At 58.8% G+C, this 90,504-nt stretch carries 87 protein-coding genes, 1 tRNA gene, 1 rRNA gene and 8 pseudogenes (1 of these 97 cut by a window edge); 56 read left to right on the top strand and 41 right to left on the bottom strand.

Going from position 1 to position 90,504, the window contains the following annotated elements; all coding sequences use genetic code 11:
* The first annotated feature begins 219 nt into the window (after window positions 1-219).
* The 3 genes and pseudogenes from rrf to O8B93_RS06570 all read left to right on the top strand — a co-directional run.
* Window positions 220-334 (top strand): 5S ribosomal RNA (rrf, locus tag O8B93_RS06580).
* A 242-nt stretch (window positions 335-576) separates the two neighbouring features.
* Window positions 577-653 (top strand) — tRNA-Met (locus tag O8B93_RS06575).
* 546 nt (window positions 654-1,199) lie between these two features.
* Window positions 1,200-1,769 (top strand): annotated as a pseudogene (locus O8B93_RS06570) (RHE_PE00001 family protein); the annotation flags it as partial.
* A 110-nt stretch (window positions 1,770-1,879) separates the two neighbouring features.
* On the opposite strand, the gene O8B93_RS06565 reads toward O8B93_RS06570, so the two are convergent.
* From O8B93_RS06565 to O8B93_RS06535, 7 genes and pseudogenes are all read right to left on the bottom strand, one after another.
* Complete coding sequence (locus O8B93_RS06565; RefSeq protein WP_269709036.1) at window positions 1,880-2,074, bottom strand: hypothetical protein; 195 nt, start codon at window positions 2,072-2,074, stop codon at window positions 1,880-1,882.
* 251 nt (window positions 2,075-2,325) lie between these two features.
* Window positions 2,326-2,588, bottom strand: a pseudogene (locus O8B93_RS27915) (PfkB family carbohydrate kinase); the annotation flags it as partial.
* A 108-nt stretch (window positions 2,589-2,696) separates the two neighbouring features.
* A complete protein-coding gene (locus tag O8B93_RS06555; protein ID WP_269709026.1) occupies window positions 2,697-3,656 on the bottom strand; it encodes a sugar phosphate isomerase/epimerase family protein in 960 nt (319 codons plus the stop codon).
* Window positions 3,653-4,657: a Gfo/Idh/MocA family oxidoreductase gene (locus O8B93_RS06550; protein ID WP_269709025.1), complete on the bottom strand. Its 1,005-nt coding sequence runs from the start codon at window positions 4,655-4,657 to the stop codon at window positions 3,653-3,655. Before O8B93_RS06550 ends, O8B93_RS06555 begins: the two co-directional genes overlap by 4 nt.
* An 87-nt stretch (window positions 4,658-4,744) precedes the next feature.
* Window positions 4,745-5,668 (bottom strand): sugar ABC transporter substrate-binding protein, encoded by a 924-nt coding sequence (locus O8B93_RS06545; protein WP_269709024.1) that lies wholly within the window; start codon window positions 5,666-5,668, stop codon window positions 4,745-4,747.
* A 91-nt stretch (window positions 5,669-5,759) separates the two neighbouring features.
* Window positions 5,760-6,767 (bottom strand): ABC transporter permease, encoded by a 1,008-nt coding sequence (locus O8B93_RS06540; protein ID WP_269709022.1) that lies wholly within the window; start codon window positions 6,765-6,767, stop codon window positions 5,760-5,762.
* Window positions 6,767-8,314, bottom strand: a complete 1,548-nt coding sequence (locus O8B93_RS06535; RefSeq protein ID WP_269709021.1) for a sugar ABC transporter ATP-binding protein — start codon at window positions 8,312-8,314, stop codon at window positions 6,767-6,769. The genes O8B93_RS06540 and O8B93_RS06535 overlap by 1 nt, the downstream gene beginning before the upstream one ends.
* A gap of 160 nt (window positions 8,315-8,474) precedes the next feature.
* Here O8B93_RS06535 and O8B93_RS06530 point away from each other — a divergent pair, with 160 nt between their 5' ends.
* Together O8B93_RS06530 and O8B93_RS06525 are read left to right on the top strand one after the other, a co-directional pair.
* Window positions 8,475-9,512, top strand: a complete 1,038-nt coding sequence (locus O8B93_RS06530) for a LacI family DNA-binding transcriptional regulator (RefSeq protein ID WP_309568495.1) — start codon at window positions 8,475-8,477, stop codon at window positions 9,510-9,512.
* 322 nt (window positions 9,513-9,834) lie between these two features.
* Window positions 9,835-10,086 (top strand): annotated as a pseudogene (locus O8B93_RS06525) (recombinase family protein); the annotation flags it as partial.
* Window positions 10,087-10,119: 33 nt separating this feature from the next.
* Here the strand turns inward: O8B93_RS06525 and O8B93_RS06520 are convergent.
* The gene (locus O8B93_RS06520; RefSeq protein WP_269709034.1) at window positions 10,120-11,040 is read right to left on the bottom strand and encodes a LysR family transcriptional regulator; all 921 of its coding nucleotides are present in this window, start codon (window positions 11,038-11,040) and stop codon (window positions 10,120-10,122) included.
* A gap of 132 nt (window positions 11,041-11,172) precedes the next feature.
* On the opposite strand from O8B93_RS06520, the gene O8B93_RS06515 reads away from it, so the two are divergent.
* The 7 genes from O8B93_RS06515 to gfa all read left to right on the top strand — a co-directional run bounded on the left by O8B93_RS06515 (window position 11,173) and on the right by gfa (window position 18,638).
* The gene (locus O8B93_RS06515; RefSeq protein WP_269709019.1) at window positions 11,173-12,213 is read left to right on the top strand and encodes an aromatic ring-hydroxylating dioxygenase subunit alpha; all 1,041 of its coding nucleotides are present in this window, start codon (window positions 11,173-11,175) and stop codon (window positions 12,211-12,213) included.
* 136 nt (window positions 12,214-12,349) lie between these two features.
* Window positions 12,350-14,323 carry a DUF2817 domain-containing protein gene (locus O8B93_RS06510; RefSeq protein ID WP_269709018.1) on the top strand — a complete coding sequence of 658 codons (1,974 nt, stop codon included), beginning with the start codon at window positions 12,350-12,352 and terminating at the stop codon, window positions 14,321-14,323.
* 74 nt (window positions 14,324-14,397) lie between these two features.
* Complete coding sequence (locus O8B93_RS06505) at window positions 14,398-15,192, top strand: transporter substrate-binding domain-containing protein (protein ID WP_269709017.1); 795 nt, start codon at window positions 14,398-14,400, stop codon at window positions 15,190-15,192.
* Between the two features lie 138 nt (window positions 15,193-15,330).
* Window positions 15,331-16,038 carry an ABC transporter permease gene (locus tag O8B93_RS06500; RefSeq protein WP_269709016.1) on the top strand — a complete coding sequence of 236 codons (708 nt, stop codon included), beginning with the start codon at window positions 15,331-15,333 and terminating at the stop codon, window positions 16,036-16,038.
* A 4-nt stretch (window positions 16,039-16,042) separates the two neighbouring features.
* Window positions 16,043-16,729 carry an ABC transporter permease gene (locus O8B93_RS06495; protein WP_269709015.1) on the top strand — a complete coding sequence of 229 codons (687 nt, stop codon included), beginning with the start codon at window positions 16,043-16,045 and terminating at the stop codon, window positions 16,727-16,729.
* 144 nt (window positions 16,730-16,873) lie between these two features.
* Window positions 16,874-18,001, top strand: coding sequence for an S-(hydroxymethyl)glutathione dehydrogenase/class III alcohol dehydrogenase (locus O8B93_RS06490; protein WP_269709014.1), 1,128 nt, complete (start codon window positions 16,874-16,876; stop codon window positions 17,999-18,001).
* Between the two features lie 64 nt (window positions 18,002-18,065).
* Entirely contained in the window at window positions 18,066-18,638 is a 573-nt protein-coding gene (gfa, locus tag O8B93_RS06485; protein ID WP_269709013.1) for an S-(hydroxymethyl)glutathione synthase, read from the top strand.
* Window positions 18,639-18,696: 58 nt separating this feature from the next.
* Here the strand turns inward: gfa and O8B93_RS06480 are convergent, their stop codons facing one another.
* The 7 genes from O8B93_RS06480 to O8B93_RS06450 all read right to left on the bottom strand — a co-directional run bounded on the left by O8B93_RS06480 (window position 18,697) and on the right by O8B93_RS06450 (window position 27,913).
* Entirely contained in the window at window positions 18,697-20,118 is a 1,422-nt protein-coding gene (locus tag O8B93_RS06480; protein WP_269709012.1) for an FAD-binding oxidoreductase, read from the bottom strand.
* Window positions 20,115-21,236 (bottom strand): histidinol-phosphate transaminase, encoded by a 1,122-nt coding sequence (gene hisC / locus O8B93_RS06475; protein ID WP_269709011.1) that lies wholly within the window; start codon window positions 21,234-21,236, stop codon window positions 20,115-20,117. The genes O8B93_RS06480 and hisC overlap by 4 nt, the downstream gene beginning before the upstream one ends.
* 42 nt (window positions 21,237-21,278) lie before the next feature.
* Entirely contained in the window at window positions 21,279-22,388 is a 1,110-nt protein-coding gene (locus tag O8B93_RS06470; RefSeq protein ID WP_269709009.1) for a 2Fe-2S iron-sulfur cluster-binding protein, read from the bottom strand.
* 411 nt (window positions 22,389-22,799) lie between these two features.
* On the bottom strand, window positions 22,800-24,230 hold the full coding sequence (gene pyk / locus O8B93_RS06465) for a pyruvate kinase (RefSeq protein WP_269709007.1): 1,431 nt from the start codon (window positions 24,228-24,230) through the stop codon (window positions 22,800-22,802).
* 5 nt (window positions 24,231-24,235) lie between these two features.
* Window positions 24,236-25,504 (bottom strand): glycerate kinase type-2 family protein, encoded by a 1,269-nt coding sequence (locus O8B93_RS06460; RefSeq protein ID WP_269709006.1) that lies wholly within the window; start codon window positions 25,502-25,504, stop codon window positions 24,236-24,238.
* Window positions 25,501-26,595 (bottom strand): tartrate dehydrogenase, encoded by a 1,095-nt coding sequence (locus O8B93_RS06455; RefSeq protein ID WP_269709005.1) that lies wholly within the window; start codon window positions 26,593-26,595, stop codon window positions 25,501-25,503. Before O8B93_RS06455 ends, O8B93_RS06460 begins: the two co-directional genes overlap by 4 nt.
* 19 nt (window positions 26,596-26,614) lie before the next feature.
* On the bottom strand, window positions 26,615-27,913 hold the full coding sequence (locus O8B93_RS06450; RefSeq protein ID WP_405049037.1) for an MFS transporter: 1,299 nt from the start codon (window positions 27,911-27,913) through the stop codon (window positions 26,615-26,617).
* A 122-nt stretch (window positions 27,914-28,035) separates the two neighbouring features.
* On the opposite strand from O8B93_RS06450, the gene O8B93_RS06445 reads away from it, so the two are divergent.
* On the top strand, window positions 28,036-28,950 hold the full coding sequence (locus O8B93_RS06445; RefSeq protein WP_269709003.1) for a LysR family transcriptional regulator: 915 nt from the start codon (window positions 28,036-28,038) through the stop codon (window positions 28,948-28,950).
* Window positions 28,951-29,076: 126 nt separating this feature from the next.
* Here the strand turns inward: O8B93_RS06445 and O8B93_RS06440 are convergent, their stop codons facing one another.
* The gene (locus O8B93_RS06440) at window positions 29,077-29,292 is read right to left on the bottom strand and encodes a winged helix-turn-helix transcriptional regulator (RefSeq protein ID WP_269709033.1); all 216 of its coding nucleotides are present in this window, start codon (window positions 29,290-29,292) and stop codon (window positions 29,077-29,079) included.
* Here O8B93_RS06440 and O8B93_RS06435 point away from each other — a divergent pair.
* A pseudogene (locus tag O8B93_RS06435) lies at window positions 29,247-29,576 on the top strand (DoxX family protein); the annotation flags it as partial. The gene O8B93_RS06440 and the pseudogene O8B93_RS06435 overlap by 46 nt on opposite strands.
* A gap of 36 nt (window positions 29,577-29,612) precedes the next feature.
* Here O8B93_RS06435 and O8B93_RS06430 read toward each other — a convergent pair.
* Window positions 29,613-29,978, bottom strand: a complete 366-nt coding sequence (locus tag O8B93_RS06430; protein WP_269709002.1) for a winged helix-turn-helix transcriptional regulator — start codon at window positions 29,976-29,978, stop codon at window positions 29,613-29,615.
* A gap of 165 nt (window positions 29,979-30,143) precedes the next feature.
* Here O8B93_RS06430 and O8B93_RS06425 point away from each other — a divergent pair, with 165 nt between their 5' ends.
* The 4 genes and pseudogenes from O8B93_RS06425 to O8B93_RS06415 all read left to right on the top strand — a co-directional run bounded on the left by O8B93_RS06425 (window position 30,144) and on the right by O8B93_RS06415 (window position 31,726).
* Window positions 30,144-30,554, top strand: a complete 411-nt coding sequence (locus O8B93_RS06425; RefSeq protein WP_269709001.1) for a DoxX family protein — start codon at window positions 30,144-30,146, stop codon at window positions 30,552-30,554.
* A 12-nt stretch (window positions 30,555-30,566) separates the two neighbouring features.
* Window positions 30,567-31,310, top strand: coding sequence for an SDR family NAD(P)-dependent oxidoreductase (locus O8B93_RS06420; RefSeq protein ID WP_269709000.1), 744 nt, complete (start codon window positions 30,567-30,569; stop codon window positions 31,308-31,310).
* Window positions 31,311-31,388: 78 nt separating this feature from the next.
* Window positions 31,389-31,448, top strand: a pseudogene (locus O8B93_RS27910) (VOC family protein); the annotation flags it as partial.
* Window positions 31,449-31,549: 101 nt separating this feature from the next.
* Window positions 31,550-31,726, top strand: a complete 177-nt coding sequence (locus tag O8B93_RS06415; protein ID WP_269709032.1) for a VOC family protein — start codon at window positions 31,550-31,552, stop codon at window positions 31,724-31,726.
* A gap of 49 nt (window positions 31,727-31,775) precedes the next feature.
* Here O8B93_RS06415 and O8B93_RS06410 read toward each other — a convergent pair whose 3' ends face one another.
* Window positions 31,776-32,678: a LysR family transcriptional regulator gene (locus O8B93_RS06410; protein WP_269708999.1), complete on the bottom strand. Its 903-nt coding sequence runs from the start codon at window positions 32,676-32,678 to the stop codon at window positions 31,776-31,778.
* A gap of 112 nt (window positions 32,679-32,790) precedes the next feature.
* Here O8B93_RS06410 and O8B93_RS06405 point away from each other — a divergent pair, with 112 nt between their 5' ends.
* The 8 genes and pseudogenes from O8B93_RS06405 to O8B93_RS06370 form a co-directional block, all read left to right on the top strand.
* Window positions 32,791-33,423 (top strand): DsbA family protein, encoded by a 633-nt coding sequence (locus O8B93_RS06405; RefSeq protein ID WP_269708998.1) that lies wholly within the window; start codon window positions 32,791-32,793, stop codon window positions 33,421-33,423.
* A 76-nt stretch (window positions 33,424-33,499) separates the two neighbouring features.
* Complete coding sequence (locus tag O8B93_RS06400) at window positions 33,500-34,399, top strand: MBL fold metallo-hydrolase (protein ID WP_269708997.1); 900 nt, start codon at window positions 33,500-33,502, stop codon at window positions 34,397-34,399.
* A 1-nt stretch (window position 34,400) separates the two neighbouring features.
* Window positions 34,401-34,790, top strand: a complete 390-nt coding sequence (locus O8B93_RS06395) for a nuclear transport factor 2 family protein (RefSeq protein ID WP_269708996.1) — start codon at window positions 34,401-34,403, stop codon at window positions 34,788-34,790.
* An 18-nt stretch (window positions 34,791-34,808) separates the two neighbouring features.
* Window positions 34,809-35,129 (top strand): MoaF-related domain-containing protein, encoded by a 321-nt coding sequence (locus tag O8B93_RS06390; protein WP_269708995.1) that lies wholly within the window; start codon window positions 34,809-34,811, stop codon window positions 35,127-35,129.
* 390 nt (window positions 35,130-35,519) lie between these two features.
* Complete coding sequence (locus O8B93_RS06385; protein WP_269709035.1) at window positions 35,520-35,672, top strand: hypothetical protein; 153 nt, start codon at window positions 35,520-35,522, stop codon at window positions 35,670-35,672.
* Between the two features lie 61 nt (window positions 35,673-35,733).
* A complete protein-coding gene (locus O8B93_RS06380; protein WP_269708994.1) occupies window positions 35,734-36,702 on the top strand; it encodes an alpha/beta fold hydrolase in 969 nt (322 codons plus the stop codon).
* Window positions 36,686-36,853, top strand: a complete 168-nt coding sequence (locus tag O8B93_RS27880) for a DoxX family protein (RefSeq protein ID WP_309568494.1) — start codon at window positions 36,686-36,688, stop codon at window positions 36,851-36,853. The genes O8B93_RS06380 and O8B93_RS27880 overlap by 17 nt, the downstream gene beginning before the upstream one ends.
* 268 nt (window positions 36,854-37,121) lie before the next feature.
* Window positions 37,122-37,267: pseudogene (locus O8B93_RS06370) on the top strand (fasciclin domain-containing protein); the annotation flags it as partial.
* A gap of 88 nt (window positions 37,268-37,355) precedes the next feature.
* Here the strand turns inward: O8B93_RS06370 and O8B93_RS06365 are convergent.
* From O8B93_RS06365 to O8B93_RS06310, 12 genes and pseudogenes are all read right to left on the bottom strand, one after another.
* Window positions 37,356-38,019, bottom strand: a pseudogene (locus tag O8B93_RS06365) (DUF4394 domain-containing protein).
* Window positions 37,983-39,137: an iron-containing alcohol dehydrogenase gene (locus tag O8B93_RS06360; protein ID WP_269708993.1), complete on the bottom strand. Its 1,155-nt coding sequence runs from the start codon at window positions 39,135-39,137 to the stop codon at window positions 37,983-37,985. The pseudogene O8B93_RS06365 and the gene O8B93_RS06360 overlap by 37 nt, the downstream one beginning before the upstream one ends.
* A 12-nt stretch (window positions 39,138-39,149) precedes the next feature.
* Complete coding sequence (locus O8B93_RS06355; protein ID WP_269708992.1) at window positions 39,150-40,901, bottom strand: nitrilase-related carbon-nitrogen hydrolase; 1,752 nt, start codon at window positions 40,899-40,901, stop codon at window positions 39,150-39,152.
* Between the two features lie 26 nt (window positions 40,902-40,927).
* On the bottom strand, window positions 40,928-41,623 hold the full coding sequence (gene urtE, locus O8B93_RS06350) for an urea ABC transporter ATP-binding subunit UrtE (RefSeq protein ID WP_269708991.1): 696 nt from the start codon (window positions 41,621-41,623) through the stop codon (window positions 40,928-40,930).
* On the bottom strand, window positions 41,623-42,372 hold the full coding sequence (gene urtD / locus O8B93_RS06345; RefSeq protein WP_209159992.1) for an urea ABC transporter ATP-binding protein UrtD: 750 nt from the start codon (window positions 42,370-42,372) through the stop codon (window positions 41,623-41,625). The genes urtE and urtD overlap by 1 nt, the downstream gene beginning before the upstream one ends.
* Before the next feature lies 1 nt (window position 42,373).
* Window positions 42,374-43,513: an urea ABC transporter permease subunit UrtC gene (urtC, locus tag O8B93_RS06340; RefSeq protein ID WP_269708990.1), complete on the bottom strand. Its 1,140-nt coding sequence runs from the start codon at window positions 43,511-43,513 to the stop codon at window positions 42,374-42,376.
* 1 nt (window position 43,514) lies between these two features.
* On the bottom strand, window positions 43,515-44,408 hold the full coding sequence (gene urtB / locus O8B93_RS06335; protein ID WP_269708989.1) for an urea ABC transporter permease subunit UrtB: 894 nt from the start codon (window positions 44,406-44,408) through the stop codon (window positions 43,515-43,517).
* Between the two features lie 151 nt (window positions 44,409-44,559).
* Window positions 44,560-45,810, bottom strand: a complete 1,251-nt coding sequence (locus tag O8B93_RS06330) for a transporter substrate-binding domain-containing protein (protein ID WP_269708988.1) — start codon at window positions 45,808-45,810, stop codon at window positions 44,560-44,562.
* A gap of 248 nt (window positions 45,811-46,058) precedes the next feature.
* Window positions 46,059-46,667: an ANTAR domain-containing response regulator gene (locus tag O8B93_RS06325; RefSeq protein WP_269708987.1), complete on the bottom strand. Its 609-nt coding sequence runs from the start codon at window positions 46,665-46,667 to the stop codon at window positions 46,059-46,061.
* 12 nt (window positions 46,668-46,679) lie between these two features.
* Window positions 46,680-47,831 carry a transporter substrate-binding domain-containing protein gene (locus O8B93_RS06320; RefSeq protein ID WP_269708986.1) on the bottom strand — a complete coding sequence of 384 codons (1,152 nt, stop codon included), beginning with the start codon at window positions 47,829-47,831 and terminating at the stop codon, window positions 46,680-46,682.
* Between the two features lie 181 nt (window positions 47,832-48,012).
* Window positions 48,013-48,225 carry a hypothetical protein gene (locus O8B93_RS06315; protein WP_269708985.1) on the bottom strand — a complete coding sequence of 71 codons (213 nt, stop codon included), beginning with the start codon at window positions 48,223-48,225 and terminating at the stop codon, window positions 48,013-48,015.
* Between the two features lie 117 nt (window positions 48,226-48,342).
* Window positions 48,343-48,990, bottom strand: a complete 648-nt coding sequence (locus O8B93_RS06310; protein ID WP_269708984.1) for a TetR/AcrR family transcriptional regulator C-terminal domain-containing protein — start codon at window positions 48,988-48,990, stop codon at window positions 48,343-48,345.
* An 87-nt stretch (window positions 48,991-49,077) separates the two neighbouring features.
* Between O8B93_RS06310 and tet(30) the strand changes: the two genes are divergently transcribed.
* Complete coding sequence (tet(30), locus tag O8B93_RS06305; protein WP_269708983.1) at window positions 49,078-50,262, top strand: tetracycline efflux MFS transporter Tet(30); 1,185 nt, start codon at window positions 49,078-49,080, stop codon at window positions 50,260-50,262.
* Between the two features lie 152 nt (window positions 50,263-50,414).
* On the opposite strand, the gene O8B93_RS06300 is transcribed toward tet(30), so the two are convergent.
* Window positions 50,415-51,563: an ROK family transcriptional regulator gene (locus O8B93_RS06300; RefSeq protein WP_269708982.1), complete on the bottom strand. Its 1,149-nt coding sequence runs from the start codon at window positions 51,561-51,563 to the stop codon at window positions 50,415-50,417.
* 91 nt (window positions 51,564-51,654) lie between these two features.
* Here O8B93_RS06300 and O8B93_RS06295 point away from each other — a divergent pair, with 91 nt between their 5' ends.
* The 5 genes from O8B93_RS06295 to ugpQ all read left to right on the top strand — a co-directional run bounded on the left by O8B93_RS06295 (window position 51,655) and on the right by ugpQ (window position 56,920).
* Window positions 51,655-53,028, top strand: coding sequence for an ABC transporter substrate-binding protein (locus tag O8B93_RS06295; RefSeq protein WP_269708981.1), 1,374 nt, complete (start codon window positions 51,655-51,657; stop codon window positions 53,026-53,028).
* Between the two features lie 66 nt (window positions 53,029-53,094).
* A complete protein-coding gene (locus O8B93_RS06290; RefSeq protein ID WP_269708980.1) occupies window positions 53,095-54,006 on the top strand; it encodes a carbohydrate ABC transporter permease in 912 nt (303 codons plus the stop codon).
* Window positions 54,006-55,064 carry a carbohydrate ABC transporter permease gene (locus O8B93_RS06285; protein WP_269708979.1) on the top strand — a complete coding sequence of 353 codons (1,059 nt, stop codon included), beginning with the start codon at window positions 54,006-54,008 and terminating at the stop codon, window positions 55,062-55,064. The genes O8B93_RS06290 and O8B93_RS06285 overlap by 1 nt, the downstream gene beginning before the upstream one ends.
* Window positions 55,065-55,069: 5 nt before the next feature.
* Complete coding sequence (locus O8B93_RS06280; RefSeq protein ID WP_269708978.1) at window positions 55,070-56,182, top strand: ABC transporter ATP-binding protein; 1,113 nt, start codon at window positions 55,070-55,072, stop codon at window positions 56,180-56,182.
* A 12-nt stretch (window positions 56,183-56,194) separates the two neighbouring features.
* Window positions 56,195-56,920, top strand: a complete 726-nt coding sequence (gene ugpQ, locus O8B93_RS06275; protein ID WP_269708977.1) for a glycerophosphodiester phosphodiesterase — start codon at window positions 56,195-56,197, stop codon at window positions 56,918-56,920.
* A 107-nt stretch (window positions 56,921-57,027) separates the two neighbouring features.
* On the opposite strand, the gene O8B93_RS06270 is transcribed toward ugpQ, so the two are convergent.
* Window positions 57,028-57,231, bottom strand: coding sequence for a cold-shock protein (locus O8B93_RS06270; protein ID WP_035216621.1), 204 nt, complete (start codon window positions 57,229-57,231; stop codon window positions 57,028-57,030).
* A gap of 278 nt (window positions 57,232-57,509) precedes the next feature.
* On the opposite strand from O8B93_RS06270, the pseudogene O8B93_RS06265 reads away from it, so the two are divergent.
* Window positions 57,510-57,743, top strand: a pseudogene (locus O8B93_RS06265) (SDR family NAD(P)-dependent oxidoreductase); the annotation flags it as partial.
* A 23-nt stretch (window positions 57,744-57,766) separates the two neighbouring features.
* Here the strand turns inward: O8B93_RS06265 and O8B93_RS06260 are convergent.
* Genes O8B93_RS06260 through O8B93_RS06245 form a run of 4 tightly spaced genes read right to left on the bottom strand, consistent with a single transcriptional unit; the run spans window position 57,767 to window position 62,806 of the window.
* Window positions 57,767-58,303, bottom strand: coding sequence for a sarcosine oxidase subunit gamma (locus tag O8B93_RS06260; RefSeq protein ID WP_269708976.1), 537 nt, complete (start codon window positions 58,301-58,303; stop codon window positions 57,767-57,769).
* Window positions 58,296-61,259 carry a sarcosine oxidase subunit alpha gene (locus tag O8B93_RS06255; protein ID WP_269708975.1) on the bottom strand — a complete coding sequence of 988 codons (2,964 nt, stop codon included), beginning with the start codon at window positions 61,257-61,259 and terminating at the stop codon, window positions 58,296-58,298. Before O8B93_RS06255 ends, O8B93_RS06260 begins: the two co-directional genes overlap by 8 nt.
* Window positions 61,256-61,531: a sarcosine oxidase subunit delta gene (locus O8B93_RS06250; protein ID WP_269708974.1), complete on the bottom strand. Its 276-nt coding sequence runs from the start codon at window positions 61,529-61,531 to the stop codon at window positions 61,256-61,258. Before O8B93_RS06250 ends, O8B93_RS06255 begins: the two co-directional genes overlap by 4 nt.
* 24 nt (window positions 61,532-61,555) lie before the next feature.
* Window positions 61,556-62,806: a sarcosine oxidase subunit beta family protein gene (locus O8B93_RS06245; RefSeq protein ID WP_269708973.1), complete on the bottom strand. Its 1,251-nt coding sequence runs from the start codon at window positions 62,804-62,806 to the stop codon at window positions 61,556-61,558.
* A gap of 90 nt (window positions 62,807-62,896) precedes the next feature.
* On the opposite strand from O8B93_RS06245, the gene O8B93_RS06240 reads away from it, so the two are divergent.
* The 23 genes from O8B93_RS06240 to O8B93_RS06130 all read left to right on the top strand — a co-directional run bounded on the left by O8B93_RS06240 (window position 62,897) and on the right by O8B93_RS06130 (window position 85,393).
* The gene (locus tag O8B93_RS06240; RefSeq protein ID WP_269708972.1) at window positions 62,897-63,871 is read left to right on the top strand and encodes a GlxA family transcriptional regulator; all 975 of its coding nucleotides are present in this window, start codon (window positions 62,897-62,899) and stop codon (window positions 63,869-63,871) included.
* A gap of 34 nt (window positions 63,872-63,905) precedes the next feature.
* Window positions 63,906-64,586: a helix-turn-helix domain-containing protein gene (locus O8B93_RS06235; RefSeq protein WP_269708971.1), complete on the top strand. Its 681-nt coding sequence runs from the start codon at window positions 63,906-63,908 to the stop codon at window positions 64,584-64,586.
* Window positions 64,587-64,682: 96 nt separating this feature from the next.
* Complete coding sequence (locus tag O8B93_RS06230; RefSeq protein WP_269708970.1) at window positions 64,683-65,588, top strand: class II glutamine amidotransferase; 906 nt, start codon at window positions 64,683-64,685, stop codon at window positions 65,586-65,588.
* A 37-nt stretch (window positions 65,589-65,625) separates the two neighbouring features.
* Window positions 65,626-66,312, top strand: coding sequence for a GXGXG domain-containing protein (locus tag O8B93_RS06225; protein WP_269708969.1), 687 nt, complete (start codon window positions 65,626-65,628; stop codon window positions 66,310-66,312).
* A 16-nt stretch (window positions 66,313-66,328) separates the two neighbouring features.
* Window positions 66,329-67,657, top strand: coding sequence for an FMN-binding glutamate synthase family protein (locus O8B93_RS06220; protein ID WP_269708968.1), 1,329 nt, complete (start codon window positions 66,329-66,331; stop codon window positions 67,655-67,657).
* Window positions 67,658-67,742: 85 nt separating this feature from the next.
* On the top strand, window positions 67,743-69,050 hold the full coding sequence (glnT, locus tag O8B93_RS06215) for a type III glutamate--ammonia ligase (RefSeq protein WP_269708967.1): 1,308 nt from the start codon (window positions 67,743-67,745) through the stop codon (window positions 69,048-69,050).
* A gap of 88 nt (window positions 69,051-69,138) precedes the next feature.
* Entirely contained in the window at window positions 69,139-70,023 is an 885-nt protein-coding gene (purU, locus tag O8B93_RS06210) for a formyltetrahydrofolate deformylase (protein WP_269708966.1), read from the top strand.
* A 154-nt stretch (window positions 70,024-70,177) separates the two neighbouring features.
* Window positions 70,178-70,873 carry a GntR family transcriptional regulator gene (locus O8B93_RS06205; protein WP_269708965.1) on the top strand — a complete coding sequence of 232 codons (696 nt, stop codon included), beginning with the start codon at window positions 70,178-70,180 and terminating at the stop codon, window positions 70,871-70,873.
* Window positions 70,874-71,057: 184 nt separating this feature from the next.
* On the top strand, window positions 71,058-71,918 hold the full coding sequence (locus tag O8B93_RS06200) for a transporter substrate-binding domain-containing protein (protein WP_269708964.1): 861 nt from the start codon (window positions 71,058-71,060) through the stop codon (window positions 71,916-71,918).
* Window positions 71,919-71,993: 75 nt separating this feature from the next.
* A complete protein-coding gene (locus O8B93_RS06195) occupies window positions 71,994-72,683 on the top strand; it encodes an amino acid ABC transporter permease (RefSeq protein WP_006316017.1) in 690 nt (229 codons plus the stop codon).
* A 29-nt stretch (window positions 72,684-72,712) separates the two neighbouring features.
* A complete protein-coding gene (locus O8B93_RS06190) occupies window positions 72,713-73,444 on the top strand; it encodes an amino acid ABC transporter ATP-binding protein (protein WP_269709031.1) in 732 nt (243 codons plus the stop codon).
* A gap of 80 nt (window positions 73,445-73,524) precedes the next feature.
* A complete protein-coding gene (locus tag O8B93_RS06185; RefSeq protein WP_269708963.1) occupies window positions 73,525-74,703 on the top strand; it encodes an iron-containing alcohol dehydrogenase in 1,179 nt (392 codons plus the stop codon).
* A 117-nt stretch (window positions 74,704-74,820) separates the two neighbouring features.
* Window positions 74,821-75,423 (top strand): amino acid synthesis family protein, encoded by a 603-nt coding sequence (locus O8B93_RS06180; RefSeq protein WP_269708962.1) that lies wholly within the window; start codon window positions 74,821-74,823, stop codon window positions 75,421-75,423.
* A gap of 11 nt (window positions 75,424-75,434) precedes the next feature.
* The gene (locus O8B93_RS06175; protein ID WP_269708960.1) at window positions 75,435-76,280 is read left to right on the top strand and encodes an alpha/beta fold hydrolase; all 846 of its coding nucleotides are present in this window, start codon (window positions 75,435-75,437) and stop codon (window positions 76,278-76,280) included.
* The gene (locus O8B93_RS06170; RefSeq protein WP_269708959.1) at window positions 76,277-77,215 is read left to right on the top strand and encodes a flavin reductase family protein; all 939 of its coding nucleotides are present in this window, start codon (window positions 76,277-76,279) and stop codon (window positions 77,213-77,215) included. Before O8B93_RS06175 ends, O8B93_RS06170 begins: the two co-directional genes overlap by 4 nt.
* Window positions 77,212-78,252: an LLM class flavin-dependent oxidoreductase gene (locus O8B93_RS06165; protein ID WP_269708958.1), complete on the top strand. Its 1,041-nt coding sequence runs from the start codon at window positions 77,212-77,214 to the stop codon at window positions 78,250-78,252. The genes O8B93_RS06170 and O8B93_RS06165 overlap by 4 nt, the downstream gene beginning before the upstream one ends.
* Window positions 78,253-78,256: 4 nt before the next feature.
* A complete protein-coding gene (locus O8B93_RS06160; protein ID WP_269708957.1) occupies window positions 78,257-79,723 on the top strand; it encodes an aldehyde dehydrogenase in 1,467 nt (488 codons plus the stop codon).
* A gap of 4 nt (window positions 79,724-79,727) precedes the next feature.
* Window positions 79,728-80,042 carry an NIPSNAP family protein gene (locus O8B93_RS06155; protein ID WP_269340136.1) on the top strand — a complete coding sequence of 105 codons (315 nt, stop codon included), beginning with the start codon at window positions 79,728-79,730 and terminating at the stop codon, window positions 80,040-80,042.
* 56 nt (window positions 80,043-80,098) lie between these two features.
* Window positions 80,099-81,109, top strand: coding sequence for an ABC transporter substrate-binding protein (locus O8B93_RS06150; RefSeq protein WP_269708956.1), 1,011 nt, complete (start codon window positions 80,099-80,101; stop codon window positions 81,107-81,109).
* A 60-nt stretch (window positions 81,110-81,169) separates the two neighbouring features.
* Entirely contained in the window at window positions 81,170-82,045 is an 876-nt protein-coding gene (locus tag O8B93_RS06145) for an ABC transporter permease (protein WP_269708955.1), read from the top strand.
* 1 nt (window position 82,046) lies between these two features.
* On the top strand, window positions 82,047-82,847 hold the full coding sequence (locus tag O8B93_RS06140) for an ABC transporter permease (protein ID WP_269708954.1): 801 nt from the start codon (window positions 82,047-82,049) through the stop codon (window positions 82,845-82,847).
* On the top strand, window positions 82,844-83,926 hold the full coding sequence (locus O8B93_RS06135; RefSeq protein ID WP_269708952.1) for an ABC transporter ATP-binding protein: 1,083 nt from the start codon (window positions 82,844-82,846) through the stop codon (window positions 83,924-83,926). The genes O8B93_RS06140 and O8B93_RS06135 overlap by 4 nt, the downstream gene beginning before the upstream one ends.
* A gap of 12 nt (window positions 83,927-83,938) precedes the next feature.
* The gene (locus O8B93_RS06130; RefSeq protein WP_269708951.1) at window positions 83,939-85,393 is read left to right on the top strand and encodes an NAD-dependent succinate-semialdehyde dehydrogenase; all 1,455 of its coding nucleotides are present in this window, start codon (window positions 83,939-83,941) and stop codon (window positions 85,391-85,393) included.
* A gap of 83 nt (window positions 85,394-85,476) precedes the next feature.
* Here O8B93_RS06130 and O8B93_RS06125 read toward each other — a convergent pair whose 3' ends face one another.
* The 5 genes from O8B93_RS06125 to O8B93_RS06105 all read right to left on the bottom strand — a co-directional run.
* Window positions 85,477-86,979 (bottom strand): SecDF P1 head subdomain-containing protein, encoded by a 1,503-nt coding sequence (locus O8B93_RS06125; protein ID WP_269708950.1) that lies wholly within the window; start codon window positions 86,977-86,979, stop codon window positions 85,477-85,479.
* A gap of 129 nt (window positions 86,980-87,108) precedes the next feature.
* The gene (locus O8B93_RS06120) at window positions 87,109-88,152 is read right to left on the bottom strand and encodes an ABC transporter ATP-binding protein (RefSeq protein WP_269708948.1); all 1,044 of its coding nucleotides are present in this window, start codon (window positions 88,150-88,152) and stop codon (window positions 87,109-87,111) included.
* Between the two features lie 15 nt (window positions 88,153-88,167).
* A complete protein-coding gene (locus O8B93_RS06115; RefSeq protein ID WP_174037103.1) occupies window positions 88,168-89,010 on the bottom strand; it encodes a carbohydrate ABC transporter permease in 843 nt (280 codons plus the stop codon).
* The gene (locus O8B93_RS06110; protein WP_269708947.1) at window positions 89,000-89,926 is read right to left on the bottom strand and encodes a carbohydrate ABC transporter permease; all 927 of its coding nucleotides are present in this window, start codon (window positions 89,924-89,926) and stop codon (window positions 89,000-89,002) included. The genes O8B93_RS06115 and O8B93_RS06110 overlap by 11 nt, the downstream gene beginning before the upstream one ends.
* 54 nt (window positions 89,927-89,980) lie before the next feature.
* Window positions 89,981-90,504: the 3' portion of an ABC transporter substrate-binding protein gene (locus tag O8B93_RS06105; RefSeq protein WP_269708946.1), read on the bottom strand. The gene runs 736 nt beyond the window's last position; only the last 524 of its 1,260 coding nucleotides appear in the window; its start codon lies off the right edge, out of view — the gene reads right to left on this strand; the stop codon is at window positions 89,981-89,983.

Below are 90,504 nucleotides of genomic sequence, written 5' to 3'. Positions count from 1 at the left end.
CATCAAGCAAAGCTTGATGACATCATTGTTCTGTCCTGACGCCCGAAGGGCTCCGGACGGGCCGCGCCAAAAGGCGCGACGACCTCTGGTCTGTATGGCTGCCCCGCTCACTGTTGAGCAAAGGTGGAATACGGATGGGTCAAGTGAGACGTGTTAAATTAAATAGAGCCTTGGCTCTCCAGTTTCTCGAAAACAACGTATGTTGTTGCGTTTTGCCGACCTGGTGGTTATCGCGGGGCGGCTGCACCCGTTCCCTTTCCGAACACGGCCGTGAAACGCCCCAGCGCCAATGGTACTTCGTCTCAAGACGCGGGAGAGTAGGTCGCTGCCAGGTCTGCAAAACGCAACACATGCTATCTTCTCACTCACACACTTCGGCCCAGCCGACACCAAGGGCCGCTACATGCGGCCTTTTGTCATTCAAGGCAAAGATTTAAAGCCAATAAAAATGGCGTACAAAATCATGTGCGCCCCTTACAGGAGACAAATCGCCTTCGGCAATTTGCTCCAGCAGTATGCATCACAGCGTCCCTGTGATGCTATCGCGATAAATCCCATAGGGATTTACGCTGGTAACGCGGGGTGGAGCAGCCCGGTAGCTCGTCAGGCTCATAACCTGAAGGCCGCAGGTTCAAATCCTGCCCCCGCAACCAAATTCTACGCTACACTATCCCACATTATCCCAAAGCCACGATCCAGTACGCTAAACAGCTACGATCAAACAGGCTAAATCCCCGTCATAAAACACAAATTCCAAAACCCGCAGGTGAAAAGCGGGCAGGCCGCCGGCGCCGCCACGCCATATGGTCGAGGTACATACAACGTCGCTGTATGCCAACGCCGCTTCTCGATAGGCCGAAAACGCCAACGCCGAATGCTGCCCTATATAACGCGCAGTTGGTCGCGTGCCACCCCAGATGCCCTCACGAGAGGAAATGGCTAAGATACGAGTATTGCTTAGTGGTATCTTGAGACATAGCAAATAATTATATTAAATAAAAACTCGTCACGACTAATTTTTCAATATAAAGTATCCTAATTTTTATTATTATTGGATTATATGTAAATGTTAATAAGTTATTTCTACAATGAATAATCTGTGTTTCTCGATGGTTGGAATGCCGGCCGGCAATCATTTTAGGTGGCGAACCTAAATATTCATATAGAGTTCCTTTCGCAAATGGTTTGCTATAATATCAATGGCTTACGATCTCGCGAAAATCAGCATGACTGACTTAATGCGGCCGGCTTTTGACGCAGGGCTCGCTTTGACTTGTCTCGACTAGCGCGTCGGCCGTTCGCCCGTCGGACTGGTTGGATCGAGCGGCAAAATTTCTCCGATGCCTGCGCCTCACTCTGGATCGACGGCGAACTCGTCCATCTAGAAGACCTGCTCCTCCACGACGCCACCCGCGACGTGCTGCGTACTCGCCGACGTGTTGGTGGTCAGTCGCCAGACTGTGCTTTGTCCGCCGAGGGTATTCGGTCTTTGCGACAGACGTCGGACATCAATCCGGTCGGCGTCTACGCGGCGGCGTCGGCCGGCGCCGCTCAGCGTGCGGGCGCGATAGAATATTCGGGAGGGGAGGGGTGGGGATGATGGCAACGACGTGGAAAATCTCCCAGGCGTCGATTACGCAGCCATCGATGCGGTGTTGGCCCGGTCTGAGGCGGCTATCGAACAAGCTAGAAAGCCGGGCCGGGCTTCGACCGATCCCGGCGAGCGAGACCCTCTCATATACGATCTCGACTGGGGGGCACAGGAAAGGGCTCACACTGGCATGCGACTGAGCGGCGCCTCGTCACCTCCGCTTCAAGCGCTGACTTGAGCAATCAACCTCCCGGCCGCGTGGTTACACCGAATCTTGCGATGTGTCAGCTATATAGTTGCTGCAGAGAAAGCGTGGATGTCAGCATCGGCCCAGACAGGCTCATCGTCATCCGTAACAGCTCTCTGACGCGCACACTCCGCCATCCATAGCCGATACTTTTCGTCAGGATGATCATTGGCGAGCTCTTTCAGCGCCCAATAGGTTCCTTCGCCGGGGCTCTCCGCGAGCATCTTGAACAGCATGTTCCGGGCATCCTGAGCGTGATCGCGAAGGTCCGGCGAATATACCCCCGTGTTGGCGCGATCGATATCCGTCCATGTCCTCCAGTTGCATGCGATGGTCGAAGGCGAACACCCGCATCGTCGACCAGTCGCCGCTCGTGCGCCGGCTGCGCTGACGGCAAATGCGCCACAGGCATTGACGTATTCCAAGGTCCTCGGCCAAAGTCTCTCCATCGAGCCGGCCCTTAAGCAACCCTGAGAAAAACCCGTCTCCGGCGCCGAGAACGTTGAAGACCTCGATTGGAAAGCCCGGCCCTGAACTGCTCGCGAATGAACCGGCCCATATGCTCGTTACCGACTTTGGTGATCACTGCGGTCTTCAAGCCGAGACGGGCAGCCCCGCAAGCGATATTGGTGGGGCTGCCGCCAATATACTTGTTGAAGGAGCCATGTCTTCAAGGCGACCTCCGATTTGCGCGCCGTAGAGATCGATTGATGAGCACCCGATCGTGATGACATCAAGTATTTTGTTCATGTGCGTCTCAAGTGGTTAGGGGTTAGGCACTGGCCATAGCCATCCTCGCCGCGGCAGACGTTGCCGCGGATGCGTCCTGCTTTGAAGTGATCGATCGCCCGTGGCTGTTTAGATCGCCTGCGGTTTAAAGTCAGCTGCGGCGCTTGGCATCACGCCCTGCAGGAGGGCAACGGATTTCTCCAACCCTTCCAGGGAATTCAAGAGTACATCCTCGTGCTCGATCGAAAGCCACCCGTCATATCCGGCCATCTTCAGACGATAGCAGAATTGACGCCACCACTCTTCCCCATGACCGAAGCCCAAGGTGATATAGGACCAGCTACGCGCAGGGATATCCATCAGGCTTCCGTTTTCCAGAAGGCTTGTGACCGCCTGCTTCGGCGCATTGAGGAATGTATCCTTGGCGTGGACATGATAGATCGCGTCACCGAGAGCTTCGGCGGCAATCAGCGGATCCGCCCCCATCCAGAACAGATGAGAGGGATCGAGGTTGGCCCCGATGGTCGGTCCGACGGCCTGACGAAGCTTCAGCAGCGATGGCACGTTGTAGACGCACTGATTGCCGTGAAGCTCAAGAGCGATCCGCTCGACACCATTCTCCTTGGCGAGCGTGACGATCTCGTCCCAGAACGGGAGCAGTTTTTCCTCCCATTGATATCGGAGAATTGCCTGCGTCTCAGGTGGCCAGGACGAGACAACCCAGTTCGGCATCGTGTCGTTGGCGCTGCCGGCGGGCAGGCCCGACATTGTGCAAACGGTCTTGATTCCCATCTCGCCGGCAATCCGGATCGTATCCTTCAGTCCTTCCCCTTGCGTCGGGTCTGTCGGATGCAAGGGGTTGCCGTTTGCATTGAGGCTGATGACCTCGAGGCCACGGTCGGCAAACCCCTTGAGAAAAGACTTCTGCGCATCCCGGTTACCCAGCATGGCTTTAAGATTGAAGTGCGGCGCGGTAGACCATCCGCAGGTGTTGACTTCCACCCCTGATACGCCCATGCGCTTGGCATGGTCCAGCAGTTCATCGATTGGTACGCCGCCAAGGCTGTCGGATACGAAACCCAGTTTCATGCATAGAACTCCGGCTTGTTAATCATTTCGACGGCAACTTTCCGCCCTTCGTTCAAAGCTCTGACACCCGCTTCGGCGACGATTGCCGCGCAGTAGCCGTCCCAGCAGCTGGACGCGATCTCCGGGAATGTCCCGGTTTCGACGAAGCGCAGAAATGCGCGGTTCTGACGGCGGTAGGCGTCATAATACCGGCCGCGCCAATCGGCGTCATAACTCGTATGTTGGCCCAGACGCTGGTCTATCCGCGTGAACGCAACCGGGTTCATCGCGATCGAGGCTTGTTCACCAACGAGTTCGGCGCGAACGTCGTAGCCGTAGGCCGCATTGTTGTTGATTTCGATATTCACCAGCTGCCCATCGGCGGTTTCCAGAACCATAAGGACAGGAGCGACCAGAGCATCCGAACGTTTCGGTTGAAACGCCGAAATCGAGACGTATTCTGTGGCTAGCACATGACGGACCACGTCGAATTCGTGGGGCGCCGAATTGGTAATTGCCATCGCGCCCGTGAAATCAGACGCAGGTGTTTCGACGTTACGATGGAAATTATGCATCATCAGAGGGCGGCCGATTGCCCCACTTTTCATTGCCTGCTTCATTTCCGCGTAGGATTGATCATATCGGCGCATGAAGCCGAGCTGCACAAAGCGCGCACCCGCAGCCATTTCGGCATTCATCACCTTCAGGCATTCTTCCGACGATTGTGACAGGGGCTTTTCGCAAAGAACCTTTTTTCCAGTGGCGATGCAGGCAAGCGAAAGTGGAGCGTGCGTGAAATCCGGGCTCGCCACGATCACCGCATCGATGTCGGCGCGGCGAATAGCAGCCTCCGGATCGTTCCCGACGTCAGCCGCGCCATATAAGTCGGCGACTGCGCGGGCACGGCTCTCGTCCATGTCGCAGACAAGTTGCAGCGTGGCGCCCTGCATCTCCTCTGCAACGATCTTCGCGTGATCCGCCCCCATCAGGCCTGCGCCGATAACTGCAATTCTAATAGTCATGTCTTTTCCCGTGTTCGGTCAAATGGCTGATGGATAGTTGAAAGGTTCGGCATGCCGGGGAATGATCCCCGACACGCCCGGGAGGAATTACTTCTTGATGAACTGGTCGACGTTGTCCTTGGTGATGGAAGCGAAGGGAACCAGCTTCTCGGCCGGCGGCTGTTCGCCCTTCTTGATCCCCTCAACAACCTCGAAGGCGGCCTTCGCCTGACCAGCTGCGTCCTGGAAGATCGTCTGGGACATTTCGCCGGCCTTAATGGCGGTCAATGCATCCGGAACACCATCGACGCCGGAGATAAAGATACCCTTGAGGCGGTCCGCACCCTTGAGGGCCTCGAGAGCGCCCAGCGCCATCTGGTCATTTGCAGCGATGACACCGTCGAACTTCGGGAAGCTCTGGATCCAGTCTTCAGTCACCTTCATGCCTTCGGCACGATCGTAATTTGCCGACAGGCTGGCAAGCGTGGTTACGTCAGAGCGATCCAGGGCTTCTTCGAAGCCTTTCTTGCGCTCTTGCGTATGCGACAGGCCCGGTGTGCCTTCAAGATAGAGGATCTTGGCATCCTTTGGCAGGTTCGCCTTCATGAATTCGCCCTGGAGGCGACCGGCGTCGATGTTCTTGGAACCGACGAAGGTATATTTGCCGCCAGCTGATTGGATGCCGAGCGCGATGACCGGAATGCCTGCCGCGTTAGCCTTTTCCACGCCAGGGACAATGCCCTGATAATCGACGGGAACGACAACGATGGCGTTGACCTTCTGGGCGATGAAATTGTCAATCTGGTCGAGCTGCTTGCTGGCGTCATTGTTAGCATCAGAGAAGTTGACTTCGATATCCGCATCGGACTTGGCGGCTTCGACGAAGGCGTTCTTGCGTGCCATGACGAAGACGTCGGTATCGGCCATGTTCGCATAGCCGACGACGAATTTGTCAGCGGCGAAGGCAGCGCCTGCCGACAGAGCTGAGACGGAAACAGCGCAGGCAAGAGCAAGTTTAGCGATGAGTTTCATAGGTTCCTCCCAATTGAGACTAGGTTACGTTTTGCGTCGTGAAGCGCACACACAGTGGGTCCTGGCCGCAATCGTGGTGCGGCCCGAACGGTCAGGCCTTCTTTTTGCTGCGGGCCGATTTTGTCCAGACATCGAGGATGACGGCGATCGCAATGATCAGTCCCTTAATGATCTGCTGCCAGTACGAGCTGACATTGAGGAGATTGAGGATGTTGTTGATGACACCGATAATCATTGCGCCGATGATCGTACCGGTGATTGTGCCGGTGCCACCCATCAAGCTTGTCCCACCGACGACAACAGCGGTAATGGCGTCGAATTCGTAGCCGACGCCGCCTGCCGGCTGGCCGGAATTGATGCGCGACATCAAAACGATCCCGGCAACCGCGCAGAGGATCCCGTTGAAAATAAACGCCTTGACGACGATGCTATCGGGATTGATGCCAGAAGCTCTGGATGCGCGCTCGTTGCCGCCGACGGCATAAACATAACGGCCAAACTTCGTCTTGTTGAGAAGGACCCATGAAAGGATGACAAAAGCCACCAGGATGAGCACGGAAATCGGAACCGGACCGAGCGAGCCCTGACCGATGACCTTGAAGCCGCCTAGGCCGGTGACTGGTGAGCCGCCGGTGTAGAGAAGCACCGCACCGCGGGCGACCGTCGTCATCGCTAGCGTCATGATGAAAGACGGAATCCGGAAGAAGGTGATGACAAAGCCATTGATCAAGCCGGTGAAGATACCGACCGCGATCCCTGCGCAGACGGCAAGGATCACGCTGCCTGTCATTGCCATAACGCTTGTTGCGATCACGCCGCAGAGCGCGAGCACTGAACCCAGTGACACGTCAATATGGCCAAGGATGATGATGAAAGTGACGCCGCAAGCAAGTAAGCTGACGACCACGACCTGCCGCAGCACGTTGGTCAGGTTGGCTTCGGTGAGGAACGTCGGGCTAAGGAGCGATGCTAGGATACAGATGCCTATAAAGATGAGCACCGTGCCGTATTTGCGGTAAATCTGCGCAAAATCCAAATGGCTCAGCGGCGACGGCTTCGTGCTTTGCTTATCGCTGTTCGTTGCGGTTTCCATGCTCATCAGTGTCCTCCCGTTGCAAGGCGCATGACGCTTTCCTGCGACGCCTCGCTTCTTGTCAGTTCGCCGGCAACCCGGCCTTCGCTCATCACAACCACGCGGTCGCTCATCCCGAGAACCTCGGGCAGCTCCGACGAGATCATGAGGATCGCCAGGCCCTGACGGGCAAACTCAGTCATCAATTTGTGAATTTCGGACTTGGATCCGACATCAATGCCGCGCGTCGGCTCGTCCAGGATCAAGAGCTTGAGATCGCCCAGAAGCCATTTAGCCAGCACGATCTTCTGTTGGTTGCCGCCACTGAGATTTTCGACAATCATCTCCGTGTCCGGCGTTTTGATCTGCAGCATCTTGATCATACGCTGGGCGGCTGTTTCCTCCTGCCTTTCACTGATGAAGAGCCCGGAGGCGAATTTCTTCAGATTGGCGAGTGATATGTTTTCGCCGACCGATCGGCAAAGCACGAGGCCTTCAGCCTTGCGATCTTCCGACACCATGGCGATCCCCTGCCGGATTGCATCCGTGGGAGAGGTGATCTTAACCGGCGCACCATTCAGGCGGATCGTGCCGCCGTCACTTTGGTCCAGACCGAAAATCACCCGGGCGACCTCTGTTCGACCGGCGCCGATCAATCCGGCCAATCCGACAATCTCGCCCGCGCGCACCGTGAAGCTGACAGTGTCGAAGACGCCCGCGCGACTGACATCTTTCAGCGAGAGGACCACATCGCCAATTGGCACGTCTTCCTTGGGGAAGATGCTCGAGATCGTCCGGCCGACCATCTGGGAAATCAGCTTTGTTTCTGTGTAGTCGCCGGATGACCCCGTGGCGATGAACTGACCGTCGCGCATGACGGTGATGTCGTCGGCGATCTGGAAGATCTCGTCCATCTTGTGGGTGATGTATATGATCGCAACGCCATTTGCCTTCAGGTCGGCGATCTGCTGGAACAGCATGGCGACTTCGGTGTCGCTGATCGCTGATGTTGGCTCGTCCATGATGACGAGCGATGCCTCCCGCGAAATGGCCTTGACGATCTCGACTAACTGCATCGCGGCGATGGAGAGATCGCGCATCTTTATGTCGGCCGAATATCTAAGGCCTAGCCGATCAAGAAGTTTTTGCGTGTCGGCGTTCATGCGGTTGAAGTTGACGAAGGAGGAGAAAACGCCCTTCTTTCCAACTGTAGGCTCACGGCCAAGGAAGATGTTCTCGGCGATCGTCATATCGAAGACAGGGCTGAGCTCCTGATGGATCATAGAGATGCCGCGATCCAGCGCTGCGGCTGCATTTTGATGGTCGAGTTTCTCGCCTTGAAAGAAAATCTCTCCTTCGTCGATTGCGTATATGCCACTCAGGATCTTCATGAGCGTCGATTTGCCGGCACCGTTTTCACCGACCAGGACGTGAACGCTGCCTGGACGCACTTTCAGGTTCATGCCGTCGAGTGCCTTCACACCAGGAAATGACTTCGTGATCTCCCGCATTTCGAGCACATAGCCGCTTGCAGCGGCAGCCACCGCGGTGGCGGTGCCGTTCGTCAGTGTCATATGAGTATTTCCTCCGAAATTCAGGCTCTCCCAGCCCGGCGCCACGAGGCGACTTGTCGATGCACGATCAATGGCCAATTCTTCAAAATCTGTCAATTTCGGTCTGGTAATTTCTCTCAAAAACGTTCAGAATGGCTTTCACAAAATGGGAGAATGTATTTTGTCGCGACCGACAATTGCCGACCTGGCTAAAGCAGCGAATGTGGGGATTTCAACCGTCGACAGAGTCCTTAACGGACGACAACCGGTCCGCCCGAAGACAGCTGACCTGGTGCTGGAGGCTGCTGAACGAATTGGTTTTCATGGCCTGACGGCGATCAAGCGGCGTATCGAGGCGGACAAGCCGGTCATCAAATTCGGCTTTCTGCTCAAGCAGCAGCACCGCAAACTTTACCAGATGTGGGGTGATCTTCTGACAAGATCGGTCGAGGCGTTCCCAGATGCCCACGGGCGGGCGATTGTACGCTTCATGGACGATCTGAGCCCCGACAAGGCGGCAGCAGCAATTCATGCACTCAGCCGGGAGGCTGACGTCATCGGAATGATCACATCCGACCATCCTCAGGTCAATCACGCCATAGCGGACCTCTCCGCGGACGGCATCCCAGTGGTGACGATGATCTCTGACGTGTCGGCACCCGAGCGGGCCGGGTTCGTGGGCAACGATTGCGCCAAGAAAGGGCGAACCGCAGCCTGGTTTATTGCCCACCTGAATTCCAAACCGGGCGAGGTCGCTGTCTATGTTGGCAGCCATCGCTATCTCGCTCAGGAACTATGTGAAATGGGCTTCAGGTCCTACTTTCGCGAAGCTGCACCGAAGTTTCAGATGCTTGAGACATTGGCTACGATGGAGGAGCCTGAGTCTGCTTATCAATTCACCAAGAGGCTTTTAGCTTCGCAGGATCGCTGGGTCGGTCTTTATGTTGCAGGAGGCGGTGTGACAGGGGTCATGCGAGCCCTACGGGAGGACCGCAGCCCGAAAGCTCAGAGATTGGTGGTCGTTGCTCATGAACTGACGAACGAAACACGTGCTGGCTTAGCGGAGGGGTTGTTAAAGGCTGTACTTTCACATCCTGCACGTCAGTTGACAGAGACTTTAGTGCGGACCATGGGCGATGCGGTGCTCAAAAGAGCAGAAACATTTCCAATGACACAAAATCTGCTTCCATTTGACATTTACACCGCTGAAAACATTTAAGGAAGCCGCTCCAACTGTCCGGCAATGGCTGCGGACTGGCGTCCGTACGCTGCATTCGCGTCGCGCCCTGCAACCTAAGGGTTGAAGCATCTGTGATGTCAGTAGGGTTGAAGCATGTGACGGACGGGTTTCTGGTTCGTGTCCTATCAAGAGCCTCGATCACACACCACTGATGGTCGATTGGCGGTATCAGGCAGGGGGTAATACTTCGGCGCATTTTGCGTGATGCCGGAGTGTATAGTCCTCCTGCTTTCCTCAGGATAATGGGACGTGCAACTTCTTTCTGTCCCTGGTTGCTGGCAAAGGGCGTTCCCCCTTTGAAATGCCAGGAATTCCAATGCCGAACGTTGCCCTCTATGCCCGATACTCCTCCGATCTCCAGAACCCGCAGTCGATTGAGGATCAATTCAACCTTTGCCGCCAGTTCGCGGAGCGTCAAGGGTGGAAGATCGTCGGGTACTACCGCGATGAAGCCATCTCACGCACCAGCAGCCGCGGCAGTGAGGGAATCGCCCGGTTGCTGGATGATGCGCAGGCAAGGCTGTTCGACATTTTGTGCGCCGAGGCGCTCGACCGAATTTCCCGCGGCCTGCTTCTACTGGCGCGATTATGCGCCACCCTCTGGCGAAGAGGCGATGGATTGCTTTTTCGCTATCCCCATCACCCACATATGAAATTCTCTTCCATAGGGTTTCTCAAATGCGGAGCGATCCCACGCCAGATAATAACTCTCGGGAAGTGGAAGGCGGATATCGAAGGGCACAACGAGTGTGCCTGCCTCCAACTCGTCCCCAATCATCGAAACCTGAGCCAGAACGAAGCCGTGTCCGTTGACAGCGGCGTCGATTGCATTGCTCGACAGCGCAAAAAACAGACTTGAGAGCCTCTCATTCACGGTCGCGCCAACGAGTTGCGCCCACTGGCTCCATTGAGGCGGTCGGCTGTAGTGGGATTCCCACTCGATATTGAGCAGAGGAAACTTAAGCACTTCAGCTGCGGTCAATAAGGTTCGACCTCCAAGCAGGCGCGGTGAGCAGGCGGGAACGACCCAGTCCGTGTAGAGAGGAGCGAAATGAGCGTGCACCTCTGCGCGCTTACCATAGGTTATGCGGAAATCGCTCTGCCCACCCGTGAGGCTAGGCTCATCGTCCTTGCCGATAATGCGAACGTTGGCTTCAGGATGGAGAGCCTGCCAATCGAAGATCTTGCGGCCGATCCATTTGTTGACGACCGAACTGAGAGCGGTGAGCACAATGCCGGTTTGGCTCCGTGCCCGCTCAAGCACATCGACGGAATGGTTAAGCTGGTTGAAACCCTTGGCGACCTCCCTGTGAAGAAGGACGCCCCATGACGTCAACTCCACACGGCGTCCCACGCGCTCAAGAAGCGTGACGCCGAGATGATCCTCAAGCTTGCGGACCTGTTGGCTGATGGCGCTGGGTGTCACGCCAAGCTCTTTTGCAGCGGTCCTCATCGTACCGCACCTTCCAACGGCTTCAAAAGCTTGCAGGGCATGGAGGGGAGGCATGGCCAAGACGGTATCTCCGATTCTGTCTTTTGTTAAGTTTTTCTAAACAAGAACGCAATGGAAATCCGCTTGTCGGCCAGCGCCACAAAGAAAATACTTCTCTCACTGGAAGCTGGAATAAGGGGAAGAAAAATGTTTCTCAGGAATGCCTGGTACGTCGCGACATGGGATCATGAAGTCGGCCGCGACCTGACACCCGTTACGATGCTCGGCGAAAATATCGTCCTTTATCGCCTGCAGAGTGGAAAGCTGGCAGCCCTTGAAGATGCCTGTCCCCATCGCAAGCTGCCCTTGTCCATGGGGCGCATCAAGGGCGATGATGTCGAATGTGGTTATCATGGCCTGACCTTCGACTGTTCGGGCGCCTGCACCCGCGTGCCGGGGGCAGAGCGTATTCCACATGTGGCCTGCGTGCGGTCCTATCCGGTCGAAGAACGTTACGGTCTTGTCTGGATCTGGATGGGTGACGCTGCGAAAGCCGATCCCGCCGAGATTTTCCATGTCGAGCATTTCGGTGATCCGTCTTGGGGCGTCAATCGCGGCGAGTCCATGACGATCAACTGCAATTATCTCTATATGACGGACAATCTGCTTGATCCGTCCCACGTCGCCTGGGTGCATCAGAGTTCGTTCGCCAGTTCGGCCTGCGAAGAAACGCCGCTGGAAACTACGGTGAAAAGCGATGGCGTGGTGGTCTGGCGGTGGATGCTGGATTCGGAACCCGCGCCTTTCTACGCCCCCTTTCTGCAGTTCGAAGGGACGTGCGACCGCAAACAGCATTACGAGGTCCGCTATCCCAGCAACGCCATCATCAAGGCGATTTTTGCACCGTCCGGTTCCGGTGGCGAGGGCCGGGAATTGCCGGACAATACGTTCCTGATGGACAGCTACAACTTCATGACGCCGGTGGATGAGAACCGCACGAAATATTACTGGTTCCAGATGCGCAATTTCGCGCCCGATGACCCGGATGTTTCGGCGCGTTTTGCAACCTCCGTTCGCGGTGCGTTCGAAGAGGACCGTATCGTGCTGGAAGCGGTTCATCACGGTATTGCCAACAAGCAGACCCCCAACCTCGATCTGAAGATCGACGTTGGCCCCCTGCGGTTCCGGCGTAAACTTTCGCAGATGATCGAAAGCGAGACTGTGAGCATGGTCGCTGCCGCAGAATAATCGCCAGCGCCGGAATGCTTTGGCAATACGTTCTTCGCTTGGCCCATGGAGCCAGGCGAAGATTACAAAAAATAATCGGGAACATAGCGGGTGAACGGCAAAAGCCGACCTCTGCAATCAATCGGGAGTATCCTTGATGCGCCACATCAGGCAGCCTGAGCTTTATTCTGTGGACTATAATGTGCTGCGACAGCGTTTTCTCTCCGCGGCACGCCGGTCCGGCGCTGCCCTGTTTGAATACAAACATCCATTGCATGGCCCTGGCGGCGAGCCGCTTTTTACCGATGTTGCCTATCTCGGCGAACGCAATGCATCGAAAAAGCTTGTCATCCTGTCCGGCACACACGGGGTAGAGGGGCAATTCGGATCGGCATGCCAGGCCGAATGGCTCTCTGCGAACAATCCTTTGCCCCTCGCCGCCGATACGGCTGTCGTGATCATTCACCTGATCAACCCCTGGGGGACGGCATGGAGCCGTCGGGTCAACGAAGACAATGTCGATCTCAACCGCAATTTCATTGACTGGGAAGCCGTCGTTCCGCGAAACGAGCGATATGCGGCGCTTCAAGAGGCGTTTGTCTGCGCCGAGTGGGATGGGCCTGATCGTGATCGTGCCGATCAAAAACTGAAAGACGCTAAAGCCGCAGCCGGTGGTCATGCCGGCATCGCCGCAATCGTTGAAGCAGGCCAATATGACTGTCCGGACGGACTATTTTACGGCGGCAGCGGTCCGACGTGGTCGAACCACACTCTCAGGGATGTTTTGAACACCTTCGTCAGCGGTGCATCCGATGTCATCGTCTTCGATCTGCACACCGGTGCCGGACCTTACGGATATCCCGCTTTGCTCAGTGTCGCCGAAGAGGATCATGACGGGCTGGAATGGGGCAGGAAAACCTATGGGCATGCGCTGGCGGTCGTGATGACCGGCGAGGGTGCAACGACAGATACCGGCATTGCCGCGACCGCCACGGGTTATGTCTCGGCAGCGGTGCGCAAATCCCTGCCGAACAGCCGTGTGCTGCCGCTCGTGATCGAATGCGGAACTCTTGAAGGCCGGGTTGTGATGGATGCCGTGCAGGCGGATAACTGGCTGCATCTGTTCGGAAATATCGAATCTCCGCTTGGCCGGAAAATCAAGACGACGCTGCGCACAGCCTTCATTCCGGTTGATCCCGAATGGCAGCAGAACTGTCTTGGAACAAGCCTGCGGTATTTCGACCGCGCGCTGACGGCGCTCGCCTCGGTCGCCGCGCCGGATAGGGAGGGAGAAATCGCGACAGCGGCCGCCCCTGCGTCCGTCATCAACTGGCCGCCGGCGATCCCGGTCAACATCAAGCGTCATGAACGGCCAGCCGTTGAGGTTCGCGATCTGCATAAAAGTTTCGGCACGCACGAGGTGCTGTCAGGTGTCGGGCTGAGCGCCGACCCCGGCGAAGTCGTCTCGATGATCGGATCGTCCGGCTCCGGCAAGAGCACGTTTCTGCGCTGCATAAACCTGCTGGAGCAGCCCAGCAGCGGCACGATCGTCATCGATGGTGAGGAAATACGGATGAAGAGCGCAGGGAACGGCCGCTCTCATCCCGCCGACATGCGCCAGGTCGAGCGTATTCGCGCCCGCGTAGGCATGGTGTTTCAGAACTTCAATCTCTGGCCCCATATGTCCGTGCTTGAAAACATCATCGAGGCGCCGGTGCATGTGCTGGGTGAACGTCGTCAGGATGCGATCGAACACGCCCATCAGTTGCTGAAGAAGGTCGGGCTTTCGGAAAAACATGCCCAGTATCCCGGTCAGCTCTCCGGCGGCCAGCAGCAACGCGCCGCCATTGCCAGAACGCTGGCAATGCGGCCGAAAGTCATCCTCTGCGATGAGCCGACATCGGCTCTCGACCCGGAACTCGTGGGTGAAGTCCTGCGGGTGATCCGCCAGCTGGCGGAAGAGGGCAACACCATGATCCTCGTCACGCATGAAATGCAGTTTGCGCGCGAGGTATCGCACAAGATTCTGTTCCTGCACCAGGGAAAGGTGGAGGAAGAGAGTACGCCTGCGGAATTGTTCAGCAATCCGCGATCGGAACGACTGCGTCAGTTCCTGTCGCGGACTTTATGAGCTGCCGCCGATTTTCTGTCGGACGGCGTCCGGCACCTGAAACGCAACAAATAACCAATAGGGGAACTCGCGTTATGAATTTGAAAGTTTTGTCTCTTGCCCTGCTTCTTGCCGGCGTCAGCACGGCCCATGCCGCAGAGGGCGAATTGTCGATCGGCACCGAAGGCGCCTATCCGCCGTGGAGCATGGCCGATTCCGCCGGCAAGGTGACCGGTTTTGATGCGGATGTCGGCAATCTGCTATGCACGAAACTCGCCATGAAATGTCGCTTCGTCGTGCAGGCCTTCGATGGGCTGATACCGGCCCTCAAGGCGAAACGCTTCGACATCATCATTTCCGGGATGTCGATTACCCAGGATCGGAAAAAGGAAATCAATTTTTCGGTCGGCTATGCCGAACTGGCGAACATGTTTCTGGTCCCGAAGACCTCGGATCTCGCCGGCATCAAGGACATCGACGCCTTGCTGAAGGGCCTTGATGGGAAAACCATCGGTGTGCAGACTGGCACGACACACGCCCACTTTGTCGAAAAGCGGATCCCCGGAGCCAATCTCAAGACCTATGACACGCTCGACAACATGCAGATCGATCTCGCAAGCGGCCGCATCGAGGCGGCATTTGCCGATGCCTCCGCACTGCAGGATTTTCTGGCTAAGCCTGAAGGCAAGGACTTTCAGTTTGTCGACGTGAAGGTTCAGAGCAAATTCGATTCCACCCTCGGTGAAGGCATCGGTGTCGGCATCGCCAAAGATAACGTTGAACTGAAAGCAAAGATCGACAAGGCCCTCTGCGACCTCGTTGCCGATGGATCGATTGGAAAGTCGAGCCAGAAATGGTTCAAAATGGATATCTCCCGACCTTGCAACTAAGTGTCTGCCCCGCTCTCCACCGGAGTGCGGGGCGATCGTTCCATCGCAAGCTCTAAGGGTTTGTACGGTCGAAAATGCTGAAGATGTCCGGTGCCGGCAAGGTGCTGGAAGAACCAGCAAAACTTGGGGGCAGGTCTCATGGAGTCTAGTCTGATGCTGGTTTGGCAGGGTGGGTGGATAAGGGCCATTCTGCAGGGCGCGGCGATAACCATTGCCGTCGGCACGGTGAGCATCGTTGTCGGTGCGCTGCTCGGGACCTTGTGCGGGGTTATCAAGTGGGCGCGGATATTTCCGCTGACGCTTGTGGTGGACGCCTATACTTCGCTCGTGCGCGGCGTGCCTGAACTGCTGATCATCTATCTGCTGTTCTTTTCCTCGGTGGAATTCGTCACGCAGGTTGCCACGGCGTTCGGATATGCGGCTCTTGCCGACAGCGGATACGCCTTCATCATCGCCGTAGTTGCCGTCGGAACGATCTCGGGCGCCTATTCGACCGAGGTCATCAGGGGCGCACTGGCCTCCATCCCGGCAGGACATATCGAGGCGGCGCGGGCCTTGGGAATTCCCGGGCGCCGCATCTTCAGGCGGATCATCCTGCCGCAAATGCTGCGCATCGCCATCCCCGGCATGAATAATGTCTGGCAAACAACCATCAAAGACACGGCGCTGGTCTCGGTCGTCGGGTTGCAGGAATTGATGCGTACCGCCTCCGTTGGTGCCGGCAGCACGCGTAATCCGCTGATTTTTTTCCTTATCGCAGCTTCCGTCTACTTCGCGATCACCCTGGTCAGCCAGGCCGGCTTTGACAGGGTGGAGCGTCTGGTGAGACTTAGGGCAAGGACATAACGCGATGGATATCGAATTTTGGGAAACATCGTTGCCATTCCTATTAAAAGGTCTTTCGACAACGGCGGCAATAACCGTGATATCCGTCGCGATCGGTTTCAACCTCGGTCTTGGCCTTGCCTTGATGAGACTGTCCGAAAACCGCTTCGTTTCGGGATTTGCAAAATATTACAGCATGGTTTTTCGCGGGACGCCGCTTCTGGTGCAGCTGTTCCTGTTTTATTACGGGCTCGGCCAGCTCGGCTTCATCAAAAACAATGCGATCACCTGGTGGATCGTCAGCGACGGCACGCGCTGTGCGGTCATGGCCATGGCTCTGAACACGGCGGCCTACACATCCGAAATTCTGCGCGGCGGGTTGCTCTCCGTTCCCGTGGGTCTGAAGGAAGCGGCCAAAGCCACCGGAATGTCACCATTTCTGCGCTTCCGCCGGATCGAATTCCCGCTCGCCATTCGTCAGGCGCTGCCAGCTTACGGCAATGAGCTTATCCTCGTCGTCAAGGGGACGAGCCTTGCCTCGACAATCACGGTTCTCGAGATCACCGGATATGCAAAACGTCTGATGAGCCAGACCTTCGCGATTTTTGAAGTCTTCGCCCTGGCTGGCGCGATCTACCTTGTCATCAATCTCACTCTTGTCATGCTCATCCGCATCGCCGAGAGACATATGATGCGGCATGCGGTGCGCTGAGAGTATATGATGCCGGAGGGACGGCCGCGTGGTTCGCCTGATTGCCGATAAGCTGACCATGGCCGCCTCGCCGCCGGAATTGCCAAGCGAACATTGTCGCTTGCTTGTCACCCCTCGAACGAAAACATGAAAAGGAAATTTTAAATGGATGTCCGTGCCGCCGTTGCCATTCAGGCAGGAAAACCGCTCGAGGTCATGACCGTTCAGCTTGAAGGTCCCCGCGCCGGTGAAGTGCTTGTTGAGGTCAAGGCCACCGGCATCTGCCACACAGACGATTTCACCCTCTCTGGCGCTGACCCGGAAGGCCTCTTCCCGGCAATCCTCGGCCATGAAGGCGCGGGCATCGTCGTTGATGTCGGACCCGGCGTCACCTCCGTCAAGAAGGGCGACCACGTCATTCCGCTCTACACGCCGGAATGCCGCGAGTGTTATTCCTGCACCTCGCGCAAGACCAATCTGTGCACCTCCATCCGCGCCACCCAGGGCCAGGGCGTGATGCCTGACGGCACCTCGCGCTTCTCGATCGGCAAGGACAAGATCCACCACTATATGGGTTGCTCGACCTTCTCGAACTTCACCGTCCTGCCGGAGATCGCGCTGGCCAAGATCAACCCGGACGCGCCCTTCGACAAGGTCTGCTACATCGGCTGCGGCGTGACGACCGGTATCGGCGCCGTCATCAACACCGCCAAGGTGGAGATCGGCTCCACCGCAATCGTCTTCGGTCTCGGCGGCATCGGTTTGAACGTGTTGCAGGGCCTGCGCCTTGCCGGTGCGGACATGATCATCGGCGTCGATATCAACCCGGATCGTAAGGCCTGGGGTGAAAAATTCGGCATGACCCACTTCGTCAACCCGAAGGACGTCGGCGACGACATCGTGCCCTATCTCGTCAACATGACGAAGCGGAACGGTGACCTGATCGGCGGCGCGGACTACACGTTCGATTGCACCGGCAATACCAAGGTCATGCGTCAGGCGCTGGAAGCCTCGCATCGCGGCTGGGGCAAGTCGGTCATCATCGGCGTTGCCGGCGCCGGCCAGGAAATCTCCACCCGTCCGTTCCAGCTGGTCACCGGCCGCAACTGGATGGGCACCGCCTTCGGCGGCGCGCGCGGCCGCACGGATGTGCCGAAGATCGTCGACTGGTACATGGAAGGCAAGATCCAGATCGACCCGATGATCACCCACACCATGCCGCTCGAAGACATCAACAAGGGCTTCGAGCTGATGCACAAGGGTGAATCGATCCGCGGCGTCGTGGTCTACTAGCCGTGATGCCCCATGCAAGATAACCGGTGCACTCTGCGCCGGCGAAAAAGGGAGGAACCTTATCATGACGATGATTGCCATTCATCCGACCGTCGACTCGGGCTATCGGGCCACCGATGCAGCCTTCTCAGGCGGAACACTGGTGTGCGGCTGCACATCCCGGCCGGTCAAACTGCGGGTTAAAGGTGACATTGCCCACAACCACGCCTGCGGTTGCACCAAATGCTGGAAACCGGAGGGGGCGCTGTTCTCCGTGGTCGCGGTGGCCCCCACCGACAGTGTGGAGGTGTTGGAAAACGGCGACAAACTGGCTGTCGTCGATCTATCTGCGCTGATCCAGCGGCACGCCTGCACTCAATGCGGCGTCCACATGTACGGACCCGTGGAACGTGATCATCCCTTCAAGGGACTGGCATTCATTCACCCTGAGCGGTTCGAGGAAAAGGGTTGGGCAGCACCGGGCTTCGCCGCCTTTGTGTCATCCATCATCGAAGCGGGTTTTTCACCAGACAAGATGTCCGGAGTACGGGCAAAGCTGAAGGACAGCGGCCTTGAACCCTACGACTGCCTGTCTCCCGCCCTGATGGACTATATCGCGACCTGGACGGCCAAGAAGAACGGCGTTCTGGCGAACTGACACGTAATCGGTCCACATCTCTCTGCGCCGCGCTCCGAAAAAGCGCGGCGTTACCATGTCAGCCGGTGACCTTACCGGGATTAAGGGTGTGTCCAGCGTCCATGAAGGCCTTGATCCGGGTCATCAGGGCAAATTTCACGGGGTCGGCGGTCGCACGCAGTGCGTGAACGCGTTTGGAGCCGATACCGTGTTCAGCCGAAAACGAGCCTCCCGATTGCGTCAGGTCACGGTAAAGAACGGCTTCGACGGCGGCGGTCTTCTCAGGCGTCATATGAGTGCCTGGCGTATTCAGGACGATATGGAGATTGCCGTCGGCAATATGCCCGAAAAGATAGGGATCAAAGGTAGGGTCGATCGACCGCAGTTCCGGCAGGCAGCGGGCGACATATCCTTGAATCTGCGACAGCGGCACGGAAACGTCAAAGGATGGCGCGGCTGGATATCTGCGATAGATGAGGTCCGTATCCTCTCTCAGACGCCACAACTCGGCTTCCTGCGCTTGCGATGTTGCAACGACGGCGGAAATGTCAGGATACGTCTCAAACAGTTCCTCATATATCCGGCCGAGCTGCGTCTGTAGCTGTTCTTCGTCGCCGCCGCCAAGCGAAAGGATGAGATTGACGGGATAGTCAGGAGCGTAGTCGGTCGCCGACCAGAGATGTTCGCCCGCCGTCAGGGAGAAAAACGAATTCCAGATGGCTTCCGCCGCACGCATGTGGCCGTATTCCACGGTCAGTCCGAGCCGGGTTGCCTGAAGAGCCGCTTCCACTGAGGGAAGCCCGAAAAGCGCGGTTGCGGTTGCGGCGGGAACGGGTTCCAGCTTGATCGCCGCTTTGGTGACGATGCCAAGTGTCCCTTCGGCGCCGATGAAGAGATGCTTGAGATCGTAGCCGGCGGCATTTTTCACCACCCGTGTCAGGTCGGAATATATTGTTCCATCAGGCAGGACGACTTCCAGACCGAGCACGCGATGGCGCATCACGCCATAACGAAAAGCTGAAATCCCGCCGGCATTTGTCGAGACCATTCCGCCAATCGTCGCAGAACCCCGCGATGGCAGGTCGATGCCTGGCTCCAGCTGATGGTTCCAGACGGCCGCCTGCAATGCTTGAAGCGTAACGCCCGCCTCCACGACGGCAACCCGCTCGTCAGGATAAATATCAACAATCCGATTGAGCCGGGCGGTTGACACAACGATCTGGCCGGGTATCGAAACAGCCCCGCCGACAAGCCCGGTTCGGCCGCCCTGTGGAACAACCGGGACACCATGTGCAGCGGCGCTTCTGATGATGGAGGCGACCTCCCGCGTTGATGACGGGAAAGCCACCGCGTCCGCGCCGAAATTTGCGGGGGTTACGCCATAATCGAGATTGGCGACGGCATCCCCCTGTTTCAGGTGGGAAAGGCCGATGGCCGCTTCGATATCCCTGAGGAAGGCTACGGGCAAACCCCCTGTCGCATGGGCATTTTGCTCGATCATAACGGGGCGTCCGCCTCAAGCAGCTTTTCTTTCAGCAAACGCAATGCGTCGAGAAAACGATCGTTTTGAGCAGGAAGTCCAACGGTCACACGGATAAAGCTTGTAAACCCCGGCTCTTTCCAGGGTTTGACGATAATGCCATGCGAGAGGAAATGATCGAAAGCGATGGTGCTGTCGCAACTCATGTCGATAAACAGAAAGTTGGTACGGGACTCCGGTACGAGTAGGCCGAGCGAGGTTATTGCCCCAGCCATACGCCCGCGTTCCCTAACGACCTTGGCCACCGAATCTCGCATCCACTCCTCGTCTTCAAGAGCGGCAACCGCGGCCAATTGTGCGGCGGCATTGACGTTGAACGGCGTCTTTGCGGACGACATGGCCTGTGCAAGCCGTGCGTCAGAGGCAACGGCATAACCCACGCGCAACCCGGCGAGCCCATAGGCTTTGGAGAAGGTTCGCAGCACGACGTAGGAGATCGCGCTCTCCGCCAATAGCTTGAGCCCGTCGGGCATATTCTCGTCGCAGAATTCGAAATAGGCTTCGTCGAAAACGAGTAGTGTCTCTTTCGGAACAGCGGCAATGAGGTTTGAGAGTTGATCCTGCTCGAGCGCTGGCCCAACCGGGTTTGAAGGCGAAGAGATGAAGAATATTGACGGCTTGTCTTGCAGCACCTTCCTCATCGCCTCAAGATCGAACCGGAGATCGTTCGTCATCGGTATCCTGACGATTTTCGCACCGTTTGCGCGGGGTTCGATTTCGTGGAGACCGAAGCCGGGGGCCATGGTCGCCACGGTGGCGAACGGGCGCAGGACCGCACGGCAAACAGCAGCGATCATCTCTTCTGAACCGTTCCCAATGACAATTCGGTTGCCGTCCACGCGGAGTTTTTCACTCAGCGCTTCACGCAGCATCACGCAGGCGGGATCCGCATAGCGGGACGGATCGAGGCCGGCCAGCGCCGCAGCCACCTTTGGCGAACAGCCATAGGGGTTCTCGTTGCTGGCTAAGGCTGCGATATCGGTCAAACCCGTCCTGCTGCGTGCTACCGCAATATTCATCCCGGCATTATAGGGCGGGAGTTCCGCAACGTACGGATTGAGCCTGAGTGGTTCGGCCATGGCTTGTCTCGCTGATTTTGGATGAATGCTGGAAACTGGCTTTCAGAGGTCGAGCACGACCGAATTGACGGGTTTGGTACAACAGAGCAGAACCTGGCCGGCCGGTACGTCATCCAGCGGCTCCTCCACATATTCCACGTCGCCCGAAACGAGACCCTGAACACAGCTTCCACAAACGCCTGCCCTGCAGGAAAACGCAGGTTCCACACCCTGATTTTCTAGGAAACTCAAGATGGATTCCGAGGCTGGGTCCCACTCGAACCGGGCATTGGACTTTCCAAGAACGATTTCTATAGCCGAGCTTTTGGCCGCTTGCGACACGGCAGTGGTGTTTGGGCGGAGATTTACATCCTTCTTCGGCTGCGATGGCGAAAGCAGCGATGCGGGTCCGAAGAACTCATAGGCGATCCTGCTCTTTTCCAAACCGAGAGAAAGAAGCAGATCATACATCGCCTGCATGAAAGGCGGTGGCCCGCACATATAGACTTCGTAATCGTCGAGCGGCAGAAACGATTGCAAGGTCTGACGTGTGATGAAGCCGGTCGAATGGAACAGGCCCGCTTTCGCGTCTTCATCGGTCGGATAGCGATAACAGTAGTGCACATGAACATCGCCGCGCTGTTCGGCGAGCGCCCGGACTTCCTCGCGCAGAGCGTGGGTGCTGCCCCCGTCGCAGGCATGGACGAACCAGACGGGCCGATCGCTTTGCGCGACCAGGACCTTCAACATGGAAACCGTGGGTGTCAGGCCGACACCGCCGGACAGCAGAATGACCGGTCGCTGACTGGCCGTGTCGAGCTTGAAGGCGCCGCGTGGCCTGTCGATATGGACCACCATACCTTCTTCCACCGTGTCGTGCAGCCAGCACGAGGCAATGCCGTCCGCCATACCATGCGTCAACGCCGCTTCCCGTTTCACGGTGATGCGGTAGATGCCCACGTCACTTGGTCCTGACGATACCGTGTAGTTTCGGACAAGTGGTTCCCCACCTTCAGGATCGGGTATCTGGATGGTGAGAAACTGGCCAGCCTCAAAGGTGCGCCAGTCCTCGGGGTTGACGGGTGCGAGGTAAAAGGAGGTGATCGTTGCACTCTCGCGTATTTTTCTCTTCACCTCAAACGGGCGAAAGCGTGAATCCAGAGTGTTCGTCATGATATGCTTGTCCTCGTCATTGTTGCGTCGGGCGATCGCAGGTGTCGTCTTAGGGACTACCCGTGAGACCGATCAAAACGGCTGGATTCAATCTTCAGACGGAAAAGAGGTTTTGGCGGGCGGCAGAAACCTCCCCAAAAACGGAACATGGCGATTTGATCATCATCCATTTGCCGTCCCGACACCTGACCTCAATTTATCCCTCTGACAAATCTGATTATTTGCGTGGGCATCGCGAGAAACAATCCCGTTGGCCGTGGGTTTTTGTTTAGAATAACTAAACAAAAAGACCGCGCCTCGCGCGGTCTGGAGAGGCCCTGAGTTGTGGATCAGCACTCCCTCTGGTTACAACAGGCCAAGAGATATCAGCTTGATCTGCCGGTCCATCCGCCTTGCCGCAATCGCCAGACGTTACCCTTGTCCAACCTCGGCCACCCGCAGATTGTTCGTGCTGCCCTTGGTCGCGAAGGGGAAGCCGCTGACGACGACGATCTGATCGCCCGGCCGGGCAAGGCCCGTTTCTTTTGCCACCTGCTTCGCGTTATCGACGGATCGTTCGTAATCCGTGGCCGTCTCCGCTTTAACGGCGACAATTCCCCAAAGCAGCGAAAGCTGACGCGCCACCTGTTCGCAAGGCGTAAGCGCAAGGATGGGCAATGGCGGGCGGGCGCGCGAGATGCGCAATGCCGTCGTGCCGCTCACGGTAAAGGCGACGATCAAGGGAGACTGGAGCGCGACCGCCACGCCGGCCGCCGCCTGGGCGACAGCATGCGGAGGGGTCTGTATCAGTTCCGGTTCCGTCGCCTCGACAATGGGCCGATAGAGCTTGTGCTTCTCGGTCTTCTCGATGATACGGCTCATGATCTCGACGGTCTCGACCGGGAATGAGCCGGTGGCGGACTCGGCGGACAACATGACCGCATCCGCGCCGTCATAAATGGCGCCCGCGACATCCGACGCCTCGGCGCGCGTGGGGGTGGGCGAGGACACCATCGAATCCAGCATCTGCGTCGCAACGATCACCGGCTTCGCGGCCCTGCGACAGGCACGGATGAGTTCTTTCTGACGGCCCGGCACATCCTCCGGCGGAATTTCCACTCCGAGATCGCCACGCGCCACCATGATGCCATCCGAAAGCCGGATAATGTCATCGATTTCATCAAGCGCGGAGGGTTTTTCGATCTTGGCGATCAGGCCGGCGCGCTCGCTGACAAGAGAGCGTGCTTCGATCATGTCGCGCGCCTTCTGAACGAAGGAGAGAGCAACCCAGTCGACACCAAGCTCCAGCCCGAATTCGAGATCCTTGCGGTCTTTCGGGGTGAGTGGCGAAATGTCGAGAACGGCTCCGGGAATATTGACGCCCTTGCGGTTGGATATCTGCCCGCCGACGATGACCTCGGCATCGATCTGCTCGTTGCTGACAGCCGTGGTGCGCACGCGGACCCTGCCGTCATCGATCAGCAGGTCGTCGCCGGGCTTCACGGCCGCGAATATCTCGCGATGCGCAAGCGGAATGTCGAGAAGTCCTTTACCGGGTTCGGTGCCGCACAGGAAGCGGATAGCGGCCCCCTTTGCGAGATCGAGGCGACCATCGCTCAAGACTCCGATGCGGATTTTCGGACCCTGCAGATCCTGAAGAATGCCAATGGCGGCGCCCAGTTCTTTTTCCAGCGCCCTGATGTGACGATAGGAGGCCGCATGGTCTTCGTGACTGCCGTGGCTGAAATTGAGCCGGAACGTATCGACCCCGGCGAGAAACATCTCCCGGAGTTTTTCGGGTGAGTTGGAGGCTGGCCCAACCGTAGCAACGATCTTGGCCCGGCGATTGCTGCGAATGAACATGGAATTTAACCTATCAGGATTGCGCGGATATCGTTGACATTCGTAAGCGTCGGTCCGGTGACGACCAGATCGCCGACCGCTTTGAAGGCGGTGTAGCTGTCGTGGGCGGACAGTGCGGTGCGCGGGGCGATGCCCGACGCACGCATGCGCGCCAGCGTATCCGGGGTGATGATGGCCCCGGCTGCGTCCTCCACACCGTCGATACCATCGGTATCGCCGGCTATGGCCCAGATATTCGGCGCGGCGTTCAGGCCGATGGCGAGGCTTAGAAGGAATTCGGTGTTCCTGCCGCCGCGCCCCGTGGAGCCTTTTTGAAGCGACACGGATGTCTCTCCGCCGGACAGAATGACGGCAGGGCCGGCTATCGGCAGTCCCTTCGCCTTTGCCGATATTGCAATCCCGGCAAATACGGTGCCGACCTCCCGGGATTCGCCCTCCAGCGCATCGCCGAGGATGAGTGTCTGTAGGCCGTTGGCGCGGGCGATCCCTGCCGCCGCATCCAGTGCGATCGAGGGGGAAGCGATCAACCGAACTTCGCCGTTTATCGGCCGCGAGACGTTGAGTGAGCCGCTTTGCTCAAGCACCGCCTGGGCCGCTGCCGGAAGCTCCAGCCGATAACGGGAGACGATTTCGCGGGCATCCTCAAGCGTCGTGTGGTTGGCGACAGTCGGCCCGGAGGCTATTTCGGAAGGATCGTCACCCGGCACGTCCGAAATCACCAGAGAAACGATCTTTGCCGGATAAGCCGCCTGCGCCAGCCTGCCGCCTTTGATGTTGGAGAGTTGTTTTCGAACCGCGTTCATCTCAGAAATGGTCGCGCCACTGGCGAGCAAGGCCTGATTGACCGCCCTTTTGTCGGCAAGCGTCATGTTGCCGGCCGGTGAAACCAGGAGAGAGGAGCCACCACCCGAGATGAGGGCAATGACGAGATCGTCGGGGCCGAGATTTTCGACACATGCGAAAATGCGGGTGGCCGCCTCGACGCACATTTCATCGGGAACCGGGTGGGACGCTTCGATGATTTCGATGCGCCCGGCCGACACGGCGTGACCATAGCGCGTGACGACCACCCCTGTCAGGTCCACGTCGCCCCAGGCGGCATCGAGTGCCGCCGCCATTGCCGCAGACGCCTTGCCTGCGCCGACAACGATACAGCGGCCTTTCGGACGCTCGGGAAGATGTGCCGCGATCACTTTTGCCGGATCGGCACTTTCGACGGCTGCGTCGAAAATTCGACGCAGCACTTTGCGGGCGGACACATCGTTCCAGCTCATTCGGCAGCAGCCACTTTCAGGATATTGGAACCCGCGATCGCTTCGCAGACGGCATCCGTCACCTGTTGCGTATTGGCTGTGCCGCCGACATCGGGGGTGAGGATACCGGCTTCGGTCACGCGCTCCACGGCCCCCATCAGGCGAGCGGCGGCGTCGCGCTCGCCCAGATGTTCCAGCATCTGGGCCGCCGTCCAGAAGGTTGCGATCGGATTGGCGATGCCCTTGCCGGTAATGTCGAAAGCCGATCCATGGATCGGTTCGAACATCGACGGAAAGCGGCGTTCCGGATCGATATTGGCCGTCGGCGCGACGCCGAGCGAACCGGCAAGCGCCCCGGCGAGATCGGAGAGAATGTCGGCATGCAGGTTGGTCGCAACGATCGTGTCCAGGCTTTCCGGCTTCAGGGTCATGCGAACCGTCATGGCATCGACCAGCATTTTATCCCAGGTGACGTCGGGATATTCCTTCGAGACTTCGGCTGCGATCTCGTCCCACATCACCATGCCGTGGCGTTGGGCATTCGACTTGGTCACGACGGTCAGAAGCTTGCGCGGGCGCGACTGCGCCAGCTTGAAAGCATAACGCATGATGCGGGTAACGCCGACGCGGGTGAAGATCGCCACTTCCGTGCCGACTTCCTCCGGCAGCCCCTTATGGGCGCGGCCGCCATGGCCGGAATATTCACCTTCCGAATTTTCGCGGACGATCACCCAGTCGAGATCGCCGGGGCCGCAATTGCGCAAAGGCGGCGTGATGCCCGGCAGGATTTTGGTCGGACGCACATTGGCATATTGGTCGAAACCCTGGCAGATCGGCAGGCGCAGACCCCAAAGCGTGATGTGATCAGGCACATCCGGCGCGCCGACGGCGCCGAAAAAGATGGCGTCGAATGCCTTGAGCTGCTCCAGCCCCTCGGCCGGCATCATCACGCCGTGTTTTTTGTAGTAGTCCGAGCCCCAGTCGAAGGTCTCCGAATGGATCTTGAAGTCGCCGCTGCGCTTTTCCAGCGCTTCGAGAACCTGAAGTCCGGCGGCGATCACTTCCGGCCCGATGCCATCGGCAGGGATGGCTGCAATTTTATATTCACGCATTGTCATTCTCCAATTGATTTCAGTTGTGGCCGGAAGCGGCTTCAGATTTCCGAGACGCAGCTCCACGAGCAAGGATCAGCGTGACCCCCGCCGAGATGACGAGCAATGCTGCCACGAAATAGAGGCCGCCTGCGAAGCTTCCCGTTGTGTCTTTGATCCAGCCGATCATCGAGGGCCCGACAAACCCGCCGAGATTGCCGATGGAGTTGATCGTGGCGATCCCTGCCGCGGCAGCCGGGCCGGACAGGAAAAGCGTCGGCATGCTCCACAGCGGCGGCTTGGATGCGCTGATGCCGATATTAACGAGCGTCAGGGCGGCCAACACGGCAAAGACGGAGGTTGCGCCAGTGGCAAGCGCCAACCCGGCGGCTGCCAGCAGGCAGGCGCCCACAACGTGCCAGGTACGTTCGTTCGTCTTGTCGGAATGGCGGGCCCACAGGATCATAGCAACGACGGCGAATATGGCTGGGATGGAGTTGATCAGGCCGGTCTGGAACGATGTGAGACCGAAGCTCTTGAGGATCTGGGGCGCCCAGATGCCGAGCGTATAGAGACCCGCCGAGGTGCCGAAATAAACGAGGGCAAGCGCCAGAACCCTTATATCCGCAAGGCCGGCCCAGATACTATGGCTTGCCTTGGCTTTGCCCACCCGCTCTTGCTCCATGGTCTGTACCAGCCAGGCGCGCTCCTCATCGGACAGCCATTTGGCTTTTTCGGGCCGATCCGTCAGATAAAACAGCACGATGACGCCGAAAACGAGTGCCGGGACAGCCTCGATGATGAACATCCACTGCCAGCCGGCCAATCCCCAGATCCCGTGCATCTCAAGAAGCGCACCGGAAATCGGAGAGCCGATAGCCGTGGCCAGAGGCGCTGCGGCCATGAACATGGCGGTGACGGCGGCGCGGCGGCGAGCCGGGAACCAATAGCTCAAGTAAAGAATGATGCCCGGGAAAAACCCGGCCTCCGCCACGCCGAGCAGAAAGCGTAACGTGTAAAAACTCGCTGTACCCTGCACCAGCGCCATGGCGCCCGAGATGATGCCCCAGGTGATCATCACACGGGCGATCCAGATCCGTGCACCGACCTTGTCCAGAATGAGGTTCGAGGGAACTTCAAACAGAAAATACCCGAGGAAAAAAATACCGGCCCCGACCCCGAAAACCGTCGATGAGAAGCCCAGGTCTTGATTCATCGTCAGCGCCGCGAAACCGATGTTCACGCGGTCGATAAATGCGATCAGATATAGAACCATGATGAATGGCACGATGCGCCATGTGATTTTGCGCAGGACGCGCGTTTCCAACTCGCCAGTCACAGCAAGCTCCTCCCGATGTTTGATGAGACGCATCCTCCAGCGCCATCCATCAACGGTATTTTGCCCCTTGCCGAAAACCAATATTCAGATAATTATATAATTAAATGATATAATGAGGTTTTATGGAACTCGAACAATTAAGGTGTTTCGTCGCCGTGGCCGAAGAGTTGCATTTCGGCAAAGCAGCCCAGAGGACAGGTATGCTGCCGGCTTCCCTGGGACGTCACGTGCGTCTGCTTGAGGAATCGCTTGGAACGCGGCTTCTGTCTCGCACGACGCGAAGTGTCGAATTGACCGACGATGGCGTTATCCTGCTGAAGGAGGTGAAGCCTCTCCTCGGCCGCCTTGAAGCCGTGGCCGGGCGGTTTCGAACCTCACGCCACTTGCCCGCTCCCATTTTACGGATTGGTGCAATCGATAGCGCCGCGGCGGGCCTCGTTCCTCAATTGCTTCAGGATTTTCGCGAGCTCTCGCCACAAACCCTGACCCAGCTGGTTGAAGACAAATCGATCCGCCTTATTCCGAAACTCCTGGCTGGCCGCCTCGATCTCATTCTCATCAGGCCAAGGGACAAGCTCAATCGTAACCTGGCAATGAGAAAACTTTTCACGGAAACCGTCGTTGTCGCGGTGCCCGCCCAAAGCCCGATAGCTGCGCAGGACGAGATTTCAATCCATGATCTCGCGGACGAGCCTCTCATCGTGCCCGAACGTCGTTCACGGCCGCATAGCCATGATCTGACCTTCGGACTGTTCGCAGACGTAGGGCTGCGACCTCGCATAGCCCAGATTGCCGATGAGAAGCAGACGATCATCAACCTCGTCGCCGCTGGTATCGGTTCCGCCCTGGTGCCGAGGTGGACGTCAAAACTTGCGCTGGAGGGGGTCAGATACATCCCGTTGCGAGCAGCGCAAAAGGGAAAGCCCGACAAATTGCCGCTTGCCGTGGCCTGGGTTAAATCCGTCCGGGATCCGCGTCGCGATCAAATGCTGGAGATGCTTGAAGCCAATCTGGAGCGTTACGCTTTGAATGCGTGATCTCGCTGCCGTGTTCGATGCAAATTCAACGCGATCCGATCAACATCTTTATGAATGCCACCATCCGTCAGTTGGGCTATCCGACCAAGAAGGTGCGCGAGTTACGCTTGCTCTTCTTCGCGGAAATCAACAGTCGAAAGCTTTTCGAGCAGCTTCAATATCCTCGCTGTGCTTCTGTCCCCATTCCAGCAAGGTTGCCAAGGGCTGGGTAAGTGAATGACCGAGTGACGTGAGCTCGTATTCGACCTTGGGCGGGATGGTTGCATAGGCCGTTCTGAGGACCGGGCGCCTATTATCTTTCCGACATCGCCGGCGTGCAGCGCCTCTTTCCGATGCTTGGATTCCCAGCCTATCTCGTGCCGATTCTGGCGGTGCTAAAGCCGCTTGCTGCGGTCACGATCCTCTGGCGATTCAATGTCGCCTTGTCGGACCTCGCCTGTGCCGGGATGTTCTATCACTTGCTGCTGGCATTTTCCGCGCATCTCAATGTCGGTCAGACCGTTGAGGCTGCGCCCGCGCTGGTCGGACTGGACGCGCTGCTGGTCTCATTCGCAACGCAGAATGCCGCGCGACGCAAGCCTTCACCCTATGGCCAGTTCTTCAAGACCAGAGCTGAAGGCGTGTGAGAATAAGACCGTCCGGCCCAAAGCCGGACGGCTCCATCAATCTTTTGCCTTAAGGCCCCTTGGCTTTGGCTTCGGTGAGGACTGCTTGCCATATTCATTCCACCAGGCGGTGAGCGCTTCCATGGTGGGGCCAAGCCCCCGCGCTTTGTCGGTCATCGCATATTCGACACGAGGCGGCACTTCGGCATAAACGGTGCGGGACACCAGCCCGTCCGCCTCCAACTCCCGGAGGCTGGACGTCAGCATGTGCTGCGTGATGCCGGGGATGGCCTTGCGCAATTCGCCGAAGCGATAGACCCGCTCGTTGAGCAGCCACATGACCTCCAGTTTCCATTTACCCGAGAGCATGGAGAACGCACGGCGCATCTCATCCTGCATGGTGAAGTCGTCACGCTTTTGCATTAGTCTGGATTTCCATACTTACTGTCAAAAATTCATACTACTTGCGAATTTTGGTTCAACACTTAAATTATTATACAGGTTCTCGTGGGCGACGCCAATGAGGACATGAAGGAAAACACGAAATGGCCGACCTCATCGGGAGCGTCGACGCCCACGGGAATAACCATGTCAGCAACCATCGTCTACTGGGTCAGCACAGCACTGCTTTCGCTGCTCTATCTAAGTTCCGCGTTTCTATATTTGACCAAAGGAGCCTGGGTTCGACAAACCCTCACAGGGCTGAACTATCCGGCACCCTATCTCGTGCCCCTTATGATCGTGGTGAAGGTTCTCGGCGCCCTCGCGGTCCTGTCGCGCGTCAGCGTGCCGCTGAGCGATCTGGCTTATGCGGGCATGTTTTACCATCTGATCCTATCGGGATCGGCGCATCTGGGCGTTCGCAAGCCTGCCGGTGCGCTGCCTGCCGTAATTGGCCTCGCACTGCTCGCCGCTTCCTTTGCCACGCAGAATGCCGCTCGCGATGTGCCGTCGCCCTACGGCCTGGTCGCGGCAACCCAACAGACAAGTCTCAACTAAGGAGAAAACCCCATGGCAAGACTTGAAGGAAAAATCGCACTCGTCACCGGCGCCAGTCGGGGCATCGGCCGCGCGACCGCGAAGCAGTTTGCAGCCGAAGGCGCAAAGGTCGGCGTATTGTCGCGCACCCTGGCCAACGTTGAAGCTGTCGTAGCCGAAATCGAGGCCGCCGGCGGCACGGCGCTCGCGGTTCCTGCCGATCTCGGCAATGCCGATGACATCAAGGCAGCAGTGGACAAGGTTGTCGAGGCCTATGGTGGTCTCGACATTCTCGTGAACAACGCCTTCGATCCTACCGTTGCCTATGCTTCAGTGCTCGACCTCCCGGCGGAACAGCTCCAGCGCAATTTCGAGATTGGCCCAATCGCCTATCTGCGTGCCATGCAGGCGGCCTATCCGCATCTGAAAGTGAGCGGGCATGGCCGCGTCATCAACTTTGGGTCCCTGGCCGGCGTCTCGGGACTGGCAGGCATGGCTCCCTATAACATGGCCAAGGAGGCGGTGCGGGCGCTCACGAGAACGGCCGCCCGCGAGTGGGCGGGGGACAAGATCACCGTCAACAATGTCCTTCCTGTCGCTGCGACCTGGGGACCTGAAGTCGACGTCCCGCCGCCGGCCAATCCACTCGGCCGTTACGGATCGCCGGAAGAAGACATCGCGCCTGTGGTGCTGTTCCTGGCAAGCAAGGACGCCCAGTTCCTGACAGGATACTCGCTCACGCCCGATGGCGGGTCGGTCATCGACAGTGCCCGCTGAACTACCGGAGTGGTCCTCGCAAGTGAGCGCATACGAGGGCGGGGCAGCTCCCTGTCCGAAGAAACAAGGAAACAGACCATGAAGATACACGCTGTCACCATCGACACCGCGAATCCGCAGAGACTGGCCGCCTGGTGGTCGCAAGTCCTCGGTATCGCAGTCGCCAACGATTTTGGCATGATCGTTCAACTGGCGGCGTCTCCTGATGTCCCCCGTTCCAGTTCCAGAAGGTCGAAGACCTGCCGACGCAGCGCAACCGCGTCCATGTCGATCTCAAGACATCCGATCTCGATGGCGAAACCGAACGGCTGGTGCAGCTTGGTGCGACGGCCTTGCAGAAGTTCGAGCTGCCGCAGATCCGCTATACAACGTTGACCGATCCGGACGGCAACAAATTCGATCTCGTGCAAGAATGATCTCGCGGCGCGGGAGCTGTGAACCCGTCGCGCCGGGTTCAGGGAATCCTCAATCGGCCGGCGCAAGCTTCACTTCGGCTGCCAGCATCGCGACGAAGGCGGTCACTTTCGGCGGTCGAAACCGGGCGGCGGGATAAACCGCGTGGATGCCGCCTGATGGCAAGGACCAGTCTGGCAACACTTGGATGAGCGCGCCCCTCTCCAGCAGTTCGCTAACCAGAAAGTCCGGCAGTACCGAAAGCCCTCCACCGGCCAGTGTGGCGGTAAGCACGGCTGGCGTCGCGTTGATGGTCATCGCCGGTCGCATGCGGATAGTGCAGCGATCAAAGTCGGCACGCGAGAAATGCCAGACCAGCGGCTCACGCAACGCGCCGTTGGCGATGAATGGCTGCTGGGCGAGATCATCGGGTATATTGGCGGTGATCGTGCGCGCGAAGTCCGGCGCGGCAACAAGCAACTGCAGGAAAGAGCCGATACGGCGGGCTTGCTGGCTGGAATCGTCGAGCCAGCCGACCCGGATCGAAACGTCGATGTGGTCGGTGATCAGGTCGATCCTGGCGTCCGACAAGACGAGGTCGACCGTGCAGGCGGGATAGGTCCGGCAGAATTGAGCCACCAGCGGTGCGATGGTCGATGTACCAAAATCGTTCGGCGCTGCGATCCGCAAAGTCCCGATCGGACTGGCCGTGACCTCGGCAACCTCTCCGAACGCATCCTCGGCTTCGCGCAGGATGATGACCGCCCGCGCATGTAGCAACCGGCCCGCTTCGGTTGGCTCGACGCGGCGGGTCGTCCGCAAGAGGAGGCTCGTCCTGAGGTCTGCTTCCAGCCGGGCCACCTGCTGGCTGACGACGGTCTTGGTGATGCCGAGCCGCTCCGCGGCACGGGTGAACGAGCCCGCGTCTACCACGGCAACGAAATAAGCGAGCCGATTGAGATTGATCGCCTCCATGTGACACTCCGGCATTGTAAGTCAATGACGCACAGTCTGGGCGACTTCGTCGCAATTATCAATTCAATCCCGATCGCATATCTTCAGTGCAAGACAACACGGAAAAACGGATATGCAGATCACCTACCTTTTCGATCCTCTTTGCGGCTGGTGCTATGGCGCCGGTCCGGCGCTGGAGAAGTTGTCGCGGCTCGACGGCGTGACGCTCGATCTGGCGCCCACCGGCCTGTTTGCCGGTGAGGGTTCTCGGCCGATGAGCAAGCAATTTGCGGATTATGCCTGGCAGAATGACCAGCGCATCGCCCGCCTGACCGGGCAGCCCTTCTCCGACGCCTATCGTGAGCGGGTGCTCGGTGCGGTGGGCGGCCTGTTCGATTCCGCGCCGGCCACCCTTGGGCTGGTCGCCGTCGGTCTTAGCGAGCCGGCGCGCGAACTTGCAGCGCTGGAGGTCCTTCAGCACGCCCGCTATCAGGCGGGCCGCAACAATTCAGACATCAGCATCGTCGCCGAGACGCTCACATCGGCCGGCTTCGTCGAGGCGGCTCGGCGGCTTCAGGCTCCGGACGAGGCGCTTCTCGCCGCCTATCGGAGCAGGATCTCGGCGGCACGGGCCGATATGGCGCGCCTCGGCATTCAGGGCGTACCCGCCATTCTCTCAAGGTACGAGGATCAGTGCCGAAAGATCGATAGCCGTCTTCTTTATGGTGAATTCGATCTGCTCGTCGCCGAACTTCAAGTGAGCTGATCGAAGCGCGCCCAATCAACATTTCCAACACCGCTGCGCGTCCGCGTATCAGCAACCGATAAGACTGGAGACAACCATGTATTCAAGGAGAGACCTTATGAAAACGACACTTGCAGCAGGTGCCGCCATTGCCTTTGCCCCGGCAGGTCTTGGCCATGCAGCGGGATCGGGACTGGCGTGGAAGCATTTTCCCGCCGGCCAGAACGGCTTCTTCCGCGCGCCGGTGCTGCTCACCGGCCCGACCGAAGCGCTGCTGATCGACGGCGGCTTCACCTATCCGGACGGCCGCGCGCTGGCCGAGGCGATCAAGGCCACGGACAAGACGCTGACCACCATCTATGTCAGCCAGTCCGACCCGGACTATTATTTCAGTCTGAAGCCGGTGCGCGAGGCGTTCCCGAATGCCAAGGTCATCGCCGCTTCCGACACGATCGCCGCCATCAACGGCAACGTTGAGAAGAAGCTGGCCGTCTGGGGGCTCCAGTTGAAGGAGAACGGGCCGCAGACGCTCGCCGATATCGTGCTGCCCGAAGCATTCGACGGCCCGACGCTGACCGTCGATGGCGAGACGGTCGAGATCGTGGCCGCCGAGGGGCTGGCCAGCCGGCGCTACCTGCGCGTTCCCTCGCTCAACGCGGTGTTCGGTGGCGTGCTGATTTTTTCCGGCGTCCATGTCTGGACTGCCGACACACCGACCAAGGAGGTCCGGGCGGCATGGGTTGCCAATCTCGACAAGATCGCCGCCCTGAACCCGTCCGTCGTCGTGCCTGGCCACCAAGATCCCCAAGCGGCGACCGATCTGAGTAGCGTCGCTTTCACCAAGGCCTATCTCGTCGCCTTCGAAGAGGAACTGGGCAAGGCCGCTAACGCTGCTGCGCTGAAATCAGCGATGGAGGCCCACTTCCCCGGCTTGGGTATGGGCGTCGCGCTCGATATCGGCTCCAAGGTCGCCAAGGGCGAAATGAAGTGGGGCTGAGATGAGCAGCAATCGCGACATCATCCGGAGGACCTATGAAGGGTCCTCCGAAGAGAACGGCAAGAATCTTCTTGCCGTTCTGTCTCCCGAAATCGAATGGACCGAGGCAGCGGGTTTTCCCTACGTGGGCACCTATGTCGGCGTGGATGCCCTGATGAAGGGCGTCTTTCATCGTCTCGCGACGGAATGGGACGGCTATAAGGCCGAAGCCCATACCTATCTCGCCGATGGCGACCGCGTTGCTGCCTTCGGTATCTATTCAGGCACCTACAAGGCGACGGGCAAGTCCATGACCGCCCATTTCGCGCATCTCTACGAGCTTCGGGACGGCAAGATCCTGCGCATGCAGCAATATGTCGACACTGCGATGGTGCAGGACGCCATCCGCTAAAACAGGAGCCAGGACGATATGAACCAGATTACCTTTCCGGCCGTCGGCCATGCCTATGAAGTCGATTTCGGCGGGGGCAACGCCTTCCGCATCGATTTCAAATCGGACAGCGAGATGGTCTTCACCCGGCTCGTCGAGCCCAACAAGGGTTTCGTCGAGACAGTCAGGTTCACCCACAGGCCGATCCGCGACGATGTGTTCCTCGTCTATTGGCAGGAAGCCGACAAGACGACCGTCGTCCATATCGAGGACTTCGGTAAGGGCGAAATCTATACGAACATCACAGGACCCGACGGCTCGTTCTACAACGGTTTCTCGAAGCTGACCCAGGTTTCCTGACAATTTCGCGGGGCAGACTGTCCCTTTCTCTGTGCTGTACACATTGCGGGCATAAACAATGCGGTTTTAGCCTCGGGCCTTCCGCCGTACTGTCGTCGTTGTCCTTTGGCGTTTCCGCTTTCACCGGGATAGGGAGCCGAGTTCCGGCATCTGGGCGATCAGGTTTGCAGTGCTCGGGGTTGCGACGCCGCTGACTGTGGTGCAGATACGGATGCGCCGGCCAAGCCTGTAGCTATTTTGCGCTGGATCAGCGCCAGATGGCAAAGTGGGTCAACTTGCGATGGAACTTGACAACGTTACCTACTTCCACGGCCAACTCCATCTTCGGCATTGCCATCGATCCCAAAACCGTGATGATGCACAATCATTCCACTTCGGATAAAAACTGCCGTGACCGCTGATACCCTGCATATCCTCAAGACGGTCTATGGCTACGATACGTTTCGCGGAAGGCAAGCCGACATCATTCGACATGTAGTGGCGGGAAACGATGCCTTTTTTGATGCTGACGGGCCTTCCGACAGGTCCGATCTTTGCCAGTGATATCGCGAGGCAGCCCTAGGATATGCCGGATCGAACTCTTTGCCTGACCGCCGCGCTTCTGATGATCGGCTGCTGCGCGTTGATTGTTTCCAAAGCGGTTGCTGCGCCAAAGCGGGAGGATAAGCCAGTCCGTATCGATGTCGGTGGGTTCAAGCTCAATAGCGTCCTGCTTGAACCAGGTCGGAAGCCAGACTTGCCACCCATCGTTTTCATTCATGGTGCCAGCGCCAGCCTTTACGATCCGATGTTCTCGTTTCAGACAAAGCTGCAGGAGCGGGCCAAGCTGTTGTTCGTCGATCGTCCAGGTCACGGCAATTCCGACGTCGGTGGTGAGCAGAACATTTTGCCTGACAGTCAAGCCGACTCCATTGCCGTCCTCATGCAGAAGCGAGGCATCAACCGCGCTATTATTGTCGGTCACTCCTTCGGGGGAGCAATTGCCGCGTCCTTCGCCGTGCGCCATCCGAATATGGTCTCAGGTCTCGTTTTCCTGTCTCCGGCGGTCTATCCATGGAATGGCGGGATCGCCTGGTACTATGAGGCTGCCAGCGCCCCAGTCACAGGCACTTTATTCAGCACCCTTATCGTGCCACCTGTCGGACTTATGGCCATTGATCGTGCCACGAAAGGCGTCTTTGCCCCGAACCCGGTTCCCGCCGACTACATCCACAGGACACGGGCCCTGCAAGCGCTGCGGCCGCTCGCATTTCGGCACAATGCGAAAGAGGTTGCGGCTTTGAGCGACTGGGCAAGAGCGGCTTCCGTGAATTACCACAGAATCAAAGTGCCTACGGTCATCATCACGGGGGATGCTGACAATATCGTCTCCCCTGAGGTCCACTCCCGTCATCTCGCCCGCGATATTCTCGGTGCCCGTCTGATCGTCGTGCACAATCTAGGGCACAAGTCGGATTTCGTCGCCAACGATCTGGTAATCGCAGCGATCGAGACGGTCGCGGGCCGCAAGTCGAGCCTCAACGCCCTGAAAAGGGATGTCGAGCAGAGGATAGCACATGACGGCAAGGATTGATGTCTGGCGGCGGCGGTGCCAGTGGGGACTATCCAGCCTCTATGGTCTCGCGGGCATTCTGCATCTCGTCCTGCCCAAACCCTTCCTCGGTATCACGCCCGCCTGGGTTCCAGAGCCGGAGGCCGTTATTTTCCTGACTGGCCTGTTGTGAGATTGCCGGTGCGGTAGGACTTCTGGTGCCACGGCTGCGGAAAGCCGCTGGCATTGGCCTGGCGTTCTATGCAATCTGCGTATTCCCGGCCAATATCAAGCATGCCATCGACAGCCTTGGTGCCGCGACTGTTTCACCGTGGCAATGGTCCTACCATCTCATCCGGTTGCCTTTGCAGCCATACCTGGTGTGGTTGGCGCTCTTTGCGGGAAATATCGTCGTTTGGCCATTCAGGCGTGGCGTCTGATGAAATTCGCAAAGTTTCATCGTCGGCGGATGCCTTCTGAAGGCCCGGGAAAGCATCGGCACGATCAAGCTCACCGACGAAGTGGGTTGTGTTGCGCAGGTGACGATCGCCGACGTCAAACATCCAACGGCGTCATCCATGTCATCGACACGGTTCCTTGCCCAAGATGTGGTCCAGGGCTATTCCATCATCAGAAGGGCCGGCGACACTTGAGGGCGCCGGCCTTTTCAGTTTCATCGTTGAACGTCCGCTGAATTACATGTTCGGCAGAACGGCGATGTCGCGCACTTCGTTATCGAGCCCTGTGATCGGGCCGATTTCGGTTGCCGCGCCAGTTTGGAGGTTGACGGTGTAGAGCGTCTTGGACGTGGCGAGATAGGCGACGTTCTTGCCGTCCGCCATGCCCCGAATACCAAAGGCATAGGCCGCAGGCTTGTCTTTGAGGCCGAGCTTGCCGATTGCTTTCAGCGTGCCGTCATTCGGCTTGGTCTGCTGGATCAGCGCGCCGATCGTGGCATCGATATATACATGGCGGTCTTTTCAGGCTTGCCGACGGAGTTGGTATAGGCAGCAGCGACGATGTTCGGGGTCTCGCCCTTGTGCATGTCACCCTCCTCGAAGGCGAGCACACCGTCAACCGTCACAGCGCCAGTATCCGGGTGGACACGATGGTTGGTTGTCCCGGGTTGAAGTCGACCACGACGGGGGCTTGCGTCATGGTCAGTATCTTGTCCATCTTGGCGACGTCGGTGGCGGCACCTGTTTCGAGATTGATCGAGACGATGCGATAATCCGGGGTGACACCCGTCACGTCCATCTTTTTTGTCACCGCCGGTTTCTCCGTATCGAAGATGACGAGTGTTTTGTTGTGCACTGGCCTGCTCACCAGGCAACCTCGTAGATATTGGCGGCATCCGATAGCGACATGGTACGCGGGTTGTTGACCAGCAGGCGGGTCTGTTCCATCGCACTTTCCGCGAGTAGAGGAATTCCCTCCTTTGGAATTCCGACATGCCTCAGCCTTACGGGAAGATTAAGGCGCACTGGCAGCATCGTCAGTCCGTCGATGAAACCGGAGAGCCGCCCGTTCTGATCGGCAGGCTCGAGGTGAGGAAAGAGACACGGTGCCAGTTCCGCGTAGGCATCACCACACACCGTCGCGTTGAAGCGCAAGACGTGCGGCAGTACCAGACTGTTGGAGAGACCGTGGGGAACGCCGTAGCGGCCTCCGATCGGATAGGCGAGAGCATGAACGGCAGCGACAGGCGAATTAGCAAAGGCCTGGCCCGCCAGCATTGCACCCAGCAGCATCGACTGTCTGGCGGCGAGGTCGGTTCCATCCTCGACGGCGATCACGATATTCGCTCCGAGAAGCCGCAGGGCTTCTTTGGCAAGGGCACGGGAAACGGGATTGTTGTTTGCACTGGCGGACGTGAAGGCCTCGATGGCGTGGACCATTGCGTCAATTCCCGTCGCCGCGGTCACGGCGGGAGGAAGTCCGATGGTCAGGTTCGCGTCGAGAAGCGCCAAGTCCGGTAGAAGTACGGGTGATACTACGCCCTTTTTCTGGTGTTCGCCCGTGGTGACGATCGAAATCGGGGTGACTTCCGATCCGGTACCGGCCGTTGTCGGCACGAGCACCAGCGGCAGACGCTCCCCCGTCACCTTGCCAACGCCGTAGATAGTGTCGAGCGCTTCGCCGCTTTTGGCAATGAGCGCCACAAGCTTTGCCACATCAAGCGACGAGCCGCCGCCGATGCCCAGCACACCGGTTGCGCCAAACGTCACCGCCTGTGCCGCAGCCGTATGGATGATGGCTTCCGGCGGATCGGCGACAACGCCGGTGAAGATTGATGTTTCGGCGCCGGCTTCTGTAAGGCTGGCAAGTGCTGGCTGAACGAGGCCCGCCTTGACGACCCCATCGTCTGAAATCACCAGAACGCGCGGACCGAGCAGGCTCCTCAGCTCCGAAAGCCTTGCGATAGAGCCGGGGCCCGCAATGATCTGCGGGACGGTTGCGAATGTGAATGCGGACATCCTGCCGGCCTTTCACTGATGCCATTTGACGAGAGGCTGATAATGATGCGGCTGCCGCATGACAACAAGGTCTTTTCGACGGACAATGTTCGTTGGATAAGGCGTGTCGAGATTGGTGGTGTCGACAGTCGCACCGGCTATTCCTTCCTCATCCAATATCACCGATTCCTGACGCGGAAAGGCAAAGGAGTCCGGCCCGAACACGGCGCTCTTGCCCAGATATCCTTCCGTTTCATCAAGCACATTGGCGAAGGCCAAATAGACATTGTTCTCGCCCCCACGAACCCGCAAAGCATGCCAGTGAAAGGGGTCGGCGCCCTTCGGGATGGGATAGTTGTGCGGGATTTTCGTTCCCGCGTGGCTTCCGGTGAACGTACCGGCAATTGCCGAAGGGCAGGCTATCAGATCGCACCCCATAAGGGCGAGCGAACGGATCGCTTCCGGATAAAGCGCGTCGTGGCCAATCGCCAGGCCCACTCGGCCGATGGCAAGATCGTATATTTTCCATTCGTCACCGGCTGTCGCCCAGCTGTCGGCAATACCGAGATGCGTCTTGCGATAGCTGCCCACCAGCCCCTCGGGGCCGGCAAGGACTGCGCTGTTGTAGATTTTGTCCCCGTCTGTCTCGGCAAATCCGGCGACGAGATAAAAGCCGAGCTTCATTGCGAGGCGCACGAAGGCGGAGACAGTCGGGCCTGAAATCGGTTCCGCCCGGGTGTGGGGAGCATCAAGCCCGGTCAGAGACAATTCCGGGAAAACCAGAATGTCCGGTGCTGTCGTCGCCTTTGCCTCGATGGCAAGGGCGGTAATGCGGGCAATGTTGTCTGCGACCGAGGAGGAGGGGGCAAACTGCGCAACGGCCGCGTGCGATTTGCGCCCGCGCGGGATGGGCTGATTGCCATAGAGGCGGAAGTAGTCGCCTGGATTCCAGGTGAAGCTGTTGGTCATCATGTTCATGTAAAGCTCGGGTCGTCGGGACTTGAAGACGGGTTCGCTTAAGACTTCGCGGCGGCGTGCGCGGGCGAGATCGACCTTGCCGTAGGCAATCCCGTCGCCAGTATCAATGGACGCGGCAACCGTTCCGTTGGGCTCGATCAGGCAGCTTCCCCCGGAAAACTGCACCGTTCTCTCCAGCCCCCACCGGTTGCTTTCGATGACATAGCAGGCGTTTTCAAAGGCGCGGTTGATCCAGTAGGGGGCAGGTGCGCGCTCCTGCAGCCAGTTGGAGATGTGGCAGATGATGTCGGCACCGGCCAGAGCTTCCAGCCGTGCCGTTTCGAAGAAGTGCAGATCCATGCAGACCAGCATCGAAATCCGGCCGATCTCCGTTTCGAAGACTTCGTGCACGATATCGCCATTCGCGGCCCATTTCGGCTCGGCGATATAGGGATGCGATTTGCGGTGCCTGCCAACGACACCGTCGGGACCGATGAGAACCGCCGTATTGTAATAGAGATCGCTCGCCGGATCGACTTCAGGCATGCCAACCACGATATAGCAGCGGTGTTTGCTGGCAATGGCCTGAAAAACATCGGTGGTCGGTCCGGGAATAGCCTCGACGAACGGTTTCACCTCGGCCCTGTCGAACCAGCAATAGCCGGTTGTACCCATTTCGGGTGTTACGATCAGGCGTGCGCCTGCCTCGGCTGCTTCTTCGCAAAGGGCCGTCAGCCGGGTAATATTCCGTTCTTTTTCAAACATTGTCGGTTCGAACTGGATGGCGGCGGCGGTGTAGCTCTTTATCGATGTCATGATTGTTCCCATTGTCTTTATTGAAGGGTCTGTCTGTTTCACACGGCCATATGTCGATGAACAAGCGCGTCGGAGAGCATGTCGATGGCGCCGGCCGCAACCACGCCCCCCTTCTCCAGCATGGCGAAGTGGTGAGACGCATGTCTTGCAAATGCGACGTTTTGCTCGACGAGGATGATCGTCATGCCGATCTCGCGATTGAGCCGGATGATGATCTTTTCGATTTCCTCGACGATGGAGGGCTGGATGCCTTCGTTGGGTTCATCGAGAAGCAGTACTTTCGGATCTGCTGCAAGCGCACGTGCGATGGCGAGCTGCTGTTGCTGGCCGCCTGAAAGTACACCGCCCGGTCGATCGAGATTGGCCATCAGGTAGGGAAAGAGTTCCGGCACCAGCGCCGGAATTTCGCGTTTGCGATCGGCACGCGCGAAAGCGCCCATCAGGATGTTCTCGCGAATGGTGAAATCGGGAATGATCTCCCTGCCCTGGGGGACATAGGCAATACCGGCCCGGGCCCTCATATGCGTTGGGGAGGAGGCGATGTCTTTCCCCTGCAGGTGCATTTCGCCCGTCATGCGGTCGGTCAGCGCCATCATGGTTTTCAACAGGGTCGTCTTGCCAGTGCCGTTGCGACCGAGAATGCTCGTTACCTTGCCGGTTGGAACATCCAGTGTGACGCCATGCAGGATATGGCTGCGGCCGTAATAGCTGTGCACGTCTTTCAATGTCAGCATCAGGAAATTCCTTTCGAACCGAGATAGGCTTCACGGACTTTCGGATTGTGCTCGATATCCTCGACGCTTCCTTCTGCCAGAACCTCGCCCAGATGAAGGACGGTGATGCGCTCGGCGATTTCACGCACAAACCCCATGTCATGCTCGACGACGAGAATGGTGTGGCGGCCTTTGAGGTTTTTGATGATCTGGGCCGTCTTGCGGGTCTCGGCCTGGGTCATGCCGGCTGTTGGTTCGTCCAGCAGAACGACCTTTGGATCCTGAACGATGAGCATGCCGAGTTCCAGCCATTGGGTCTGACCATGGCTGAGATAGGCGGCCGTCATATCCTCTTCCGCTTCGAGGCCCGTGAGGGCGAGAACCTCATCGACGCGTTTGGCTTCCGCGCGTGAAAACCCAAACCGGAGGTTGGCGAAAACGGAGGGATTTCGGCAATTCGCCACCTCCAGATTCTGACGCACGGTAAGATCGCGAAAAATGCTGGGGATCTGAAATTTTCGACCGATGCCGGCGCGCGCTATTTTGTGCTCAGGCCAGTTGGTGATGTCGGTGTCGTAGACGAAGACCTTGCCCTGCGTGCTGCGCGTCTTGCCGCTGATCAGATCCATCAGGGTCGTCTTGCCGGCGCCGTTTGCGCCAAGCAACACCCGCAATTCGCCATCTTCCACGGTGATGCTGGCATTGTTGACGGCTCTGAAGCCGCCGAAATCGACGCTGAGACCGTCGATGGTCAATGCGATTGCACTCATATCACAATGCCTCGCTTTGTTGCTGCAACGATGAAGACGCTGCATCTGGTTTGACCCGGCGGAGGAGCTGTCGCAGCACATCATGCGCGAGGCCGCCAAGTCCGCGCGGCATGAACAGGACGACGAGGACGAAGATGAGGCCGATGATCGCTTTCCACGCCTCGACCAGCGCTTCGGTTTCGCTGACCTCAGCCTCGATCATGTTGATCAGGATCGCGCCGATGCAGGCACCGAGCAGGGAGGAACGGCCGCCAACGGCAGCCCAGACGACCATCGTCACCGAGAAGGACAGATCCATGAAGGTTGGAGAGGCGAACTCCGCAACGACCACATAGAGCATACCGGCAACGCCGGCGATCCCGGCTGAAATGGCAAAGAAGAACACCTGGTAGAGCGAGACGTCGAAACCGAGATAGCGGGCGCGCACCTGATCGTCGCGGATCGCCTGCAGGATCATGCCTGCACGGGTTTCTACGACAAGACGCGCACCGATGAGCGTCAACGACAGGCATATGGCACACAGATAATAGGTCGCCCGGCTGTAAGGGTCGAATTCGATGCCGCCGATCGTCAACCAGCCAAGATCGGTCAGGCCGTTGAAGCCATTCGTCACCGGTTGCGCATCGACCATCACGAGACGCACGAGCAGAACCAGCGCCAATGTAATGATCGAGACGAAGACACCGGAAATACGTTTACGGAAAACCAGCATTCCGAGCGCGCCGGCCACCACCACCGGAAGCAGGATGCCGAGCACGAGACCGACTGACTGGCTTTGAAACGGAAGCCAGAGGAAGGAGCCCTTGTTGATACAGCAGAGTTCGGTCGGCGCACCGGGCTCGGCATTCCAGAGCATGAAATCCGGAACCGGCTTGTCAGAGCCCTGTTGCAGGCTGGTCAGGCTCGACAGCTTCAGGGACATGGCGAGCATATAGGCGCCCAGACCAAAAAACAGTCCCTGGCCGAGATTGAGAATGCCCGCATATCCCCATGTCAGCGCAACGGCGACGCCGAGCATGCCGTAGACCAGATATTTCGAAATGCGGTTCAGCCAGAATTCGTCGCCGAAAACCGGTGCTGCAAAAAGCAGCGCGATGAAAATGACGTAGGCGGCGATCTGGAATTTTCGTTCGATGCTCATGTCAGCGCCCCTTGAACGAGAACAGCCCGCTGGGCTTGACGAGAATGACGAGGATGACGACCCCGAACACGACGGCGCGTGCCAGAATGTCGTTCGTGCCGATGGCGACCAGCGCGTTGATTTCCCCCAGCAGACCCGAAGACAGGGCCGTGCCGAAAAGGCTGCCGACCCCACCGGTCACCACGACCATGAAGCCGTCGACGACCATCGTCGTTCCCATGTCGGGAAAAACGGTCTTGAAGCCGGACATCATCACGCCGGCGACGCCGGCAAGGCCGGAACCGAAGGCGAAGGTCAAGGCGTTGATGCGTTTCACGTCGATGCCGCAGGCCGCAGCCATTTTCGGATTGCGGATGATGGCCCGCACCTGCATGCCTGCTGCCGTGCGATAGAGAATGAACCATGTCGCCAGCGTCAACGCGGCTGTCACCACAATGATGAAAGTGCGGTAAGCGTTAATGTCGGCACCGGCGAGCCTGAATGTGCCTTGGAGATAAGAAGGCACCGCGACATTCTGCAATCCGGCTCCAAGGCCTTCGATATGAATGCCGAAAAAGGTGAGGCCGAATTCGAGCCTTACGGCTTGCTGCAAAAGGATGGCGATGCCCCAGGTGGCGAGAAGCGTGTCGAGCAGCCGGCCATAGAGCCGCCGCACGACCACCCGTTCGATCACCAGGCCGAGCAGGGCGGTTATGACGAAAGCCAGCGGTATTGCGAGCAGAAGGCTTGTCTTCAGCCAGATGCCCGAGAGCACGGCGACATAGGCGCCGATCATGACCATTTCACCGTGGGCCATGTTGATGACGCCCATGGCGCCATAGGTGATGGCGAGACCGAGTGCCACCAGAAGAAGGATCGAGCCCAGACTGAGGCCGATGAAGAGAATGTCGAGCATAACGCCACCGTTCGTGAGAAGGGCAGACCGGACTTTTCCTGACCCTTGCCAATGCTGAAAGCAGATTGGCAGCGAGCAAAGAAAAAAAGCAGATCCGCCTTGCCGAGACATGTCCCGCCAAACAGGGTTGGCGGGACAAAGCGGGGAGGGGTCAGCCCTTGAGCTTTGCTGCGTCGAGACCGTTGCTGGTGCAGAACAGATTGCTTTCCGTCTCACCATAGGCCGAATAGGGCAGCGGCTTGATCGGCGCCGGATAGGCGTTGACCACCTTGCTCTGGCCATCCGGTTGCCATTGCCCGATGCGTGGCGTCAGCCAGCAATGCAGGTTGTCCGGGTCGGTCGTCACCTTGCCGCCGGGTGCCTCATAGGTCTGGCCGCGAATGCCGGCCCGGATCGCGTCGGCAGACAGATCGCCCGATTTCTCCACTGCCTGTTTCCACAGGAACACCTGGAAATAGGCGGCCTCGAGCGAATGATACGTCACGGCTTTCGGATCGTTGACGAATGTCCTGAAGCGTTCGATGAAGCCCTTGTTCGCAGGCGTCTCGATCGACATGAAATAGGGGAACGATGTGTAGCTGCCAGCCGCATATTCGGCGCCCATGGCCGCAATCTCGATTTCGGATGTTACCGTCGCGCAGATCGGGATAACCTCCTGCGAGAGGCCCTGGTTCTTGAATTCGCGGTAGAAGGCGATGATGGAATCGCCAACCACGTTGGAAAGAACCACATCCGCGCCGGATTCCTTTATCTTGCTGACCATGACCGCCCATTCCGAGTGGCCTAGCTCCAGATATTCGTCCGCCACCCATTCTGCGCCGGCCGCCTCGATCAGTTTCTTGGAAACCTTGGCCATTTCACGCGGATAAACGTAGTTCGAGCCAACGATGAAAAACTTCTTCTTGCCCAGCTTCTCGACGATCCACGGAATGTAGTTGGAGAGCTGCTGGTTTGGAACCGCGCCAGAATAGACGACGTTGCGTGAGCACTCGAAGCCCTCATAGTGCGTCTGGTAGAACAGCATCGCGCCGCGTCGTTCAAAGATCGGCAGCACGGCCTTGCGGCTTGCAGAGGTGTGGCAACCGAAGACGGTGGAAATCTTGTCCTTGAGGATCAGCTTCGACGCTTTTTCGCTGAAGGTTTTCGGGTCGGAAGCCCCGTCCTCGACGACGACTTCGACGGGGCGACCGAGAACGCCGCCGGCGGCGTTGATTTCGGCCACGGCCATCATGACGCCGTTGGCAAGAAGCTTTTCGGCAACGGAAAGCCCACCCGTCTGTGAATAGAGTGCGCCGACCTTGATCGCATTGGCTGCGAAGGCCCGGCTGCCCAGGGCAGGCAGGGCGAGTGCCGCGGAAGCGGTGGCTGCGGTTTTGAGAAATTCACGTCTGTTGAACACCATCTTGGTTCCCCTTTTTTGATTGGCGCACACGGTGGCACTGCCCGGCTCAACGGCCCGGCTTCATGCCGAAAAAAGTGTAGGAAGGCTGACGTCACTGTCAGCAGACAACAAAAAACCCGCGAGGCTTGTCACAGCCTGCGGGCACCCTTGCCATCACCGCATCACGGCCATGCCGTGCGCAACATCGGCACATGGCTTCGCGAAACGAAGGGATGTGCCGAAGGTGTTCATCTGGAACACACGAAAAACTAATCATGTTTTTGGGAAGGGCGCAAGAGCTGTTCGGCGTTGATAATCGAATTGGCGATTTCGTCGATCGGCACGCGCCGAGCCATCGCCTGCTCCCGCATTTCCCGATACGCCTCATTCTCGCTGGTGCCGCGATTGGCCATCAAAATGGCCTTTGCCCGGGCGAGCTTCTGGTCTCCCAATACCTTGCGCTTATATTTGCGAGCCTCCTTGATGAGCTTCTGGCGTTCCAGCCAGAGGCTGCGGGCGATGGCGAGATTGGTCAGCAGACCGAACGGCTTGATAGGCCTCTCGACAATGGCAAGTGCGCCGCTTTCCAGAACGATCTGCAACGTCGAGGGATTTTCGTAACCGACGATTGCGAGCATGGTAGGAGCAGGATTGGGCAGACATTTGAGTAGGCGCTCGATTTCCGGTCGGGCCTCGTCTTCCATGGCGAGGAACACGACATCCGTGCCGTGGGGTAACTCTGCAGGGACCGGCCAGAGGCAACTGACCGTGCAACCGATACGTCGCAGATGATCAACGAGAAACTCTCCTTCGGATGTCCGGGGATGGATGACCAGAACCTTGAGATCGCGCAAATCTCTAAGAAGGGCGAAAGACATCGTCGCTCCCTCTCAGACCTGAACACGATGTGGGAAAGTCTGCGTCAAGTCCGGGCGATATTCGCGCATGAACGGATCCGGCGCCACCCGCAGCGACGGATCGTAGACGATGTCGTAGCCGCCCTGCGCATTGACCCTCGCCACTCTTGGCCACAAATGTGTGTGGTTGGTCAGCCGGTCTATCTTCACAGTGCCCTGCGGGGCATCATATTCCACCCCGTAGAGGGCCGGCAGAAGCTGCTCAAGCCCATCACCACCGGCTCGCTGCAAAGCCGCGGCATAGAGATAGACCTGGAAATAGGCCGCCTCGGCCGGAGCGGTTGGCAGCATCTCCTGACCATAACGCTGTTGGTAAGCCGAGACGAAAGCGCGGGCGCGGGGTGTATCCAGAGAGGCGAAAAACGGCGCTGCGGTGATATGTCCCTCGGCCACGTCCGGCCGCATACGGATCAAGTCGGCCTCGCTTGTCGACTGACTGGCGATCGGCATCGTCGCTGCATCGAAACCGGCCTCTCTGAACGCGGTGTAGAAGGGAATGATACCGTCGCCAACGATTGTCGAATAGATGACATGCGGTTGTGCCGCTCGAATGTGCCGGATGATCTTGGTGACGTCCTCGGTTTTGAGGTTCAGCGGAACATAGATTTCATCCAAAACCTGCCCACCGAGCTGAAGAAAAAGGTCGCTGATCGTCCTGTTCGATTCATAAGGATAGACGTAGTTCGACCCCACAAGAAAAACCCGCTTTCCATAGTGCTTGGTCAGGAAATCGACCAGTTGGACGGAGTTTTGATTGGGGGCCGCACCGGTGTAAATACAATGCCGAGAATATTCGAACCCCTCGTATAGCGTCGGGTAAAACAGCAGCGCATCCCGGGCCTCGATGACTGGAAGAACGGCTTTGCGGGTGCTCGACATATGGCAACCGAAAACGATACGGACCCGATCTTCGTCGCAAAGTTTGACTGCAAGCTCCTTATAGAGACTGGGAGTTGATTGCGGATCGTAGGCCACCGGCTCTATCTCTCGGCCGAGCACGCCACCGGCTGCGTTGATTTCATCGATCGCCAGCAAGGTAGCAGCTCTCTGGGTTGTTTCCACGGCCCCGGTCACTCCCGTTTCGGAGAACAGCACACCGACCCGCCAGCTTTCTGAATGCATCATCGCCCACCAAAAAATAAAAAGCTCCCGCCCGTTTCCGGTCGAGAGCCACCCTGCTCATGGAATATAAGCGGCCCATTTTGAGCCCGCCGGCCGATGATGTCAGTTTCTTTATCTGGTGACAATAGCGGAACGAAGGGTTGTTCTGGCTATGTCGGCTCGAGCGTGTTCAAAATTTCAGTTTTTAGTTGATGGTATCGTTTCCCGTGCAGCCGATGTTCAGGGATAATTCACGGATCATCCATTCCTTGAGCTGCGTGACGATTGGTCGGGCGGGTTTGGTTCGCAGCCGGATAAGATGGCAGCGCCGGCCGGTCACCATCAAATGTTCACTCGCTGGAACCAGTGTCCGCGTCCCTGGCCGATGGGCGACGACATTGAGCCAGTCGAGCGCCACGCCCTAGCCCGGGAGAGCACAGCCTGCACGACGATGACGTAATCGGAAATTGAAGAGCGGTATCCTGATCCGCACGGCACAGAAGAGGGCCGGAAACTGAGTGCCAGAGTTCTTCGCCTATCCAGGCTGTTTCGCCCGCAGCTTCTCCTCCATGCCGGCAAGCAGGTAACTTAGCCCGCTCTCGAACACGGCTTCGGTGTTGACCGTTCCAACCGAGGGGAAGCTTTCAAGAGCTTTTGCAAGCAGGGGGAACGGCGCGAGTTCTGCCACGAGGTCGGTATTGGGTGAGTTTTCATCCATCCGATCCCGTTCGCGCTCTCCCTGTTCTTCCAGAACATAACCGACCACATAACGCGTGATGCAAATGGCGATCCCAAATGCTTCCTCTGGGGAGAATCCCGTTTCGACGTAGAGCTGCAAGACGCTTTCCACATCGGCAAATTCGGCGACGGAGGGCCGTGTACCTGCGGTCAGCCGCGCGCCATCGCGCACGGTGAGCAACGTCTTGCGAATGCTGCGGGCATTGGCCAGCGTGAACGCAATCCAATCCTGGCCGGGTTTTGGCAGGCGATCGCAGTGATAACGCAGCAGCATCTCGGAATTGATGGCGTCGAGCAATTCCGACTTGTTGCGGAAGTGCCAGTAGAGCGCCGGCTGCTGGACGCCCAGCCGTTCCGCGAGCTTGCGGGTGGACAGTTTGTCTATGCCCACCTCGTTCAGGAGCAGCAGAGCCTCATCGACAATACGATCACGTCCGATAGCCATGGATGGAATACCTCTTGACTTATCATTGATAAGGGAGCTTATCACCGATAAATTTATCACTGATAAAGCTTATAGGGATGCCATACCATGAACAAGGCCCTTATCGTTATTCTCTCAACCGTTGCCCTCGACGCCATTGGCGCAGGCCTGATCTTCCCGATCCTGCCGGACCTGTTGGTCGAGGTGACTGGCGGCGGCGACATCGGTTTCCTCTACGGGGTCATGCTGGCGGTGTTCGCCATCATGCAATTTGTGTTCTCGCCGATCCTTGGTGCACTCAGCGACCGGTTCGGTCGGCGCCCGGTCTTGTTGCTTTCTTTGGCCGGTACCCTGCTCGATTACCTCGTCATGGCATTTTCCCCGCTCGGCTGGGTGCTCGTCGTCGGGCGGGCCATGGCGGGGATCACCAGCGCCAATATGGCGGTGGCAAGCGCCTACATCACCGACATCACCCCAGCCGAGCAGCGGGCGCAGCGGTTTGGCACGGTTGGTGCCGTGATGAGCCTGGGCTTTATCATCGGTCCCGTCATTGGCGGCGTCATGGGCGCCTGGTGGCTTCGGGCACCATTTCTTGTGGCAGCCCTGTTCAATGGCCTCAACCTGCTGGTCGCGCTGTTTGTCCTGCCGGAAAGCCGAAAGGCCGGTCCGGGCAAGTTTGCGTTCAAGCAACTCAACCCGTTGGCACCATTGGTGTGGCTTTGGAATTTCAAGCCGCTCCTGCCACTTGTAACCGTCTCTGTCGTATTCGGCCTGGTGGCCGCCATCCCGGGAACGATCTGGGTGCTCTATGGCGCCGAGCGGTTCGGATGGGATTCGGTGCATATGGGCCTGTCGCTGTCCGTTTTCGGCATCAGTGGCGCCCTGGCGCAGGCCTTTCTCGTCGGGCCGCTGTCGCGCCGCTTTGGTGATCTGGGTACGTTGATGATCGGCGTTGGCTTTGACATGCTGGCCTATGTGCTGATGGCCTTCGCCAACCAGAGCTGGATGGGCTACGCGGTAGCGCCGCTGTTTGCATTGGGTGGCGTTGCCATGCCGGCGCTGCAATCTCTGGTAACCAGCCGCGTGAGCGATGATCAGCAGGGCCAGTTGCAGGGCGTGCTCGCCAGCCTCATGAGCCTGGCGGGTATAATAGGGCCGGTCCTGACCACTGCGGTGTTCTTTTCCACCAAAAGCATCTGGATCGGGACGATCTGGCTGGTGGGGGCCGCACTTTATCTTCTCGCCTTGCCGCTGTTCGCGACGGTGAAAACCCCGAAGGCTGTGGCGGCGTAGAGACTCCCGACGTCATGCGAGCCATGTTTATCTTCGCTGCCGGTTTGACGTTGGCGGCGCTGGAAGTCGCTTTGAAGAGAACAGGCACGAGCGTTGAACTGGCAATCAGAATGCCAGTTCAACGGCATCTTCAGGCGACGCTTTTCGGCCGATCACGATTGCGAGCGCATATTGGCAATGGCTGGAAGGTCATGAAGGATCATGGCTGCCGCGCCGAAAGCCACCGTATCCGCAGCAGAGACTTCCGGCAAAAGAATTGCCGGCTGAAGAACTTTTGCTCCCTCGAACGGATCGGAAACTGAAAAATCGAGCCAGCTGCATAACCGTTCCCGGATCATGCGGGGCAGGGAGCCTCCGACATATATTGCCTCGGGGGCCAGCACAGCGCTGAGGGAAAATCCCAGTCTGGCAGTTTCTGGCCCGGCCCGATTTATCCACCTATCCACAAGCTCTTGATTGCTGTTCAGATAGGTGTTCCAGGCGTCTGGCGACCGGTCTGACGGTACATTGACGGAATGACCCGCGCAAAATTCCGCCAGGTCTTCGAAGGAGGGACGCGTCAGGCCCCGTCCGCGCAATGCGCCGATTTCTCCGGCGTTACCGAAGTTGCCACGGTAAAGTTGTTTCTCAATGATAATACCGCCGCCAATACCCTCGGATAGATACAGGTAAACGAAGTTTTCGTGGTCAGCGGCGTTGCCCAGCGTCAATTCGCCCATCACGGCAGCGTTGGCATCGTTTTCGATCCTGACTGTACAGCCCAAACCCTGTTGAAGGGAGGCAGCGAGGTCCGGTCCCGACCATGACACGACTTCCTGCGCGAGATCGAGAAAAGACGCGCCCTGACGAAAGCGAGTGGGCATCGCGATCCCCGCGCCGACCAGTACTTCGCCCTCCAGACCAGCCTGTTGCAGCAACTTGGCCTTGCCCTCGATGATCTCTTCCCGAACGTCCTCAAACGTGTCGTATCGCCCGGGGCAGTGTAATTCACCCAATACGTCCCCGCAAAAATCAAGCAGGGTCAACACAACAGAGAAGCGGTTGCAGTGAACCCCCAAGGCATAACCAGCCGAAGGGTTCAGCTTGAGATTGATGTGGGGGGCTCCACGTCCGGCCTGGCGTCTTTCCCCTTCAAGTATCACCCCGCGTTCAAGAAGGTCGCGCGTCATCATGCTGATGGCGGCGGCGGTGACGCCGCACAGTTCGGCGATCTTGACACGGGATGCTGATCCTCTGCGACGCAGATATCGCAGCACGGCGGCCTGTGTCGTTCCAATCCCCTCAAAAGGCGCATGTCTCATCGAAGTTTCTCTCCCATCACCTGTGGCGATGTCATGATTTTGTTACTTAAGCAACTTAATTAAATAAAAACCATCAACCGGATCAATTGCCATGACCAAATCGTTTGCTTTCCTCGCCTCCGTGGCGATTTCTGCCCTTTCCGCCGGGTTGGCGCATGCAGAAGACATCAAGATCAAGATTTCCACCCTTGCCGAGCGCAGTGCGCCGGGCCGCGTCACCAATATCGAAGGTGCCGCCGAGATCATGAACCAGCAATTCAAGGCTGCGGGCGTAGACAAGCGCATTGTCATCGAGGCGAATAACAGCGCCGTCAAAGGCTGGGACGATCTGGCGCTCGAAACGCTGAAGGCGCTGTCGGTTGGTCAGGGGCCGGATATTTACGTGCTGCCGCATGAGTGGATCGGCCAGTTCGCTCAGGAGGGTTATGCCCTGCAGATGGACGACAGGATTGCCGCTGCACCCTGGGTTTACGGCGATATCCTGCCTGTGCTGTGGAATTCGGCCAAGGCGACCGATGGCAAGATTTACGGCGTGCCGCAGGATGCGGAAATCCGCATGTTTTTCTACAACAAGGACATGCTGCGCAAGATCGGCAAGGATGAAGCCTTCATTGAGGGCCTGCCGGCCAAAGTCGAAGCAGGCGAATTCACGCTTGATGACCTGACGGCACTTTCCAAGGAAGTCGTTGACCGAAAAGCCGCAGAATACGGCATGCTGCACCGCCCGAACGTCGGTATCGACTATCTGATGGTCTTTCAGTCCTACGGCGTAAAATTCATGGACGAAAAGACTGGCAAACTGATCTTCCCGAAGGCCGAGATGGCCAAGGCGCTTGGCTGGTATGAGCGCAACGCCAAGCAGGGTGTGACCCCCGTCGACAATACAGCCATGAGTTGGGATGCCATCCAGGGAGCCTTCAAGCAGGAAAAGGCCTTTGTCTTCCATCAGGGCGTCTGGGCCGTTGCCTGGCAGGTCGGAGAAAAGAACGGTGCGACCTGGCCGACCGACAAGGATGGTTATTTCCACAAGATAGGCTGGATTCCGGCGCCGGCGGCAGAAAAGGGCGGCAAGCCCGCAAACCTGTCGCATCCACTTCTCTACACGGTCAATGCCAAGAGCAAGAATGCCGACATCGCCGCCGATCTCGTGGCGCTCGCTTCGCTGCCCTATTTCAACAATGAACACGCCGTCACCTCCTACCACACGGCAATCAGCCACGCGCAGACTGCGATGCCGAAATACGCTGACAACTGGGTTCTTTCTGCCGCATCGCCGATGATGAAACACGCGCAGTTCGTGCCGAACCACACCAAGTTTGGCAGCTACAACAAGGTTCTGTTCAGTGGCCTGCAGGCTGTCGAAACCGGTAAGATGACGGCTGCGCAGGCAGTGGATTTCATCGCCGACGAGCTTGAACTGCAGTTCGGCGGCGAGGTGGAAATCCGCGACGCCGCCAGCAACTGAGCCTGATCACCCCGTGCCGCCCGGCTTTGCCCCGGGCGGCATCACCTTTCCCACCGGTACTTTGCAATGTCGAATTTCCAGATCAGGCCGCACCGGCCGGCCCGGCCGCTGTTTTATCTCGCTCCGGCCATCGCCCTTCTCGTCGTGTTCTTCCTCGCGCCGATCGCCGTCAATGCGGTAATCGCCTTTACCGACATGGGGGCCAGCCTTCGGGTCGGCGAATTTACCATGCGGAATTTTGAGCGGATCGTGCAGCGTGACGCGCGCATTCCGATGGTGTTGCTGACGACGCTGATCTATGTCACCGCCACCCTCTTCATCTTCAATGTCGGCCTCGGCGCGCTTCTGGCGATGACCTCGACGGCGATCCCGGACAGGCTCGGCAATTTCTTCCGGGGACTGTGGCTTTTGCCGCGCATGTCGCCCGCCGTCCTCTATGGCATCCTGTGGATATGGATCGCCGATCCGTCGCCATCGGGCCTGCTCAACCAGATTACCGCCACTCTCGGTCTTGCACCGATCAACCTTCGCAACGATTTCCCGCTGTTCCTGGTCATTCTGGCGAATGGTGTCGTCGGCGCATCCTTCGCCATGGTGATCCTCACCTCGGCGATCCGCTCCATCCCATCCCATCTTGCCAATGCCGCGCGGGTTGATGGCGCCAGCGAATGGGGGGTGCTGCGCCATGTGGTGGCGCCGGCCCTGTCGCAGCCGATCCGCTTCATCACCATTTATCAGGCGCTTTCACTGATGACGACCTATGAATACATTCTGCTGATCACCGGTGGGGGTCCGGTTTACGATTCCACCCCCTATGCGCTCTATATCTATCGCCGTGCTTTCGAAAATGGCGCCTATGCCTATGGCGCAGCACTGGCGCTCGGCCTGATGGTGATCGGCGTCGCCGTAACCTTGGTTCAATGGCGCGTTACCAATATGCGCTCCACCTTCGCCGCTCCCAGGATCGAGGTGCTGTGATGTCGCTTTCCCATCCCGCAACATCCGCTGACTGGAAGCGCCTCGAAAGCCGTGGCCTTGCCAATCGTGCCGGCTTTCTTTCCGCCATCATCCTTTTCCTGACGGTCGTGTCCGTTCCGGTACTGCTGCCCTATCTCTGGCTGGCAGTAAAGTCGTTGACATCGTCGGATGATGCCGTCAGCCGTCTCGTTCTCTGGCGCAGCACCGGGATTGCCGGCGTTGCCTATCTTGTTGCGATCGTCATCGCGATGCTGGCGGACCGGTTGCGCAGGCCCGTATTTGCCTGGGTGGCGCTGGGTCTTCTGGTCATCATACTTGGTGGCATCGGCCTTTTTCCGCATCTGACATTCGAGAATTACCGTTTCCTCTGGAACCGCGATATCGCCGGAACCGGCACGACGCGCATGGATCTGTTGCCGTCGATCTGGACGGCGCTGGGCAGTTCGCTTGTCTTTGCGATTTCCCAGACATTGATCGTGACGCTGGTCGCAACGCCCGCGGCCTACGCCTTGTCGCGTTTTGCTTTTGCGGGGCGCGAAAATTTCCTGCGTGGTTTGCTGCTGCTGCACGCTTTCCCGGCTCTGGCGCTCACCGTCGCGATTTTCATCCAGCTTCACTATATGGGTCTGCTCAACAGCCTTACGGGCGTCGTGCTGGTCATGAGCGCGCTGGAACTGCCTTTCGCGATATTTGTCCTCAAGAGTTTTTTCGACAATGTGCCCTGGGACATCGAAATGAGCGCGGTGACCGATGGTGCAACACGGTCGCAGGCGTTTCGTATGGTGGTGTTGCCACAGGTTCGCGGCGGCCTGATTGCCGTCGCCACATTTACCTTCCTCAGGGGCTGGGAGGAATATGTCTTCGTCCAGACGCTGCTCATCGACAAGAGCCACATGACGATGAGCCTCTACCTCTTCTTTGTCGCACAGGACAATATGGGCGCTGACTACGGCATGATCGCCGCCGTTGGTGTGGTCTATCTCCTGCCTGTGCTGATCCTCTACACCTTCACGCAAAAATACATCACGCAGATGAGTTTCGGCGGGATCAAGGGATAATCGTCATGGCCAAGATCACCCTCAATAAAGTCACCAAAAACTGGGGCGAGACCCAGGTTCTGAAGCCGATGAACCTCACCATCGAGAACGGCGAGTTCGTGGCCATTCTCGGTCCTTCCGGCTGCGGCAAATCGACGACGCTGTTTCTGCTCGCCGGCCTCTATGCGCCGACCGGCGGCGAGATCGCCTTTGATGGCCACAACGTCAACCGAATCGATGCCCGCGATCGCAATGTCGGCGTCGTTTTCCAGTCCTACGCGCTTTATCCGAACCTGACGGTCCGTGAAAACATTGCCTTCCCCTTACGTTTCAAAAGCATGGGAAAAGAGGAAGTTGCCAGACGCGTGGACGAGGCCGCAGCGCTCGTGCAGATAAGCTCCCTCCTCGATCGTCGTCCCTCGCAGCTTTCCGGCGGGCAGCAGCAGCGTGTGGCGCTTGCCCGCGCGCTGGTGAAGGAGCCGAATATCCTCCTGCTCGACGAACCGCTGTCCAATCTCGATGCCACGCTGCGCATCACCATGCGGGCGGAGCTCAAGAGCATCCAGAAACGCCTCGGCTTCACCACGTTGATCGTCACCCACGACCAGATCGAAGCGATCACCATGGCGGACCGGATCATCTGCATGAACAATGGCGAAATCGCCCAGATTGGCACACCGGATGATCTCTATCGCCGTCCCAACAATCTCTTCGTCGCAGGTTTCATCGGCACGCCGCCCATGAACCGTATGAAAGGCCATGCCAAAGGTGGTCGGCTGGAGATCGCCGAAGCGTCTTTTGATTTGACGTCAGACCATACCGGCGAGGTTACCTTCGGCCTGCGGCCCGAGGATATCACGCTTGTGTCTCTCGAGCGCGCCGCCCTGAAAGGTGAGGTCGCCAGCGTCGAGCCGATGGGGCGTGAAGTATTTTACACGATCGTCACGCCGGCTGGCCCGGTTCATGCGCTCGAATATGGTGAAACCGTGCGGTATGCGCCCGGAGCGCAGGTTGGTATCGCCTGCAAACCGGATTTCACTCTGGTCTTCGACAAGGCGGGCGATCGCATCATCGGTCTTCATGCCGATCTCTCGCATGACGCGGAGGCGCGTGCCAGGACACTCCAACCGGCAAACTGACAGGAAATTTCAGTGACCAAGATCGTATCCCATCGCGGCGCCAACAGATTTGCGCCGGAGAACACCTTTGCTGCAGCCGATCTCGCGCTTCAGCAGGGTGCCGACTATATCGAACTCGACGTGCGGGAGAGCGCGGACGGCGTGCTTTACGTCATTCATGACGAGACGCTGGATCGCACGACCAACGGCACCGGGCCGGTCGGGCATATGCTGTCGAGCGAGATCGACACGCTTGATGCCGGCGGCTGGTTCGACGACAGGTTCAAGGGCGCCATCGTGCCGCGGCTCGATGCTTATCTCGAACATCTGCGTGGTCGTGCCGGTGTTTATATCGAACTGAAATATTGCGACCCCGCCAAGGTTGCAGCCCTTGTGCGCCATCTCGGCATGGTGCGTGATACCTTTTATTTTTCCTTCTCCGAAGAGATGCGTCAGGGTTTGCAGTCGATCGCACCCGAGTTCCGCAGGATGATGACACTCGATATCGCGAAATCCCCATCGCTTGTCGGGGCCGTGCATCATGCGTCGATCATCGAGATAACCCCCGCGCAGATGCGCCGTCCCGGCATCATCGAGGCGAGCCGTAAAGCCGGTCTGGAAATCATGGTCTATTATGGTGGCGATGACACGGCCGTTCATCGCGAAATCGCAGCGTGTGATGTCGACTACATCAACCTCGACCGCCCGGACCTGTTCGCCGCCGTCCGTAGCGGGATGGAGGAACTATTGCCTGCTTAGAGCAACTCCCCCGTCCATCGAACAAGGATACCCTCACTTGGCCTTTTGGTTCGTATGCCGGCGGTGGCGGCCCAAGCGCTATCGTGCGTTGGGCCGCGGCGCTGCCATCAAAGGAGAGTAACGTTCTCGGCCTTCGATTTGCCGGTCTTGCGGTCTTGTCCCAGCTCGTAGCTCACCTTCTGGCCATCCTGAAGAGAGCCGCCGAAACCGACCGCCGAGATGTGAACGAATACGTCAGGACCGCCATTGTCAGGGGTAATGAAGCCAAAGCCCTTGTCCTGAGCGAAGAATTTTACAGTGCCAGTTGCCATCTTGTCCTCGTTGATTGCTGAGTGCCCCTCAACGCAATACCGATCATTGATAGGGACGGCAAGGATTTCGGTGGCAAGCAAATCCCTCAGTTCGGATGAATTATATCTAACTGTATGTTTTGTAACAATTTTTAATGATGGGGATCCTTCATATTCTTGGCCGCGTCACTCGACAAACCTGCTCATTCGCCCCGTTCCGCCTCGTTATTCTTCATATAGCATAGCAGGCGCGCAGCAGTTCTCCCCAACGTCGGATCGTTCCGAAGTGCTGGTGGAAGTGCCCGGGGCACACCGAAACAGGATTTGATGCATCTGCTGGTGCGCAGGTCTCACCGATGCTGCGCCTGCTCACCATGAAACACCGTCCCGTTGCGGAAACTGGACTTCAGGCCCTCGTCAAAGGCAAGGCGTCCGTTATCGCCCGCTTCATGAATAAGGTGGTTGCGTTCTCAAATCGTCTCACCCCACGCTCCATGCAGCGTGCTTCCATGCGCAAAGTCATGGTGCCGTAGAACTGGTGAATGCGGTACGCGGCTTAATTGAACTCCAGGCTCATGCGAACAAGATCGTCCCACAGGCTCTCCGCGAAACCGCGCAGCACGATAATTTCAAAAGCGGAAATATCGACACGCGTGATATGGGCGGCGATGTGGCCGATCAGCGTCGTGGCGGAGCGTCCTACCGGAAAAGCGGCGGGCGAAAGATCGACCGCCGTTCCTTTTGCCAGCACCCGCTCGGCCACCTTGCCCTCTATGCGGATGCGAACGCGCCCCTGGCTCTGGTCCACGCCCGCTGCCTGCGGCTCGAGCGCTGCAAGAAGCGTCTTCATATCCGCGCCAAGCAGCGGCTCTTCGCTGACGATGAACCATTGGCCGGGAGAGACGGCGCGCACATCGCCTTTTCCGAGGCCGCGCAGGCGGGCCTCCATATCCGATGCGTCGGGTGATGCCAGCGCATGGACGATCATGCCTTCCGGCAGGGGTGAGAGCTTGATGGCGGCGGAGGCAATCGCTGCCTTCGCGCCAAGTACCGGGCGGAGTGCCGGCCGGAAACCGGATTTGAAATCAGACATGGAGTTTCTCGTTCTGGGGGTCGAAGAAAACCGGATGGCAGAGGCGGGCGGCGGTGAACTCGTTGCGCAGACCGTTCCAGACCATGATCTCCTCGCCGTGGCGGGAAGCACCGTTCTTGACGAGAGCGAGGCCGATGGTCGAGCCGAGGTGCGGTGAAAACGCGCTTGAACTCACGTAACCCTGATCATTTTCCAGCGTTGCCGCAGCATCCTTGGCCAGAATGTGCGAACCGCTGCGGAAGGAGTGACCGGGATCAAGCGGCATGACACCAACGAGGCTGGGCCGATCCGTCGCCGAAAGGCCCTCGCGCTCCAGCATCCGCCGGCCGATGAAATCGACCTTGGTGGCGGAGACCATTTTGCCGAAGCCGAGATCGGCCGGCACGACAGTGCCGTTGATCTCGTTATGGGTGACATGGCCCTTTTCGATGCGCAGCACGCCGAGCGCCTCGACGCCATAGGGCATGATGCCTTCGGGCGTACCCACTTCCATCAGCGCATCGGCAACACTCTCGCCGTAACCAGCCGGCACGGCAAGCTCGTAGGCGAGTTCACCGGAGAAGGAAATCCGGAACAGTCGCCCGTGCAATTGCCCGCCAAACAGGGAGACTTCTCTGGCGGCGAGGAACGGGAAGGCCTCATCCGAAATGTCCTCATCGACGATCCTCTGAAGAATGGTGCGTGCCTTTGGTCCGGCAATCGCCATCTGCGCCCATTGGTCGGTGACGGAGGCAAGCCGCACGTCGAGATCCGGCCAGAGCGCCTGCGCGCAGAATTCCAGATGGTTCATCACACCAGCCGCATAGGCCGTGGTGGTGGTCATGAAGAAGCGGTTTTCCTCCAGCCGGCTGGTGGTGCCGTCGTCATAAATCATGCCGTCTTCACGCAGCATCAGGCCATAACGCGCCTTGCCGACCGGGAGCTTGAGAAAGGCGTTGCAATAAACCCGATTGAGAAATTCGGCGGCGTCCTTGCCGCAAATCTCGATCTTGCCGAGCATCGATACATCACAGAGCCCGGCATTTTTGCGGACGTTCAAGACCTCGCGGTCGACGCTTTCCCGCCAGCCGTTTTCGCCTTTGCGGGGAAACCAGGAGGAACGATACCAGAGACCGGTTTCGACGAAGATCGCACCGTTCTTCTGCGCCCAGCCATGCAGCGGCGATTTGCGCACCGGCTGGAAATGATGGCCGTGATAGGCTCCTGTCAGGGCGCCGAAGGAGACGGGCGTATAAAAAGGCCGGAAGGTGGTGGTGCCGACCTCCGCCGGCGAAACGCCGCGCGCTTCTGCCAGCAGCCCGATGGCATTGACATTGGAAAGCTTGCCCTGATCGGTCGCCATGCCGTTCGTCGTATAACGCTTGGCCAGTTCGACATGGCCATAACCTTCACGGATGGCGAGGCCCAGATCCTTGCGATGAACATCGTTCTGGTAATCGACAAAGGCTTTCGCCCTGATGCCGGGAATGGACCAGAGTGCCTTTGCGGGTGGAGCCACGATGTCGTTTTCCACCGCGCCAAATACCGGTGCGGTTGATGTAAAACCGAGGTCTTGCGCCAGCGCCGCGCCCTTTCGTGCGCCATCCTCAAGGCAGGCGGCGATGCCATCTGTCGCAGATACAGCACCGGCGAGTTCAAGGCCCTTGAGATTGCCGGGCGCCAGGAAAGCGGCATGCTCTTCCGACCAGACCGGCTTGCCGCCGCGATGGCAGGCAAGATGGATGACGGGGCTGAAACCGCCCGACATCGCCAGCGCATCGACATCAAGGCTTTCCCTGTGGCCATTCGCATAAATCTCGATGGCGGAAAGCGCCTTGCCGCCCTTCGCATTCGAGACGACGCCACCCTTGATGACACGCGCCTTGCCGTCATAGCCCGGGTTACCCTGCTCGCGGCTATCGATGATGGTGGAAAGGGCAACACCCTGTGCCTCCAGATCGCGGGCGAGCGCGTAACCGCTGTCATTGGTGGTGAAAATTGCCGTCGCCGTGCCGGGGCTTATGGCATAGCGATTGAGATAGCTACGCATCGCGCCAGCCATCATTATGCCAGGAATATCGTTGCCGCCGAACACCAGTGGCCGCTCTTCGGCACCCGTGGCAAGCAAAGCGCGCTTGGCCACAATGCGCCACAGGCGCTCCACGGGCGCATGTGCTTTCGGGTTGGCCAGGTGTTTCTGCACCCGCTCCACCGCACCGAAGACATTGCCGTCATACCAGCCGAAGGCCGTGGTCCGCGTCAGCACCGTCACATCAGGCAGGGCTTCGAGCTCGGCGACGCAGTTTGCGGCGAAATCCGCAGCGCTTCTGCCGCCGACGGTCGCGGTTTCGGAAAGAAGCCCGCCACCTGCCACGGAATGTTCATCGACGATGATGACGCGCGCGCCAGCGCGTCCGGCGGCAAGGGCAGCAGCAAGTCCTGCCGCGCCGGAGCCGATCACCAGCAGGTCGCAATGCGCCCAGCATTTTTCATAGGCATCCGGGTCCGCCTCGTAGCTCGCCTTGCCGAGACCGGCCGCCTTGCGGATGAAGGGCTCGTAAATTTTTTCCCAGAAGGCCGCGGGCCACATGAAGGTCTTGTAATAGAAACCTGCGCCGAGGAAGGGCGATAGCAGGCCTGTCAATGCGCCGATATCGAAATCCAGTGAGGGCCAGCGGTTCTGGCTTTTCGCTTTCAGCCCGGCATAAAGATCCTGCATGGTGGCGCGTGTATTCGGCTCGGTGCGGCCACCGCTGCCGATGGTCATCAGCGCATTCGGCTCGGCGGCGCCTGCCGTCAATATGCCGCGCGGGCGGTGATATTTGAAACTGCGGCCGACGAGTTGCTGGCCATTGGCGAGCAGGGCGGAGGCTAGGCTGTCACCCGCAAAGCCTGACATCGTCTTGCCGTCGAAGGTGAAGGAAAGTGGTGTGGAGCGGTCGATCAGACCGCCGGTCTTCAGGCGGTGGGAACTCATGCGCTTGTCACTTTCGTCTTTTCGGCAGCGTCGCGGCAGGCGGATATCTCATGGGAGACGGTATCGCGGGTGACGACCAGCCAGCGGCGGCAACCGGAGGTGTGGTGCCAATATTCCTCATAGGCTCCGCGCGGATTGTCGCGCAGATAGACATAGTCGAACCATTCCTCCGCGTCGGCATCCGCTGCCGGCCGCGCAAGGGCCGCGCCCTTGATACTGAATTCTTCCTTGGGTCTTGGCCCGCAATGCGGGCAGGGCACGAGACTTGCCATATCGAACGTCCTTGATCCGCTGGATTAATGAAGATTGGGCTGTGCGCCCTGGCCTTTTTCATCGATGAGATAACCGCGCTGGAAACGATCCAGCCGGAAGGCCGTCGCCGTTTCCTGCGGTGTGCCGCGTGCGAGAAGATGGGCAAAACAGAAACCGGAGGCGGGCGTCGCCTTGAAGCCGCCGTAACACCAGCCGGCATTCAGATAGAGATTGTCGATCGGGGTTTGGTCGATGATCGGCGAACCGTCCATCGACATATCCATGATGCCGCCCCAGGAGCGCAGCACCCGGACACGGGACAGCGCTGGTATCATCGCCTTGCCGGCTTCCGCGACGTGTTCGACCGTCGCCAGATTGCCGCGCTGGGCGTAGGAATTATAGCCGTCTATATCGCCCCCGAAGACGAGGCCGCCCTTGTCCGATTGCGAGACGTAAAAATGCCCGGCCCCGAAGGTGACGACGCCATCGATGAAGGGTTTCAGCCCTTCCGACACGAAAGCCTGCAAGACATGGCTTTCGATCGGCAGTTTCAGCCCGGCCATGGCGGCGACCTGTGAAGAATTGCCCGCCGCTGCCAAAGCCAGCTTGCCGCAGCCGATGAAGCCGCGGCTTGTTTCGACGCCCACGACCGCGCCGTTTTCGCGGCGAATGCCCGTCACCTCGCAGCCCTGGATGATATCGACGCCCCGGCTGTCTGCACCACGCGCATACCCCCAGGCGACGGCATCGTGACGGACGGTGCCGCCGCGCTTTTGCAGCAATCCACCCTGAATGGGGAAGCGGGCATTGTCGAAATCGAGAAATGGCAACATCGCCTTCACCGAGGTGCGGTCCAGCAGCTCGGCATCGACGCCGTGCAGCCGCATGGCATTGCCACGCCGTGTATAGGCATCGCGCTGCGCATCCGAGTGGAAGAGATTGAGCACGCCACGCTGGGAAACCATGGCGTTGAAGTTGAAATCCTGTTCCAGCCCTTCCCACAGCTTCATCGAAAGCTCGTAAAACGGGTTGTTGCCCGGCAGCAGGTAATTGGAGCGGATGATCGTGGTATTGCGGCCGACATTGCCGGAGCCGATGTAGTTTTTCTCCAGCACCGCGACATTGGTGATGCCGAATTCCTTGGCGAGATAATAGGCCGTCGCCAACCCGTGTCCACCGCCGCCAACGATGATGACGTCATAATGTGGTTTCGGCGACACCTCCCGCCATGCGGGTTTCCACGCCTTGTTGCCGAAAAGGCCGTTCTTAAAAATCGAAAAAGCAGAATAGCGCATCTGGCGTACCTCGAACGATATCGAGCAAGCTTAGCGATGCCGTTCGGAAGGGGATTGCAGATAAGGGACATTATGATTTAAAAAAGAGACATGATGATCATCGAACAGAAGAATGTCCAGCGCATTGGTTTTATCCTCGTTCCGAATTTTGCGCTGATGTCCTATGCTTCGGCTGTGGAGCCGTTGCGCGCCGCCAATCTGATCGCTGGAACCGATCTGTACGATGCGGTTCCCCTGTCTTTTGATGGCGAGGCCGTCAGAAGTTCGTCCGGCATCATTGTTGGCTGCGAGGCGCTCGCCGCTGCCGGCGAGCGATGCCACACGATTTTTGTCTGTGCGGGCGGCGGGCCGCAGGACTGGAGCGTTGCGGAAAATTCTTACGGGACGTTGCGGCGGCTGGCGCGGCAGGGTGTCAGGATCGGGGGCATTTCCAGCGGCGCTTATGTGCTGGCAGCGGCGGGATTGCTGGAAAACCGCGATTTCACCATCCATTGGGAACATGCGCCGGTGCTGAAAGAGGCCTTCGGCCATCTCACGCCCCGGCAGGCGCGGTTTGTTTTCGATGGAGACCGCATCACCTGCGCCGGCGGCGTTGCCCCCCTCGACATGATGCATGCGATGATTTCGCAGAGAATGGGCGCACATTTCGCAAGGCGTGTCAGCGACTGGTATCTGCACACGGCCATCGCCGAACCCGGTGCGCCGCAGCGCGGTTCCTCGGCGGAGCGTCATGGCACCAACCATCCGGCCTTGCTGACCGTGCTGGAAAAAATGGAAACGACCATTGAAAGCCCGCTCGACCGGCAGACCATGGCAAAACTGGCCGGCACAAGCGCGCGCCACCTCGACCGACTCTTCGCGACCCACCTGAAGTCGAGTTTTCTGGAGACATACCGCGCAATCCGCCTTGATCACGCCCGGCGATTGCTGGAACAAAGCCCGCTCTCCATCGCGGAAGTGGCCTTCGCCACCGGCTTTTCCAGTGCAGGCCATTTTTCAGGAAGTTTTAAGGCTCGCTTCGGTCAGACGCCGAATGCCATGCGGCAAAGATTTCCTCCGAATTAAAATAGTTTTCCTGTAAGGAAGGGAAAACACGATAATGCCGGAGGACACCATGGCGAAGGATGCCACCAAGACCGAAGCTGCGCAGTTCCTGTCGCAGGATCCACATGCCGTTCGTGAGCCGAGGGTCAACAATCTGGAAATGGCCATCGGCCACGAGGTTCGCGCCTATCGCAAGAAGCTCGGCATCACCGTCACTGATCTTGCTTCGGCCACCGGTGTCTCCGTCGGCATGCTTTCCAAGATCGAGAACGGCAATATCTCCCCGTCGCTCACCACGCTGCAAACACTCTCCAAGGCGTTGGGCGTGCCGATAACCGCATTCTTTCGCGGGTTTGAAGAGCCGCGCAGCGCCACCTTCGTCAAAGCGGGGCAGGGGGTGAATATCGATCGCCGTGGCACCCGCGCCGGCCATCAATACAGCCTGCTCGGTCATATCGACAACAATACCAGCGGCGTCACCGTCGAGCCCTATCTCATCACGCTCACCACGGATTCGGATGTGTTCCCGACCTTCCAGCATGAAGGCATGGAGTTTCTCTACATGTTGGAAGGCGAGGTGGTCTATCGCCATGGCGAGCAGCTTTTCACCATGCAGGCCGGCGACAGCCTGTTTTTCGACGCCGATGCGCCGCACGGGCCGGAAGAATTGGTGAAGCTTCCCGCGCGTTATCTGTCGATCATTTCCTATCCGCAAAGGCGGATGACCAGTGATTGAGTTTTTGCCTTAGAAGAAAAAAATATTCCTGATAGTTGACGGAATGGAATTCCATATGTTAGCCCTTCATTCAGAAACGAATGGAGGTGCCTGTCGATGTGCGGCATTGTTGGACTATTCCTGAAAGACAAAAGCCTTGAACCGCAGCTGGGTCAGCTGCTTTCGGACATGCTCGTCACCATGACCGATCGCGGGCCGGATTCGGCCGGCATCGCGATTTACGGAAGTGCGGCCGATGGCCGTGCGAAAGTGACGATCCAGTCGGCCGATCCCGCTGCCGATTTTTCCGGCATTGCCGAAGCGCTGAAGGAAAGCGGCGTTGACGCCTCGGTCATGGTGAAAAGCACCCATGCGGTGCTGGATATTCCATCGCAGAAGCTTGACGGTATTCGTGCGGTTCTCGCCACCATCCGGCCGAATGTGCGTGTGATGGGTTCCGGCGATAGCGTAGAAATCTACAAGGAAACCGGCCTGCCAAAGGACGTGGTCACCCGCTTTGACGTGCGCTCCATGGCCGGCACCCATGGCATCGGCCACACCCGCATGGCGACGGAATCGGCGGTGACGACGCTTGGCGCGCATCCCTTTTCCACCGGTGCCGACCAGTGCCTGGTACACAACGGTTCGCTTTCCAACCACAATAACCTGCGCCGCGAACTGGTGCGTGAAGGCATGACTTTCGAGACCCAGAACGACTCGGAAGTCGCTGCCGCCTATCTCACGGCGGAAATGGCCAAGGGCAAGGATTTAGGGGAGGCGCTCACCGGCGCGCTCGATGATCTCGATGGTTTCTTCACCTTCGTCGTCGGCACCAAATCCGGTTTTGGGGTGGTGCGCGACCCCATCGCCTGTAAGCCGGCAGTGATGGCCGAGACCGACCAGTATGTCGCTTTCGGTTCGGAATATCGCGCTCTGGTTAATCTGCCCGGCATTGAAAATGCCCGGGTGTGGGAGCCGGAACCGGCGACCGTCTATTTCTGGGACCATGAAAAGGCTGCCTGAGACCCGTCATCGGCGCCTGTTTTGAAAGTCATAATCCATGCCAGTTTTTGATCTCTCCCATACGCCCTTGCGTGAATTGAATAGCGCACTTCACGGTCTTTCCTCCGGTGTCAACGATACCGAATTCGAAGTCGTCAATCCGCGTGGCCACCATGCCGTCGCTGTCGGCATCGACAGTCCTGTCACCGTCGATGTGCACGGTTCGGTCGGTTATTATTGCGCCGGCATGAATGATGGCGGCACCGTCACCGTTCACGGCTCGGCCGGGCCGGGTGTCGCTGAGAACATGATGTCCGGCACCGTCGTCATCGAGGGTGATGCCTCGCAATATGCCGGGGCCACCGGTCGCGGCGGGCTGCTGGTCATCAAGGGTAATGCCGCTTCCCGCTGCGGCATTTCCATGAAGGGCATCGATATCGTCGTGAAGGGCAATATCGGCCACATGTCCGCCTTCATGGGCCAGTCAGGCCACCTCGTCGTCTGCGGCGATGCGGGCGATGCGCTGGGTGACAGCCTTTATGAGGCGAAGCTTTTTGTGCGCGGCTCGGTGAAGAGCCTGGGTGCCGATTGCATCGAGAAGGAAATGCGGCCCGAGCATCTCGAAAAGCTCGCAGAACTCCTCGAAAAGGCCGGCGTTTCGGATGTCAGCCCAAGCGAGTTCAAGCGCTACGGCTCTGCCCGCACGCTCTACAATTTCAACATCGACAACGCCGACGCGTATTGAGGCGAGGGATATTCCAATGAGCTATCACAACCCCTTCACCCCGCCGCGCAAATCCGCAACCTTTGACGATCACACGCTGGCGGAAATCCGCCGTGCGGCGGCAACCGGCATCTATGATATTCGCGGTGCGGGCACCAAGCGCAAGGTGCCGCATTTCGACGACCTGCTGTTTCTCGGCGCATCCATCTCGCGTTATCCGCTCGAGGGCTATCGTGAGAAATGCGATACGACCGTCACGCTCGGCACGCGTTTCGCCAAGAAGCCGATCACATTGAGAACGCCGATCACCATTGCCGGCATGAGCTTTGGCGCGCTTTCGGGCAATGCCAAGGAAGCGCTTGGGCGCGGCGCGACCATTGCCGGTACGTCTACGACGACGGGCGATGGCGGCATGACGGATGAGGAGCGTGGCCATAGCCAGACGCTGGTTTACCAGTATCTGCCCTCACGTTACGGCATGAACCCGAAAGACCTGCGCCGTGCGGACGCCATCGAGGTCGTGGTCGGCCAGGGCGCGAAGCCGGGCGGTGGCGGCATGTTGCTCGGCCAGAAGATTTCCGACCGTGTCGCCAATATGCGCAATCTGCCGAAGGGCATCGACCAGCGCTCCGCCTGCCGCCACCCTGATTGGACCGGCCCGGACGATCTCGAAATCAAGATCCTCGAACTGCGTGAAATCACCGACTGGGAAAAGCCGATTTACATCAAGGTCGGCGGCGCGCGGCCCTATTACGACACGGCGCTCGCGGTAAAGGCCGGTGCCGATGTGGTGGTGCTTGACGGCATGCAGGGCGGCACGGCCGCCACGCAGGATGTCTTCATCGAAAATGTCGGCATGCCCACACTCGCCTGCATTCGCCCCGCCGTTCAGGCGCTTCAGGATCTCGGCATGCACCGCAAGGTGCAACTGATCGTCTCCGGCGGTATCCGTTCGGGTGCCGATGTTGCCAAGGCGCTGGCGCTCGGTGCCGATGCTGTCGCCATCGGCACGGCGGCGCTGGTGGCGCTGGGCGATAACGATCCACATTGGGAAGAGGAATATCAGAAACTCGGCACGACGGCCGGCGCTTATGATGACTGGCACGAGGGCAAAGACCCCGCCGGCATCACTACGCAGGACCCGGAACTGGCCGCCCGTCTCGATCCCGTCGCTGCCGGTCGCCGCCTTGCCAATTACCTGAAGGTCATGACGCTCGAAGCCCAGACCATCGCGCGCGCCTGCGGCAAGAACCATCTCCATAATCTGGAGCCGGAAGATCTGGTGGCGCTGACCATGGAGGCTGCTGCCATGGCGCAGGTTCCGCTGGCGGGAACGAACTGGTTCCCGGGAAAAGGCAGCTTTTAAGCCACAAAGAACGGACGGGCGCATTTGGGAGGATGTGCCCGTCTTTTTTCAATGAAGTGTCTGATACCAAAAAAAGGGGAATGACGTGACACTGGACCTCTCCAAATTTGCTGCCGAAAAGGGCATCAAATATTTCATGATCAGTTATACCGATCTCTTCGGCGGCCAGCGCGCCAAGCTGGTGCCTGCGGAAGCCATTGCCGATATGCAGAATGGCGGGGCGGGTTTTGCCGGTTTTGCCACATGGTTCGATCTGACGCCGGCTCATCCCGATCTTTTCGCCGTGCCGGACGCCTCCTCGGTCATCCAGCTTCCGTGGAAAAAGGACGTCGCCTGGGTCGCTGCCGATTGCGTCATGGAAGACCAGCCGGTGGAGCAGGCGCCGCGCGTGATGCTAAAAAAACTCATCGCGGAAGCGGCGGGCGAGGGGCTCAGGGTCAAGACAGGCGTTGAGCCGGAATTTTTTCTGATTTCGCCTGACGGTGCGAAAATCTCCGACGAATACGACACGGCGGAAAAGCCCTGCTACGACCAGCAGGCGGTGATGCGTCGTTACGACGTGATAGCCGAGATTTGCGATTACATGCTGGAGCTTGGCTGGAAGCCCTACCAGAACGACCATGAGGATGCGAATGGCCAGTTCGAGATGAACTGGGAATATGACGACGCGCTCCAGACTGCCGACAAACATTCCTTCTTCAAATTCATGGTCAAGTCGGTTGCCGAAAAGCACGGACTGCGCGCCACCTTCATGCCGAAACCATTCAAGGGGCTGACCGGCAATGGCTGCCATGCCCATATTTCGGTTTGGGACCTCGACGGCAAGGTCAATGCCTTCGCCGACAAGGAAATGCCGTTCGGGCTGTCGGCCAAGGGCAGGACCTTTCTCGGCGGCATCATGAAACATGCGTCCGCGCTTGCCGCGGTCACCAATCCGACGGTCAATTCCTACAAGCGCATCAACGCGCCGCGCACCATTTCGGGTGCTACCTGGGCGCCGAATACGGTGACATGGACCGGCAATAACCGCACCCATATGGTGCGCGTGCCGGGTCCGGGACGGTTTGAACTGCGCCTGCCGGATGGTGCGGTGAACCCCTATCTGCTGCAGGCCATCATTATTGCCGCCGGCCTCTCCGGCGTTCGCTCCAAGGCCGATCCCGGCCCGCACCACGATATCGACATGTATCGTGAAGGCTACACCGTCACGGATGCACCGAAGCTGCCGCTCAATCTTCTCGATGCGTTGCGCGAATATGAGAAGGATGCGGAGTTGCAGCAGGCGCTCGGCATGGAATTCTCGAAGGCCTATCTAAAGCTCAAGCAGGGGGAGTGGAACAGTTATTGCGCGCAGTTCACCGCCTGGGAGCACCAGACGACGCTCGACGTCTGAGCCCGTTTTTCCCCGCCGCCCTCGCGGCTTTTCCCGCGCGCCTCAAACCGCGCGGGTTTTTCCCATATAGATGACAGAGAGGCGCCAGATGACGAACTTCGTCCTCACCGTAACATGCAAATCCACCCGTGGCATCGTTGCCGCCCTTTCAGGCCTGCTGGCGGAGAAAGGTTGCAACATCGTCGACAGTTCGCAATTCGATGATCTCGGCACCGGTCGCTTTTTCATGCGCGTGGGTTTCATCTCCGAGGAAGGCGCGACGCGGGATACGCTGATGGCGGGGCTCGCACCGATTTCAAAGACATTCGGCATGGAAGTGGCGCTGCACGATCAGGCCGAACGCATGAAGGTTCTCTTGATGGTGTCGCGTTTCGGTCATTGCCTTAATGACCTGCTCTATCGCTGGCGTATCGGCGCCTTGCCGATCGACATCGTCGGCGTCGTCTCCAACCATTTCGATTACCAGAAAGTTGTCGTCAATCACGACATCCCCTTTCACCACATTCCGGTGACGAAGGAAAACAAACCGCAGGCCGAAGCCCGGATCATGGAGATTGCTGAAAGCACCGGCACTGAGCTTGTCGTTCTCGCGCGCTATATGCAGGTGCTTTCCGACAGGATGTGCGAGGCGATGTCGGGCAAGATCATCAATATCCATCACTCCTTCCTGCCGTCCTTCAAGGGCGCAAACCCCTACAAGCAGGCCTATCAGCGCGGCGTGAAGCTGATCGGCGCGACGGCGCATTATGTCACGGCCGATCTGGATGAAGGGCCGATCATCGAGCAGGATATCGTTCGCATCACCCATGCCCAGTCGGCTGAAGATTATGTCTCGCTCGGCCGTGACGTGGAGGCGCAGGTGCTGGCGCGTGCCATCCACGCCCATATCCATCGGCGCGTCTTTTTGAACGGCAGCCGAACGGTGGTGTTTCCGCCGAGTCCCGGCTCCTATGCATCGGAAAGGATGGGATGAGGCATTTCGGGCAGGGCAGACTGCCAGTCTCGCATGGGCTGTTGCCATGAAGATGATGCGCGGCTAAATAAGTTGGTACGCCATAATATCAAGAGCCAGGACCTGCTTTGGCGTGCGGCGAGCCGAAGCGGAATGTGCCAAACGAGGTGATACCATGACCGGTGCTTTGCAGGGAACTGCCATTCGCGTTGAGCGTCCGACCAAGACGCTGAGGGAACTCGCGCTCGACAAGGTCAGGGATGCGATCGTTAATGGCTACTTCCGGCCGGGAGACAGACTGGTGGAGCGTGACCTCTGCGCCCAGCTTGGCGTATCCCGCACCATCGTGCGCGAGGTTCTGCGGCATCTGGAGTCGGAAGGGCTGGTGGCCAACCTGCCGAATAAAGGCCCGATGGTTGCACTGCTCGATCTCGATGAGGCCAAGCAGATCTACGAAATCCGCGGCGCGCTTGAGGGAATGGCAGCGCGTCTTTGCGCCGAACGCCGTGATCCTGCCATCGTTGAGGCTTTGGAGGTTTCGCTCAAGCACATCCGCGAAAGTTATGTCGCCAAGGATATGCCGGGCGTGCTGGCGCATACTTCGTCCTTTTACCAGACGCTGTTCAGCAAGATCGACCGGCATGTCGCCTGGGGCGTCGTCAATCTGCTGACGGTGCGGATCAATCATCTGCGCTCCATGACGATCAAGACCAAAAGCCGCGATACCGATGGTCCGGCGCAGATGGAAAAGATTGTCGAGGCCATCCGGAAGGGCGACGGTGACGCGGCTTACAAGGCCGCGCTCGATCACGTCACGAGCGCCTGCGCCATTGCCGAAGCCGTTCTGACGGCGCAAAAAACCGCCGACTGAAGGATTTTTCGGCTGAGATCTACCCATCCTTGTGACTTCCCGCCGGGAGCCGCACGGATGCGGTTTTTCTTATTTTATTGTTGTTTTACAATAATTTAGAAAATCAATTTTTCGCTTCTTGACAGGTAAAACCGTTTGATGTGATGGTATGCCATAATCAATAATATAAAGAGCGGAGCTTAATATGAACTGGAATCCGAATTCCCGGAAATGCATAGCCGTGCGCGCCAAAACCCTGTTGGCCGGTGCCGCAGTCACTCTTTTCGCCGGTGCCGCCGTCGCGCAGGATTGCACGCCGAAAATATCCGACGACCATCTCATCAAGCCCGGTCATCTCGTCATGGCCACCAGCCCGACCCTTCCGCCCATGGCCTATGCCGATCAGCAGGGTGTCCTGAAGGGTCTTCGTATTGAACTCGGCTATGAGATTGCCAAGCGTCTGTGCCTGAAGCCCGAATATATCAGCACCGAATATGCGACCATGGTGCCGGGCCTGCAGGGCGGCCGCTGGGACATGATCAATGCCGGCCTGTTCGTGACGGCAGAGCGACGCAAGATCCTGTTCATGATCCCCTATGAAAACCTTGCCATCAGCATTTCCACGGCCGTCGGCGCGTCAGATCCCATCACCAAGGTCGATGATCTCGCTGGCAAGGCCGTCAGCACCGATATCGGCGGTTACGCCGAGCGCAAGATCAAGGAACTGAACGAGGACTTCAAGACGCGTGGTCTCGCGCCGATGACCATCAACCTGTTCGACAATTATGCGACGGTCTATCAAGCACTGCGCGCTGGCCAGGTGCAGGCGGCCGTCTCCATCGATCCGGTCGCCAAGCAATATCAGGATCGCGGCGAATTCACCCATGCGCTTTCTGGCATGTATCCCACCCCCGGTTCGCTCTCCTTCGGCAGCAAGGATGTGGCCGATGCTGTCTCCGGCGCCCTGAAGGATATGAGGGCGGATGGTTCGCTCGAAAAACTGATGGGCGGCTACGGTGTCAGCATGGCGCCCGGCGACCTGGCCGTTCTCGGCCCGGAAGGCTGAGTTTCATCCCTCTGAACTGTCATCGTGGCGGGAAAGCTCCCGCCGCGACCGTTCCCGCATGAATTGGAGAAAGACGTGAAGGGTTGGAACTGGGAAGGTTTCTTCGAATATCTGACGAATTATTATCTGTTCGAGGGCGCGCTGGTGACGCTCGGCCTCACGGTCTTCGCCATGACGGCGGGTCTTGCGCTGGGCTTCGTCATTGCTGTCATGCGCATGTCGAAATACCGGTTCCTGTCCGGTCCCGCCTATTTCTACACCTGGATCTTTCGCGGCACGCCGCTTCTGGTACAGCTCATCATTATCTATACCGGTCTGCCGCAGATGGGCATCAAGCTGACGGTACTGCAATCCACGCTGATCGGCCTGTCGCTCTGTGAAGCGGCCTATCTGTCGGAAATCGTCCGTGCGGGCATTGCCGCGGTTCCAAAGGGGCAGATCAACGCGGCACGCGCCATCGGTATGACGGAGGCGCAGGTGATGCGCTACATCGTCGCCCCGCAGGCCTTCCGCATCATCATTCCGCCGCTTGGCAACTCCGTGAACGGCGTGCTCAAGACGACGTCGATCGCCTCGATCATCTCCATGGAGGAGCTTCTGCGCCGCACGCAGGTGCTCATTCAGGAAAAGTTCCTCGTGCTGGAGCTGTTCACGGTCGCGGCGCTTTATTACCTCGCCATGACGACCGCCTGGGAACTCATTCAGCGCCGTATCGAAAAGCGGTTCGGCAAGGCCTATGGCCCTATGTCGACAGATATACATTAAGGAGCAGTCCGATGTCGCAAGCAACCAGCATGATCGAACTGCAATCCGTCAATAAATGGTATGGGCCGAATTTTCAGGTTCTGACCAATTGCAGCCTCAATGTCGCAAAGGGTGAAGTTGTCGTGATCTGTGGCCCCTCCGGCTCCGGCAAGTCGACGCTGATAAAATGCGTCAATGCGCTTGAGACGATCGGCAACGGCGTCATCACGGTGAACGGGGTGGAGGTGACCAACCCTAAGACGGATATGCCGAAACTGCGCTCCAGGGTGGGCATGGTGTTCCAGCATTTCGAACTCTTCCCGCATATGACGATCCTCGAAAATCTCTGCATCGGGCAAGAGAAGGTTCTGGGCCGCTCACCGGCGGAAGCGCTGGCCAAGGCCAATGCGCTGTTGGAGAGGGTGGGACTGACGGCGCATGCCAGAAAATATCCCGGGCAATTGTCGGGTGGGCAGCAGCAGCGTGTTGCCATTGCCCGCGCGCTGGCGATGGACCCGGTCGCCATGCTCTTCGATGAGCCGACATCGGCGCTCGATCCGGAAATGATCAATGAAGTCCTCGACGTCATGGTTTCGCTGGCGCAGGAGGGCATGACGATGATGGTGGTGACGCACGAAATGGGGTTTGCCCGCAAGGTGGCGGACCGCATCGTCTTCATGGATGGCGGCGAGATCGTCGAGATCGGTGAGGGTGACAGTTTCTTCACCGATCCGAAAACGGACCGTGCGCGTTCTTTCCTGTCGAAAATCCTGGCCCACTAGGCCCATGCATGCCGGAGCAGGTGCATAAACCCGCTTCGGCCATTCCGAACAACGCAGTCTGATAGTGGCGGAGAACCGCAATGATGAACCGTGTCCTGATGCCCCGCGAAATGCTGATCGGCGGCGGCAGCCGATTTCGATTACCCGCCGTGGTAAAATCGCTCGGCGTTGATCGCCCGCTGCTGGTCTGCGATCCCGTGATGCAGAAGCTCGGCCACGCCGAGGTGCTGTTGCAGGCGCTGGCTGAGGAAGGCATCGAAGCAACCGTGTTCTCCGACGTTGTCGAAGACCCGACGGATATATCCATCGCCGCTCTGGTGAAACGTATTTCCGATGGCGGCCATGACAGTCTCGTCGCACTCGGCGGCGGCAGCGCCATGGATACGGCCAAGGCGGGCGCCATCGTTGCAACGAGCGGGGAGGATTTGCGCGCCCTGAAAGTGCCGCGGATCGTGGATTTCACCGTCATGCCGGTGATTGCCATTCCCACCACGGCCGGAACCGGTTCGGAAGTAACCCGTGCCGCCGTCGTCACCGATACGGCTGCCAGCGAAAAAATGCTGATCCTCGGCACCGCCGCTTTGCCGGTCGCGGCCATCATCGATTATGAGCTGACGCTGACATGCCCTTATCGTGTTACGGTCGATACCGGCATCGACGCGCTGACCCATGCGCTGGAGGCGCTGGTCAACCGCAATGGTAACGCCCATTCCGAGGCGCTGGCGCTTTCCGCCCTGAAGCTGATCGGCGCCAATCTTGAAAAAGTGGCTGATAACCCTGATGACAGGGATGCGCGTGAAGCGATGATGCTGGGTGCGACCCATGCCGGGCTTGCCGTCTCCAATACATCGACCGCATTGATCCATGGCCTCAGCCGTCCCGTCGGCGCGTTTTTTCATGTGCCGCACGGCATGTCGAATGCGATGGTGTTGCCGCTCGTCACGCAGTTTTCGCTGAATTCCGCTCTTCCGCATTATGCTGCGGCCGCGCGGGCGCTCGGCTGTGCATCTGCGACAGATAGTGATCAGGTCTCCGGTGCGAAGCTGGTTGAGGCTTTCATCGGCCTGAACAGGCGGCTGAAGGTGCCGACCCCACAAGAGTTCGGTATCGACAGGAGCCGCTATCTCGAACTTGTGCCGGAAATGGTGCGCCAGGGCCTCGCTTCCGGCACGCCGGCAAATAATCCCCGAGTGCCCACAGTTGCCGAAATGACGCGTCTATACGAGCTCGCCTATGACGGAAGCATCGCGGAATTTTAGGCAGTAAACCTCTGTTAAGATTGATGGTTTTCGACTTTCTGACGAAAAATCATGCGGCACTTGACAGTCATATATTATGGCATACCATAAGACATCATATTTACGGAGAAAACGCCCATGTCCATCCAGATCCGCAAGACCCTGCTGCAGGTCGAAACGACGTTGATTGAGGGAGGCAAGGCCGCCGCAACGCCTCTGAAGCTGTTCAGCGCCATCGCGGTCGTGAAAAATCCCTGGGCGGGAAAAGGCTTCGTGGAAAACCTGAAGCCGGAAATTCATGCGGGTGCGCCCGTGCTCGGTGAGTTGCTGACGAAGATGATCCTCGATGCGGTCGGTTCCGGCGAAGCTGTGGAGGCTTACGGCAAGGCGGCGGTCGTCGGGCTGGATGGCGAAATCGAACATGCCTCCGCGCTCATTCACACGCTGCGCTTCGGCAATTACTATCGTCAGGCAGTGGGTGCCAAGTCCTATCTCGCCTTTTGCAACACCCGCGGTCCGGGCAATGCGCCGATCATGATCCCGCTGATGGACAAGAACGATGAAGGCCGTCGCTCGCATTATCTGACCATCCAGACCGCCATACCCGATGCCCCGGCTGCGGACGAGATCGTCGTTGCGCTTGGTGCTTCGGTTGGCGGCAGGCCCCATCACCGCATTGGCGATCGCTACCAGGATCTGCAGGATCTCGGTCAGGACGTCGCCAATCCGGCCGGCGTCTGAGGGCGCAGCCAATGCAAGATGCCGCCGCTACCTCACGGGTCAATGTTGCAAAGGCAGGTGCTGCCGCGCTCCCTCGCAGGACGACAGAGGGTGGGGCGGCCTATTTCGAAGCTGGTGCCGGCGAGGACCTGATCCTTATCCACGGCGTCGGCATGCGGCTCGAAGCCTGGGAGCCGCAGATCGATGTCTTTTCCCGGACCCACCGCGTCATCGCGGTCGATATGCCTGGTCATGGCGGCAGTGAACGGTTGCCTGCGGGCAGCACGCTTACGGATTTTGTCGGCTGGTTCGGCCGTTTTCTGGACGATATGCGGATCAACCGCGCCAATGTCGCCGGGCATTCCATGGGGGCGCTGATTTCCGGTGGTGCGGCTGCGAGCTTCGGTGATCGGATCGCGCGCGTCGGTTACCTGAACGGTGTCTATCGCCGTGATCCCGCGGCCAAGGCGGCGGTGCTTGCGCGGGCTGCGGCCATCCGCACCGAAGGCGTCGACAAGCAGGGTCCGCTGCTGCGCTGGTTCGGCGATGACGCCAAGAGCCAGCATGCGCGGGAACTGACACGCGGCTGGCTGGAAATGGTCGATCCGGAAGGTTACGCGGTTGCCTATACGGCCTTTGCTGGTGGTGACGAGACTTATGCCGATCGCTGGCCGTCGGTTACCTGCCCGGCGCTGTTCCTGACCGGTTCCGACGATCCGAATTCGACGCCGCTGATGGCCGAACAGATGGCGGCGATCACGCCGCGCGGTTACGCTCGCATCGTCGAGGCGCATCGGCATATGGTCAATCTGACCGCACCTGAAACTGTCAATGCACTGATGGCCGAATGGCTGGCTATTGAGGAGGAGCCGCAATGACTGTTGCAACGCTTGACCCGCGCGCCTTGCGCGACGCCTTCGGCGCTTTCGTGACGGGAGTAACGATCGTGACCACGCGGGATGACGCGGGAAGGCCCGTTGGCTTCACCGCAAATTCCTTCACTTCCGTTTCGCTCGACCCGCCGCTTCTTCTGATCTGTCTCGCACGCACCTCGCGCAATTTCGCGACAATGACCGGCGCGAAAAACTTCGCCGTCAACATTCTGTCGGAAAGCCAGAAGGACCTGTCCAATACCTTCGCGCGCCCGGTAGAGGATCGTTTTGCTGCCGCCGAATGGTCGGATGCGCCGCAGGGTTCGCCAGTCTTTGCCGGTGTCGCGGCCTGGTTCGAATGCACCATGCAGGAGGTTATCGAGGCGGGTGACCATGTTATCCTGCTCGGCCGCATCGGCGCTTTCGACAATAGCGGCCTGAACGGTCTTGGTTATGCGCGTGGCGGTTACTTCACGCCGATGCTGGCCGCCAAGGCGGTGTCGGCGGCGGCTGAGGGCGAAATTGTCGTCGGCGCGGTGCTGGAGCGGCGCGGCGAGATTTACCTTGTCGGTGAGGATGTCCTGTCGCTGCCCGGCTGCGTCGTCGCAGGCGGCGATCCGGTTGCAGCGCTGACATCGCGCCTTGAGGAACTTACCGGACTGTCAGTCCGCACCGGCTTTCTTTATTCAGTTTATGAAAACAAGGCGGATGGCCGCCAGCATATCGTTTACCACGCACTTGCCGAGGGCGATGATGCGCCGCGTCAGGGCCGCTTCCTGTCGCCCGGCGCGCTCGGCTCCGCAAAATTCGACTCCGGCGCAACGGCGGATATCGTCAATCGCTTCGCGCTTGAAAGTTCCATCGGCAATTTCGGCGTCTATGTCGGCAACGAGACCGCCGGCAAGGTCCATCCCATTTCCATGAAGGCGGTAAACCCATGAAATTTTCCCTCTTCGTTCATATGGAGCGGCTGGACGCCTCGCAGGATCACAAGACCCTCTATGAGGAATTCGTCACCCTTTGCGAAATCGCCGATCGCGGCGGCATGCATGCCATCTGGACCGGCGAACATCACGGCATGGATTTCACCATTGCGCCCAACCCCTTCGTGACGATCGCCGATCTCGCCCGCCGCACGAAGACGGCACGTCTTGGTACCGGTACGGTCATCGCGCCCTTCTGGCATCCGATCAAGCTTGCCGGCGAAGCGGCAATGACCGATCTCATCTGCGATGGCCGTCTCGATATCGGCATTGCCCGCGGCGCTTATTCGTTCGAGTATGAACGGCTGCTTCCCGGCCTCGATGCCTGGGGCGCCGGCCAGCGCATGCGCGAACTGATCCCCGCCGTCAAAGGCGTGTGGGCGGGTGATTACGCGCATGATGGCGAGTTCTTCAAATTTCCGGCCACGACTTCCGCTCCCAAACCGCTACAACAGCCTTTTCCGCCGATCTGGGTGGCGGCGCGCGATCCGAATTCGCACGAATTCGCCGTCGCCAATGATTGCAACGTGCAGGTGACGCCGCTTTGGCAGGGTGACGACGAGGTGGAAACCCTGATGGGCCGCTTCAACGATGCCTGCGTCAAGAACCCGGAAAAACAGCGCCCGAAAATCATGCTGCTGCGCCATACCTATGTCGGTTCTGATGAAGACGATATCGCGCAGGCCGCCCATGAGATGAGCGTCTACTACAATTACTTCTTTGCCTGGTTCAAAAACGAGAAGCCGGTTCATCAGGGGCTCATCGAGCGTATTTCACAGGAGGATATTGCCGGAAACGCCATGCTCTCCGGCGATGTCATGCGCAAGAACAATGTCGTCGGCGATGCCGATGAGGTCATTGCCCGCCTCAAGGCCTACGAGGCCATGGGGTATGACGAATATTCCTTCTGGATCGATACGGGCATGAGCTTCGAGCGGAAGAAAGCGTCGCTGGAGCGTTTCCTGTCCGATGTCATGCCGGCTTTTGCGGAGTAAGATGATGCGCCGTTTTCAATGTTATATCGACGGGCGTTTCGAGGATGGTGAGGGGCACTTTTCCAGCCTCGATCCCGCAACCGGCCAGCCCTGGGCCGAAATGCCGGAAAGCCGCGAGGCGGATATCGGTCGGGCGGTCGCGGCCGCGCACCGGGCGCTTTACGAGGATGCCGCCTGGTCGAAACTGACGGCGACGCAGCGCGGCAAGCTGCTTTACCGGCTGGCCGATCTGGTTGCGGAAAATGCGAAGACGCTCGCCGAACTCGAAACCCGTGATACCGGCAAGATCATCCGCGAAACGTCGGCGCAGATCGCCTATGTCGCTGATTATTATCGCTATTATGCGGGCCTCGCGGACAAGATCGAAGGCGCCTACCTGCCCATCGACAAGCCGGACATGGATGTCTGGCTGCGGCGCGAACCGGTCGGCGTTGTCGCAGCAATCGTGCCGTGGAATAGCCAGCTGTTTCTTGCCGCTGTGAAGATCGGTCCGGCGCTGGCCGCCGGCTGTACTATCGTCGTCAAGGCATCGGAAGATGGGCCGGCTCCGCTTCTGGAATTTGCCCGGCTGGTGCATGAGGCTGGTTTTCCCGCCGGTGTCGTCAACGTTGTTACCGGTTTCGGCGCCTCATGCGGCAACGCCCTCACCACGCATCCGAAGGTGGCCCATATCGCCTTCACCGGCGGCCCGGAAACGGCGCGTCATATCGTCCGCAACTCGGCCGAAAACCTTGCTTCAACATCGCTGGAACTCGGCGGCAAATCGCCGATCCTCGTTTTTGCGGATGCCGATCTCGAAAGTGCCGCCAACGCCCAGGTGGCAGGCATCTTCGCGGCAACCGGCCAGAGTTGTGTGGCTGGTTCGCGGTTGATCATCGAAAAAAGCGTCAAGGACCGGTTCCTCCAGATTCTGTCGACAAAGGCCGAGGCGATCCGCATCGGTTCGCCGCTGGATATGGCGACGGAAGTGGGGCCGCTTGCAACGGAGCGCCAGAGGAAACACATCATCTCGCTGGTTTCCGCCTCGGTAGATGCCGGCGCGAAAGTGGTGACGGGCGGCGCGTCTGTGGAGGGTGAAGGCTATTTCTACCGGCCGACCATTCTCGATTGTGACGGTATTCGATCCCCCTCGATGGAGAAGGAGTTTTTCGGCCCTGTTCTTTCGGTCGTTTCCTTCGAAACCGAAGCGGAAGCCATTTCGCTTGCCAATGACACCGTTTATGGCCTTGCGTCCGGCGTCTTCACGCAGAACCTGACAAGGGCGCATCGGCTGATGAAGTCGATCCGCGCGGGCATCGTCTGGGTGAATACCTATCGCGCGGTTTCGCCGATTGCGCCCTTTGGCGGCTTCGGCCTTTCAGGAGATGGGCGTGAGGGTGGGCTTGCGGCAGCGCTCGATTATACGCGCACCAAGACCATATGGCTCAGAACCTCCGACGATCCGATCCCCGATCCTTTCGTGATGCGGTGAGCCGATGTTTTACGAGATCCGCACTTACCGGCTGAAGAACGGCGCCATCCCGACCTATCTCAAGGTCGTGGAAGAGGAGGGTATCGAAATTCAGAAGAGCCATCTCGGCGAACTGGTGGGTTACTTCTTTTCCGAGATCGGGCCGATCAACGAGATCGTCCATATCTGGGCCTTTTCCAGCCTTGACGATCGCGAGGAACGGCGCGCCCGGCTGATGGCCGATCCGCGCTGGTTATCCTTCCTACCGAAAATCCGCGATCTCATCGAGGTCGCGGAAAACAAGATCATGAAGCCGGCACGGTTTTCACCGTTGAAGTGAAAGGCGCCGGCAAAGACGTGCATGCCAACAACAAACTCTAAACGGAGTAAGGGAACATGAGATCGAAACTGGTATTGTCGACATGCGCAGCACTTTTCGCCCTCGGCGCAGCCGCTCAGGCGAATGACCTGGTCTTTTCCAGCTGGGGAGGAACCACGCAGGACGCCCAGAAGGCGGCCTGGGCTGAGAAATTCATGGTGGAGACCGGCATCAACGTGCTGCAGGACGGCCCGACCGACTATGGCAAACTGAAAGCCATGGTCGAGGCCAACGGCGTGACATGGGATGTGGTCGATGTCGAAGGCGACTATGCCGCGCAGGCTGGCCCCAAAGGCCTGCTGGAAAAGCTGGATTTCAGCGTCATCGACAAAACGAAGCTCGACCCTCGCTTCGTGACGGATTATTCTGTCGGCAGCTTCTATTATTCCTTCGTCATCGGCTGCAATGTCGATTCAGTTGCTGCCTGCCCCAAAAGCTGGGCCGATCTCTTCGATACGGCAAAATTTCCGGGCAAACGCACCTTCTACAAGTGGTCTGCACCGGGTGTGATCGAGGCAGCACTTCTGGCCGACGGCGTTACGGCCGACAAGCTTTATCCGCTTGATCTGGACCGCGCCTTCAAGAAACTCGACACGATCAAATCCGATATCATCTGGTGGTCCGGCGGCGCGCAGTCGCAGCAGTTGATTGCGTCGGCGGAAGCACCCTTCGGCAGCGTCTGGAACGGCCGTATGACCGCTCTCGAGCAGAGCGGCGTCAAGGTGGAGACATCCTGGGCGCAGAACATTACCGCGGCGGATTCGCTTGTCGTCCCGAAGGGAACGAAGAACAAGGATGCGGCGATGAAGTTTATCGCCTTGGCGACTTCCGCGCAGGCGCAGGCGGATATGGCGACGGCGACGGGTTATGCCCCTGTTAATATCGAATCTGCCAAGCTGATGGATCCGAAAATCGCCAAGTCCCTGCCGGACCAGCAGACGGCGAGCCAGGTCAATGCCGATATGAACTACTGGGCGCAGCATCGCGATGAAATCGGCGAGCGCTGGTACGCCTGGCAGGCAAAATAAGATAACGGCGCGGGCTGCCATTGGCGCCCGCGCAATTTTCCACGTCCGGGAGGTTTGGACATGGTCTCGCTTACCGATGAAACAGTCAGGACAAGGCCGAAGGCGCGCATGCCGTTCCGGGCCGGCAATTTTGCCGCCACCCTGCCGGCGCTTGGTCTGCTCATCCTGTTTTTTGTCGTTCCTGTCCTCATCCTGCTGTCGCGCAGCGTGACCGAACCCGTATTCGGCCTCGGCAACTATGCCGAACTCCTGGGCAGCTCCACCTATCTGAAGATTTTCTTCAATACCTTCGCGGTGTCGGCGCTGGTGACTGTCGTGTCGCTGGCAATCGGTTTTCCGGTCGCCTGGGCGCTTGCCATCATGCCCTCGCGGCTTGCCTCCGTCGTTTTTGCCATCCTGCTTCTGTCGATGTGGACCAATCTTCTGGCCCGCACCTATGCCTGGATGGTGCTGTTGCAGCGAACAGGCGTGGTGAACAAGACGCTGATGGGCCTTGGCATCATCGACAAGCCGCTGGCACTGGTAAACAATCTCACCGGCGTGACGATCGGCATGACCTATATCATGCTGCCTTTCATCATCATTCCGCTCTATGGCGTCATCCGCAAGATCGATCCGGCCATTCTGCAGGCCGCGTCTCTGTGCGGCGCCACCCGTTGGCAGGCACTGACGCGCGTTCTCATTCCGCTTGCCGCACCGGGCATGATAGCCGGTGCGCTGATGGTCTTCGTCATGTCACTCGGTTATTTCGTCACCCCGGCGCTGCTTGGCGGCACGGCGAACATGATGCTGGCCGAACTCATCGCCCAATTCGTGCAGTCACTGGTCAACTGGGGCATGGGCGGGGCAGCCGCCTTCGTCCTTCTGGTGGTCACGCTCGCTCTTTATGCGGTGCAGCTGAAATTCTTCGGCGCAGCCGGGGCGGGGGGGCGCTGACATGCTTTTGAATTATAACAGTCTCGGCCTCTGGAAATGGCTGCTCCTCCTCATCACCGTGCTGACCTCGGCATTTCTGATCCTCCCGATCGTTTTCATCGCCGCTTTGTCCTTCGGCTCGTCACAATGGCTGATCTTTCCGCCGCCCGGCTGGACGCTGAAATGGTATGCGGATTTCTTCGCTGACCCCAGATGGCTGGAGGCCGCCTGGACCAGCCTGCGCATTGCGCTGATGGTCACGGTACTCTCCGTGCTGATCGGTCTCGTGGCTTCCTTCGGGCTGGTGCGTGGCCGGTTCATCGGGCGCGGAACGCTGCGCGCACTGTTCATGACGCCGATGATCCTGCCCGTCGTGGTCCTTGCGGTGGCGCTTTACGCTTTTTTCCTGAAACTCGGTCTTGCGGGCACCACCACCGGCTTCGTCATCGCCCATCTCGTTGTCGCGCTGCCTTTCTCCATTCTGGCGCTGACCGGCGCGCTCGAGGGTTTCGACAAGTCGATCGAGGATGCGGCTGTGCTGTGCGGCGCGAGCCCGTTGCAGGCGAAAATCCGCATCACGCTTCCCGCCATCAGCCACGGGCTGTTTTCGGCGGCGATCTTTTCCTTCCTCACCTCCTGGGATGAGGTGGTGCTTGCGATCTTCATGGCAAGCCCGACATTGCAGACGCTGCCGGTGAAAGTCTGGGCGACGCTGCGTCAGGATCTGACGCCCGTCATCGCCGCCGCCTCCACGCTTCTCATCGCGGTGACCATCATTCTCATGCTGCTTGTTGCGGCTGTGCGAAAAGGACTGAAAACATGACCAAACCGCTCCTGCAAATTCGCGGAATCCGCAAGCAATACGGACCGGTCGTCGCCGTTCAGGATGTCAATCTCGACGTGCAGCCGGGCGAGTTCATGACCTTCCTCGGTCCTTCCGGTTCGGGCAAGAGCACCACGCTTTATATTCTCGCCGGTTTCGAGCAGCCGACGGCGGGTGACATCCTGCTGAACGGCGAAAGCCTGCTGTCCACGCCGTCGCACAAGCGCAATATCGGCATGGTCTTCCAGCGTTACACCCTGTTTCCGCATCTATCGGTCGGCGAGAATATCGCCTTTCCGCTGAAGGTTCGCCGCATGAGCAAGGCAGACATCGATGCCAAGGTGAAGGAGATGCTGCGGCTCGTTCGCCTCGAAGGTTTCGAGGACAGAAAGCCTGCACAGATGTCCGGTGGCCAGCAGCAGCGCGTGGCGCTGGCGCGTGCGCTTGCTTATGACCCACCGGTGCTTTTGATGGATGAGCCGCTATCGGCGCTCGACAAGAAGCTGCGCGAGGAAATCCAGTTCGAAATCCGCCGCATCCACCAGCAGACGGAGGTGACGATTCTTTACGTTACCCATGATCAGGAAGAAGCCTTGCGTCTTTCTGACCGGATCGCCGTGTTTTCCAAGGGAGTTATCGATCAGATCGGCACGGGCCCCGAGCTTTATGCTCATCCCACTACCCGTTTCGTGGCCGAATTCATCGGTGACAGCGATTTCATCGCCTGCGACCTGCTTACTGCATCCGGCGGCAAGGCGACGGTTTCGCTCGGCCGGGATATCGTCTTTGATCATATTCCCATGCATGGTGAGGCCACGCCGGGCAAGAAAGCGGCGCTGATGCTGCGTCCCGAACGCCTGCAGCTCAGCCGAAACCGGCCGGTTTCCTCCGCCGGTTTTCAGGCCACAGTCAGCGACATCACCTTCCTTGGCAACAACGTCCATGTGGTGGCCCATACCGGTTCGGGCGAGCCGCTTGCCGTGCGGCTGCCCTTCGGCCACGAAGCGATTTCCGGTCTCAACCGAGGCGATCTCGTGCACTTGGCCTTCGACCCGGCGTCAGCCCAGGTTTTCTGTTGAAGGATCGGCTCCATGCACCTGAATGACCCCACACTCCTGGGTGAAAAAGTGCCCGTGGCCGGACGCTGGATCGGTTGCGATGGCCGCGCAACGGCGACGATCCATAATCCCGCGACGGGGGAAATCGTCGGGCGGGTTCCTGAACTTGGCGCAACGGAAACGCAGGCGGCTATCACTGCTGCCGTGATTGCTCAGAAAGCATGGGCGCGCCGCACAGCCGGCGAGCGTGCGACGATCCTGAAGGCGTGGCACCGGCTCGTCATGGAAAACCGGGACGATCTCGGCATGATCCTGACGCTGGAACAGGGAAAACCGCTCGCGGAAGCCAAAGGCGAAATCGCCTATGGCGCAAGCTTCATCGAGTGGTTTGCCGAAGAGGCGCGCCGTATCAATGGCGAGACGGTCCCCGGTCATCAGGCCGACAAGCGCATCCTCGTTCTGCGCCAGCCGGTCGGCGTCGTCGCGGCCATCACGCCGTGGAATTTCCCCAATGCCATGATTACCCGCAAAGTCGGCCCGGCGCTCGCTGCCGGCTGCGCGGTGGTGCTGAAACCCGCACCGCAGACGCCGTTTTCGGCCATCGCCCTCGCCATCCTCGCCGAGCGCGCCGGCCTGCCGCTCGAACTTTTCAGCATCGTGACGGGTCCTGCCGCAGAAATCGGCGGCGTGCTGACCGCAAGCCCGGATATTCGTCTTCTCACCTTCACCGGATCGACACGCACGGGAGAACATCTTTACCGGCAATGTGCGCCGACGATCAAGAAACTCGGACTGGAACTCGGCGGCAATGCGCCCTTCATCGTCTTTGATGATGCCGATCTCGACGCGGCTGTCGAAGGGGCGCTGATTGCCAAGTTCCGCAACAATGGCCAGACTTGCGTCTGCGCCAACCGGCTTTATGTGCAGAGCGGTGTTTATGATGCCTTCGCTGAAAAATTCGCACGGGCGGTGTCCGCGCTGAAGGTCGGTAACGGGTTGGAAGAGGGAAGCATTCTGGGCCCGCTCATCGATGGTAACGCCGTTGCCAAGGTGGAAGCGCATATCGCCGATGCACTCTCAAAAGGCGCGCAAATTGCCGCGGGCGGTAGCAGGCATGCGCTCGGCGGCAATTTCTTCGAGCCGACGATCCTGCGCAACGTGACTGCCGATATGCAGGTCGCGCGTGAAGAAACATTCGGTCCGCTCGCCCCGCTTTTCCGTTTCGAAGACGAAGAGGATGTGATCGCGCAGGCCAACAATACCGATTTCGGTCTTGCTTCCTATTTTTATGCGCGTGATCTCTCCCGCGTTTTCAGGGTCGCCGAGGCGCTCGAATATGGCATGGTCGGCGTCAATACGGGGGCTATCTCCACCGCCGAGGCCCCCTTTGGCGGCGTCAAGATGTCAGGTCTGGGGCGCGAGGGTTCCCGCCACGGCATCGAGGAATATACCGAACTCAAATATGTCTGCATCGGCAACATTCTGTAGATAACGGTCAGGTTAGTCTGGCCATGCTGTTTGTGGATGTCGAGATGATCGTCAGGACACCGGAAGAAGTCCTCATCGCAAGGTCATGGCGCCAACCGCACAGTGATCGTGGCCTCGGAAGACGACAATTGCTGCTCAACCATTTTGGCTTGCGCTGAATCAAGACCACCGATGGTGAGGCTGCCGCCCATGATTGGTTCTCTCACCACCGGCTCGAAGACCACTTCGCCATCAACGAGTAACTGGGTCTTTTGCCCGAGTGCTGCGCGCGTGAAGGTCTCGAACGCCCTTGCACTTTCCGGTGTCAACGCAATTTCCACCGCAGGCCCGGAAGCGGGATCGACCGAGGTTTTCACCTTTGCGACCTTGAGCGAAATCGGTGCAATGTCTCCGGCGTTGTCAGTGGCGGTTTTGCCGCCATCGGTCTCGCTGGGAGAAGGAGGCGTAGCGGCATCGGTCTTCGGGCGGTACTGATCCAGATCGATCGAGGTTTGCACATTGTTTTTGGGCAGCGCTTCAACGAGTTGGCCAGACAGGCTCTTGGCATTCCACGCATTCGGCGCAGGCAGGATCGGTGGCTGATCCTCTTGCCAGACATGCACAGCCATTGTGAGCTTCATGCCGCCGACACTTGCAACCGTATTTTCCAGAACTTCGAGTGTCGAACCGTCGCGAGTTGAATTCACATAGGTCACGGTCCGTGACTTCGCAGCACTTCTGACCTGCGCCAACTGGGTTTCGGTCAGTTGTTTCGCCCGGTCTCCGAAACTTGCGATCATGCCATCGATCGAGGATTGCTGCGATTGCAGCAGAGCGACCGGATCGTAGCTTGTCTTTGCGCTGAACGTGGCTGTTTGCCGGGCTTTGTCGGCGGCGTCGAGTTTCCAGACGGTTCTTGTCGGGACGAGCACACCTTTCAGTTCTTCATTGCCTTCAACCGTCCATTCCCGTCCGATATCGGTGGTGAAAGCCTCGGAAGACTGCCCAAGTGCAAGGATCATGCTTTCGGGCGCAAGAACGTCGATAATTGTGAGTGGGTTGCTTTTGACCGTCTGGAGCATGCGGGAGGCTGTGTTGTCAGGCGCGGAGGTGGACAGGAGCCTTTCCATATTGGCAACGATCTCATCCGCGCCGACCAGCGCCGTCGGAGTACCGCTTGGATCGGTCTCGAATTCCAATTGCTGAACGCCGTAGGCGGCGAGTGAATTGCGAAACATGGCGTTCATCGGATAGGAATCCGCTGCGTCCGCCGCATCCGGTGGGATATCGGCGGAAAGCCTCCATTGCACCCGCATGCCATCCTCGTCCCGCGATAGCACGGTTGACGATTGGCGGAAGTCACCCCGCATGACAACGGACGATGCTTCCGGCTTGTCGAACCAAAGCGACATGTCGGTCTCGGTGGTCTTCTGGACGCGATAGTGAAGCTCAGTCCCGACGGCAGGCGCATAAGGCGGAACGGTCACGCTCTCCGCCGCCTGCGCGGGGCCGACTGCTATCGTTGCCTGGAATATCAGCGCGGCAGCGAGAAATAGGGGAGGGACCAGACCGATAGTGCGGCGCGTTGCGTTCGTGCGAATTTGCATGCCCTCCGGTTGCGGCTTTTCCAACACGTTGCATGCCGATTTCGTACTGTCTACCTCAAGTCCGACACCACTCGGCTTCTGCGGGCAGTGATTTTTAATCATTGAATTCCGTCCTGCGTCGCGATCCATCTAATTGAGACGTTGATTGCTCCCGGCATCGAACAAATGGATCGACGCCAGATCGGGCTGAACCTGAATGGTCGCGCCCGGCTGTGCCTGCACACGCTCGCGAAAGACACCGATGACCTGATGATGGCCGAGCATCATCGTGACCTGCGTTTCCGACCCCATTGGCTCCACCAGCAAAACGGTTGCGGTGAGGCCATGGTCGACCAGTTCGAAATGTTCCGGGCGGATGCCGTATATCGCATCGCCCGAGACCGGGCCGGGCGGGAGGGGCAGGACAACGCCGTCAGCCTCGAAGCCATCGGCGGTCAGTTGCCCCTTGATGAAATTCATCGCCGGCGAACCGATGAAGCCGGCGACGAAGGGGTTGGCCGGCCGGTCATAAAGCTCGAGCGGCACCCCGCATTGCTCCACCCGCCCGGCATTCATCACCACGATCTTGTCGGCCATGGTCATGGCTTCCACTTGGTCATGCGTGACATAAACGGTGGTGACGCCGAGGCGCTGGTGCAGCCCCTTGATTTCACCGCGCATCACCACGCGCAGCTTGGCATCGAGATTGCTGAGCGGTTCGTCGAATAGAAAAACCTGCGGATTGCGAACGATTGCGCGGCCCATGGCGACACGCTGCCGCTGACCGCCGGAAAGCTGGCGGGGGAACCGTTCGAGCAATGGCGTCAGCCCCAATATGTCAGCTGCCCATTTCACCCGCTCGGCGACCTCCGCCTTGCTGCCGCCGCGATGCTCAAGCGAGAAGGCCATGTTTCGGGCGACTGTCATATGCGGATAAAGTGCGTAGTTCTGAAAGACCATGGCGATGTCGCGGTCTTTCGGTTCGATCTCGTTGACGACACGGCTGCTGATCGAGATATCGCCGCTGGTCACAGTTTCAAGGCCTGCGATCATCCGCAGCAAAGTGGATTTGCCGCAGCCCGAAGGGCCGACGAGGACAACGAATTCGCCATCGGCAATATCGATATCGACACCATGGATGGTGGCGAATGCGCCATAGCTTTTCTTGACGGATTTAAGGGTAACGGGTGCCATGGGTCAGCCTTTCGATTAGCCTTTGAGCCCGGTATGGGCGAGGCCTTCGACGAATTGTTTCTGCGCAACGATGAAGACGATGAGGACAGGAATGGCGGTCATCGTTGCAGCGGCGAGCTGGATGTTCCACATCGGCCCGCCATAGGCGTCGGTAAATTGGGTCAGCGCCTGGGGCAGGGTGAATTTGTCGGGGCTGGAGAGAAAGACGATGGGTTCAAGATAAAGGTTCCAACTGCCGAGAAATGTGAAGATCGCAACGGCGGCCAGCGCCGGACGGGCAAGCGGCAGGGCGATGGTCCAGAATATCTTGAACCGGCCGAGGCCATCGACCCGCGCGGCTTCCTCCAGTTCCACGGGTAAGGAGATGAAGAACTGGCGCATGATGAAGGTGGCGAAGACTGCCGGCGCGCCGAATATCGGCACCAGGATCAGCGGCCAGTGTGTGTTGATCATGCCCCATTTCAGAAACATCCGGAACAGCGGAACCAGCGTCACTTCGGATGGGATGAGCAACCCCACCAGCACCACCATGAAGATGGCGTTGGCGAAGGGGAACCTGATGCGCGCAAAGGCATATCCGGCCATCGAAGCCACTGCCATGGTGCCGATGGTGACGATTGCGGCAATATAGGCAGAGTTCCAGTATTGCAGCGCGAAGGGCTGTATTCTGAAAACGTCGGAATAGGAGGAAAAATCAAAGGCGCGCGGCCAGATGTCAGGCGGAAAGGCAAATATCTGGCTGACGGGTTTGACCGACGATGTCACCATCCACCAGGTCGGAAAGACGAAGGGGACAAGCAGCACGCAGAGTATGAAATAGATCAGCGCCTGCGCGCGTGGGCTGAGTTCAGTTTTCATAGAATACGAACTTTCTGCGCAGGTGCCATTGGATGAACGTGAGAGCGCCGACAATGACCAGCAGGATGATGGAGAGTGTCGAGCCGTAACCGAAGAGGTAGAACTGGAAGGCCTGCTGATAGAGGTAATAAACGAGAACCGTCGTGGAAAAACCCGGTCCGCCCTGGGTGAGGATCATGATCTGCGCAAAGACCTGCAACGCGCCGACGATGGTGACGATGGATGCGAGCAGGATCGTCGGGCTGATCATCGGCAGGGTAATGCGATAGAATTGCTTGAAGCGCGGCACACCATCGACGCGCGCGGCTTCGAACAGTTCTCGCGGCACGCCCTGAAGTGCTGCGAGAAACAGGATCATGTTGAGACCGAGATTCTTGAGCGCCTGCACGACGATGACCGAGATCATCGCGGTTGTTGGGTGGCGCAGCCAGTTGGGGCCCTCGACGCCGATCATTTGCAGGAGGCCGTTGATGCCGCCATTGTTCTGCAGCAGGAAACTCCAGACGATTGTCCAGGCGACCAGCGACACAACGACAGGGGAAAAGAACAGTGTGCGGAACACGGTCATGAAGGCCAGCTTCTGGTTCAGGAGCAACGCGAGCCCCAGCGCCAGGCTCATATTGAGCAGCGCAAGCCCGGCGGAGAACACAGCGGTCACGCCCAGCACTTCGCCTATGGCCGGGTCGCCGAGCAGCTTCTGGTAGTTGGCGACGGCGGTGAACCGGAACGACCCCGCCAGTACGTTCCACTCATGCAGTGAATACCAGAAGACCAGCACCAGCGGCACGAGCACGAAGACAACGATACCGATGAGTTGCGGCGCTATGAACAGATAACCGGTGGCGGCGTCACGGCGCGCCATGGTCCAGAAGCCGCGTCGGGCCTGTGTCTGCGCCGTTTGGAGGGCAAGCGTCATGGCTTTTCTTCCTTCTGCTTCTCGCATCCACGGAAAATCGGATGACTACCAGCGTCAATTGGCCGCCAGCAACGGGTCAAGACGGCTGCAAAGCGCTTGTAGGACAGCCGTGACGTCGGCATCGGGGCGCCAGAGACCGTCAAGGCCGGCGCGAACAGTCTGTTGCAGCCGGGCAAAATTGAGAACCTGCTGCGTCGACTGGCCCGTGGCGACGCCGCGAATGACCACGGCCTCTATCTGTTCGCGCGACAGCAATGGGTTGGCGGCCGCGAGGACATCGGCGGTGAGCAGGCTCTGCCGTGCCGGCGGGAAAAACCGCGCGAGCTTGGCCACATTAGGCTTTGAGGAGAAAAACGCCAGGAATTCCGCCGCGAGCTTCGGGTTTTTGCCGCTGGCCATGACGCCAATGCCTGCCCGGCCCGTAACGGCATAGTCACCTGCAGGTCCTTTAGGTAACGGCACGAGATCCCAGTCGAAGGCCTTGTCGCCTTTCGGCAGCAGCGCCGCGCGGCTGATCTGGGTGGTCGTCATCGCCGCATCCCCGGCAAAAAAGTCGGCAGAAACACCGGGGCCCGGCA

Source organism: Martinezella rhizogenes (assembly GCF_027460065.1).
Taxonomy (GTDB): Bacteria; Pseudomonadota; Alphaproteobacteria; order Rhizobiales; family Rhizobiaceae; genus Agrobacterium; species Agrobacterium rhizogenes_C.
Note: the sequence above shows the minus strand (reverse complement) of the source record. Positions and strands in the feature narration are given on the sequence as shown.

Bases quoted from the DNA above. Each gene is read 5' to 3' on its own strand.
- O8B93_RS06470 (WP_269709009.1), bottom strand. From the start codon at position 22,388: ATGACGAACACTCTGGATTCACGCTTTCGCCCGTTTGAGGTGAAGAGA.
- O8B93_RS06490 (WP_269709014.1), top strand. From the start codon at position 16,874: ATGGATGTCCGTGCCGCCGTTGCCATTCAGGCAGGAAAACCGCTCGAG.
- O8B93_RS06495 (WP_269709015.1), top strand. From the start codon at position 16,043: ATGGATATCGAATTTTGGGAAACATCGTTGCCATTCCTATTAAAAGGT.
- O8B93_RS06510 (WP_269709018.1), top strand. From the start codon at position 12,350: ATGCGCCACATCAGGCAGCCTGAGCTTTATTCTGTGGACTATAATGTG.
- O8B93_RS06110 (WP_269708947.1), bottom strand. From the start codon at position 89,926: ATGACGCTTGCCCTCCAAACGGCGCAGACACAGGCCCGACGCGGCTTC.
- O8B93_RS06390 (WP_269708995.1), top strand. From the start codon at position 34,809: ATGAACCAGATTACCTTTCCGGCCGTCGGCCATGCCTATGAAGTCGAT.
- O8B93_RS06380 (WP_269708994.1), top strand. From the start codon at position 35,734: ATGATCGGCTGCTGCGCGTTGATTGTTTCCAAAGCGGTTGCTGCGCCA.
- O8B93_RS06500 (WP_269709016.1), top strand. From the start codon at position 15,331: ATGGAGTCTAGTCTGATGCTGGTTTGGCAGGGTGGGTGGATAAGGGCC.
- urtC (WP_269708990.1), bottom strand. From the start codon at position 43,513: ATGAGCATCGAACGAAAATTCCAGATCGCCGCCTACGTCATTTTCATC.
- O8B93_RS06145 (WP_269708955.1), top strand. From the start codon at position 81,170: ATGGTCTCGCTTACCGATGAAACAGTCAGGACAAGGCCGAAGGCGCGC.
- O8B93_RS06180 (WP_269708962.1), top strand. From the start codon at position 74,821: ATGTCCATCCAGATCCGCAAGACCCTGCTGCAGGTCGAAACGACGTTG.
- O8B93_RS06135 (WP_269708952.1), top strand. From the start codon at position 82,844: ATGACCAAACCGCTCCTGCAAATTCGCGGAATCCGCAAGCAATACGGA.
- O8B93_RS06550 (WP_269709025.1), bottom strand. From the start codon at position 4,657: ATGACTATTAGAATTGCAGTTATCGGCGCAGGCCTGATGGGGGCGGAT.
- O8B93_RS06395 (WP_269708996.1), top strand. From the start codon at position 34,401: ATGAGCAGCAATCGCGACATCATCCGGAGGACCTATGAAGGGTCCTCC.
- urtB (WP_269708989.1), bottom strand. From the start codon at position 44,408: ATGCTCGACATTCTCTTCATCGGCCTCAGTCTGGGCTCGATCCTTCTT.
- O8B93_RS06190 (WP_269709031.1), top strand. From the start codon at position 72,713: ATGATCGAACTGCAATCCGTCAATAAATGGTATGGGCCGAATTTTCAG.
- O8B93_RS06150 (WP_269708956.1), top strand. From the start codon at position 80,099: ATGAGATCGAAACTGGTATTGTCGACATGCGCAGCACTTTTCGCCCTC.
- O8B93_RS06420 (WP_269709000.1), top strand. From the start codon at position 30,567: ATGGCAAGACTTGAAGGAAAAATCGCACTCGTCACCGGCGCCAGTCGG.
- O8B93_RS06120 (WP_269708948.1), bottom strand. From the start codon at position 88,152: ATGGCACCCGTTACCCTTAAATCCGTCAAGAAAAGCTATGGCGCATTC.
- O8B93_RS27880 (WP_309568494.1), top strand. From the start codon at position 36,686: ATGACGGCAAGGATTGATGTCTGGCGGCGGCGGTGCCAGTGGGGACTA.
- O8B93_RS06170 (WP_269708959.1), top strand. From the start codon at position 76,277: ATGACTGTTGCAACGCTTGACCCGCGCGCCTTGCGCGACGCCTTCGGC.
- O8B93_RS06505 (WP_269709017.1), top strand. From the start codon at position 14,398: ATGAATTTGAAAGTTTTGTCTCTTGCCCTGCTTCTTGCCGGCGTCAGC.
- O8B93_RS06355 (WP_269708992.1), bottom strand. From the start codon at position 40,901: ATGGGAACAATCATGACATCGATAAAGAGCTACACCGCCGCCGCCATC.
- O8B93_RS06535 (WP_269709021.1), bottom strand. From the start codon at position 8,314: ATGACACTGACGAACGGCACCGCCACCGCGGTGGCTGCCGCTGCAAGC.
- O8B93_RS06405 (WP_269708998.1), top strand. From the start codon at position 32,791: ATGCAGATCACCTACCTTTTCGATCCTCTTTGCGGCTGGTGCTATGGC.
- O8B93_RS06285 (WP_269708979.1), top strand. From the start codon at position 54,006: ATGTCGCTTTCCCATCCCGCAACATCCGCTGACTGGAAGCGCCTCGAA.
- O8B93_RS06270 (WP_035216621.1), bottom strand. From the start codon at position 57,231: ATGGCAACTGGCACTGTAAAATTCTTCGCTCAGGACAAGGGCTTTGGC.
- O8B93_RS06160 (WP_269708957.1), top strand. From the start codon at position 78,257: ATGCGCCGTTTTCAATGTTATATCGACGGGCGTTTCGAGGATGGTGAG.
- O8B93_RS06255 (WP_269708975.1), bottom strand. From the start codon at position 61,259: ATGAGTTCCCACCGCCTGAAGACCGGCGGTCTGATCGACCGCTCCACA.
- O8B93_RS06230 (WP_269708970.1), top strand. From the start codon at position 64,683: ATGTGCGGCATTGTTGGACTATTCCTGAAAGACAAAAGCCTTGAACCG.
- O8B93_RS06130 (WP_269708951.1), top strand. From the start codon at position 83,939: ATGCACCTGAATGACCCCACACTCCTGGGTGAAAAAGTGCCCGTGGCC.
- O8B93_RS06330 (WP_269708988.1), bottom strand. From the start codon at position 45,810: ATGGTGTTCAACAGACGTGAATTTCTCAAAACCGCAGCCACCGCTTCC.
- O8B93_RS06155 (WP_269340136.1), top strand. From the start codon at position 79,728: ATGTTTTACGAGATCCGCACTTACCGGCTGAAGAACGGCGCCATCCCG.
- O8B93_RS06400 (WP_269708997.1), top strand. From the start codon at position 33,500: ATGTATTCAAGGAGAGACCTTATGAAAACGACACTTGCAGCAGGTGCC.
- O8B93_RS06235 (WP_269708971.1), top strand. From the start codon at position 63,906: ATGCCGGAGGACACCATGGCGAAGGATGCCACCAAGACCGAAGCTGCG.
- O8B93_RS06555 (WP_269709026.1), bottom strand. From the start codon at position 3,656: ATGAAACTGGGTTTCGTATCCGACAGCCTTGGCGGCGTACCAATCGAT.
- O8B93_RS06140 (WP_269708954.1), top strand. From the start codon at position 82,047: ATGCTTTTGAATTATAACAGTCTCGGCCTCTGGAAATGGCTGCTCCTC.
- O8B93_RS06425 (WP_269709001.1), top strand. From the start codon at position 30,144: ATGTCAGCAACCATCGTCTACTGGGTCAGCACAGCACTGCTTTCGCTG.
- O8B93_RS06460 (WP_269709006.1), bottom strand. From the start codon at position 25,504: ATGAGCTGGAACGATGTGTCCGCCCGCAAAGTGCTGCGTCGAATTTTC.
- O8B93_RS06115 (WP_174037103.1), bottom strand. From the start codon at position 89,010: ATGAAAACTGAACTCAGCCCACGCGCGCAGGCGCTGATCTATTTCATA.
- O8B93_RS06545 (WP_269709024.1), bottom strand. From the start codon at position 5,668: ATGAAACTCATCGCTAAACTTGCTCTTGCCTGCGCTGTTTCCGTCTCA.
- urtE (WP_269708991.1), bottom strand. From the start codon at position 41,623: ATGCTGACATTGAAAGACGTGCACAGCTATTACGGCCGCAGCCATATC.
- hisC (WP_269709011.1), bottom strand. From the start codon at position 21,236: ATGGCCGAACCACTCAGGCTCAATCCGTACGTTGCGGAACTCCCGCCC.
- O8B93_RS06455 (WP_269709005.1), bottom strand. From the start codon at position 26,595: ATGCGTGAATATAAAATTGCAGCCATCCCTGCCGATGGCATCGGGCCG.
- O8B93_RS06220 (WP_269708968.1), top strand. From the start codon at position 66,329: ATGAGCTATCACAACCCCTTCACCCCGCCGCGCAAATCCGCAACCTTT.
- O8B93_RS06175 (WP_269708960.1), top strand. From the start codon at position 75,435: ATGCAAGATGCCGCCGCTACCTCACGGGTCAATGTTGCAAAGGCAGGT.
- urtD (WP_209159992.1), bottom strand. From the start codon at position 42,372: ATGAGTGCAATCGCATTGACCATCGACGGTCTCAGCGTCGATTTCGGC.
- O8B93_RS06225 (WP_269708969.1), top strand. From the start codon at position 65,626: ATGCCAGTTTTTGATCTCTCCCATACGCCCTTGCGTGAATTGAATAGC.
- O8B93_RS06300 (WP_269708982.1), bottom strand. From the start codon at position 51,563: ATGAGACATGCGCCTTTTGAGGGGATTGGAACGACACAGGCCGCCGTG.
- O8B93_RS06295 (WP_269708981.1), top strand. From the start codon at position 51,655: ATGACCAAATCGTTTGCTTTCCTCGCCTCCGTGGCGATTTCTGCCCTT.
- O8B93_RS06250 (WP_269708974.1), bottom strand. From the start codon at position 61,531: ATGGCAAGTCTCGTGCCCTGCCCGCATTGCGGGCCAAGACCCAAGGAA.
- O8B93_RS06480 (WP_269709012.1), bottom strand. From the start codon at position 20,118: ATGATCGAGCAAAATGCCCATGCGACAGGGGGTTTGCCCGTAGCCTTC.
- O8B93_RS06260 (WP_269708976.1), bottom strand. From the start codon at position 58,303: ATGTCTGATTTCAAATCCGGTTTCCGGCCGGCACTCCGCCCGGTACTT.
- O8B93_RS06430 (WP_269709002.1), bottom strand. From the start codon at position 29,978: ATGCAAAAGCGTGACGACTTCACCATGCAGGATGAGATGCGCCGTGCG.
- O8B93_RS06520 (WP_269709034.1), bottom strand. From the start codon at position 11,040: ATGCCTCCCCTCCATGCCCTGCAAGCTTTTGAAGCCGTTGGAAGGTGC.
- O8B93_RS06410 (WP_269708999.1), bottom strand. From the start codon at position 32,678: ATGGAGGCGATCAATCTCAATCGGCTCGCTTATTTCGTTGCCGTGGTA.
- O8B93_RS06565 (WP_269709036.1), bottom strand. From the start codon at position 2,074: ATGCTGTTCAAGATGCTCGCGGAGAGCCCCGGCGAAGGAACCTATTGG.
- gfa (WP_269709013.1), top strand. From the start codon at position 18,066: ATGACGATGATTGCCATTCATCCGACCGTCGACTCGGGCTATCGGGCC.
- O8B93_RS06205 (WP_269708965.1), top strand. From the start codon at position 70,178: ATGACCGGTGCTTTGCAGGGAACTGCCATTCGCGTTGAGCGTCCGACC.
- O8B93_RS06245 (WP_269708973.1), bottom strand. From the start codon at position 62,806: ATGCGCTATTCTGCTTTTTCGATTTTTAAGAACGGCCTTTTCGGCAAC.
- O8B93_RS06540 (WP_269709022.1), bottom strand. From the start codon at position 6,767: ATGAGCATGGAAACCGCAACGAACAGCGATAAGCAAAGCACGAAGCCG.
- O8B93_RS06320 (WP_269708986.1), bottom strand. From the start codon at position 47,831: ATGATGCATTCAGAAAGCTGGCGGGTCGGTGTGCTGTTCTCCGAAACG.
- O8B93_RS06125 (WP_269708950.1), bottom strand. From the start codon at position 86,979: ATGCAAATTCGCACGAACGCAACGCGCCGCACTATCGGTCTGGTCCCT.
- O8B93_RS06290 (WP_269708980.1), top strand. From the start codon at position 53,095: ATGTCGAATTTCCAGATCAGGCCGCACCGGCCGGCCCGGCCGCTGTTT.
- O8B93_RS06325 (WP_269708987.1), bottom strand. From the start codon at position 46,667: ATGTCTTTCGCCCTTCTTAGAGATTTGCGCGATCTCAAGGTTCTGGTC.
- O8B93_RS06515 (WP_269709019.1), top strand. From the start codon at position 11,173: ATGTTTCTCAGGAATGCCTGGTACGTCGCGACATGGGATCATGAAGTC.
- O8B93_RS06445 (WP_269709003.1), top strand. From the start codon at position 28,036: ATGGAACTCGAACAATTAAGGTGTTTCGTCGCCGTGGCCGAAGAGTTG.
- O8B93_RS06310 (WP_269708984.1), bottom strand. From the start codon at position 48,990: ATGGCTATCGGACGTGATCGTATTGTCGATGAGGCTCTGCTGCTCCTG.
- O8B93_RS06280 (WP_269708978.1), top strand. From the start codon at position 55,070: ATGGCCAAGATCACCCTCAATAAAGTCACCAAAAACTGGGGCGAGACC.
- O8B93_RS06165 (WP_269708958.1), top strand. From the start codon at position 77,212: ATGAAATTTTCCCTCTTCGTTCATATGGAGCGGCTGGACGCCTCGCAG.
- pyk (WP_269709007.1), bottom strand. From the start codon at position 24,230: ATGTTCATTCGCAGCAATCGCCGGGCCAAGATCGTTGCTACGGTTGGG.
- O8B93_RS06240 (WP_269708972.1), top strand. From the start codon at position 62,897: ATGATGATCATCGAACAGAAGAATGTCCAGCGCATTGGTTTTATCCTC.
- O8B93_RS06360 (WP_269708993.1), bottom strand. From the start codon at position 39,137: ATGTCCGCATTCACATTCGCAACCGTCCCGCAGATCATTGCGGGCCCC.
- O8B93_RS06185 (WP_269708963.1), top strand. From the start codon at position 73,525: ATGATGAACCGTGTCCTGATGCCCCGCGAAATGCTGATCGGCGGCGGC.
- purU (WP_269708966.1), top strand. From the start codon at position 69,139: ATGACGAACTTCGTCCTCACCGTAACATGCAAATCCACCCGTGGCATC.
- O8B93_RS06200 (WP_269708964.1), top strand. From the start codon at position 71,058: ATGAACTGGAATCCGAATTCCCGGAAATGCATAGCCGTGCGCGCCAAA.